The 113,909-nt window shown below is 72.0% G+C and carries 99 protein-coding genes and 1 tRNA gene; 44 read left to right on the top strand and 56 right to left on the bottom strand.

From position 1 onward, the window contains the following. Positions 1 to 48 precede the first annotated feature (48 nt). Together ACWCXX_RS18365 and glgB are read left to right on the top strand one after the other, a co-directional pair. Positions 49 to 1,449 carry a maltokinase N-terminal cap-like domain-containing protein gene (locus tag ACWCXX_RS18365; RefSeq protein WP_451128370.1) on the top strand — a complete coding sequence of 467 codons (1,401 nt, stop codon included), beginning with the start codon at positions 49 to 51 and terminating at the stop codon, positions 1,447 to 1,449. A 121-nt stretch (positions 1,450 to 1,570) separates the two neighbouring features. Beyond that, positions 1,571 to 4,012, top strand: a complete 2,442-nt coding sequence (glgB, locus tag ACWCXX_RS18360; RefSeq protein WP_451128368.1) for a 1,4-alpha-glucan branching enzyme — start codon at positions 1,571 to 1,573, stop codon at positions 4,010 to 4,012. 86 nt (positions 4,013 to 4,098) lie between these two features. Here glgB and trxA read toward each other — a convergent pair whose 3' ends face one another. The 3 genes from trxA to ACWCXX_RS18345 form a co-directional block, all read right to left on the bottom strand. Then, complete coding sequence (trxA, locus tag ACWCXX_RS18355; protein WP_451128366.1) at positions 4,099 to 4,443, bottom strand: thioredoxin; 345 nt, start codon at positions 4,441 to 4,443, stop codon at positions 4,099 to 4,101. 3 nt (positions 4,444 to 4,446) lie between these two features. Then, positions 4,447 to 4,851, bottom strand: coding sequence for a MerR family transcriptional regulator (locus ACWCXX_RS18350; protein ID WP_451128364.1), 405 nt, complete (start codon positions 4,849 to 4,851; stop codon positions 4,447 to 4,449). Between the two features lie 99 nt (positions 4,852 to 4,950). Next, positions 4,951 to 6,309 (bottom strand): cation:dicarboxylate symporter family transporter, encoded by a 1,359-nt coding sequence (locus ACWCXX_RS18345; RefSeq protein ID WP_451128362.1) that lies wholly within the window; start codon positions 6,307 to 6,309, stop codon positions 4,951 to 4,953. A gap of 168 nt (positions 6,310 to 6,477) precedes the next feature. Between ACWCXX_RS18345 and ACWCXX_RS18340 the strand changes: the two genes are divergently transcribed. Together ACWCXX_RS18340 and ACWCXX_RS18335 are read left to right on the top strand one after the other, a co-directional pair. Beyond that, entirely contained in the window at positions 6,478 to 8,187 is a 1,710-nt protein-coding gene (locus ACWCXX_RS18340) for a sensor histidine kinase (RefSeq protein WP_451128360.1), read from the top strand. Next, positions 8,184 to 8,858, top strand: coding sequence for a response regulator (locus tag ACWCXX_RS18335; protein ID WP_451128358.1), 675 nt, complete (start codon positions 8,184 to 8,186; stop codon positions 8,856 to 8,858). Before ACWCXX_RS18340 ends, ACWCXX_RS18335 begins: the two co-directional genes overlap by 4 nt. Positions 8,859 to 8,933: 75 nt before the next feature. Here the strand turns inward: ACWCXX_RS18335 and ACWCXX_RS18330 are convergent, their stop codons facing one another. Further along, the gene (locus tag ACWCXX_RS18330; protein ID WP_451128356.1) at positions 8,934 to 9,965 is read right to left on the bottom strand and encodes a helix-turn-helix domain-containing protein; all 1,032 of its coding nucleotides are present in this window, start codon (positions 9,963 to 9,965) and stop codon (positions 8,934 to 8,936) included. Positions 9,966 to 10,205: 240 nt separating this feature from the next. Further along, positions 10,206 to 11,231 (bottom strand): ATP-dependent 6-phosphofructokinase, encoded by a 1,026-nt coding sequence (locus ACWCXX_RS18325; RefSeq protein ID WP_451128354.1) that lies wholly within the window; start codon positions 11,229 to 11,231, stop codon positions 10,206 to 10,208. 307 nt (positions 11,232 to 11,538) lie between these two features. On the opposite strand from ACWCXX_RS18325, the gene pta reads away from it, so the two are divergent. The 3 genes from pta (at position 11,539) to pyk (ending at position 16,428) form a co-directional block, all read left to right on the top strand. Beyond that, on the top strand, positions 11,539 to 13,665 hold the full coding sequence (gene pta / locus ACWCXX_RS18320; protein WP_451128352.1) for a phosphate acetyltransferase: 2,127 nt from the start codon (positions 11,539 to 11,541) through the stop codon (positions 13,663 to 13,665). 4 nt (positions 13,666 to 13,669) lie between these two features. After that, a complete protein-coding gene (locus ACWCXX_RS18315) occupies positions 13,670 to 14,923 on the top strand; it encodes an acetate kinase (protein ID WP_451128350.1) in 1,254 nt (417 codons plus the stop codon). Between the two features lie 74 nt (positions 14,924 to 14,997). Further along, positions 14,998 to 16,428, top strand: a complete 1,431-nt coding sequence (gene pyk / locus ACWCXX_RS18310) for a pyruvate kinase (protein WP_451128348.1) — start codon at positions 14,998 to 15,000, stop codon at positions 16,426 to 16,428. Positions 16,429 to 16,515: 87 nt separating this feature from the next. Here the strand turns inward: pyk and ACWCXX_RS18305 are convergent, their stop codons facing one another. The 4 genes from ACWCXX_RS18305 to ACWCXX_RS18290 all read right to left on the bottom strand — a co-directional run bounded on the left by ACWCXX_RS18305 (position 16,516) and on the right by ACWCXX_RS18290 (position 20,629). Further along, positions 16,516 to 17,766 carry a hypothetical protein gene (locus ACWCXX_RS18305; protein ID WP_451128346.1) on the bottom strand — a complete coding sequence of 417 codons (1,251 nt, stop codon included), beginning with the start codon at positions 17,764 to 17,766 and terminating at the stop codon, positions 16,516 to 16,518. Beyond that, entirely contained in the window at positions 17,756 to 18,316 is a 561-nt protein-coding gene (locus tag ACWCXX_RS18300; protein ID WP_451128344.1) for a DUF6114 domain-containing protein, read from the bottom strand. Before ACWCXX_RS18300 ends, ACWCXX_RS18305 begins: the two co-directional genes overlap by 11 nt. A gap of 96 nt (positions 18,317 to 18,412) precedes the next feature. Further along, positions 18,413 to 19,054: a DUF6230 family protein gene (locus ACWCXX_RS18295; RefSeq protein ID WP_451128342.1), complete on the bottom strand. Its 642-nt coding sequence runs from the start codon at positions 19,052 to 19,054 to the stop codon at positions 18,413 to 18,415. Between the two features lie 600 nt (positions 19,055 to 19,654). After that, positions 19,655 to 20,629 (bottom strand): tetratricopeptide repeat protein, encoded by a 975-nt coding sequence (locus ACWCXX_RS18290; RefSeq protein WP_451128340.1) that lies wholly within the window; start codon positions 20,627 to 20,629, stop codon positions 19,655 to 19,657. Positions 20,630 to 20,966: 337 nt separating this feature from the next. Between ACWCXX_RS18290 and ACWCXX_RS18285 the strand changes: the two genes are divergently transcribed. Beyond that, complete coding sequence (locus ACWCXX_RS18285) at positions 20,967 to 21,596, top strand: TetR/AcrR family transcriptional regulator (RefSeq protein WP_451128338.1); 630 nt, start codon at positions 20,967 to 20,969, stop codon at positions 21,594 to 21,596. 134 nt (positions 21,597 to 21,730) lie between these two features. Here ACWCXX_RS18285 and ACWCXX_RS18280 read toward each other — a convergent pair whose 3' ends face one another. The 4 genes from ACWCXX_RS18280 to ACWCXX_RS18265 form a co-directional block, all read right to left on the bottom strand. Then, positions 21,731 to 23,431 (bottom strand): acyl-CoA mutase large subunit family protein, encoded by a 1,701-nt coding sequence (locus ACWCXX_RS18280; protein WP_451128336.1) that lies wholly within the window; start codon positions 23,429 to 23,431, stop codon positions 21,731 to 21,733. Between the two features lie 117 nt (positions 23,432 to 23,548). Continuing rightward, on the bottom strand, positions 23,549 to 23,881 hold the full coding sequence (locus ACWCXX_RS18275) for a DUF3817 domain-containing protein (RefSeq protein WP_451128334.1): 333 nt from the start codon (positions 23,879 to 23,881) through the stop codon (positions 23,549 to 23,551). 89 nt (positions 23,882 to 23,970) lie between these two features. Continuing rightward, positions 23,971 to 24,480 carry a MarR family winged helix-turn-helix transcriptional regulator gene (locus ACWCXX_RS18270; protein ID WP_451128332.1) on the bottom strand — a complete coding sequence of 170 codons (510 nt, stop codon included), beginning with the start codon at positions 24,478 to 24,480 and terminating at the stop codon, positions 23,971 to 23,973. Between the two features lie 10 nt (positions 24,481 to 24,490). Beyond that, on the bottom strand, positions 24,491 to 25,945 hold the full coding sequence (locus ACWCXX_RS18265) for an MFS transporter (protein ID WP_451128330.1): 1,455 nt from the start codon (positions 25,943 to 25,945) through the stop codon (positions 24,491 to 24,493). Positions 25,946 to 26,019: 74 nt separating this feature from the next. Here ACWCXX_RS18265 and ACWCXX_RS18260 point away from each other — a divergent pair, with 74 nt between their 5' ends. Then, positions 26,020 to 27,018 carry a DUF5937 family protein gene (locus ACWCXX_RS18260; protein ID WP_451128328.1) on the top strand — a complete coding sequence of 333 codons (999 nt, stop codon included), beginning with the start codon at positions 26,020 to 26,022 and terminating at the stop codon, positions 27,016 to 27,018. Between the two features lie 51 nt (positions 27,019 to 27,069). Here ACWCXX_RS18260 and ACWCXX_RS18255 read toward each other — a convergent pair whose 3' ends face one another. Both ACWCXX_RS18255 and ACWCXX_RS18250 read right to left on the bottom strand, forming a co-directional pair. Further along, positions 27,070 to 27,369, bottom strand: a complete 300-nt coding sequence (locus tag ACWCXX_RS18255; protein WP_093898565.1) for an MTH1187 family thiamine-binding protein — start codon at positions 27,367 to 27,369, stop codon at positions 27,070 to 27,072. After that, the gene (locus tag ACWCXX_RS18250; RefSeq protein WP_451128326.1) at positions 27,366 to 27,716 is read right to left on the bottom strand and encodes a DUF3817 domain-containing protein; all 351 of its coding nucleotides are present in this window, start codon (positions 27,714 to 27,716) and stop codon (positions 27,366 to 27,368) included. The genes ACWCXX_RS18255 and ACWCXX_RS18250 overlap by 4 nt, the downstream gene beginning before the upstream one ends. 269 nt (positions 27,717 to 27,985) lie before the next feature. Here ACWCXX_RS18250 and ACWCXX_RS18245 point away from each other — a divergent pair, with 269 nt between their 5' ends. The 4 genes from ACWCXX_RS18245 (at position 27,986) to ACWCXX_RS18230 (ending at position 30,622) form a co-directional block, all read left to right on the top strand. Then, positions 27,986 to 28,618, top strand: coding sequence for an AIM24 family protein (locus tag ACWCXX_RS18245; protein ID WP_451128453.1), 633 nt, complete (start codon positions 27,986 to 27,988; stop codon positions 28,616 to 28,618). Further along, positions 28,618 to 29,268: an AIM24 family protein gene (locus ACWCXX_RS18240; protein ID WP_451128325.1), complete on the top strand. Its 651-nt coding sequence runs from the start codon at positions 28,618 to 28,620 to the stop codon at positions 29,266 to 29,268. The genes ACWCXX_RS18245 and ACWCXX_RS18240 overlap by 1 nt, the downstream gene beginning before the upstream one ends. Beyond that, positions 29,265 to 30,029: an AIM24 family protein gene (locus ACWCXX_RS18235; protein WP_451128323.1), complete on the top strand. Its 765-nt coding sequence runs from the start codon at positions 29,265 to 29,267 to the stop codon at positions 30,027 to 30,029. Before ACWCXX_RS18240 ends, ACWCXX_RS18235 begins: the two co-directional genes overlap by 4 nt. Positions 30,030 to 30,145: 116 nt before the next feature. After that, positions 30,146 to 30,622 carry a MarR family winged helix-turn-helix transcriptional regulator gene (locus ACWCXX_RS18230; protein WP_451128321.1) on the top strand — a complete coding sequence of 159 codons (477 nt, stop codon included), beginning with the start codon at positions 30,146 to 30,148 and terminating at the stop codon, positions 30,620 to 30,622. A gap of 201 nt (positions 30,623 to 30,823) precedes the next feature. Here ACWCXX_RS18230 and ACWCXX_RS18225 read toward each other — a convergent pair whose 3' ends face one another. Further along, entirely contained in the window at positions 30,824 to 32,278 is a 1,455-nt protein-coding gene (locus ACWCXX_RS18225; RefSeq protein WP_451128319.1) for an ATP-binding protein, read from the bottom strand. Beyond that, complete coding sequence (locus tag ACWCXX_RS18220; RefSeq protein WP_451128317.1) at positions 32,275 to 32,937, bottom strand: response regulator transcription factor; 663 nt, start codon at positions 32,935 to 32,937, stop codon at positions 32,275 to 32,277. Before ACWCXX_RS18220 ends, ACWCXX_RS18225 begins: the two co-directional genes overlap by 4 nt. Before the next feature lie 119 nt (positions 32,938 to 33,056). On the opposite strand from ACWCXX_RS18220, the gene ACWCXX_RS18215 reads away from it, so the two are divergent. Next, positions 33,057 to 33,704 carry a PepSY domain-containing protein gene (locus ACWCXX_RS18215; protein WP_451128315.1) on the top strand — a complete coding sequence of 216 codons (648 nt, stop codon included), beginning with the start codon at positions 33,057 to 33,059 and terminating at the stop codon, positions 33,702 to 33,704. Between the two features lie 24 nt (positions 33,705 to 33,728). Here the strand turns inward: ACWCXX_RS18215 and ACWCXX_RS18210 are convergent, their stop codons facing one another. From ACWCXX_RS18210 to ACWCXX_RS18195, 4 genes are all read right to left on the bottom strand, one after another. Further along, positions 33,729 to 36,128: a serine/threonine-protein kinase gene (locus tag ACWCXX_RS18210; protein WP_451128313.1), complete on the bottom strand. Its 2,400-nt coding sequence runs from the start codon at positions 36,126 to 36,128 to the stop codon at positions 33,729 to 33,731. A gap of 28 nt (positions 36,129 to 36,156) precedes the next feature. Beyond that, positions 36,157 to 38,661, bottom strand: a complete 2,505-nt coding sequence (locus ACWCXX_RS18205) for a protein kinase domain-containing protein (RefSeq protein WP_451128311.1) — start codon at positions 38,659 to 38,661, stop codon at positions 36,157 to 36,159. A gap of 372 nt (positions 38,662 to 39,033) precedes the next feature. After that, positions 39,034 to 39,993: a methylmalonyl Co-A mutase-associated GTPase MeaB gene (gene meaB / locus ACWCXX_RS18200; protein ID WP_451128309.1), complete on the bottom strand. Its 960-nt coding sequence runs from the start codon at positions 39,991 to 39,993 to the stop codon at positions 39,034 to 39,036. A gap of 85 nt (positions 39,994 to 40,078) precedes the next feature. Next, the gene (locus tag ACWCXX_RS18195; protein WP_451128307.1) at positions 40,079 to 41,284 is read right to left on the bottom strand and encodes an acetyl-CoA C-acetyltransferase; all 1,206 of its coding nucleotides are present in this window, start codon (positions 41,282 to 41,284) and stop codon (positions 40,079 to 40,081) included. Between the two features lie 135 nt (positions 41,285 to 41,419). Here ACWCXX_RS18195 and mce point away from each other — a divergent pair, with 135 nt between their 5' ends. The 7 genes from mce (at position 41,420) to ACWCXX_RS18160 (ending at position 51,222) form a co-directional block, all read left to right on the top strand. Next, complete coding sequence (mce, locus tag ACWCXX_RS18190) at positions 41,420 to 41,848, top strand: methylmalonyl-CoA epimerase (RefSeq protein WP_451128305.1); 429 nt, start codon at positions 41,420 to 41,422, stop codon at positions 41,846 to 41,848. Between the two features lie 243 nt (positions 41,849 to 42,091). Beyond that, complete coding sequence (gene scy / locus ACWCXX_RS18185) at positions 42,092 to 45,949, top strand: polarized growth protein Scy (RefSeq protein ID WP_451128303.1); 3,858 nt, start codon at positions 42,092 to 42,094, stop codon at positions 45,947 to 45,949. Between the two features lie 184 nt (positions 45,950 to 46,133). Then, positions 46,134 to 47,072, top strand: a complete 939-nt coding sequence (locus tag ACWCXX_RS18180) for a cellulose-binding protein (protein ID WP_451128301.1) — start codon at positions 46,134 to 46,136, stop codon at positions 47,070 to 47,072. A gap of 165 nt (positions 47,073 to 47,237) precedes the next feature. Then, the gene (locus tag ACWCXX_RS18175; protein ID WP_451128299.1) at positions 47,238 to 48,242 is read left to right on the top strand and encodes an ABC transporter ATP-binding protein; all 1,005 of its coding nucleotides are present in this window, start codon (positions 47,238 to 47,240) and stop codon (positions 48,240 to 48,242) included. Between the two features lie 5 nt (positions 48,243 to 48,247). After that, positions 48,248 to 49,027 (top strand): ABC transporter permease, encoded by a 780-nt coding sequence (locus ACWCXX_RS18170; protein ID WP_451128297.1) that lies wholly within the window; start codon positions 48,248 to 48,250, stop codon positions 49,025 to 49,027. A 192-nt stretch (positions 49,028 to 49,219) separates the two neighbouring features. Continuing rightward, positions 49,220 to 50,374 (top strand): ABC transporter ATP-binding protein, encoded by a 1,155-nt coding sequence (locus ACWCXX_RS18165; protein WP_451128295.1) that lies wholly within the window; start codon positions 49,220 to 49,222, stop codon positions 50,372 to 50,374. After that, on the top strand, positions 50,371 to 51,222 hold the full coding sequence (locus ACWCXX_RS18160; protein WP_451128293.1) for an ABC transporter permease subunit: 852 nt from the start codon (positions 50,371 to 50,373) through the stop codon (positions 51,220 to 51,222). The genes ACWCXX_RS18165 and ACWCXX_RS18160 overlap by 4 nt, the downstream gene beginning before the upstream one ends. A gap of 13 nt (positions 51,223 to 51,235) precedes the next feature. On the opposite strand, the gene ACWCXX_RS18155 is transcribed toward ACWCXX_RS18160, so the two are convergent. Further along, positions 51,236 to 51,565, bottom strand: a complete 330-nt coding sequence (locus ACWCXX_RS18155) for an ATP/GTP-binding protein (RefSeq protein ID WP_451128291.1) — start codon at positions 51,563 to 51,565, stop codon at positions 51,236 to 51,238. Between the two features lie 210 nt (positions 51,566 to 51,775). Here ACWCXX_RS18155 and ACWCXX_RS18150 point away from each other — a divergent pair, with 210 nt between their 5' ends. Continuing rightward, on the top strand, positions 51,776 to 52,816 hold the full coding sequence (locus tag ACWCXX_RS18150) for an LLM class flavin-dependent oxidoreductase (RefSeq protein ID WP_451128289.1): 1,041 nt from the start codon (positions 51,776 to 51,778) through the stop codon (positions 52,814 to 52,816). 194 nt (positions 52,817 to 53,010) lie between these two features. On the opposite strand, the gene ACWCXX_RS18145 is transcribed toward ACWCXX_RS18150, so the two are convergent. Continuing rightward, complete coding sequence (locus tag ACWCXX_RS18145; RefSeq protein ID WP_451128287.1) at positions 53,011 to 53,403, bottom strand: SCO5389 family protein; 393 nt, start codon at positions 53,401 to 53,403, stop codon at positions 53,011 to 53,013. Positions 53,404 to 53,674: 271 nt separating this feature from the next. Here ACWCXX_RS18145 and nucS point away from each other — a divergent pair, with 271 nt between their 5' ends. After that, on the top strand, positions 53,675 to 54,346 hold the full coding sequence (gene nucS, locus ACWCXX_RS18140) for an endonuclease NucS (protein WP_148839250.1): 672 nt from the start codon (positions 53,675 to 53,677) through the stop codon (positions 54,344 to 54,346). A gap of 100 nt (positions 54,347 to 54,446) precedes the next feature. On the opposite strand, the gene ACWCXX_RS18135 is transcribed toward nucS, so the two are convergent. The 4 genes from ACWCXX_RS18135 to ACWCXX_RS18120 all read right to left on the bottom strand — a co-directional run bounded on the left by ACWCXX_RS18135 (position 54,447) and on the right by ACWCXX_RS18120 (position 59,542). Beyond that, a complete protein-coding gene (locus tag ACWCXX_RS18135) occupies positions 54,447 to 56,972 on the bottom strand; it encodes an ATP-binding protein (RefSeq protein ID WP_451128285.1) in 2,526 nt (841 codons plus the stop codon). A 355-nt stretch (positions 56,973 to 57,327) separates the two neighbouring features. Then, a complete protein-coding gene (locus ACWCXX_RS18130) occupies positions 57,328 to 57,651 on the bottom strand; it encodes an STAS domain-containing protein (RefSeq protein WP_072486732.1) in 324 nt (107 codons plus the stop codon). A gap of 235 nt (positions 57,652 to 57,886) precedes the next feature. Continuing rightward, complete coding sequence (locus tag ACWCXX_RS18125; RefSeq protein WP_451128283.1) at positions 57,887 to 58,735, bottom strand: 3-hydroxyacyl-CoA dehydrogenase family protein; 849 nt, start codon at positions 58,733 to 58,735, stop codon at positions 57,887 to 57,889. Between the two features lie 165 nt (positions 58,736 to 58,900). Next, on the bottom strand, positions 58,901 to 59,542 hold the full coding sequence (locus ACWCXX_RS18120; RefSeq protein WP_451128281.1) for a TetR/AcrR family transcriptional regulator: 642 nt from the start codon (positions 59,540 to 59,542) through the stop codon (positions 58,901 to 58,903). A gap of 83 nt (positions 59,543 to 59,625) precedes the next feature. Here ACWCXX_RS18120 and ACWCXX_RS18115 point away from each other — a divergent pair, with 83 nt between their 5' ends. The 3 genes from ACWCXX_RS18115 to ACWCXX_RS18105 all read left to right on the top strand — a co-directional run bounded on the left by ACWCXX_RS18115 (position 59,626) and on the right by ACWCXX_RS18105 (position 61,804). Further along, positions 59,626 to 60,504 (top strand): ABC transporter ATP-binding protein, encoded by an 879-nt coding sequence (locus ACWCXX_RS18115; protein WP_451128279.1) that lies wholly within the window; start codon positions 59,626 to 59,628, stop codon positions 60,502 to 60,504. Further along, the gene (locus ACWCXX_RS18110) at positions 60,417 to 61,166 is read left to right on the top strand and encodes an ABC transporter permease (RefSeq protein ID WP_451128277.1); all 750 of its coding nucleotides are present in this window, start codon (positions 60,417 to 60,419) and stop codon (positions 61,164 to 61,166) included. Before ACWCXX_RS18115 ends, ACWCXX_RS18110 begins: the two co-directional genes overlap by 88 nt. Positions 61,167 to 61,231: 65 nt before the next feature. Next, complete coding sequence (locus tag ACWCXX_RS18105) at positions 61,232 to 61,804, top strand: cob(I)yrinic acid a,c-diamide adenosyltransferase (protein ID WP_451128276.1); 573 nt, start codon at positions 61,232 to 61,234, stop codon at positions 61,802 to 61,804. An 89-nt stretch (positions 61,805 to 61,893) separates the two neighbouring features. Here the strand turns inward: ACWCXX_RS18105 and ACWCXX_RS18100 are convergent, their stop codons facing one another. Further along, positions 61,894 to 62,475 carry a hypothetical protein gene (locus ACWCXX_RS18100; RefSeq protein WP_451128274.1) on the bottom strand — a complete coding sequence of 194 codons (582 nt, stop codon included), beginning with the start codon at positions 62,473 to 62,475 and terminating at the stop codon, positions 61,894 to 61,896. Positions 62,476 to 62,626: 151 nt separating this feature from the next. Here ACWCXX_RS18100 and ACWCXX_RS18095 point away from each other — a divergent pair, with 151 nt between their 5' ends. The 3 genes from ACWCXX_RS18095 to ACWCXX_RS18085 all read left to right on the top strand — a co-directional run bounded on the left by ACWCXX_RS18095 (position 62,627) and on the right by ACWCXX_RS18085 (position 66,525). Beyond that, positions 62,627 to 63,823 carry a sensor histidine kinase gene (locus tag ACWCXX_RS18095; protein WP_451128272.1) on the top strand — a complete coding sequence of 399 codons (1,197 nt, stop codon included), beginning with the start codon at positions 62,627 to 62,629 and terminating at the stop codon, positions 63,821 to 63,823. Then, the gene (locus ACWCXX_RS18090; protein WP_451128270.1) at positions 63,820 to 64,470 is read left to right on the top strand and encodes a response regulator; all 651 of its coding nucleotides are present in this window, start codon (positions 63,820 to 63,822) and stop codon (positions 64,468 to 64,470) included. Before ACWCXX_RS18095 ends, ACWCXX_RS18090 begins: the two co-directional genes overlap by 4 nt. Before the next feature lie 177 nt (positions 64,471 to 64,647). Further along, positions 64,648 to 66,525: a glycosyl hydrolase family 18 protein gene (locus ACWCXX_RS18085; protein WP_451128268.1), complete on the top strand. Its 1,878-nt coding sequence runs from the start codon at positions 64,648 to 64,650 to the stop codon at positions 66,523 to 66,525. A gap of 251 nt (positions 66,526 to 66,776) precedes the next feature. Here ACWCXX_RS18085 and ACWCXX_RS18080 read toward each other — a convergent pair whose 3' ends face one another. From ACWCXX_RS18080 to ACWCXX_RS17960, 25 genes are all read right to left on the bottom strand, one after another. Next, the gene (locus tag ACWCXX_RS18080; RefSeq protein WP_451128451.1) at positions 66,777 to 67,223 is read right to left on the bottom strand and encodes a DUF2550 domain-containing protein; all 447 of its coding nucleotides are present in this window, start codon (positions 67,221 to 67,223) and stop codon (positions 66,777 to 66,779) included. 141 nt (positions 67,224 to 67,364) lie between these two features. Further along, on the bottom strand, positions 67,365 to 67,739 hold the full coding sequence (locus ACWCXX_RS18075) for a F0F1 ATP synthase subunit epsilon (protein ID WP_259931878.1): 375 nt from the start codon (positions 67,737 to 67,739) through the stop codon (positions 67,365 to 67,367). Between the two features lie 111 nt (positions 67,740 to 67,850). Next, positions 67,851 to 69,293, bottom strand: a complete 1,443-nt coding sequence (atpD, locus tag ACWCXX_RS18070) for a F0F1 ATP synthase subunit beta (RefSeq protein ID WP_451128266.1) — start codon at positions 69,291 to 69,293, stop codon at positions 67,851 to 67,853. Next, positions 69,293 to 70,207: a F0F1 ATP synthase subunit gamma gene (locus ACWCXX_RS18065; protein WP_451128264.1), complete on the bottom strand. Its 915-nt coding sequence runs from the start codon at positions 70,205 to 70,207 to the stop codon at positions 69,293 to 69,295. Before ACWCXX_RS18065 ends, atpD begins: the two co-directional genes overlap by 1 nt. A 3-nt stretch (positions 70,208 to 70,210) precedes the next feature. Next, the gene (atpA, locus tag ACWCXX_RS18060; RefSeq protein ID WP_451128262.1) at positions 70,211 to 71,782 is read right to left on the bottom strand and encodes a F0F1 ATP synthase subunit alpha; all 1,572 of its coding nucleotides are present in this window, start codon (positions 71,780 to 71,782) and stop codon (positions 70,211 to 70,213) included. A 134-nt stretch (positions 71,783 to 71,916) separates the two neighbouring features. Continuing rightward, positions 71,917 to 72,732 (bottom strand): F0F1 ATP synthase subunit delta, encoded by an 816-nt coding sequence (locus ACWCXX_RS18055; protein WP_451128260.1) that lies wholly within the window; start codon positions 72,730 to 72,732, stop codon positions 71,917 to 71,919. Continuing rightward, a complete protein-coding gene (locus ACWCXX_RS18050) occupies positions 72,729 to 73,274 on the bottom strand; it encodes a F0F1 ATP synthase subunit B (RefSeq protein ID WP_451128258.1) in 546 nt (181 codons plus the stop codon). Before ACWCXX_RS18050 ends, ACWCXX_RS18055 begins: the two co-directional genes overlap by 4 nt. A 38-nt stretch (positions 73,275 to 73,312) precedes the next feature. Next, the gene (gene atpE / locus ACWCXX_RS18045; protein WP_030386954.1) at positions 73,313 to 73,540 is read right to left on the bottom strand and encodes an ATP synthase F0 subunit C; all 228 of its coding nucleotides are present in this window, start codon (positions 73,538 to 73,540) and stop codon (positions 73,313 to 73,315) included. 72 nt (positions 73,541 to 73,612) lie between these two features. Further along, complete coding sequence (atpB, locus tag ACWCXX_RS18040; protein ID WP_451128449.1) at positions 73,613 to 74,455, bottom strand: F0F1 ATP synthase subunit A; 843 nt, start codon at positions 74,453 to 74,455, stop codon at positions 73,613 to 73,615. 210 nt (positions 74,456 to 74,665) lie between these two features. After that, positions 74,666 to 75,103: a hypothetical protein gene (locus ACWCXX_RS18035; RefSeq protein ID WP_451128256.1), complete on the bottom strand. Its 438-nt coding sequence runs from the start codon at positions 75,101 to 75,103 to the stop codon at positions 74,666 to 74,668. A gap of 262 nt (positions 75,104 to 75,365) precedes the next feature. Beyond that, positions 75,366 to 76,754, bottom strand: a complete 1,389-nt coding sequence (locus ACWCXX_RS18030) for an MraY family glycosyltransferase (protein ID WP_451128254.1) — start codon at positions 76,752 to 76,754, stop codon at positions 75,366 to 75,368. 119 nt (positions 76,755 to 76,873) lie between these two features. Beyond that, on the bottom strand, positions 76,874 to 78,139 hold the full coding sequence (locus ACWCXX_RS18025; RefSeq protein ID WP_451128252.1) for a serine hydroxymethyltransferase: 1,266 nt from the start codon (positions 78,137 to 78,139) through the stop codon (positions 76,874 to 76,876). Positions 78,140 to 78,374: 235 nt separating this feature from the next. Continuing rightward, a complete protein-coding gene (locus ACWCXX_RS18020; protein WP_451128250.1) occupies positions 78,375 to 79,016 on the bottom strand; it encodes an arsenate reductase/protein-tyrosine-phosphatase family protein in 642 nt (213 codons plus the stop codon). Beyond that, positions 79,013 to 79,660 carry an L-threonylcarbamoyladenylate synthase gene (locus tag ACWCXX_RS18015; RefSeq protein WP_451128248.1) on the bottom strand — a complete coding sequence of 216 codons (648 nt, stop codon included), beginning with the start codon at positions 79,658 to 79,660 and terminating at the stop codon, positions 79,013 to 79,015. Before ACWCXX_RS18015 ends, ACWCXX_RS18020 begins: the two co-directional genes overlap by 4 nt. A gap of 64 nt (positions 79,661 to 79,724) precedes the next feature. Continuing rightward, entirely contained in the window at positions 79,725 to 80,570 is an 846-nt protein-coding gene (prmC, locus tag ACWCXX_RS18010) for a peptide chain release factor N(5)-glutamine methyltransferase (RefSeq protein WP_451128246.1), read from the bottom strand. A 41-nt stretch (positions 80,571 to 80,611) separates the two neighbouring features. Beyond that, the gene (prfA, locus tag ACWCXX_RS18005) at positions 80,612 to 81,688 is read right to left on the bottom strand and encodes a peptide chain release factor 1 (protein ID WP_451128244.1); all 1,077 of its coding nucleotides are present in this window, start codon (positions 81,686 to 81,688) and stop codon (positions 80,612 to 80,614) included. Positions 81,689 to 81,841: 153 nt separating this feature from the next. Further along, positions 81,842 to 82,066 (bottom strand): 50S ribosomal protein L31, encoded by a 225-nt coding sequence (rpmE, locus tag ACWCXX_RS18000; RefSeq protein WP_019764351.1) that lies wholly within the window; start codon positions 82,064 to 82,066, stop codon positions 81,842 to 81,844. Positions 82,067 to 82,273: 207 nt separating this feature from the next. Next, on the bottom strand, positions 82,274 to 83,377 hold the full coding sequence (locus tag ACWCXX_RS17995; protein ID WP_451128241.1) for an LCP family protein: 1,104 nt from the start codon (positions 83,375 to 83,377) through the stop codon (positions 82,274 to 82,276). A gap of 395 nt (positions 83,378 to 83,772) precedes the next feature. Next, positions 83,773 to 85,779 carry a transcription termination factor Rho gene (gene rho / locus ACWCXX_RS17990; protein WP_451128239.1) on the bottom strand — a complete coding sequence of 669 codons (2,007 nt, stop codon included), beginning with the start codon at positions 85,777 to 85,779 and terminating at the stop codon, positions 83,773 to 83,775. Positions 85,780 to 86,162: 383 nt separating this feature from the next. Next, positions 86,163 to 87,080: a homoserine kinase gene (gene thrB, locus ACWCXX_RS17985; RefSeq protein ID WP_451128237.1), complete on the bottom strand. Its 918-nt coding sequence runs from the start codon at positions 87,078 to 87,080 to the stop codon at positions 86,163 to 86,165. 533 nt (positions 87,081 to 87,613) lie between these two features. After that, positions 87,614 to 88,684, bottom strand: a complete 1,071-nt coding sequence (gene thrC / locus ACWCXX_RS17980) for a threonine synthase (RefSeq protein WP_451128235.1) — start codon at positions 88,682 to 88,684, stop codon at positions 87,614 to 87,616. Between the two features lie 6 nt (positions 88,685 to 88,690). Further along, entirely contained in the window at positions 88,691 to 90,040 is a 1,350-nt protein-coding gene (locus ACWCXX_RS17975; RefSeq protein WP_451128233.1) for a homoserine dehydrogenase, read from the bottom strand. 95 nt (positions 90,041 to 90,135) lie between these two features. Next, a complete protein-coding gene (lysA, locus tag ACWCXX_RS17970; protein ID WP_451128231.1) occupies positions 90,136 to 91,527 on the bottom strand; it encodes a diaminopimelate decarboxylase in 1,392 nt (463 codons plus the stop codon). A gap of 26 nt (positions 91,528 to 91,553) precedes the next feature. After that, a complete protein-coding gene (gene nrtL / locus ACWCXX_RS17965) occupies positions 91,554 to 92,552 on the bottom strand; it encodes an ArgS-related anticodon-binding protein NrtL (RefSeq protein ID WP_451128229.1) in 999 nt (332 codons plus the stop codon). Between the two features lie 55 nt (positions 92,553 to 92,607). Then, entirely contained in the window at positions 92,608 to 93,021 is a 414-nt protein-coding gene (locus tag ACWCXX_RS17960) for a response regulator (RefSeq protein ID WP_451128227.1), read from the bottom strand. 240 nt (positions 93,022 to 93,261) lie between these two features. Between ACWCXX_RS17960 and ACWCXX_RS17955 the strand changes: the two genes are divergently transcribed. Continuing rightward, positions 93,262 to 93,333: transfer RNA gene (locus ACWCXX_RS17955), tRNA-Arg, on the top strand. Positions 93,334 to 93,453: 120 nt separating this feature from the next. Here ACWCXX_RS17955 and ACWCXX_RS17950 read toward each other — a convergent pair. Next, positions 93,454 to 93,831, bottom strand: coding sequence for a hypothetical protein (locus ACWCXX_RS17950; protein WP_451128225.1), 378 nt, complete (start codon positions 93,829 to 93,831; stop codon positions 93,454 to 93,456). A gap of 273 nt (positions 93,832 to 94,104) precedes the next feature. Between ACWCXX_RS17950 and ACWCXX_RS17945 the strand changes: the two genes are divergently transcribed. From ACWCXX_RS17945 to ACWCXX_RS17910, 8 genes are all read left to right on the top strand, one after another. Next, positions 94,105 to 95,169, top strand: a complete 1,065-nt coding sequence (locus tag ACWCXX_RS17945) for a protease pro-enzyme activation domain-containing protein (protein WP_451128223.1) — start codon at positions 94,105 to 94,107, stop codon at positions 95,167 to 95,169. Between the two features lie 415 nt (positions 95,170 to 95,584). Further along, a complete protein-coding gene (locus tag ACWCXX_RS17940; RefSeq protein WP_451128221.1) occupies positions 95,585 to 97,777 on the top strand; it encodes a HEAT repeat domain-containing protein in 2,193 nt (730 codons plus the stop codon). Continuing rightward, positions 97,774 to 98,106 (top strand): zinc-ribbon domain-containing protein, encoded by a 333-nt coding sequence (locus tag ACWCXX_RS17935; RefSeq protein ID WP_451128219.1) that lies wholly within the window; start codon positions 97,774 to 97,776, stop codon positions 98,104 to 98,106. Before ACWCXX_RS17940 ends, ACWCXX_RS17935 begins: the two co-directional genes overlap by 4 nt. Before the next feature lie 124 nt (positions 98,107 to 98,230). Further along, positions 98,231 to 98,989, top strand: coding sequence for a hypothetical protein (locus ACWCXX_RS17930; protein ID WP_451128217.1), 759 nt, complete (start codon positions 98,231 to 98,233; stop codon positions 98,987 to 98,989). Positions 98,990 to 99,171: 182 nt separating this feature from the next. After that, entirely contained in the window at positions 99,172 to 100,569 is a 1,398-nt protein-coding gene (locus ACWCXX_RS17925; protein ID WP_451128215.1) for an ATP-binding protein, read from the top strand. 82 nt (positions 100,570 to 100,651) lie between these two features. Beyond that, on the top strand, positions 100,652 to 102,031 hold the full coding sequence (locus tag ACWCXX_RS17920) for an FtsW/RodA/SpoVE family cell cycle protein (protein WP_451128213.1): 1,380 nt from the start codon (positions 100,652 to 100,654) through the stop codon (positions 102,029 to 102,031). Between the two features lie 130 nt (positions 102,032 to 102,161). Further along, a complete protein-coding gene (locus tag ACWCXX_RS17915) occupies positions 102,162 to 103,619 on the top strand; it encodes a peptidoglycan D,D-transpeptidase FtsI family protein (RefSeq protein ID WP_451128211.1) in 1,458 nt (485 codons plus the stop codon). Between the two features lie 4 nt (positions 103,620 to 103,623). Next, complete coding sequence (locus tag ACWCXX_RS17910; protein WP_451128209.1) at positions 103,624 to 104,709, top strand: amidase family protein; 1,086 nt, start codon at positions 103,624 to 103,626, stop codon at positions 104,707 to 104,709. Between the two features lie 166 nt (positions 104,710 to 104,875). On the opposite strand, the gene ACWCXX_RS17905 is transcribed toward ACWCXX_RS17910, so the two are convergent. Beyond that, positions 104,876 to 105,994, bottom strand: coding sequence for a ferritin-like domain-containing protein (locus tag ACWCXX_RS17905; RefSeq protein WP_451128207.1), 1,119 nt, complete (start codon positions 105,992 to 105,994; stop codon positions 104,876 to 104,878). 178 nt (positions 105,995 to 106,172) lie between these two features. Between ACWCXX_RS17905 and ACWCXX_RS17900 the strand changes: the two genes are divergently transcribed. After that, entirely contained in the window at positions 106,173 to 107,108 is a 936-nt protein-coding gene (locus ACWCXX_RS17900; RefSeq protein WP_451128205.1) for an AurF N-oxygenase family protein, read from the top strand. Positions 107,109 to 107,197: 89 nt separating this feature from the next. Here the strand turns inward: ACWCXX_RS17900 and ACWCXX_RS17895 are convergent, their stop codons facing one another. Beyond that, positions 107,198 to 107,710: an SgcJ/EcaC family oxidoreductase gene (locus ACWCXX_RS17895; protein WP_451128203.1), complete on the bottom strand. Its 513-nt coding sequence runs from the start codon at positions 107,708 to 107,710 to the stop codon at positions 107,198 to 107,200. A 67-nt stretch (positions 107,711 to 107,777) separates the two neighbouring features. On the opposite strand from ACWCXX_RS17895, the gene ACWCXX_RS17890 reads away from it, so the two are divergent. From ACWCXX_RS17890 to ACWCXX_RS17870, 5 genes are all read left to right on the top strand, one after another. Then, positions 107,778 to 108,242, top strand: a complete 465-nt coding sequence (locus tag ACWCXX_RS17890; RefSeq protein WP_451128201.1) for a MarR family winged helix-turn-helix transcriptional regulator — start codon at positions 107,778 to 107,780, stop codon at positions 108,240 to 108,242. A 22-nt stretch (positions 108,243 to 108,264) separates the two neighbouring features. Next, a complete protein-coding gene (locus ACWCXX_RS17885; RefSeq protein ID WP_451128199.1) occupies positions 108,265 to 109,044 on the top strand; it encodes a TetR/AcrR family transcriptional regulator in 780 nt (259 codons plus the stop codon). After that, positions 109,041 to 109,307 (top strand): hypothetical protein, encoded by a 267-nt coding sequence (locus ACWCXX_RS17880; RefSeq protein ID WP_451128197.1) that lies wholly within the window; start codon positions 109,041 to 109,043, stop codon positions 109,305 to 109,307. Before ACWCXX_RS17885 ends, ACWCXX_RS17880 begins: the two co-directional genes overlap by 4 nt. A gap of 112 nt (positions 109,308 to 109,419) precedes the next feature. Continuing rightward, the gene (locus tag ACWCXX_RS17875) at positions 109,420 to 112,290 is read left to right on the top strand and encodes an outer membrane protein assembly factor BamB family protein (RefSeq protein WP_451128195.1); all 2,871 of its coding nucleotides are present in this window, start codon (positions 109,420 to 109,422) and stop codon (positions 112,288 to 112,290) included. A 283-nt stretch (positions 112,291 to 112,573) separates the two neighbouring features. Beyond that, positions 112,574 to 113,749 (top strand): NlpC/P60 family protein, encoded by a 1,176-nt coding sequence (locus ACWCXX_RS17870; protein ID WP_451128193.1) that lies wholly within the window; start codon positions 112,574 to 112,576, stop codon positions 113,747 to 113,749. Positions 113,750 to 113,909 lie beyond the last annotated feature (160 nt).

Below are 113,909 nucleotides of genomic sequence, written 5' to 3'. Positions count from 1 at the left end.
GGACACTCTCCGCATTCTGCGGTGTGCCCGGGGAAAGGACGCGACGCCATGTCGGAGGCTGTATCCACCCGGGTCGCCCCGGCCGACAGCACGGCCCTCCTCCCGTCACTCGTCCCCCTGCTGCACGAATGGCTGCCCCGGCAGCGCTGGTTCGCGGGCAAGGGGCGGCCGGTCACCGGCTTCTCGCTGGTGTCGGCGACCGAGATACTGCCGGTGGACACCGGCCCCGTCGCCGCCGGTACCGGCACCGGGCTGCTCCATCTGCTGGTCCGGGCCCATCAGCCGGCCATGCCCGCGCAGTCGCCGGACGACTGCTACCAACTGCTGCTCGGGGTACGGGCCGTGCTGCCGCCCCGCCTGGCACCCGCGCTCGTCGGGCACGTGACGACCGGCCCGCTCACCGGCCGCACCGTGTACGACGGGCTGCACGACCCGCGCCTCGCCGAACTCCTGCTGGAGCGGTTCCGCACCCCCGGCACCCTCGGCGCCCTGCGCTTCGACCGGGGCGACTCCCCCATCGCCGCCGGGCTGACGCCACGGGTGCTGGACACCGAGCAGTCCAACACCTCGCTCGTCTACGGCGACGCCTTCATCCTCAAGATCTTCCGCCGGGTCTTCCCGGGCACCAACCCCGACCTGGAACTTCCGCTCGCGCTCGCGCGCCAGGGCTGCGGACGGGTGCCCGCCCCCGTCGCCTGGTTCGAGGCCACGGCCCCCGAGCCGCTCACCCTCGGCGTGCTCCAGCCGTTCCTGAGCGGTGCGCAGGACGGCTGGCAGCTCGCCCTGCGGGCCCTCGCGGAGGGCCGCGACTTCACCGAGGAGGCCCACGCCCTGGGCCGGGCCACCGCCGAGGTGCACACCGCGCTCGCCGCCGCCCTGCCGACGCCCGCCCTGCACCGGTCCCAGACCGAACACCTCGCCGCCGCGATGGTGCGGCGCCTGGAGGCCGCCGCCCAGGCGGTACCGGCGCTCGTGCCGTACGTCCCGGGGCTGCGCGGCGCCTTCGACGCGGTGGCGGCGCTGGGGCACCGGGGGTGCGACCGGGCGGCCCAGCGGGTGCACGGCGACCTCCACCTCGGCCAGACCCTGCGCGCGGCCGACGGCTTCTGGTCGCTGATCGACTTCGAGGGCGAACCGGCCAGACCGCTGTCCGAGCGCCGCCGGCCGCGGCTCCCGGTGCGCGACGTCGCCGGGATGCTCCGCTCCTTCGACTACGCGGCCCGCTCGCACCGCCCGTGGAACGACGAGTGGGCGACCCGCTGCCGGACCGCCTACTGCGAGGGGTACGCCGGCGCCTCGGGCGCCGACCCGCGCGACGAGCCGGAACTGCTGCGCGCCCACGAGACCGACAAGGCCGTGTACGAGGTGCTGTACGAGGCACACCACCGGCCCGACTGGCTGCCGGTCCCGATGGCCGCGATCCACCGGCTGGCCGCGGGCGCCGACTGAGAGCCGGCCGGCCCGGACACCACTGGCCCGGCCACGGCCGCCGCACCCGCTCCGGTCCGCCGCCTCCCCTCCCCCTTCCTTCCGTTCCGCCCCGACAACACCCTCCGAGGAGGCCGTCCCCGTGACCGCCCGCAAGCCGTCCCACAAGACGCCCGCCCCCACCGACGCCTCCCCGCCCTCCCCGCTGCCACCGGCCGGGACGGCACCCCCCAGGGCCCCGGCCGGGACGGCACCCCCCAAGCCCCCGAAGTCCCACGCGTCGTCGGAATCGGCCGCCGCCCGGCCCCGGCCGAAGAAGCCGGCCGCCGGGCACGCCGGTGCCGAGCCGCCGCACCCCCGCCAGGAGCCCGGCACCCACGGCGTACGGCCGACGCTCCCCCTCGACCCCGGCGACCGGGCCCGGCTGCTCGCCGGTGAGCACCACGCCCCGCACGACCTGCTCGGCGCCCATCCGGTCCGGGGCGGGGTGCTCTTCCGGGCGCTGCGTCCGTACGCGCGCTCCGTGACGGTGCTCGGCAAGGGACTGCGGGCGCGGCTGCACGACGACGGCGACGGGCTCTTCTCCGGGCTGCTGCCGATGCCCGCGCTGCCCGACTACCGGCTCCTGGTCGCCTACGAGGACACCGAGACCGAGACGCACGACCCGTACCGCTTCCTGCCCGCGCTCGGGGAACTCGATCTGCACCTGATCGGCGAGGGGCGGCACGAGGAGCTGTGGACCGCCCTGGGCGCCCGGCCCATGGAGCACCAGGGGGTGGCGGGCACCCGGTTCACCGTCTGGGCGCCCGACGCCCGCGGCGTACGGGTCACCGGGGACTTCAACCACTGGGACGGCACCGGTTTCCCGATGCGTTCGCTCGGTTCCTCCGGGGTGTGGGAGCTGTTCCTGCCCGGGATCGGCGAGGGCACGCTCTACAAGTTCGACATCTGCCGCCCCGACGGTTCGCACACGGTGCGCGCCGACCCCATGGCCCGGCGCACCGAGGTACCGCCGTCCACCGCGTCGATCGTGACGGCCCGGCACCACGTGTGGCAGGACGGGGAGTGGATGGCGCACCGCGGGGACGTGCCGGTGCACGAGGCGCCGTTCTCCGTGTACGAGGTCCATCTGCCGTCCTGGCGACCTGGACTGACGTATCGTCAACTCGCTGCCCAGCTGCCCTCGTACGTGAAGGAGCTGGGGTTCACGCATGTGGAGCTGATGCCGGTCGCCGAGCACCCCTTCGGCGGTTCCTGGGGCTATCAGGTCACCGGTTTCTACGCCCCGACCTCCCGCCTGGGCTCCCCCGACGACTTCCGTTTCCTGGTCGACTCGCTGCACCGGGCCGGCATCGGCGTCCTCATGGACTGGGTGCCCGCGCACTTCCCTCGCGACGACTGGGCGCTGGCGGAGTTCGACGGCCGCCCGCTGTACGAGCACCCGGACCCCGCGCGCGCGGCGCACCCCGACTGGGGCACGCTGGAGTTCGACTACGGGCGCAAGGAGGTGCGCAACTTCCTTGTCTCCAACGCGACTTACTGGTGCGAGGAGTTCCATGTCGACGGGCTGCGGGTGGATGCGGTCGCCTCGATGCTCTACCTCGACTACTCGCGCGAGGGCGGGCAGTGGGCGCCGAACGAGCACGGCGGCCGGGAGAACCTGGACGCGGTGGCCTTCCTCCAGGAGATGAACGCCACCGTCTACCGGCGCAACCCCGGTGTCGTCACCATCGCCGAGGAGTCCACCGCCTGGGACGGCGTCACCCGCGCCACCCACCACGTCGGACCGGGCGGCTTCGGGGGGCTGGGCTTCGGGCTGAAGTGGAACATGGGCTGGATGCACGACTCGCTGCAGTACGTGTCGAAGGAGCCGGTGCACCGCAAGTACCACCACAACGAGATGACCTTCTCGATGGTGTACGCGTACAGCGAGAACTACGTGCTGCCGATCTCGCACGACGAGGTGGTGCACGGCAAGCAGTCGCTGGTCTCCAAGATGCCGGGCGACTGGTGGCAGCGGCGCGCCAACCACCGGGCCTACCTCGGCTTCATGTGGGCCCATCCGGGCAAGCAACTCCTCTTCATGGGGCAGGAGTTCGCCCAGGGCGCGGAGTGGTCGGAGGGGCACGGCCCGGACTGGTGGCTGCTCGACCCCTCGTACGCGGCGGAGGCCGACCACCGGGGCGTGCGCACCCTGGTGGGCGATCTGAACGCGGTGTACGCCGCCACTCCGGCGCTGTGGCAGCGCGACACGGTGCCGGAGGGTTTCGACTGGGTGGACGGCGGGGCGGCCGAGGACAACGTCTTCGCGTTCCTGCGCTTCGACGCGCAGGGCTCGCCGCTGCTCGCCGTCAGCAACTTCTCCCCGGTGGTGCGGCACGACTACCGCCTCGGGGTCCCGGCGGTGCCCGGTGACCGGGTGGTGTGGGCGGAGGTCCTCAACACGGACGCCGCCCGGTACGGCGGCGGCGACGTGTGCCACCCCGGCCCGCTGGAGCCGGAACCGGTGGCCGCCCACGGCAGGCCCGGCAGCCTGTTGCTGACGCTGCCGCCGCTGGCGACGGTCTGGTTCCGGCCGGTGTGAGTACGTACGGGGCGCCTCGGGAAGCGGCCCGGTGTTCGGGGCGCGCGGCCCGGAAACGGTCGCGCGCCCCGGTGCTCTCCCGGTCCTCACCCGGTTTCGAGCACGTCCTCCAGCTCCTGGAGCAGCTTGCGCCTGGGGCGGGCGCCCACCATCGACCTCACGGGTTCACCGGCGCGGAAGACCATGAGGGTCGGCATCGACAGCACCGCGTACCGGCTCGTGGTCCCCGGGTTGCGGTCGACGTCGATCTGGACGATCTTGAGGCGCCCGGCCTCCTCCGCGGCGACGGCGGCGAGCACGGGGGCGAGCCGGCGGCACGGACCGCACCAGTCGGCGGTGAACTCGACCAGGACGGGGAGACCCGCCCGGAGCACCTCCTCGTCGAAGGTGGCGTCGGTGACCTCGGCGACGCCCTCTGCCGTGTGGATCATCTGTCATCCTCCCATTTCGCAACGTGGTTCCGGGCCGCCGGGCAGCTCCGCAGCGGCCTCCAGTTCGGCCCTGGCGAGCTGCGCGCCCACCTGGGCGCGGACCGTCCGGAGCTGCTCGATGAGCGCGTCGAGCTGGTCGAGCTTGCGCCGGTAGACGGCGAGCGAGGCGGGGCAGGCGTCACCGGCCGGGTGGCCGGCGCGCAGGCACTCGACGAACGGCCGGGTCTCCTCCAGCTCGAACCCGGATTCCTGGAGGGTCCGGATCTGCCGGACCAGGCGCAGGTCGTCCTCGTCGTACGCGCGGTAGCCGTTGTCGGTCCGCCGGGCGGGCAGCAGGCCGCGGGACTCGTAGTAGCGCAGGGTCCGCGTGGTCGTTCCGGCCCGTTCGGCCAGTTCCCCGATTCGCATGTCCTCGACCGTAGACCTTGACGCGGACGTCAAGGCAAGCGCGAGAGGCCGCCGCGGACGTGCCCGCGGCGGCCCCTCGCCGATGTGTTCCGTACGCGCCTACGCCTTCGTCAGGGCGGGCTTCTCGTCGCCGTCGCGCGGCTCCGGGACGTCCACGCCCTCGCCGTCCTGGTTGAGCATCTGCTCGTTCCAGGGGAGCGCGCCGGACAGGACCTGCTCGACCCGCTCCTTGTCGATCTCCTTGGTCCAGGTGCCGACCAGGACGGTGGCCACGGCGTTGCCCGCGAAGTTCGTCAGGGCACGGGCCTCGCTCATGAAGCGGTCGATGCCGACGATCAGGCCGACGCCGTCGACCAGGCCGGGGCGGTGCGACTGGAGGCCGCCCGCGAGGGTGGCGAGGCCCGCGCCGGTGACCCCGGCCGCGCCCTTGGAGGCGACGATCATGAAGAGCAGCAGGGAGATCTGCTCACCGGCGCTCAGCGGGTCGCCCATCGCGTTGGCGATGAAGAGCGAGGACATCGTGAGGTAGATCGCGGTGCCGTCGAGGTTGAAGGAGTAGCCGGTCGGCACGGTGATGCCGACGACCGGCCGGCTGACGCCCAGGTGCTCCATCTTCGCGATGAGCCGCGGCAGGGCGGACTCCGAGGAGGAGGTGGAGAGGATCAGCAGGAACTCTCGGCCCAGGTACTTCAGCAGGGAGATCAGGTTGACCCCGGCGACCAGGCGCAGGATCGTGCCGAGCACCACGAAGACGAAGATCGCGCAGGTGATGTAGAAGCCGACCATGATGATCGCGAGCGACTTCAGCGCGTCGATGCCGGTCTCGCCGACCACCGCGGCCATCGCGCCGAACGCGCCGACCGGGGCCGCCCACATGATCATGGCGAGAATCCGGAAGACGAGGCGCTGGATGTGGCCGATGCCGCGCAGGACCGGTTCGCCCGCCGCGCCCATGGCCTGGAGTGCGAAGCCTGCCAGCAGGGCGACCAGCAGAGTCTGGAGCACCTGGCCCTCGGTGAAGGCGGAGACGATGGTGGTGGGGATGATGCCGAGCAGGAAGTCCACGGTGGACTCGCTGGCGCCCGCCGCCTGCTTCTCCCCGGCGGCCCGCGCCGCCTCGGTGATGTGGAGGCCCTGGCCGGGTTCCAGGAAGTTGCCGACGAGCAGGCCGATGGCGAGCGCGACGGTCGACATCACCAGGAAGTAGCCGAGGGCGAGGCCGCCGACCGCGCCGACCTTGGCGGCCTTGCGCACCGAGCCGACGCCCAGCACGATCGTGCAGAAGATGATGGGCGAGATCATCATCTTGATCAGGTTCACGAAGCCGGTGCCGATCGGCTTGAGCTCGACGGCGACGTCCGGGGCGACGAAGCCCACGAGGATGCCGAGCCCGACCGCCGCGATCACGGCGAGATACAGATAGTGCGTGCGGTCCCGCCTGGCGGCTGCCACTCCCACGGGGGTTCTCCTCGGTCGTCCGGGTCACTCCCCCGTCCCTGGGGGCGCAAGGGCCTGCCCGGCGCGTCCGGCCGGAAAAAACCCTTGGCGAATATCTCGCTCCCTGTGACACCGGTCACCGTTGCGTGCATTTCGTTCACATGTTTCCGGCCAGGCACACTGGTGGCCATGCGTCTGCCCCGTACCCGCCCCCGCAGCCTGGCCGGCCAGCTCTTCGCCATGCAGGTGGTGCTGGTGGCCGCCGTGGTGGCGGGGTGCGCGTTCTTCGCCTACGTCTCCGGCAGCGCGCAGGCGGAGGAGACCGCGACCCGGCAGGTGCGGGCGGCCGCGCTGGCGATCGCCGGTTCGCCGTCCGTACGGGAGGCGATCCGCACCCCCGACCCGTCGGCCGTGCTCCAGCCGTACGCGGAGCGGGTCCGCAAGGACACCGGGATCGCCTTCGTCACGATCATGTCCCCGGACCGGGTCCGCTGGACGCATCCGGACACCGACCGGATCGGGGAGGAGTTCCTCGGGCACACCGCGCGGGCGTTGCGCGGCGAGACGTTCTCGGAGACGTACACCGGCACGCTCGGCCCCTCGATCCGGGTCGTCACCCCGGTCCGCGACGGCGGCCGGATCGTCGGCCTGGTCAGCGCGGGCATCACCGTCGACCGGGTCTCCTCGCAGGTACGGGACCAGCTCGGGGCGCTGGGGCTGGCGGCGGGCGGGGCGCTGGCCCTCGGCGGCATCGGCACCTATGTGATCAACGCCCGGCTGCGGCGGCACACGCACGGCATGAACGCCGCCGAGCTGAGCCGGCTGCACGACTACCACCAGGCCACGCTGCACGCGGTGCGCGAGGGGCTGCTGATGCTCGACGGGCGGCGCAGGATCGCGCTCATCAACGACGCGGGCCGGGAGCTGCTCGGTCTGGAGCCGGACGCGGTCGGCCGCCGGGTCGACGAGCTGGAGCTGCCGGCCCCGTTGACCGGGGCGCTGCTCGCCTCCGAGGAACGGGTCGACGAACTGCATCTGACGGCGGACCGGGTGATCGTGGTCAACACCCGCCCGGTGGTGGGCGGCGAGCAGCGCGGCACCGTCGTGACACTGCGCGACCACACGGAACTCCAGGCGCTCTCGGGCGAGTTGGACTCGGAGCGGGGCTTCACCCAGGCGTTGCGCTCGCAGGCGCACGAGGCGGCGAACCGGCTGCACACCGTCGTCTCGCTGATCGAACTGGGCCGGGCCGAGGAGGCGGTGGGGTTCGCCACCGCCGAGCTGGAGCTGGCCCAGGCGCTCACCGACCGGGTGGTGGGGGCGGTCGCCGAACCGGTGCTGGCCGCCCTCCTGCTCGGCAAGGCGGCGCAGGCCAACGAGCGGGGCGTGGAGCTGGTGCTCGCGGAGGACAGCCTGATCGACGACGGCTCCCTGCCCCCGACCCTGGCCCACCGGGACCTGGTGACGATCCTCGGCAATCTGATCGACAACGCGGTGGACGCGGCGTCGGAGGCGGCGGCCGGTGTGCCGGGAACCGTGCCCGGCCGACGGGAAGCGGTGGCTGGGCGGGCGCCCGGCCGGGCCCGGGTCACCGTCACCGCGCTCGCCGGGGAGGACGGGGTGCTGCTGCGGGTCGCCGACACCGGGGCCGGGATCGATCCGGACGCCGCCGGGGAGGTGTTCGCCCGCGGCTGGTCGACGCACGGCGCGGGCCGGGGCATCGGGCTCGCCCTCGTCCGGCAGGCGGTGCACCGCAACGGCGGCTCGGTGACGCTGGACCGCGGCGCGGAGGGCGGCGCGGAGTTCACGGTGCGGCTGCCCCCGGCCGCCGTGCCCGCACCGGCACCGGCGCCCGGGGCCGCGCCCACGCCCGTCACCGGGAAGGAGGCCGTCGCATGATCCAGGTGCTGGTGGTCGAGGACGATCCCGTCGCGGCCGACGCCCATCGGCTGTACGTGGGCCGGGTGCCGGGGTTCGAGGTGGCGGCCGTCGCGCATTCGCGGGCGGCGGCGGTGCGGGCGCTGGAGCGCACCCCGGTCGATCTGCTGCTCCTGGACCTGTACCTGCCCGACGGCCACGGCCTGCAACTGCTGCGTTCGCTGCGCGCGGCCGGGCACTCGGCCGACGTCATAGCGGTGACCTCGGCGCGCGACCTGGCCGTCGTCCGGGAAGGGGTGTCGCTCGGCGTCGTCCAGTACGTGCTGAAGCCGTTCACCTTCGCCACCCTGCGCGACCGGCTCGTGCGCTACGCCGAGTTCCGCACGGCGGCCGGGGAGGCGAGCGGCCAGGACGAGGTGGACCGGGCGCTCGGTGTCCTGCGCGCACCGCAGCCGGCCCGGCTGCCGAAGGGGCTGAGCGGTCCGACGCTGGAGGCCGTCACCCGCGCCCTGCGGTCCGCACCGGACGGGGTGACGGCGGCGGCTGCCGGGGAGTCGCTGGGGATCTCGCGGATCACCGCGCGCCGCTATCTGGAGCACCTGGTGACGGTGGGGCGGGCGGTGCGCAGTCCCCAGTACGGCCAGATCGGGCGTCCGGAGCTGCACTACCGCTGGGTGCCCGAGAACCGCTGACCGAGGAGCCGCCGGGCTCATGACGGTCTCGGGCCGCCACCGCTCCCGCGCCCGGCCCGCCACGGGGGCCCGGTCTCAGCCACCGGCCGTCCTCGTGGCCACCGGGTCGAAGGAGAACAGGCTCTTCCTCTCCCCCGCGCAGTCCGTCTGCACCATTTCGGCGCCGCGCTCCTCGCCGTACTTCTCGGCCCCGACGCACAGGCCGGTGTGGACGGGGCGGATCCGGTAGCCCTCGACGGGGCTGCCCACGGACTCGATCCGGAACTTCTCCGCGTCGTCGCGGTCGCCGCACTCCTGGTCCTGCAGCGAGGCCCCGGTCTCCCGGTCCCCGTTCCAGACTCCGGTGCACCCCGGGCCGTAGTCCGGGTGGTCGGTCGCGATCCGCCAGAGGCCGTCGCCCAGCGGTTCGAGGGAGAAGCCCGGGATCGTCTCCTCCTCGCACGGCACCTGGTACAGCCGTCCGCTCGTGCCGCCCCGCTTCTCGGAGAGGCAGTACCCGGAGTGCACGGACCGTATCTGCACCGTCCGCCCGGCCGCGGGCCCGGTCGCCGGGCGGGATTCCGGCCGGTCGTCGTCCCGTCCGAGAAGGACGACGGCCGTCGCGACGGCGGCGAGCACGACCACCGAGGCGACCGCCGCCAGGACCGGCCGGGACCTCCGGCGGCGGACGGGGCCCGGGTCGGCGGGCGGTGCGGCGGCCGCCGGTGCGGCCGTCTCCCCACGGTCACCGGTCGCGCCCCCGGCCGCTCCGTCCGCCCCGTCCGTCTCCCCACGGGCACCGGTCGCGCTCCCGGCCGCTCCCGCCGTCCCGCTCCGCTGCCCGCGCACGGCGAGTTCCTTGCGCACCGCGAGCCAGTCCCCGACCTCCGCGGGCCCGCATCCGCAGGCCCGTACGAACGCGGCGAGGAGCTCCTCGCGCGGGACCGAGGTGCGTCCGAGCATGTTGGCGATCGTGGACCTCGGCAGGACGTCCCCGACCGCGTCCGCCCGTTGGCTCAGTTCGCGGAACGTCAGCCCCGACGCATCCTTGAGCACCCGCAGGAGGGCGACGAACTCGGCCGTACTGCGCGCATCTTGAGGATCCGGGGCTCCGCCCTCGACCGTCATGCCTCTGTCCCTCTCCCCTGGACTCCGTGTCCGGACAGGGCTGGGACATGTCCGGGACAGGGACAAGCCTTGTTGATCCTGGCCCCGGGCTCAAGAGTTGATTCCGGCACCGCGGCTGTCCGGCACCGGTGTTTCCGCACGGCCGCACGGCCGGGGGAACGGCGAGGGGCCCCGACCGTCCACGGGGGACAGTCGGGGCCGCCGGGTCGCGGGGCGCGGCGGTGCCGCCGCGCGGGCGGGTCAGAAGACCGATTCCGCCTCGTCCATCCGGTCCGCGGGAACCGTCTTGAGCTGGGTGATGGCGTCGGCGAGCGGAACCATCCTGATGTCGTTGCCGCGCAGCGCCGTCATCCGCCCGAAGTCGCCCCGGTGGGCGGCTTCCACCGCGTGCCAGCCGAAGCGGGTGGCGAGCACCCGGTCGTACGCGGTCGGCGTGCCGCCGCGCTGGACATGGCCGAGAATGACCGGTCGGGCCTCCTTGCCGAGCCGGGTCTCCAGCTCGATGGCCAGCCGGTTGCCGATGCCCTGGAAGCGCTCGTGGCCGTACTGGTCGATCTCCCCCTTGGCGTACGGCATGGAGCCCTCGGCCGGGTGCGCGCCCTCGGCGACGCAGATGACCGCGAACTTCTTGCCGCGCGCGAAGCGCTCCTCGACCATCTTCACCAGGTCGTCGACCTCGAAGCGGCGCTCGGGGAGGCAGATGCCGTGCGCGCCGCCGGCCATGCCGGACTCCAGCGCGATCCAGCCCGCGTGGCGGCCCATCACCTCGACGACCATGACCCGCTGGTGCGACTCGGCGGTGGTCTTGAGACGGTCTATGGCCTCGGTCGCGACGCCCACGGCGGTGTCGAAGCCGAAGGTGCGGTCGGTGGCGGAGATGTCGTTGTCGATGGTCTTGGGGACGCCGACCACGGGCATCCCGGCGTCCGACAGCATCCGGGCGGCGGTGAGGGTGCCCTCGCCGCCGATCGGGATGAGGGCGTCCATGCCGTAACGGCGGCTCAGCTCGGCGCAGTTCTCCGCGGCCTCCCGCAGCCGGTCGCGCTCCAGCCGGGCCGAGCCGAGGATGGTGCCGCCGCGGGCGAGGATGCCGCTGACAGCGTTGAGGTCGAGGGAGCGGAAGTGGCCGTCGAGGAGCCCCTTGAACCCGTCCTCGAAGCCGATGACTTCATCGCCGTGACCCACCACGGCGCGGTGGACGACCGACCGGATCACTGCGTTCAGGCCTGGGCAGTCGCCGCCTGCGGTGAGAACTCCGATGCGCATCGTGCTGTGTCTCCTGCTCGTCAGTGCCGGGCGTCCTGGGTCACTCGCCGACGTTCCCCGTACCGTGGGCCACGGCAATTGTCCCACGCCTGGTACGGACCTGGTGCTCCCGGCGGCTCCGGGGTACCCGCGCGGGTGTTCCGCCGGGCGCCCCGGCGCACCGGGGACGGGGCCGGGGAAGGGGGCCCGGGAAGGCTTTGCGGGCCCCGGCCCGGGGCCGTTCGCCCGGCGGGCGGCGCCTCGACCCCCACGGGTATCGTCAACATGTCAATACCATCCCAAACCGCAATCGGACGGGAGAGCACGCGTGACGCGCAGCGTGTACGTGACCGGGATCGACCGGGGAGACGGCCGTCAGGTCGTCGATCTGGGAGTCATGGAACTCCTGACGCGTCAGGTGGACCGGGTCGGGGTGTTCCGGCCCCTCGTCCACGACGGGCCCGATCGGCTGTTCGAACTGCTGCGGGCCCGCTACCGGCTCTCCCAGGACCCCGGATCGGCCTACGGTCTGGACTACCACGAGGCGTCCGCGCTCCAGGCGGAGCAGGGCACGGACGAGCTGGTCTCCCGGCTCGTCGAAAGGTTTCACCAGGTCGCCCGGAAGTACGAGGTCGTGCTGGTGCTCGGCACCGACTTCGCCGCCACCCAGCTCCCCGACGAGCTGGCGCTCAACGCGCGCCTGGCCAACGAGTTCGGCGCCTCGGTGATCGCGGTGGTCGGCGGCAAGGGCCAGGACGCCCGGTCCGTGCGGGCCGAGGCCCGCAACGCCCACCGCGCCTACGCCGGTCTGGGCTGCGACGTCATCGCGATGATCGTGAACCGGGTGGCGGCCGAGGACCGGGACGCCATCGCGGAGCGGCTGGCGGCCCGGCTGCCCGTCCCCTGCTCGGTGCTGCCGGACGATCCGGCGCTCTCCGCGCCGACCGTCGCCCAGATCACCTCGGCGCTCGGCGGCACGGTGCTGCTCGGCGACGACTCCGGTCTGGCCAGGGACGCGCTGGACTTCGTCTTCGGCGGCGCGATGCTGCCGAACATGCTGAACGCGCTGACGCCGGGCTGTCTGGTGGTAACCCCCGGGGACCGGGCGGACCTGGTGGTCGGCTCGCTGGCCGCGCACAGCGCCGGGACACCGCCCATAGCCGGCGTGCTGCTGACCCTGGACGAGCGGCCCGGCGAGGAGATACTCAAGCTGGCCGCACGACTCGCACCGGGCACCCCGGTCGTGTCGGTGGCCGACGGCTCCTTCCCCACCGCGGCCCGGCTCTTCGCCCTGGAGGGCAAGCTGAACGCGGCGACGCCCCGCAAGGCGGAGACCGCGCTGGGCCTCTTCGAACGTCATGTGGACACCGGCGCCCTGCTGGAGCGGATCTCGGTGGCCCGCAGCGACCGCGTCACCCCGATGATGTTCGAGCACGAGCTGCTGGAACAGGCCCGCGCCGACCGGCGCCGGGTGGTCCTGCCGGAGGGCACCGAGGAACGGGTGCTGCGCGCCGCCGACGTGCTGATGCGCCGCGACGTCTGCGACCTCACCCTGCTCGGCGATCCGGACCTCATCCGCAAGAAGGCGGCCGACCTCGGCATCGACCTCGCCGACACCCGGCTCGTCGACCCGCAGACCTCCGAGCTGCGCCAGGTGTTCGCCGAGCGGTACGCGCAGCTGCGGGCGCACCGCGGGGTCACGGTGGAGCTGGCGTACGACGTCGTCTCGGACGTCAACTACTTCGGCACCCTGATGGTCCAGGAGGGCCTGGCGGACGGCATGGTCTCCGGTGCCGTGCACTCCACCGCCGCGACGATCCGCCCGGCGTTCGAGATCATCAAGACCAGGGCGGCCGAGCGGAGTTCGTCGGGCAGGGTGGTGGCGGGCGACGGGAGGGCCGGGGCCGAGGCCTCGATCGTCTCCTCCGTCTTCTTCATGTGCCTGGCCGACAAGGTGCTGGTGTACGGCGACTGCGCGGTCAATCCGGACCCGGACGCGGAGCAGCTCGCGGACATCGCGGTGCAGTCGGCGGCCACCGCGGCCCGGTTCGGCGTGGAGCCGCGGATCGCGATGCTGTCGTACTCGACGGGCACCTCGGGTTCGGGCGCCGACGTCGACAAGGTGCGCGAGGCGACCGAGCGGGTCCGGGCGCGCCGGCCGGATCTGAGGATCGAGGGCCCGATCCAGTACGACGCGGCGGTGGACCCGAGCGTCGCCGCGACGAAGCTGCCGGGTTCCGAGGTGGCGGGGCAGGCGACGGTGCTGGTCTTCCCGGACCTGAACACCGGCAACAACACCTACAAGGCCGTGCAGCGCTCGGCGGGTGCGGTGGCCGTCGGGCCGGTCCTCCAGGGGCTGCGCAAGCCCGTCAACGACCTGTCCCGCGGCGCGCTCGTCCAGGACATCGTCAACACCGTGGCCATTACGGCGATCCAGGCGCAGGGCGAGGAGTGAACGGATGACCACCCCGACCACAGAGGGTTCCTCCGGCACGGCGGGCGCGTACCGCGTGCTGGTCCTCAACTCCGGCTCCTCGTCGGTGAAGTACCAGCTGCTGGACATGGCCGACCGCTCCCGTCTCGCGGTGGGGCTGGTCGAACGGATCGGTGAGGAGACCTCCCGTCTGGTGCACACCCCGCTGCTCGGCAAGGGCGCCGAGCGGCGCGAGCGCGTCGGCCCGATCGCCGACCACGAGGCGGCGCTGAAGGCGGCGGCCGAGGAGCTGGCGGCCGACGGACTGGGCCTGGACTCCCCGGAGCTGGCGGCGATCGGCCACCGGGTGGTGCACGGCGGGCTGCGGTTCACCGAGCCCGTGGTGATCGACGACGAGGTGCTGGAGGAGATCGAGCGCCTGGTGCCGGTGGCCCCGCTGCACAATCCGGCGAACCTCACCGGCATCCGTACCGCGCGGGCCCTGCGGCCGGACCTCCCGCAGGTGGCGGTCTTCGACACGGCCTTCCACACGACGATGCCGGAGTACGCGGCGCGGTACGCGATCGACACGGAGACCGCCGACGCGCACCGCATCCGGCGCTACGGCTTCCACGGCACCTCGCACGCGTACGTCTCCCGCAGGGCGGCCGAGCTGCTGGGGCGCGCCCCCGAGGAGGTCAACGTCATCGTGCTGCACCTGGGCAACGGCGCCTCGGCGTCGGCGGTGGCCGGGGGCCGGTGCGTGGAGACCTCGATGGGGCTGACCCCGCTGGAGGGGCTGGTGATGGGGACCCGTTCCGGGGACATCGATCCCGCCGTCACCTTCCACCTCAAGCGGGTCGCGGGCATGTCGGCGGACGAGATCGACGTCCTGCTCAACAAGAAGAGCGGTCTGGTCGGGCTCTGCGGCGACAACGACATGCGGGAGATCCGGCGCCGGATCGACGAGGGCGACGAGCGGGCGGCGCTGGCGTTCGACATCTACGTGCACCGGCTGAAGAAGTACATCGGCGCCTATTCGGCGGTCCTCGGCCGGGTGGACGCGGTGGTGTTCACGGCGGGGGTCGGGGAGAACTCGGCGCCGGTGCGGCAGGCTGCCATCGCCGGTCTGGAGGAGCTCGGCCTGGTGGTGGACGCGGAGCTGAACGACGTGCGGTCCGGCGAGCCCCGGCTGATCTCGCCCGACTACGCGCGGGTCGCGGTCGCCGTGGTGCCGACGGACGAGGAGCTGGAGATCGCCGACCAGACCTTCGCGCTCGTCGGAGGGGTCCACAACTGAGCACCCCCGCGCCCCTTTGTACCTTCCGCCAGACGGAATATTCCGTAGCGAAACAAACCGATAGGATCCGCCTCATGCGCCGTTCCAAAATCGTCTGCACACTCGGTCCCGCCGTCGACTCCCACGAGCAGCTCGTCGCTCTGATCGAAGCCGGCATGAACGTGGCCCGCTTCAACTTCAGTCACGGCACCCACGAGGAGCACCAGGGCCGCTACGAGCGGGTCCGCAGGGCCGCCGCCGAGACCGGCCGGGCGATCGGCGTGCTCGCCGACCTCCAGGGTCCGAAGATCCGCCTGGCGAAGTTCGCCGAGGGTCCCGTCGAGCTGGTCCGCGGGGACGAGTTCACCATCACCGCGGAGGACGTCCCCGGCGACAAGTCGATCTGCGGCACGACCTACAAGGGACTGCCCGGCGACGTCGCCAAGGGCGACCCGATCCTGATCAACGACGGCAACGTCGAGCTGAAGGTCGTCGCGGTCGAGGGCCCCCGGGTGAGGACGATCGTCATCGAGGGCGGTGTCGTCTCCGACCACAAGGGCATCAACCTGCCCGGCGCGGCGGTCAACGTCCCGGCCCTGTCCGAGAAGGACGTCGAGGACCTGCGGTTCGCACTGCGGATGGGGTGCGACCTGGTGGCGCTCTCCTTCGTGCGGGACGCCGACGACATCAAGGACGTCCACAGGGTGATGGACGAGGTGGGCCGCCGGGTCCCCGTCATCGCCAAGGTGGAGAAGCCGCAGGCGGTCGAGCACATGCAGGAGGTCGTCATGGCCTTCGACGGTGTGATGGTGGCCCGCGGCGACCTGGCCGTCGAATACCCCCTGGAGAAGGTCCCGATGGTGCAGAAGCGCCTGGTGGAGCTCTGCCGGCGGAACGCCAAGCCGGTGATCGTGGCGACCCAGATGATGGAGTCGATGATCACCAACTCGCGGCCGACCCGCGCCGAGGCGTCCGACGTCGCCAACGCGATCCTGGACGGCGCGGACGCGGTCATGCTGTCGGCCGAGTCCAGCGTGGGCGCGTACCCGGTCGAGACGGTCAAGACGATGTCGAAGATCGTCGGCGCCGCCGAGGAGGAGCTGCTCGCCAAGGGCCTGCAGCCGCTGGTGCCGGGCAAGAAGCCGCGCACCCAGGGCGGTTCGGTGGCCCGCGCGGCCTGCGAGATCGCGGACTTCCTGAACGGCAAGGCGCTGGTCGCCTTCACCAAGTCCGGGGACACGGCCCGCCGGCTCTGCCGCTACCGCGCGGAGCAGCCCATCCTGGCCTTCACCACGGACGAGTCCACCCGCAACCAGCTCTCGCTGAGCTGGGGCGTCGAGGCCCACGTGGTGCCGCACGTGGACAACACGGACGCGATGGTCGACCTGGTCGACGGCGAGCTGTTGAAGCTGGGCCGTTACAACGAGGGCGACACCATGGTCATCACGGCCGGCTCGCCCCCCGGCATTCCCGGCACGACGAACATGGTCCGGGTGCACCACGTCGGTGGCCGCGCACGCAACTGACCCGTTCCTTCCCCCGTACGGCGCGACCGTGGGCCGCACTCCCCCCGAGGAATGCGGCCCACAGCCCTGTGCGGCTCCCAGCAGGCCCTAGCCGTTGCCGCCGGTGAAGTAGTTGTGCAGCCCGGGGACCTTGAGCGAGCCGCCGAACTGGCCGGCCTGGGTCACCTTGACCTTGGTGAAGAAGGCGAAGGGCACGTTCAGCGGAGGCGGTGTCTCCGGGCTGAACGTCACCGGGATGAGGCCGAAGAGGTTGCCCTTCAGCTCCTCCGTGTACATCGTCACCGTGCCGTTGCGGATGGTGGACTTGGAGCCCTTCCGCGCCTCGACGTGGGCCGTCGTGCCGTTCGGGCCGACGGTCTTCTGGTGGAGGTTGTCGATGTCGATGGAGCTCGCGGTGAACTTCAGCGCCTTCTTGACGGTGCCGCCGTACGTCTTCACCTCGACGATGCCCTTGTAGTCGAGCCCGTTGAGGGTGAGCATCGAGCTCTCCAGGATCCACGGGTCGTCCGGGAGCAGCGGGATGCCCGTCTCCAGGTCGGCCGCGGCCAGCGCCTCGGGGTCGGCGGTCGGGCACGGGAAGCGCTCCTTGGCGCCGTCCGGGATGTCCTCGTCCTTCTTGGCGTCGAGCCCCTTGACGCTCTCGTCGAGCTCCTCGACCGACTTGCCCGCCCTGCCCGCGGCTTCGCGGATGGCGTCGGCGGTCTTGTCGGCCGTCTCGTCCACCGTCTTCTTCGCGGTGTCGGTGGCCTTCTCGACGGGCTTCTCGGCGGTCTCCGACGGCTTCGGGGACGCGGTGCTCGCGGTCGGGGACGGGCTTGCCGTCTCCGGCTTGTCCGGTCCGTCGAAGAGGTCCTTGAGCGCGTCGCCGAGGCCCAGCGGGTCGAGCGGGTTCTTCGTCTTCGTCGGAGTGGGCGAGGTGCTCGGCGCGGGGGGTGCCGCGGCCTTCGTCTCCGGCTTCGCCGCCTCGTCCGCGGACGGGGTCACCGAGGGCTTCGGAGTCGTCGCGTCGTCCTTCTCGTCACCGGAGTCGGTGGCGGACGGGGACGGCGACCGGGTCTGGGAAGCGGACGGCGAGGGCTCCTCGCTCGGCTCGTCGGAGCGGGTCACGCAGGGGCCGGGAGCGAACGGGATGTCCGAACTGTCGTCGGCCATCGCGAGCTTGGGGGTGAGGCCCATGCCCACGAAGACGGCCGTCGGCATCGCGGCGAGCGCGAACGCCTTGCCCGCGGGTATGTGCAGCTTCGTCAGCAACGACTTCCTGGGGGCCGCGTGGCGCGGTCCGCTCCTCGGTCGGGGGTCCTCCCCGGTCGAGTTCAGCTGCGTCTCGTCACCCCGCACGATGCCTCCCGTCGTCGGCCTCGACTGTCGTGTCGTACTGCTCCGGCTGCTGGGACACCGCCGCCGTGGTGTGGAACTCGGGCTCCCGCGACTCCGGACCGGTCCCGGCCGACTCCAAAAGCGCCGCGTCGACGGGCTCGGGGTCGGGCTTCGGCTCGCCCGGGGCCCAGGAGACGGAGAGCGCTCCGCCGAGCATGGCGAACAGGAAACCGATGAGGAATCCGCCGATGTTGGCGACCGGGATGGAGATCAGCGCCAGCAGGATCGCGGCGACCCCGGCGAAGACCCGCACGATGTGGTGGAACCACATGGTGAGGCCCAGCGTGATCAGCAGGACCCCGATGATCAGCGACCCCGCGCCGGCGGTGGTGGACATCGCCAGCGTGATGTTGCCGAGGTGCATGTTGGCGTACGGGAAGTACGCGATGGGTAGACCACCCACCATGGTGAACAGGCCCGCCCAGAACGGCCGGTTACCCCGCCAGGTGCGGAATCCGCGCCAGAAGACGCGGAGGTAGTGCTCGTTCTGCCCTGTGGACTCGGGGCTCATGGAAAACAGCTCCCTGGAACCGGTACTGCTTGAGAAGAGAAGAGGTCGGGTGGCCGGAGACCCCCGAGGGAGTGCTCCGGCCACCCGGGCGGGTGCTTAGTAGCACTCCTTGACGCCACTGTGCAGGCGCAGGCTCAGGTTGCTGAGCTTGAAGGTGCCCGCGGTGGTCGCCCATGCCGTCTGCTTCACGTTGGTCAGCGTCGCCTTCTTGGCGCGCTGCGCGAAGCCGTTCGGGTTCACCTTCTTCTCGGTGCCCTCCTGGATGCCGGGGGCGCCGACATCACCGGCGGCGACGCCGATGTCGATGTTCTCGAAGTACGCGTCGGCGTCGAGCTCGGCGACATCCAGGTACAGGTTGGTCGCCTTGACCGGCTTCTTCGGGTCCGTACCCGCGTTCAGCTGCAGCGTGACGTTGCCGAGGCCGAACGGCAGGTTCGGAGTCACCACCGACTGGCACATGTTGGTGATCGTGGCCTTGCTGAAGCCGGACACGGCCACCGCGTGGGCCGCGTCGCCGCCCTTGAGGTCCTTGCCGGTGGCGACGCTGCCGTACTGGATGAAGTCCTCACCGACGAGCTTGTCGGTGCGCACCTTGAAGCTCTGGCCGGACACGCTGAACGACGCCGCGAGGGCGCCCTGGGCGAGACCGACACCCACCGCCGCGGTCGCGACGACGCTCGGCACCATGACCAGAGCGAAACGCTTCCATCTGGTGCCGCCACGAACCTGGGAACTCATATTTTTCCTCCTTCTCGGACGTACATCTCCGGTCCGGGCCTCGGCCCGTCCTGGGATGGGAGAAGTGCTACGTCCTCGGGAAGGAGAGCGCCTGCGTACGGAGGCACGAACCGCACCCGAATCACCGGCGATCACCCCCGAGCGACAACCACTGGTCGCGCATGGGCGCGACCCGTATCGGACAGGCCCTGCCGGACGACAGGAACCCCCCTGTCCGGAGCCGGCCACACTGCCGCCGACCCACTCGGTGGGGACCCAACGGGGCCGCCGCACCGACTGGCGGTCGGGCTGACGTTATTGGACCGAGCCTGGCCGATCGTGGTGCATTCCCGCCCGTGGCACAAGGGGGTTCGTTACTCGCTAGTAACGGCCTGATAACCAACGCTCGACCGACTGATACCAAGCAGCCACACAGGGTGGCGCCGAATCGGAGGACGAAGAGGTGGATCAGCACCCCAAATGGGGCAGATCCCGGAGTTCGACTTACTACGAGTAACAGGCTCTACCTTTATCAAGATTTGGTAAAGCGGAGGTGTCTCTTATCGTCCGATCGCGAAAACGGCCGCGGCAACCGCCAGGCGCCGCGGCCGTGTTGTCACATCAGAACAAGACCCGCGCCAGCGCCGTACGCGCGGCCACGACCCGCGGGTCGTCCGGACCGATCACCTCGAACAGCTCCAGCAGCCGCACCCGCGCGGCGTCCCGGTCGTCGCCGAAGGTGCGGCGCACCGTCTCGACGAGCCGGCCGAAGGCGTCCTCGACATGACCGCCCACCAGATCCAGGTCGGCCGCGGCGAGCTGCGCGGCGACGTCGGCCGGGCCCTCGGCCGCGTCCTTGCGGACCTGCTGCGCGTCCATGTCCTTGACCCTGGCGAGGAGTTCGGCCTGGGCCAGGCCGAGCTTGGCCTCCGTGTTGGCCGGGTCGTCGGACAGGATGTTGCGGTACGCCTGGACGGCGCCGGCGAAGTCGTTGGCGTCCAGGGCGTGCGCGGCTGCTTCGAGCAGGGCGTCGTACGGTCCGGCGGGCGCCTCGGCCGGGGCCCGGTCGGCACCTTCGGGGGCGTCCTGGTCGACCACGATCCCGGTGAGTCCGAACCGCTCCTCGCCGACCTGGATCAGCTGGTCCAGCGTCTGCCGGATCTGGGCCTCGGGGGCCGCGCCCTGGAAGAGCGGGAGGGCCTGCCCGGCGACGACGGCGAAGACCGCCGGGATGCCCTGGATGCCGAACTGCTGCATCAGCATCTGGTTGGCGTCGACATCGATCTTGGCCAGCACGAAGCGGCCGTTGTACTCACGGGCCAGGCGCTCCAGGAGCGGGCCCAGCTGCTTGCACGGCTCGCACCATTCGGCCCAGAAGTCGATGACGACCGGGACTTCGGCGGAACGCTGCAGGACATCGCTCTCGAAGCCCGCCTCGTCGACGTCGATCACCAGGGCGGACGGGGGCACGGCACCGCCACCGCCCTGCCGGGCGGACTCGGCACGGGCCTGTTCCGCTTTCGCCTTGGCCTCACCGGCCGCCTTCACCGCGGCGAGGTCGACGACGCCGCTCATGGACATGTTCCTAGGCTGCATACGTACATCCTCCCCCCTTGGCACGCCGATCCGGAAAGCGAGACGGGAACCGTGCCCGTCCGCAACCCCCGCCGGTGTGCGGGACGCACGGACAGACACGGCCCGAGGGCCCCTGAAAGACCCGTTGAGCCCCTGAAAGGCCCGCTTCGGCCCCGGGTCCCCACCCGGCGCCTGTGGTTGTCATTCGGCCGTGGCGTCACGACGGCACACTCACCGTCCTTACGCTACGACCCGTAGCGTAACTTCCCCGTACCCCTCGCGCACAAGTGCGCCCGGTGATCTGTCTCACGGCTCCGGGGACCGGCCGGTTCTACTTACTGACCGGTATGGTCACGGCATGCCGAGCCGCCCCCACCCCAAACCCCCGCGAACGGGACGTCCGCGCAGCGTCGCGGCCGACGAGGCCATCCTGGAGGCGACCAGGGCCTCTCTGGTCGACCTCGGTTGGTCGAAGCTGACGATGAGCGACGTGGCGACACGGGCCGGGGTCGCCAAGACGACCCTGTACCGGCGGTGGGCGGGCAAGAACGAGCTGGTCGTGGACGCCGTCGCGGTCCTCTTCGACGAGCTGGAACTGCCCGATCTGGGCAGCCTGTCGGCCGATGTGCAGGCGGTGGTGCTGCAGTTCGCCGCGCTGCTGGAGCGGCCGGAGGCCCGGACGGCGCTGATGGCGGTGGTCGCGGAGTCGACCCGCGACGAGGCGCTGCGGGCCCGGATACGCGACTCGATCGTGGACCGGCAGAAGCGGTTGGTGCTCCAGGGGCGCAGGCGGGCCCAGGAGCGCGGGGAACTGCCCATGGAGCAGGACGAGGCCGTGGCGGCGACGACCGCCGACCTGATCTTCGACGTGATCGCCGGTGCGGTGGTGCACCGGGTCCTGGTGAGCGCGGAGTCCGTGGACGCGGACTGGGCCCGGCGCTTCACCGTGCTGCTGCTCGCGGGCCTGGGGGCGGCAGCCTCCGTCTGAAGGTCCGCCCGGGGGCGGGACACACGGTGCACGGGACGGGCCGCCCGAGGTGCGGGAGGCACGGCGGGGCGCGGGGCGGCCCTAGGGGCGGGGCAGCCGCACCGGCCGCCCCGCCCCGAGGGTCCGTCCGTCCGTCAGAAGCCGGGCGGCTCCGTGTAGATGCCCCACTCGTCGCGCAGGACGCCGCAGATCTCACCGAGCGTCGCCTCGGCCCGCACCGCGTCGAGCATCGGCGCGATCATGTTGGAGCCGTCGCGGGCGGCGGCCAGCATCGCGTCCAGGGCCGACTTCACCCGGGCGTCGTCGCGGGCCTCCTTGCGGCTGCCCAGCACCCGGACCTGCTCGCGCTCGACCTCGTGGCTGACCCGGAGGATCTCCAGGTCGCCGGTGACCGAGCCGTGGTGGACGTTGACGCCGACGACCCGCTTCTCGCCCTTCTCCAGCGCCTGCTGGTAGCGGAAGGCGGACTCGGCGATCTCGCCGGTGAACCAGCCGTCCTCGATGCCGCGCAGGATGCCGGAGGTGATGGGCCCGATGGGGTGCTGCCCGTCCGGGTGGGCCCGGGTGCCGCGCTCCTTGATCTGCTCGAAGATCTTCTCGGCGTCGGCCTCGATCCGGTCGGTGAGCTGCTCGACGTACCAGGAACCGCCCAGCGGGTCGGCCACGTTGGCGACGCCGGTCTCCTCCATCAGCACCTGCTGGGTGCGCAGCGCGATCTCGGCGGCCTGCTCGGAGGGGAGCGCGAGGGTCTCGTCGAGGGCGTTGGTGTGCAGCGAGTTGGTGCCGCCGAGGACCGCGGAGAGCGCCTCGACTGCGGTCCGCACGACGTTGTTGTACGGCTGCTGGGCGGTGAGCGAGACGCCGGCGGTCTGGGTGTGGAAGCGGAGCCACTGCGCCTTGTCGGTCTTCGCCCCGTAGGTCTCCTTCATCCAGCGGGCCCAGATCCGGCGGGCGGCACGGAACTTGGCGATCTCCTCGAAGAAGTCGAGGTGCGCGTCGAAGAAGAAGGAGAGGCCGGGCGCGAAGGTGTCGACGTCGAGGCCGCGGGAGAGGCCGAGCTCCACGTAGCCGAAGCCGTCGGCCAGGGTGTACGCGAGCTCCTGCGCGGCCGTCGCCCCGGCCTCACGGATGTGGTAGCCGGAGACCGAGAGCGGCTTGTAGGCGGGGATGTCGCGGGCGCAGTGCTCCATCAGGTCGCCGATGAGGCGCAGGTGCGGCTCGGGCTGGAAGAGCCACTCCTTCTGCGCGATGTACTCCTTGAAGATGTCGGTCTGGAGCGTGCCGTTGAGCACCCCCGGATCGACGCCCTGGCGCTCGGCGGCGACCAGGTACATGCAGAAGACCGGGACGGCGGGGCCGCTGATCGTCATGGACGTCGTGACGTCGCCGAGCGGGATGTCCTTGAAGAGGATCTCCATGTCGGCGGCGGAGTCGATGGCCACGCCGCAGTGCCCGACCTCGCCGAGCGAGCGGGGGTCGTCGGAGTCGCGGCCCATCAGGGTCGGCATGTCGAAGGCGACGCTGAGCCCGCCGCCGCCGGCGGCCAGGATCATCTTGTAGCGCTCGTTGGTCTGCTCGGCGTTGCCGAAGCCGGCGAACTGGCGGATGGTCCAGGTGCGGCCCCGGTACCCGGTCGGGTGCAGTCCCCGGGTGAAGGGGTACTCGCCGGGCCAGCCGATCCGCTCGAACCCCTCGTACGCGTCGCCGGGGCGGGGCCCGTAGACGGGCTCCACCGGGTCCCCGGAGAGCGTGGTGAAGTCCGCGTCGCGCTTGCGGGCCTTGTCGTAACGGGCCTGCCAGCGGCGGCGGCCCTCCTCGATCGCGTCAGCGTCCATGTCTTCGAATTTACTAGGACGTCCTAGTAAATGTCGATGGCAAACCGCCCGGTGCTCGGCACGGGGCGGTTCGGACGGTGCGGGCTGTGCGGGTGACGCGATGCGGACCGGGCCCGTTCAGGCCTTGGCGGTCACCGGGGAGCCGGTGGCGAGCAGCGGCTCGACCTCGCGGACGACCTTGCGCTCGACGAAGAACGCGGCCGTCGGGATGGTGCCGGAGATCAGAACCCAGAGCAGCTTGCCCATCGGCCACTTCGCCTTGGAACCGAGGTCGAAGGCGAAGATCAGGTAGACGATGTAGAGCACACCGTGGACCTGGGAGACGACGAGCGTCAGGCCCTCGCCCTTGTCGAAGCCGTATTTGAAGATCATGCAGACGCAGAGGACGAGCAGCATGACGGCGGTGACGTAGGCCATCACCCGATAGCGGGTCAGCACGCTGGGTTTCATGGAAGCGAGCGTAACCGCACGTCCGGGGCGATCTTGCAGCGGGCCGGGACCTCGAAACGCCGTTCCATTTCCCGCCCGGCGCCCCTCCCCTACTCCTCTTCGAAGTCGTGGGCCGCGACCCGCAGCGGGCGCAGCATGGCGAAGATCTCGGCGCATTCCTCGGCGTCGTACACCCCGAGTCCGAACTCCATGTCGACCAGGTCCTTCGTCGCCGCCTCGACGACCTCGCGGCCCCGGTCCGTGATGGAGGCGAGGGTTCCGCGGCCGTCGTTGGGGTTGGGGCGCTTGGCGACCAGGCCGGAGCGCACCAGCCGGTCCACGGTGTTCGTGACGGAGGTGGGGTGGACCATCAGCCGCTCGCCGATCTTGGACATCGGCAGCTCGCCGGCCTTGGAGAAGGCGAGCAGCACCAGCGCCTCGTACCGGGCGAAGGTCAGTCCGTACGGTTTGACGACTGCGTCGACCTCGGCGAGCAGGATCTGCTGGGCGCGCATGATCGAGGTGATCGCCCCCATCGAGGGCACCGGACCCCAGCGCTGCTGCCAGAGTTCGTCGGCGCGGGCGATGGGGTCGAAGGGGAGACGGAGCGGCTTCGGCACGGCACCGACCTTACCCACAGGTCACATGCTGGTCAGCCCCGTCTCGGACTTCGGTCCGGAGCCGGCCGTCGGGTGCGGTTCTCCTGACCTCCAGGACGAGCAGCAGCAGGCAGAGGGCGCCGACCACTCCGGCTCCGGCGACCACCTGGTGCACGGGGAGGAACTCGGCGGCGAGTCCGGCGAGGGCCATGCCGACCCCCTGGAGGGTCATCAGCCCGGCGGTGAGCAGGGTCATCGCCCTGCCGCGCAGGGCCTCCGGGACGGCTTCGACGAACCACTGGTCGAGGCCGATGACATACGCCCCGCCCGCCCCGGCGAGCGCCAGTGCGAGCGCGATCACGACCACGCCGGGGCGGAGTCCGTACACCACCAGGGGCAGCGGTCCCGCGACGGCGGCCGGCAGCACGACCAGGGCGCGCAGCCGGGGGCTCAGCGCCGTGCCGACCCAGAGCTCGGCGGCGATCTGGCCGACGGGCATCGCGCACATCAGCAGCCCGAGCACGCCGGGGCCGGCCCCGATCTCGTCCGCGTACGGGGCGGCCAGTGCCTCCGGCGCGACGGCGAACAGCGGGGGCAGCCAGAAGAGCAGCATCAGCGCACGGATCCTGCGGTTGCCGAGCAGGCTGCGGGCCCCGGCGAGCGACTCCCCCAGCAGGGCGCCGCGGCCCTCCCCGGTCCCGGCGGACCGGGCGGGCCGGTCCCGGGTGCCGAAGCGGAGCAGGGCCGCCGAGCAGAGGAAGGTCACCGCGGTGATCGTGATCGCCCCGCGCGGCGGGAGCACGGTCAGCAGCACCCCGCCCACCCCGAAGCCGGTGAGGACCGCGCTCTGCGAGACGATCCGCAGCAGCGAGCGGCCGAGGACGTACCGTTCGCCCTCGCCCAGGATGTCGGCGAGGGCGGCCATCCGCGTCCCGGTGAAGACCGGTGAGACGGCGGCGACGAGGCAGCGCAGCGCGAGCAGCCCGCCGACCGGGGTGCCCGGCAGCACCATCACGGTGACGCAACCGGCACAGACCAGATCGCAGACGACGAGGACCCGGCGGGCGGGGTACCGGTCGGCGACGCCGGCGAAGAGGGTGCCTCCCACGAGGTACGGGAGAAGACCGAGCGCGAAGGTGAGGGCGCTGAGCAGGGGCGAGCCGGTGAGTCCGTACACCAGGACGGTGAGCGCGAGCTCGCTGACGACGACACCGAGGAGGGAGAGCAGATGCGCGGCGAAGACCGCCCGGAACTCCCGCACGGCGAAAACGGCGCGGTAGCCGCCGGAGGCGCGGGCACCGCTCGTGTCGGGCACGGTCGTGTCGGGCACGGTCGTGTCGGGCACGGTCGCGTGGGGCGCGCTCGCGTCGGGCGCAGTCGCGTCGGGCACGGTCGCGTCGGGCACGGTCGCGTCGGGCGCGCTCGTGTCGGGCGCAGTCGCGTCGGGCGTGGGAGGGGCTGCTGGGTTTCCGGTGTCTGCGGGCATGGTCGCAGCCTGGGGGGTCACGACGGCTCTCCGTAGACTTTCGGCTCACACCGAAAGTTACGGGAAGGGCGCGCGTGTCGTTCCAACTGCACCTCGACGAGAGCGATCTGCTGCGCTGCCGGTTCGCCCTGTCGCCGCTCGGTGAGACCCAGGCCGCCGTGCGCGTCCTGGCCCAGCCCGAACGGCAGGGGTACCACCTGCCGTGGCTCCGGCTGATCCGCGACGCGGCCGAGAGCCTCGAACTCGGGCCGCTGTGGCTGCTGATGGCGCGGCACGGGCACACTCCCGACTTCTTCAGCCCGCCGCCGCCCGGCCCCGTCACCACCTTCGAGGAGGAGATCGCGGGGGTGCGGTCCGTGGATCCGGAGGTCGCCCGCCGGGACATAACACTGGCGCTGGCGAATCGGCCGGAACTGCTGCACTCCGCCACCGGGCAGGCGCTGCTCGCCGATCCCGCCCGTACCGTCCGGGACCTGGCCGACCTGCTGGAACAGGCCTGGCGGGTGCTGATCGAGCCGCACTGGCCGCGGCTGCGCGCACTGCTGGAGGCGGACATCGCCTACCACTCGCGGCGGCTCGCCGCGGTCGGCTTCGAGCGGCTGCTGGGTGAGCTGAGCCCCCAGCTGAGCTGGTCGGACTCGACGCTCACCATCGTCGGGACGCGCGGCAGGCACACCCGGGTGCTGGGCGGGCAGGGGCTGGTCCTGATCCCCAGCGTCTTCTGCTGGCCGGACGCGGTCAGTGGCTTCGAGCCGCCGTGGCAGCCCGCGATCATCTACCCGGCGCGCGGCATCGGCGGGCTGTGGACGGAACCCGCCGACCGCACTCCGCAGGCACTCGCCCGGCTGCTGGGGCGCGGCCGGGCCGATGTCCTGTGCGCGCTCGACGAGCCGGCCGGCCCGAGCGCGCTCGCGCACCGCCTGGGCCTCGCGGTGTCCTCCGTGTCGGAGCATCTGTCGGTGCTGCGTGCGGCGGGGCTGCTGACCTCGCGCCGGTACGGGCACCAGGTGCTGTACGAGCGGACTCCGCTCGGGATCGCCCTGGCCGTGCCGGAGCACGAACGGCGGGAATGAGGCGAGCCCCCGGCGGGGCCGGGGGCTCTTCGGCTACGCAGTGGGAATGCGTCAGTCCGTCTCCGCGAGGTACCGCTCGACCGTCTCGACCTTGGAGGTCAGGCCGTCGGTGACGCCGGGACGGATATCGGCCTTCAGTACGAGGGAGACGCGTCCGGCACGGGCCTCGACGGCGGCGACGGCCCGCTTGACGACATCCATGACCTCGTCCCACTCACCCTCGATGGAGGTGAACATGGCGTCCGTGCGGTTGGGCAGCCCGGACTCGCGGACGACGCGGACGGCGTCGGCGACGTACTCGCCGACGTCCTCGCCCACGCCCAGCGGGCTGACCGAGAACGCGACGATCATGCGCCGACCACGCCTTCCCGGCGGGCGCGGGCGGCGATGACGCCGTCGGCCTCGTAGCGCTTGAGCAGCTTGTCGCCGTACAGACCGCCGAACGGCACCACCGCCAGCAGGAAGAAGAGCGCGACGCGCTTCAGCGGCCACTTGGTCTTGGCCCAGACGTCGAGCAGCAGGACGGCGTAGATCACGAAGAGCACGCCGTGCAGGATGCCGAGCGGCATCATCAGGAAGTCGATGTCCGAGACCCGGCTGAGGACCGAGCCAAAGATGATCAGTGCCGGGAAGGAGAGCGCCTCGGGAATCGAGATGAGGCGCAGCCGGTGCAGGGCGGTAGCGGTCTTGATGTCCACGGGGGCACCTTCGGTGGGAGGGTCGTGACAGCTTGTGAACGCGGGCACAAGCTCGCCCCATTGTGGCATCGGCGCGGACGGCCCCGGGCAGCGGGGGCGGCCGGGGCGCCGCGGGCGGTTCCCGGGTCCGGTCCCCGCGCCGGGCCCGGTACGTCCCGATCACGTACGGATCCCGTCCCGGGTGCGTATCAGGGGCCTGTCGGGGGACCCGATCACGCCTCGGACCCTGTTCCGGTCCGGATCCGCCGGTTAACGTCGGCTCCGTGGCAATGTTCCGACTCCAAGGCAGCAGAACGCTCGCCGTCGACCTGGCCGGGGACGCCGTCAAGGCGAAGAACGGCTCGATGGTCGCCTACGACGGCCGGATGACGTTCAAGAAGATGACCGGCGGCGGTGACGGTCTGCGCGGGATGGTGACCCGCCGGCTGACCGGTGAGCAGATGACCGTGATGCAGGTGACCGGTCAGGGCACCTGCTACTTCGCGGACCGGGCGAGCGAGATCAGCCTCGTCTCGCTGCACGGCGACAAGCTCTACGTCGAGGCGAGCAATCTGCTGTGCACCGACTCCTCGCTGCGCACCGGCACCACCTTCACCGGGCTGCGCGGCGGGGCGAGCGGCAACGGCCTGTTCACCACCACCGTCGAGGGCACCGGGCAGGTGGCGATCATGTCGGACGGCTCGGCGGTGGCGCTGCGGGTCTCCGCCCAGTACCCGCTGTGCGTCGACCCCGGCGCCTACATCGCCCACCAGGGCAATCTGCGCCAGCAGTTCCAGTCGGGGGTCACCTTCCGGACACTGATCGGCGAGAGCTCCGGGGAGTCCTTCCAGATCCGGTTCGAGGGCGAGGGCGTCGTCTACGTCCAGCCGAGCGAGCGGAACACCATCGGGGGCGATGTCTGATGCCGTTCCGCGAGATCAACTCGAAGATGGTCGAGGCGACGGTGGTCCCCGGCCAGAAGCTGTACAGCCAGCGCGGGGCGATGCTCGCCTACCGCGGCGAGGTGTCGTTCACCCCGAACATCCAGGGCGGCCAGGGCGGCGTGATGTCGATGATCGGCCGGCGGGTGGCGGGCGAGGCGACCCCGCTGATGACGGTCGAGGGCAGCGGCACGGTGATGTTCGGTCACGGCGGCCACCACATCCAGGTCATCGAGCTGTCCGGCGACACCCTGTACGTGGAGGCCGACCGGCTGCTCGCCTTCGACGGGACGCTCCAGCAGTCGACCATGTTCATGGGGTCGCAGGGCGGGGTGATGGGCATCGTGCGCGGCCAGGTGACCGGGCAGGGGCTGTTCACCACCACCCTGAAGGGGCACGGCGCGGTCGCCGTGATGGCCCATGGCGGGGTGATCGAGCTGCCGATCACCCCCGGCCGCGCGGTGCACGTGGACCCGCAGGCATACGTCGCGCACCACGGCGACGTGCGCAACAAGCTCTCCACCGCGCTCGGCTGGCGCGACATGGTGGGGCGCGGCTCCGGCGAGGCGTTCCAGCTGGAGCTGAGCGGCAGCGGCGCGGTGTACGTCCAGGCCTCGGAGGAGAAGCTGTGAGCACGCCCGTGATCTTCGATCCGATGACGCTGCCGTCGGACGACAACGTCAACGCGTACACCTTCTGCGTGGAACTCAAGGGGAGCCAGTGGTTCCTGCAGAAGGGCAAGATGATCGCCTACTACGGGCGGATCGAGTTCGACGGCGTCGGCAACGGCCGCTTCGACCGGCTGCTGCGGACGAGCTTCCACTCACCGCTGCACGCGGGCGACTGGGTGGTGGCCGACGGCAGCGGCAAGATGCTGCTCGCGGACCGGGCCTTCGACGTGAACTCGTACGACCTGGACGACGGGAACCTGACGATCCGGTCCGGCAATCTGCTCGCCTACCAGCCGACGCTGGCGCTGAAGCAGTCGATCGTGCCGGGCTTCCTGACCCTGATCGGCACGGGGAAGTTCGTGGCCGCCTCCAACGGGCCGGTGGTCTTCATGGAGCCGCCGCTGCGGGTCGATCCGCAGGCCCTGGTGGGCTGGGCGGACTGTCCCTCGCCCTGCCACCACTACGACCACGGCTACCTGACGGGCGTGATCGGCGGGCTGCGGTCGCTGACCGGCCTCGGGGGCACCTCGGGCGAGGAGCACCAGTTCGAGTTCGTCGGGGCGGGCACGGTGCTGCTCCAGTCGACCGAGGTCCTGATGGCCGAGCAGCCGACGGGGGCGGTGCCGGGCCAGGCCGGGGTGCCCGGCGGTTCGGGTCAACCTGGCGCCTCCCCCCGAATGCCCGGTCAGCTGGGGGATCTCCAGCGTCGCTTCGGTTTGTGAACGGTAGTCTGCGGAGCGTGACGTCGAACGTCTGCACCCCGGGCCCGCCTCCGGCGGGCGCCGATTGTTACACCCTCACTTCGTCCGGCTTTCAACTTCTTAGGTAGAATCCACATATGGAGACCGAGACGGCCACCCGTTGGCTGAACGACGCGGAGCAGTGCGCCTGGCGCACCCACCTGGACGTCAGCAGGCTGCTGATGCACCAGCTGGAGAAGGATCTCCAGCCGTTCGGACTGACCAACAACGACTACGAGATCCTGGTCAACCTCTCGGAGTCGGAGGACCAGCGCATGCGGATGAGCGATCTCGCCGCCGCGACGCTGCAGTCCAAGAGCAGGCTCTCGCACCAGATCACCCGCATGGAGAACGCCGGGCTGGTCCGCCGGGAGAACTGCGAGTCCGACCGGCGCGGTCTGTACGCGGTCCTGACCGAGGACGGCGCGGAGACGATGCGGAGGGTCGCTCCATACCATGTGGCCTCGGTACGCAAGCACTTCATGGACCTGCTGACGCCGGATGCACTGGCGAACCTGCACGCGGCGCTGACGCCGGTCGCGGAGCACCTGCGCGGACGCCGCGGCAAGATCTGACCGCCCGGGGCCGGGGCCGGGCGGCGCGCCCCGGGCATACGCGCCGAGCGGCCGAGGCCCACGGCCCGCGCGTGCGGCGCCCGCAGGCCGTACGCGCGGCACCTGCGGGCCGTACTCATGGCATCCGCGGACCGTACGCGCGGCGCTCGTGAGCCCGTACGCACCACGCACGGCCGCACGGCCCCGGCTGCGGCGTGGTGCTCAGCCGACGGCCGGCAGCCGGAGCGTGAACCGGGCGCCGCCCTCCGGCGCGCCGTCCACCGTCAGCCCGCCGCCGTGCCGGACGGCGACGTCCCGGGCGATGGCCAGGCCGAGACCCGCGCCGCCGTCGTCCCGGGTGCGGGCGTCGTCGAGGCGGACGAAGCGTTCGAAGATCCGCTCGCGCTCGTCCGCCGGCACCCCCGCCCCGTCGTCGGTGACCTCGACGGCCACCGCGCCCCGCCCCGCCGCCCGCACCGAGACCGTCACCGCGCTCCGCGCGTGGCGCTCGGCATTGTCCAGCAGGTTGCCGATCACCCGCGCCAACTGCCCGCGCGAACCGGCCACTTCGAAGTCGCCGGAGTCCGGCACGGACACCGTCACGGGGATGCGGTCGCCGACGCGCTGGGAGACCTCCTCGCGCACCAGCGCGCCCAGGTCCAGCGTCGTACGGCCCGGCCGCTCCCCCGCGTCCAGCCGGGCCAGCAGCAGCAGATCGGCGGCCAGCGCCTGGAGCCGTACGGTGTCGGCGACCGCGCCCGGCAGGTCCAGCAGCTCCGGATGGGCCGCGCCCACCTCCAACTGGGTGCGCAGGGAGGCGATCGGGCTGCGCAGTTCGTGCGAGGCGTCCGCGACGAACCGCCGCTGCCGGTCCACCGACGCCTCCAGGGCCGTCAGGGTCTCGTTGGTGGTCCGGGCCAGCCGGGCGACCTCGTCGCGCGAGGCGGGCTCCGGCACCCGGCGGCTCAGGTCCTCGGACGCGGTGATCGCGGCCATCTCGCGCCGGATGCCCTCGACCGGGCGCAGCGCCCGCCGGGTCACCAGCCAGGTCACCCCGGCGACGACGAGCAGCAGCACCGGAAGCCCGGTCAGCATCGCGACGCGCACGGTGCCCACGGCCTCCTGCTCGGCGGCCAGCGGGGCGCCCGCGTGGACGGTCAGGGTCACCCCCTGCGACGTGGTCGCCCGGACGGACGCGAAACGGTAGTCGGCGCTCTCGCCCTCGACGGTGGCGGTACCGCTGCCGAACTCCGAATCGTCCGGCTCGACCTCGCCGCGGGCCGGGGCGTGCCCGCCGCCGTCCGCCCGGTCGTCGTCGCCGTCGCCGTCGTCACCGGAGCCGGAGCCCTGCCCCGGGCCGGTGGACCGGACCGGCACGACCCGGTCCGTGCCGGTCCCGGAGATCGCCTCCAGGCCCTCGGAGACGGCGACCACGCGCCCGTCCTCGTCGACCACCTGGACCGGATGGTCCTCCTCGTCGCGCATCTCCAGCCGGGCGTACGGCACGTCGAGGGCCAGCTGGCCGGCCACCTCGCGGGCCACCACCTCGGCCTGGAGCCCCGCCTGGTCGGTGAGGTTGGCGCGCAGCACCAGGAGCACGGAGATCCCGGCGCCGACCAGCGCGAGGGCGACCACCACCGTGGCGCCCAGCGCGGCCCTGGCCCGTACCGACCTCACGGTGCCTCCAGCCGGTAACCCGCCCCGCGCACGGTGCGGATGGCGGACGCGCCGAGCTTGCGCCGCAGCGTGCTCACGTACACCTCGACGATGTTCGGGTCGCCGTCGTAGGCGAAGTCCCAGACGTGCTCCAGGATGTCCGCCTTGCTCACCACCTGCCCGGACCGCAGCACGAGCTGTTCCAGCACCGCGAACTCCTTGGTGGTGAGGGCGATCTCGGTGGCGCCGAGGTGGACGCGGCGGGCCGCGGTGTCCATCCGCAGGGAGCCGGCCGCGATCACCGGGGAGGCGCCGCGCCCGCCCCGCCGCCGCAGCAGCGCCCGGATCCTCGCCAGGAGCACGACGTACGAGAACGGCTTGGTCAGGTAGTCGTCGGCCCCGGTGTCCAGGCCCTCCGCCTCGTCGTACTCGCCGTCCTTCGCCGTCAGCATCAGGATCGGCGTCTCGTGGCCTGCGGCGCGCAGGGCGGCGCAGACCCGGTAGCCGTTCATCCCGGGCAGCATGATGTCGAGGACGACGAGGTCGTACACCCCCTCGGAGGCCCGGTGCAGCCCTTCGAGGCCGTCGTGCACGACGTCCACGGCGAAGCCCTCGGCGGTGAGCCCCGCGGCCAGGGACGTCGCCAGCCGCTTCTCGTCCTCCACGATCAACAGACGCATGGGCCCCAGGGTCGCAAACGGAACCTGAAGACGGCTTCAGGTGGCTTCAGGCTGCGTTCAGCATCACCCCGGCAATGTGGTTCCCGTCGCCACCGCATCCGACCGGGGAGGAACCCCTCATGAAGCGCAAGACCGTCATCGCCGCCGTCACCGCGGCCGTGCTCGTCGGCGGCGGGGCCGCCACCACGGTCGCCTTCGCCGACGACGACAACCACGACCGCGACACCAGGAGCAGCGCGCCGAGCGGCAGCACCGCCCGTGTCTCCGTGGAGGACGCGGTCGCCGCCGCCGTGAAGGCCGTTCCGGGCACGGTCACCGGGGCCGAGCTGGACGACGAGGACGGCGGGCAGGTCTGGGAGCTCGACGTGTACGGCTCCGACAAGGTCTGGCACGACGTGACGGTGGACGCGGGCAACGGCAAGGTGCTCGGCAAGCACACCGACGACGAGGACGACGCCCGCGACCGGCACGCCCCCCGGTCGGCCGCCGTGTCGCTGAACGAGGCGGTCGGCGCCGCGCTGAAGGCGAACCCCGGGACCGTGACCTCCGTCGACCTGGACGACGACCACGACGACCACACCGGCCGCAACGGGGCGTCGCACTGGGAGGTCGAGGTCCGGGGCAAGAACGGCAAGGAGCACGAGCTGAACGTCGACGCGAAGACGGGCAAGGTCACGGCGGACCGGTCGGACGACGGCAAGCACGGCGAGCACGGCGCCGACGAGCACGGGGACCACGACCACGACGACCACGGGGACGACGACTGACGGACCCCGCCCCTCGGGGGAACGTCAGGGCACCAGGCCCGACAGGACCGTCCCGTCCTCGAAGGACAGGAAGACGACGTTCCCCCGCACGACGAGCGAGACGCTCTCCGGATCGACCCTGTCGTCCCACCCGCTCATCGGGTCGCTGGTCCAGTCCGGCTCCCCCTCGGTGTCCATGTCGATGCCGTCCAGCTTCGCCTCGCCCACGACGAAGGCCCGGTCCCCGATCAGGACCGACGGCCCCACCATCTCCAGCCCCTTGCCGCCCTCGTACGTCGCCCAGTACTGCCGCCCGTCGGCCAGGCCGAACGCGTACGTCCGGGTCCGGCTGCCCACCACGACCTTGCCGTCGCCCGAGAGCGCGGGCCGGTGGACGATGTCCACCCCGGCGGCGACCGAGCGGCGGTCCTGCGGGGCGGTCACGTCGATCACCGTCAGGCCGTCGGAACCGGCGCACAGGAGCTGCTTGCCCTTCAGGACCGGCATGCGGCAGGAGACGTCCCCGGCCCCGATGCCGCCCAGCCTGCTGCCGTCCGCGCCCTTCAGGACGGTGACGCCGTCCCCGGCCACGACGAGCCGGCCGTCGGCGAAGGCCAGGGCCGCCTCGGCCGCCGGGTCGTCCCATTCCTCGTCCCACTTGACCGGGTGCTCGCCGGTGAGCTCCCGGGCGACGATCCTGGCGCCGCCCGTGCCGGTGGCCCTCGTCGCGTAGTAGAGGACCTTGCCGGACGGGACGGAGTCGGTCACCCGGGCGCCGTCCGGCAGCGGCTCCCGCCACTGCTCGTCCCCGTCGGAGAGGGCGCGCGCCACCAGGGCGCCGCCCTCGAAGGCGTACACGGTGGTGCCGACGACGGCGGCCACCGAGGCCGGGCCCGCTCCCGCCTCCCCCTGCGGGGACTTCCAGCGGTGTTCGCCGTTGGCCGCGTCCAGCACGGTGATGCGTCGCGGGCCGCCGCAGACCAGTGACGCGTCCGCGAGGACGCATTCGGCGGGGCCGGCCCCGATGCTGGTCTTCCACGCCTTCCAGCCCGTCGGCCGGGCGGCGAGCTCCGTGGCGGCCGTCCCGAAGTTTCCGGTGCGCCCGGCGTCCCCGCCGGGGTGGACGGCCGGGTACGCCTTGCTCCGGGCGGCGCCGGACGACGCTCCCGAGCTCCCGGTGCCGCCCCCGCTCCCACCGTCGCCCCCGCCGTCGCCGTCGAGGAGTCCCGGCAGCAGTACCGCGCCGAGCGTCACGCACACCACGGCGGCCGCCGCCGCGAGGCCGGTGCGGAGTACCTTCTTCCGCCGCGGCCCCTCGCCCGGCACGGCCACCGGTACGACCGGAGTCGGGGCGAACGCCGGATCGCCGGGGGCCGGGGCGTGGAACGGGAGCGGCGGCGCGGCGGCCGAGACCACCGCGGCCTCGGCGGCGGTGCGCGCCCGGGCCGCGTACCCGGCGAGCTGCCCCCGTACCGCCTCCGTCCAGGGGAACGGCCCGCCGGACGCCGCACCCCCCGGACCGTCGGCTCTCGGATCGCCGGTCCTCGGGTCGCCGGCTCCCGGGTCGCCGGTCCTCGGATCGTCGGCTCTCGGGTCGCCGGTCCTCGGACCGTCGGCTCTCGGGTCCTCCGGCAGCAGCATGTCGGCCAGTTGCCGCGGGGTCGGGCGGGCCCCGGCGTCGGGGCGCAGGCACTCCTCGATCACCGCCCGCAACCTCGGTGGTACGCCGGACAGTTCGGCCTCGCCCTGCGCGATCCGGAAGATCACGGCGGCCATGTCGGAGTCGTCGAACGGGCCCCGCCCGGTCGCCGCGAAGGCGAGCACCGCGCCGAGGCAGAACACGTCGGAGGCCGGCACGAGCGCGCGCGATCCGTTGACGTGCTCGGGCGAGATGTAGCCGGGGCTGCCCACGACCACCCCGGTCCGGGTGAGCTGGGTGGCGTCGAATGCCTGGGCGATCCCGAAGTCGATCACCTTCGGCCCGTCGGCGCCGAGCAGCACGTTGCCGGGCTTGAGGTCGCGGTGCAGCACCCGTACCGCGTGCATGTCGGCGAGCGCGCGGGCGAGATCCGCGCCCATCGCGCGGACCACCGGCTCGGGCAGCGGCCCGCCGCGGATCACCGCCTCGGCCAGCGAGGGGCCGGGGACGTACTCGGTCGCCAGCCAGGGCGGCCGGCCGTTCGCGTCGCCGCCGACGAGGGCCGCGGTGTGCGGACTGCGCACGGCGCCCGCCGCGTCGATCTCGCGGCGGAAGCGGATCCGGAAGCCGTCGTCGAGGTCGAGGTCGGCGCGGATGGTCTTCAGCGCGACCAGCCCGTCCGAGGCCCCCGTGGCGCCCGCGGGCCTGGCCAGGTACACCTCGCCCATGCCGCCCGCGCCCAGCAGCCCGAGCAGCTGGTACGGGCCGATCAGCCGGGCCCGCCCGGCCGGAAGCGGCTCTATCACTGTGCGATCCCCTCGTCCTCGCGGTGGTTCACCCGGGCAGCGGCACGGAGACCGTGGTGCCCTCGCCGTACACGACGTGCACGACGCCACCGACCGGCAGGACCTGCGGGTCGTTCAGCTCCTTGTCCAGTTCGATGCCCTCGGTGGCCTTGTCGTACGTGGGTGTGCGGCGCGGGCCCGGGGCGCCCGGCAGCCGGGTCCCGGTCGGCGAGCCCGGGGCGCCGTCGGAACGGAGCGCGACCGTGTACAGCGTGGTGCTGTCCGCCCAGACCAGCGTGTCGGCCACGATCAGCGGGTTGGAGACCGGGTTGCTCATGCCCTGCGCCGCCTTCCCGCCGATCGGGTACCTGGCCAGCGGCCGGCCGTCGGCGAGGCGCATGACGACGATCTCCGCGGGTACGTCCGGCACGTACTCGTTGCCGCCCCTGCGAACCACGGCCAGCCCGTCGTGGACCGCGACCAGTGTGGTCTCGGAGAGCAGCGCGGAGTCCACCGGCACCTTCCCCCGCGACTCCAGAGTCCCGGCCGCGAACCGCAGCATGATCATGTTCTGGTCGAAGCCGGACGGGTCGTCGCCGCGGACGTACGTCGTGCAGAAGGCCGAATCGCCCTGCAGCCGCAGGTGCCCGCAGCCGGAGTTCGTCCGTTCGCCGACCCCCTGCACGGCCTCGCCGCCGGCCGTGCCCAGTGGGGTGCCGTCCTTCGGCCGGAACGCCTTCGGCGCCTCCTCGCCGATCGCGTAGAGCACCTTGCCGTCGGTGGCGACCGGCCAGAAGTTGCCGCCCTGCCCCTTGGAGATGCCCTCGGGGGCGAGCGGCTCGTGCCATTTCTCGGTGCCGGTCCTCAGGTCGTACGCGGCGAGCTGCGCGGCTTCGGACACCCGGGTGGTGGCGGCGAAGACCAGGCCGTCGAGGACCAGCGGGGCACTCTCCAGGTCGTGCGCGCCGCCGCCCCGGACCTCCCAGCGCACCGTCCCGGTCCTGGCGTCCAGCGACTGCAGATGGCCGCCCGCGGCGAGCAGGACGGAGTCGTCGTACACCGTGGGGCGGGTGGCACCGGCCGGCATGAAGAACTGGCCGGTGGGCCCCCAGCCCGCGCTCCGCGACGTCTGCCCGGTGTCGAGCGTCCACATGCTGTGGCCGTCCGCCGCCGACAGCGCCTCGTACGTGCCGTCGGTGAGCCGGCAGACGATCGCGTCACGGCCCGCGGAACAGCCGATCGGTTTGCCTGCGAACTTGCCCTTCCAGGACTTCTTCCACCCCGCCGGGCGGACGTCGCGGCCGTACGGGACGGTGCCCGAGGCGTCCGGGCCGCCGTTCTCGTCCACGCCCGCCACGATCCGGGCGCCCTGTGCAGGGCCGCCGCCCCGGGACGAACCGCCGCCGGGGGCCGCCTCGTTGGCACCGCCCTTGTCGCGCCAGGCCAGGATGCCCCCGGTGGCCGCGCCCAGCACGATCAGCGCTGCGAGGGCGAGGGCCAGGGTGCGCCGGGAGCGGCGCGGGGGCGGGGCGGCGAGGCCGGGGCCCTGGGTGGGGGCGATGTGCAGATCGGGGGTGAAGTCCGTTCCCCGGGTGGGTAGTTGGTGGGGTACGGGGCGGCTGTCGGCGGTCGCCTCGGTCGGGGTGTATCCCGGCAGCAGCGGTCCGCCCAGGGCCACGACCCGGGCCAGCTCGCGCTCGTACTCGCCGATGTGCCGCGCCACTTCTTCCGGCCATCGCCCGGCGGCACCGGGGTCGAGCAGTTCCGCGAGTGCGGCGGCGCTCGGGCGGGCGGCCGGGTCGGCCACCAGGCAGCGTTCCAGTACGGCCCGCAGCGCGTCCGGAACGCCGTCGAGATCGGCCTCGACGTACTTGACCCGGTAGAGCACGGCGGCGACCGGGCCGTCCCCGAAGGGCTCGCGGCCGGTGACGGCGAAGCAGAGCAGGGAGGCGAGGCAGAAGACGTCGGACGCGGATACGACGCGTCCGCTGCCCGCCACGTGCTCCGGGGACATGAAGGAGGGGCTGCCGACCATGCGGCTGGTGGTGGTGAGCGCGGTCGCGCCGGCGTCCCGCGCGATCCCGAAGTCGATGAGGCGCGGCCCGTCCGCCGCGAGCATCACGTTGCCGGGTTTCACGTCGCGGTGGACGATCCCGGCCCCGTGCACGGCGGCCAGCGCGCGGGCCAGCCCGGCACCGAGCATCCGCACCTCGGCCTCGTTCATGGCACCGGCCCCGCGGACGGCGGCGGACAGGGTGGGGCCCGCCACGTATCCGGCGGCGAGCCAGGGCACTTCGGCGTCGGCGTCCCCGTCGAGCAGCGGGGCGAGATGGGGGCCGACGACGGACCGGGCGACGTCGATCTCACGGCGGAAGCGGGTGCGGAAGCCGGGGTTCTGGGCCACGTCGCGGCGGACCGTCTTGACGGCGACGGGCTCCCCGCCGTCGTCCCGGACGCCGAGGAAGACCTCCCCCATGCCGCCCGCGCCGAGCCGGGCCCGTATCCCGTACGGCCCGATCCGTCTCGGCGAGTCCTCCCGCAGTGGACCCAGCATGCGCCACTCCCCCCGTCGTAGGCATGATTCGTCGGACACCCCGTGCGCGCATCCGGCGGCAATCCTGCCACGGACACGTCACCGCTCACAGCGCCGAGCACCGGGAAACGCCCCCTGCGGGACGGACTGCTGACGACCGTTCAGAAACTGCGGGCGGGACGCACGCCCCAACGGCCCGCCGCGGCCCGGCACCTGGACACGGCCGCATGCGCCCGGACGCCTCCGGCCCCCGCCGCACGCGGTCCGGAGCCCAATCCCCTCCCCCGCGCGCGAAACGGCCCCGGCCGCGGCCCGCACGCCGCGACCGGGGCCGTCCCGGCCGGTTCACGTCCCGGGTCCGTACCCCGGTTCACATCCCGATCCGTGGCTCGTTCACGCCTCGCCGGTGAGTCCCGCCACCAGCTCGTCCGCCGCCGCGTACGGGTCGAGCTCCCCCGCCACGATCCGCTCGGCGAGCGCGCCGATGTGGCGGTCGCCGTGCAGGTCGCCGATGCGCTCGCGCAGCCGGGTGACGGCGATCGTCTCGACCTCGCGGGCCGCGCGGGCCGTGCGCCGCTCGGCGAGCACCCCGTGCTCCTCCATCCACGCCCGGTGCTTCTCCAGCGCCTCGACGACCTCGTCGATGCCCTCGCCCCGGGCGGCGACCGTCTTCACGATCGGCGGCCGCCAGTCGCCGGGACCGCGCGCCTCGCCGAGGCCCAGCATGTGGTTGAGCTCGCGCGCGGTGGCGTCCGCGCCGTCCCGGTCGGCCTTGTTGACGACGTACACGTCGCCGATCTCCAGGATTCCGGCCTTCGCCGCCTGGATGCCGTCGCCCATGCCGGGCGCCAGCAGGACGACGGAGGTGTCGGCCTGGGAGGCGATCTCCACCTCCGACTGGCCGACGCCGACCGTCTCCACCAGGATCACCTCGCAGCCCGCCGCGTCCAGCACCCGGATCGCCTGCGGTGCCGACCAGGCGAGGCCGCCCAGATGGCCGCGGGTGGCCATGGAGCGGATGTAGACGCCCGGGTCGGAGGCGTGCTCCGACATCCGGACCCGGTCGCCGAGCAGCGCCCCGCCGGAGAACGGCGAGGACGGGTCGACGGCCAGGACGCCGACCCGCTTGCCGGCCCGCCGGTACGCCGTGACGAGCGCCGACGTCGATGTCGACTTGCCGACACCGGGCGAGCCGGTCAGGCCGACGACGTACGCGTTGCCCGTCAGCGGCGCCAGGGCCGCCATCACCTCGCGCAGCTGCGGCGATGCCCCCTCGACCAGGGAGATGAGCCGGGCCACGGCCCGCGGCCGACCCGCACGTGCCTGCTCGACCAGGGTGGGGACGTCCACCATCACCGCTCCGTTCACTCGCTGCGTGCTCTACGTGTACCGCGTACTGCTTGCCCGGAGTACCGGCGGAGTACCGCCGGAGTGCCGCCTACTGCTTGCCCGGGACCCGGATGATCAGCGCGTCGCCCTGACCGCCGCCGCCGCACAGCGCCGCCGCGCCGGTGCCGCCGCCGCGCCGCTTCAGCTCCAGCGCCAGGTGCAGCACCACACGGGCGCCGGACATGCCGATCGGGTGGCCGAGCGCGATGGCGCCGCCGTTGACGTTCACCTTGTCCGGGGTGACGCCGAGGTCCTTCATGGACTGGACGGCGACGGCGGCGAACGCCTCGTTGATCTCGATCAGGTCGAGGTCGCCGACCTCCAGGCCGTCCTTCTTCAGGGCGTGCCTGATGGCGTTGGACGGCTGCGACTGGAGCGAGTTGTCCGGGCCCGCCACATTGCCGTGGGCGCCGATCTCGGCGATCCACTCCAGGCCCAGCTCCTCGGCCTTGGCCCTGCTCATGACGACGACCGCGGCCGCGCCGTCGGAGATCTGCGAGGAGGTGCCGGCGGTGATCGTGCCGTCCTTGGCGAACGCGGGGCGCAGCTTGCCGAGGGACTCCGCGGTGGTCTCCGGGCGGATGCCCTCGTCCTTGGCGAAGAGGACCGGCTCGCCCTTGCGCTGCGGGATCTCGACCGGGGTGATCTCGGCCTCGAAGACGCCGTTCTTCTGGGCGGCGGCGGCGCGCTGGTGGGAGAGCGCGGCGATCTCGTCCTGGTCGGCGCGGGTCAGGCCCAGACGGGCGTTGTGCTTCTCGGTGGACTCGCCCATCGCGATGTTCTCGAAGGCGTCGGTCAGACCGTCGTACGCCATCGCGTCGAGCATCTCGATCGCGCCGTACTTGTGGCCCTCGCGGGACTTCGGGAGCAGGTGCGGGGCGTTCGTCATGGACTCCTGGCCACCGGCGACGACGACGTCGAACTCACCCGCGCGGATCAATTGGTCGGCGAGCGCGATCGCGTCGAGCCCGGACAGGCACACCTTGTTGACGGTGAGCGCGGGGACGTTCATCGGGATGCCCGCCTTGACCGCGGCCTGGCGCGCCGGGATCTGGCCCGCACCGGCCTGGAGCACCTGGCCCATGATCACGTACTCGACCTGGTCGCCCCCGATGCCGGCCCGGTCCAGCGCGGCCTTGATGGCGATGCCTCCCAGGTCGGCCCCGGAGAAGCTCTTCAGCGAGCCGAGGAGACGGCCCATGGGCGTACGCGCGCCCGCGACGATCACTGAGGTGGTACCGGTCGTTCCAGACATGAGGCGCAGCCCCTTGGGATGAGAAGTGAACGAGGGTTTACTCGAATGTACTGAGCGGTACCGCGCCCGTCATCCGGCAGCGGGTGTGATGGCGCGCACGTTGCGTAACCATCCGTGTGGCGCTGCACTGGTGACATGCTGACGCGAATCGACCACATCGGGATCGCCTGTTTCAACCTTGACGAGACCGTCGAGTTCTACCGCTCGACCTACGGCTTCGAGGTGTACCACTCCGAGGTCAACGAGGAGCAGGGCGTGCGCGAGGCCATGCTCAGGATCAACGGTACGTCCGACGGCGGCGCCTCCTACCTCCAGCTCTTGGAGCCGACCCGGGAGGACTCCGCCGTGGGCAAGTGGCTGGCCAAGAACGGGGAAGGGGTCCACCACATCGCCTTCGGGACGGCGGACGTCGACGCCGACGCGGCGGACATCCGGGAGAAGGGGGTCCGGGTGCTGTACGACGAGCCCAGGACCGGGTCGATGGGGTCCCGGATCACCTTCCTGCACCCCAAGGACTGCCACGGCGTGCTCACCGAACTGGTCACGTCCGCAGCGGAGCACTGACCTCCGGATACCCGGCCCGGTAGAGTGGGCTGTTCCGGGCCGGGGCCGGGTCGGGGCCGCGCCGCGTCCCCAGCCGTTGATCTGTCACCATTCCCCGGGAGACCGTTCACCGGCGAACGGTACTCGCCGGAGAGTTGCGACCAGGGTTGGGGTCTCCCCCTGCTCAATGGGGCATCCCCTGCTCGAACGAAGTTGAGAGCTTGGGGAAGAAGTTGAGAGCTCGGGGAAGGATGGGACCGCGCAGTGCGGGGCTACGAACGCCAGGAGAGCCACCGGGCTGAAGACGACCATCTCTCGCGGTTCGAGGCCGAGATGGACCGGCTGAAGACCGACCGGGAGAAGGCCGTCCAGCACGCCGAGGACCTCGGTTACCAGGTCGAGGTCTTGCGCGCCAAGCTGCACGAGGCTCGGCGCAATCTCGCGACCCGTCCTGCCTACGACAGCGCGGACATCGGTTATCAGGCCGAGCAGTTGCTCCGTAACGCCCAGATCCAGGCGGAGCAGCTGCGGACCGACGCCGAGCGGGAGCTGCGGGAGGCCCGTGCGCAGACGCAGCGCATCCTGCAGGAGCACGCCGAGCACCAGGCGCGGCTCCAGGCCGAGCTGCACAACGAGGCGGTGCAGCGGCGCCAGCAGCTCGACCAGGAGCTGGCGGAGCGCCGCCGGACCGTCGAGTCCCACGTCAACGAGAACGTCGCCTGGGCCGAGCAGCTCAGGGCCAGGACGGAGTCCCAGGCCCGTCGGCTGATGGAGGAGTCGCGGGCCGAGGCCGAGCAGGCCCTGACGGCCGCGCGCACCGAGGCGGCCCGGCTGGCGGAGGAGACCCGGCAGCGGCTCGGCTCCGAGGCGGAGTCGGCCCGTACCGAGGCCGAGGCCATCCTGCTGCGCGCCCGCAAGGACGCCGAGCGGATGCTGAACGCCGCCTCCAGCCAGGCGCAGGAGGCCACCAGCCACGCCGAGCAGCTGCGTACGGCCACGACCGCCGAGACCGAGCAGGCCCGTCAGCAGACCGCCGAGCTGAACCGGGCCGCCGAACAGCGCATGCAGGAGGCCGAGACCCAGCTGCGCGAGGCCCGGCTGGCGGCCGAGAAGGTCACCTCCGAGGCCAAGGAGGCCGCGGTCAAGCGGCTGGCCGCCGCCGAGTCGGAGAACGAGCAGCGCACCCGTACCGCCAGGTCCGAGATCGCGCGGCTGGTCGGCGAGGCCACCAAGGAGGCCGAGACCCTGAAGGCGGAGGCCGAGCAGGCGCTCGCCGATGCCCGTGCCGAGGCGGACCGGCTGAAGTCCGAGGCGACCGAGAAGGCCCGCACGGCCGCCGCCGAGGACACCGCGGCCCAGCTCGCCAAGGCCGCCAGGACCGCCGAGGAAGTGCTGTCCAAGGCGTCCGAGGACGCGAAGTCCACCACCCGCTCGGCCGCCGAGGAGGCCGAGCGGATCCGCCGCGAGGCGGAGGCCGAGGCGGACCGGCTGCGCGGCGAGGCCGCCGAACAGGCCGATCAGCTCAAGGGCGCGGCCAAGGACGACACCAAGGAGTACCGCGCCAAGACGGTCGAGCTGCAGGAGGAGGCGCGCAGGCTGCGCGGCGAGGCCGAGCAGTTGCGTTCCGAGGCGGTCGCCGAGGGCGAGCGGATCCGGGGCGAGGCGCGGCGCGAGGCCGTCCAGCAGCTGGAGGAGGGCGCCAAGACCGCCGAGGAGCTGCTCGCCAAGGCGAAGGCGGACGCGGAGGAGCTGCGCGGCGCCGCGGGCACCGAGAGCGAGCGGGTCCGCACCGAGGCCGCCGAGCGTGCCGGTGCGCTGCGCAAGCAGGCCGAGGAGGCGCTGGAGCGCGCCCGTGCCGAGGCCGAGCAGCTGCGCACCGACTCCGAGGAGCAGGCCCTCGCCACCACCACCGCGGCCGAGGAGGCCGCGGCGGAGCTGCGCGAGGAGACCGAGCGCGCGGTCGCGGCCCGGCAGGCGGAGGCGGCCGAGGAGCTGGCCCGGCTGCACACGGAGGCCGGGGCCAGGGTCGCCACCGCCGAGCAGGAGCTCACGGACGCGCGCGCCGAGGCGGAGCGCATCCGGCGCGAGACGAACGAGGAGTCCGAGCGGCTGCGCACGGAGGCCGCCGAGCGGCTGCGGGCGCTGCAGGAGCAGGCGGAGACCGAGGCGGAGCGGCTGCGGAACGAGGCCGCGGCGGACGCCTCGCAGTCGCGGGCCGAGGGCGAGGCCGTGGCCGTGCGGCTGCGTTCCGAGGCCGCCGCCGAGGCGGAGCGGCTCAAGTCGGAGGCGCAGGAGAGCGCCGACCGGCTGCGTTCCGAGGCCGCCGCCGCCGCGGAGCGGGTGGGCACGGAGGCCGCGGAGGCGCTGGCCGCCGCCCAGGAGGAGGCCAACCGGCGCCGCCGGGAGTCGGAGGAGACCCTCGAAGCGGCGCGCGCCGAGGCCGGCCAGGAGCGCGAGCGGGCCCGTGAACAGAGCGAGGAGCTGCTCGCCTCCGCCCGCAAGCGAGTCGAGGAGGCCCAGGCCGAGGCCCAGCGGCTGGTCGAGGAGGCGGACGGCCGGGCGACCGAGCTGGTCTCCGCGGCCGAGCAGACCGCCCAGCAGGTGCGGGATTCGGTCAGCGGGCTCCAGGAGCAGGCCGAGGCGGAGATCGCCGGGCTGCGCTCGGCCGCCGAGCACGTCGCGGAGCGTATGAAGGCCGAGGCGCAGGAGGAGGCGGACCGGGTCCGCACCGACGCGTACGCGGAGCGGGAGCGGGCCGGCGAGGACGCGGCCCGTGCCCGTCAGGAGGCGCAGGAGGCGTCCGAGGCCGCGAAGGAGCTGGCCGAGCGGACCGTCGCCGACGCGACCGCCGAGGCGGAGCGGCTGCGCGCGGACACCGCGGAGTACGTCCAGCGGATGCGCACCGAGGCGTCCGACGCGCTGGCCTCGGCGGAGCAGGACGCGGCGCGCAGCCGTGCCGAGGCCCGCGAGGACGCCAACCGGATGCGCTCGGAGGCCGCTGCCCAGGCCGACCGGCTGGTGGGCGAGGCGGCGGACGAGGCCGAGCGGGCCCGTACGGAGTCGACGCAGCAGGCCACCGCGCTCGTCGAGGAGGCGACCCAGCAGGCGGGCGCGCTGGTCGAGGAGGCCACGCAGCAGGCGGCCCGGGTGACGGGCGAGGCCGCGGACGAGGCCGAGCGACTGCGGGCCGAGGCGGCGGCGACCGTCGCTTCGGCGCAGGAGCACGCGGCCCGTACCCGCGAGGAGTCCGAGCGGCTGCGCACGGACGCCGAGACGGCGGCCGAGCAGATGCGCGCGGAGGCCCGTCAGGAGGCGGACCGGCTGCTCGACGAGGCGCGGGAGGCTGCGGCCAAGCGCCGGGCCGACGCGGCGGAGCAGGCCGATCAGCTCATCGACAAGGCCCGGGAGGAGGCGCTGCGCACGGCCACCGAGGCCGAGAAGCAGGCCGACACGATGGTCGGTGCGGCCCGCAAGGAGGCCGTGCGGATCACCTCGGAGGCCACCGTCGAGGGCAATTCGCTGGTGGAGCGGGCCCGTACGGACGCGGACGAGCTGCTGGTCGGCGCGCGCCGGGACGCCACGGCGATCCGGGAGCGGGCCGAGGAGCTGCGGGCCCGGATCGAGGGCGAGATCGAGGAGCTGCACGACCGGGCCCGGCGGGAGACCGCCGAGCAGATGAAGACGGCGGGCGAGCGCGTCGACAACCTGATGAAGGCGGCGACGGAGCAGCGCGACGAGGCGGAGGCCAAGGCCAAGGAGCTGCTGGCGGACGCCAATTCCGAGGCGAGCAAGGTCCGGATCGCGGCGGTGAAGCGGGCCGAGTCGCTGCTGAAGGAGGCCGAGCAGAAGAAGGCCACGGTGGTCCGCGAGGCCGAGAAGCTGCGGACCGAGGCCGAGGCCGAGGCGAAGCGCATGGTGGACGAGGGGCAGCGCGAGCTCGATCTGCTGGTGCGGCGCCGAGAGGACATCAACACCGAGATCTCCCGGGTCCAGGACGTGCTGGAGGCCTTGGAGTCCTTCGAGACGCCGACGAACGGCAAGGGCGGGGGCGGCTCCTCTGGCGGCGTCAAAGCCGGGGCCTCCGCAGGCACTCGTTCGGGTGGCAAGTCGTCCGAGGGGTAGTCACCGTGCCCCGTCCCGTGCTTCGCCAGGAACGTTCAGCCCTCCGAGTGGCAAGAGTTGCGGGAATCAGCCACCCAAAAGAGGTGTCATTCTCCAGACCAAAAGGGCATCCACTCGATGACACGCCGTCCGGGCCCCTAGGATTCCCTCTAACACCTCACCGGTCTCATTCGACAGGAACCCCATGAGCGACCCTTCCTCCCCCTTCGGCTTCGAGCTCGTGCGACGTGGATACGACCGCGGTCAGGTGGATGACCGCATTACCAAGCTCGTCGCCGACCGTGATAGTGCTCTCACCCGCATCACGTCTCTGGAAAAGCGCATCGAGGAACTTCACCTCGAAACGCAGAACGCCCAGGCCCAGGTGAACGACGCGGAGCCGTCGTACGCCGGTCTCGGCGCGCGTGTGGAGAAGATCCTCCGCCTGGCCGAGGAGGAGGCGAAGGACCTGCGCGAGGAGGCCCGTCGCGCCGCCGAGCAGCACCGCGAGCTGGCCGAGTCGGCCGCCCAGCAGGTGCGCAACGACGCCGAGACGTTCGCCGCCGAGCGCAAGGCGAAGGCCGAGGACGAGGGCGTCCGCATCATCGAGAAGGCCAAGGGTGAGGCCGGCTCGCTGCGTACGGAGGCCCAGAAGGACGCCGCGCAGAAGCGCGAGGAGGCCGACGCCCTCTTCGAGGAGACCCGCGCCAAGGCCGCCCAGGCCGCCGCGGACTTCGAGACCAACCTGGCCAAGCGCCGCGACCAGTCGGAGCGCGACCTCGCGTCCCGTCAGGCCAAGGCCGAGAAGCGCCTCGCCGAGATCGAGCACCGCGCCGAGCAGCTCCGTCTGGAGGCCGAGAAGCTCCGTACGGACGCCGAGCGCCGGGCCCGTCAGACGGTGGAGACCGCGCAGCGCCAGTCCGAGGACATCGTGGCCGACGCGAACGCGAAGGCCGACCGCATCCGCAGCGAATCGGAGCGCGAGCTGGCGGCCCTCACCAACCGCCGCGACTCGATCAACGCCCAGCTCACCAACGTCCGCGAGATGCTGGCGACGCTGACCGGCGCCGCGGTGGCCGCCGCCGGCTCCCCCGCCGACGACGAGCCGGTCACCCGTGGTGTCCCGGCCCAGCAGAGCCACTGACCCGGACACCCCTGCGGTAGGTCCGCACTCCGAGAGGTTCTGAGTGCTTCCGGAGGGCGTCGAAGATCCTGACCGGCCCTCGGCCCGGATCTTCGGCGCCCTCCTCGCGCGCCCGGCTCCGCCCCTGTGGTGGCGCCGGGCGCGCGGCCGTTCTAGCGTGAGCGCATGATCGAGCTCGATGGCCTCACCAAGCGCTTCGGCAACAAGGTTGCCGTCGACCGGCTCTCGTTCCAGGTCAGACCCGGCATGGTGACGGGTTTTCTGGGGCCCAACGGGGCGGGCAAATCCACGACGATGCGGATGATGCTCGATCTCGACAACCCGACCGGCGGTTCGGTCCGCATCGACGGCAAGCACTACCGCGAGCTGGAGGAGCCCCTCAAGTACATCGGGGCGCTGCTGGACGCGAAGTCGATGCACGGCGGGCGCAGCGCGTACAACAACCTGCTCTGTCTGGCGCAGAGCAACCGCATCCCGGAGAGCCGGGTCGCGGAGGTGCTGGACACCGTCGGTCTGACCGCGGTGGCGCGGAAGAAGTCGAAGGGCTTCTCGCTCGGCATGAGCCAGCGGCTCGGCATCGCGGCGGCGCTGCTCGGCGACCCGCAGGTGCTGCTCTTCGACGAGCCCGTCAACGGCCTCGACCCCGAGGGCATCCACTGGATCCGCAACCTGATGAAGACGCTCGCCGTGGAGGGCCGCACGGTCTTCGTCTCCAGCCACCTGATGAGCGAAATGGCGCTCACCGCCGACCACTTGATCGTGATCGGCCAGGGCCGGCTGCTCGCCGACACGTCGATGGCCGACTTCATCCACCGAAATTCCCGCAGCTACGTGCGGCTGCGCTCCCCGCAGCGGGAGCGGCTCCTGGACGTGCTGCACGAGGCGGGCCTGATCGCGGTCGAGTCGGGCGGCGGCACGCTGGAAATCGACGGTGCCACCACCGAGGCGCTGGGCGAGCTCGCCGCGCAGCACCAGATCGTGCTGCACGAGCTGAGTTCCCAGCGGGCTTCCCTGGAGGAGGCGTTCATGCAGATGACGGCGGGTTCCGTGGAGTACCACGCGCACGCGGACCACAGTCCGGCGCCGCCGCCCGCAGGTCCGCGCTGGGGCGACCAGTGGGACCGGCGGACCGGCGGCGGACCCGCCGGGACCGACGGCACGGAGGTGTGACGACGATGGCACCGGTACCCGCGGTCCTGGCGTCCGAGTGGACCAAGATCCGTACGGTCTCCTCGACCGTCTGGACGCTGATCTCCGCGTTCGTCGTCACCGTCGCGATGAGCGCGGCGCTCTGCGCCCTGATGAACGCTCAGTTCAATGACCTCCCCGTGGTGGAGCGGGCCACCTTCGACCCGACCCTCATCAGCTTCTCCGGCATGGTCCTCGGCCAGCTGGCCATGGTGGTCTTCGGGGTGCTGGTGGTCGGTACGGAGTACAGCTCGGGCATGATCCGGACCTCGCTCGCGGCGGTGCCCCAGCGCGGTTCGTTCCTGTTCAGCAAGGTCGTGGTGGCCGGTCTGCTGGCCCTGGTGGTGGGCATCGCGACCAGCTTCACCTCGTTCTTCCTCGGTCAGGCCCTGCTCGGCGAGCACCGCACCGCCATCGGCGCGGACAACGTCCTGCGCGCGGTCGTCGGCGGCGGCCTGTACATGGGGCTGATCGGCATCTTCTCCATGGGCGTGGCGACGATGCTGCGCAGTTCCATGCTGTCGCTCGGCATCCTGATGCCGTTCTTCTTCCTGGTCTCCCAGATCCTGTCGGTGGTGCCGGGGGCGAAGAAGGTCGCCCGGTACTTCCCCGACCAGGCCGGCTCCAAGATCATGCAGGTGGTCCCGGACGCGATGAACAGCAATCCGGCGCCGTACGGGCCGTGGGGCGGGCTCGGCATCCTGACCGCCTGGGTGGCTGCCGCACTGGTCGGCGGCTATCTCGTGCTCAAGAAACGGGACGCGTGACGCAGAAGCCGCATCCGGCCTCCGAGGGCCGGTGGACGGGGCGCGGGGCGGGACTGCGGGGCCCGGGTACGGCGCGCCCCCGGGACGGCTTGGCCGGAACCGTCAAGGGCTGGATATCCTCCTAACTCTTACGGGGGTGTGCGGCCGCTCGGCCCGACCCCGACGACAGATGTGAGTCGATGGGGCTGAAGCATGATCGAGGCAGTCGGCCTGACCAAGCGCTACGGTGCGAAGACGGCCGTGTACAACCTTTCCTTCCAGGTGCGGCCGGGTGCCGTCACCGGATTCCTCGGTCCCAACGGGTCGGGCAAGTCCACCACCATGCGCATGATCCTGGGCCTGGACCGGCCGACCTCCGGTCACGTCACCATTGGCGGACACCCCTACCGCAGCCTGCCGAACGCGCCGCGGCTGGTGGGCGCGCTGCTGGACGCGAAGGCCGTGCACGGTGGCCGCAGCGCCCGCAACCACCTCCTCTCGCTCGCCCAGCTGGCCGGCATCCCGGCCCCCCGGGTCGACGAGGTGCTCGGTGTCGTCGGCCTCCAGGACGTGGCGCGAAAGCGCTCCAAGGGCTTCTCGCTCGGCATGGGCCAGCGGCTCGGCATCGCGGCGGCGCTGCTCGGCGACCCGCAGGTGCTGCTCTTCGACGAGCCGGTCAACGGCCTCGACCCCGAGGGCATCCTCTGGGTCCGCAATCTGATGAAGATGCTGGCGGCCGAGGGCCGCACGGTCTTCGTCTCCAGCCACCTGATGAGCGAGATGGCGCTCACCGCCGACCAGCTGATCGTGATCGGCCGCGGGCAGCTGCTCGCCGACATGAGCGTCACGGACTTCATCTCCGCCAACTCGGCCGACTTCGCCCGGGTCAGGGTCGCGGACGGGGCCACCGAGCAGCGCGAGAAGCTGACCGCCACGCTCACCGAGGCGGGCGGCCGGGTCATGCCCGAGCCGGACGGGGCCCTGCGGATCACCGGGCTCCCACTGTCCCGGATCAGCGACCTGGCGCACGGGGCGGACGTCCGGCTGTGGGAGCTCTCGCCGCACCAGGCGTCGCTGGAGGAGGCGTACATGCGGATGACGCAGGGCGTCGTGGACTACCGCTCGACGGCGGACGAGAAGGCCGGCCTCCAGCAGCCGGTGCACCAGGGGCACGGAGTCCCGCAGCCGCCGGTCCCGGAGGCCCCGCAGCACAACTGGTACGCCCCGCCGCCGCCCGGACAGAACCCGTACGCGCAGACCCCGCCCGGCCCCACCCCTCCTGCGGCCCCTGCCGCGCCCGCAGCCCCTGCGGTACCCGCCGCTCCCGCGGACCCGACCAAGCACGACACCAGCGAGGACGCCCGATGACCACGCCGCCGCCCCCGCAGGCACCGTCCCGAGAGCAGGACCTGTCGGCCGCGCTCGGCCCCTACACCTCGCCCATCCCGGTGCGCGCCGCGACCCTCGGCGACGCGCTCGCCTCCGAGTGGACCAAGATCCGTTCGGTGCGCTCCACGATCTGGACGCTCGGCGTCATGGTCGTGCTGCTGGTCGGGATCGGGCTGCTGGCCGCGGTCGCGGTCAGTGCCGCCGATGCCGACATGAGCTCGATGCCGGTGCTCAGCCTCGGCTTCTACGGAGTGCTGCTGGGCTCGCTCTGCGTCATCACGCTCGGCGTGCTGACCATCGCGTCGGAGTACGGCACGGGCATGATCCGTACGACGCTGACCGCCTGCCCCAGCCGGGCCCGGGTGCTGTGCGCGAAGGCGATCGTCTTCTTCCTGCTCACCTTCGTCATCACGACCGTGACCACCGCCCTGGTCGCGGCGGCGCAGACCGCCATCGTCGGCGGCGAGACGCCCTCCGGCGAGGCCTGGCTGCGCGCGACGGTCGGCGTCGGTCTCTACACCGCGACGCTGGGCCTGCTCTCGCTCGCGGTCGGCGCCCTCATCCGGCACTCCGCCGGGGCGATCACGATCATGATCGGCGTGGTGCTGCTGCCGCTCGTGCTGGCCATGTTCATGTTCTCGTCGTCGCTCGCCACCCTGCGGATGAAGCTCTTCGAGTACTCGATCCCCAACCAGCTCAGCGCGTTCTACTCGGCCCCGGTGGCCGATTCGGGGCCGTCCGGCTGGGACCCGCTGTGGATCATGCTCGTCGTCTCGGCAGTGGCGCTGGTCTGCGCCTGCCTCTCCATGGACCGCCGGGACGTCTGACCTCGCCCGCCCCTCAGTAACGAGGCGCGTTCCTGGACCGCTGCACCTGCGTGGTGCGGCGGTCCTTCGCGTTCCAGCACGCCTTGTGCCAGTGCCTGCGGTCGTCGATCCCGGCGTACTCGGACCAGGCCACCAGATGCGGGACGCCGGACGGGATCTCCTGGTCGCAGCCGGGGCAGCGGTAGTGCTTGCCCACCGCGCTCGCCCCGCTCACCGGGCGGACCGACCACTGCTCGCCCCGCCACTCCTCCGTGCGTCCGCCGCCGCCGTACCGGGACCCCGGCTCCGCCGCGCTGTCGTGGGGACTCTCGCCGCCTCGGGGGCGGTTTCGGCGCGGGGACACGGACACCTCACAGAACGAGCCGGGCAGTTCCCGTCCAGCGTAGGGCCATTCGGCCGATGACGGCGCCGGGCACCGTCCGGGGCGCCACCCCCGAAGAGGGCGAGTTACCGGAAAATCGCAACAACCTGCCTCCGGCCCGTGCCCTTGGCACGTGTCAGACGTTGTTGCCTGTAGGGGAGAGCCGCGTCGGCCGCAAGGAGGCAATTGGCGATGCGTGTGGGAACGTTCGTACTGGCAGCCCAGTTTCCGGGGCAGGGGCCGGGGGAAGCGCTGCACCGCGCGGTCCGGTCCGCCGAGGTGGCGGAGGAATCCGGACTCGACTCGGTCTGGCTGGCGGAACATCACTTCGTGCCGTACGGGGTCTGCCCGTCCGCCGTCACCCTGGCCGCGCTGCTGCTCGGCCGCACCCGCAGGATCCGGGTGGGCACGGCGGTCAGCGTGCTGTCCACCCAGCACCCGGTCGCGCTCGGCGAACAGGCCGCGCTGCTCCACCTCACCAGCGGCGGCCGGTTCACCCTCGGCGTCGGCCGGGGCGGACCGTGGGTCGACCTGGAGGTGTTCGGGGGTGGCCTGGAGGCGTATGAGAAGGGCTTCCCGGAGTCCCTGGGGCTGCTGCTCGACTGGCTGCGCGAGCCGCGGGTGGCGGGGCGCGGCGAGCTGTACGGCTTCCGCGAGGTCGCGGTGGTCCCCCGGGCCGACGAGCTGATCGACGAGGGCGGCGACGGCCTCGGCGGCCCGGAGGTGGTCGTCGCGTGCACCTCGCCGAAGACGGTGCGGCTCGCGGCGGAGAACGGCCTGCCGATGCTGCTCGGGATGCACTGCGGGGACGAGGAGAAGGCCGACATGGTCGCCCTGTGGCGCTCCACCGCCCTCGCCGCGGGCCGTTCGCCCGAGAGCGTCCGCGCCGCCGGGCACGTCTCCGCGGGGGTGGCCCAGCTCGCCGACCGGCGCGAGGACGCCGTGGAGACGCTCGTGAAGACGATGCCCGGCTGGCTGCGACAGGGGCTGGACGCCCATGTGACGGTCGACGGACGGCACCGGGTGATGCGCGATCCGGTCGCGTACACGGAATTCCTGTGCGGGCTTCATCCGGTGGGCCCGCCCCGGCTCGCCGCCGACCGGCTCGCCGCCACCGCCGAGCGGACGGGCATCACCCGCTTCGCACTCCTGGTGGAGGGCTCGGGGGACCTGGCGGCCACGGAGGAGACCGTGGCACGGCTGGGCACCGAAGTGCTGCCGCTGCTCACATGACACCTCGTCAAAAGTACGGGCACCGCCGCTCCGGAGCCGGCCGGAGTTCCTCCGGCCCGGAACGACAGCAGAAGCGTTCAGGACCCGTACGGCCTCGACCGACCGGACAGGTCCCGGGGCGTGCCGCGGAAGCAACGTCGTCCGCCGAGGGCGGGCCGGGAGCACCCGGCCCGACGGGGCTTCCGCAACACGCCCTAACAGTCCCGCAGTTGGGGTGACTGATTGAGCAACTGGCCCCGCACCGAGGTGAAGCGGGCCAGCCGCTCGTCGGACGAGGCGTCCAGCGGGAACACCGCTACGCGGTGGCAGTTCTGGAATGCCAGACGCACCCCGAAGTGCCGCTGGAGCGCACCGCGGATCGCATCACTCGCGAGTGCGCGCAGCAGCTGACCACGGGCCTGCTCGTCCGGCGGGGGCGTCTGATTGTCGGCGAACTCTCCGCCGTCCACCTTCAGCTGGGCCACCAGAGAGCTGATCATCTCCCATGCGTAGGGCAGGGAGGTCCGGACGCAGTCGACGAAGTCTGCTTCGTCGACCTCGCCTCGCTCGGCCTGTTCCAACAGCGCCGGTGAGACGTCGAGCGACATGGGTTCTCCTCTCGCGACCCCGATAGCTTGGCCGGGGCCTTACGGGCAGGGAAGGAGGACGGCGACGCAGCGTACACAGACGGCGACCTCCCGCTTACACGGTACGGGCGCAGTCCTGGCCGCACCAGGAGATTGGGAACACAACCGGCCAACAACGAAGGGGCGCAAAGAGGGGCAAGCCAGATCAGGACTCGTCGGCGGAGAGGCGGAGTGACGGGGGTGACGGGGGAGAATCGCGTGGAGCGCCCCTCGTCGAGTAGCGTTGCCGACCATGCGTCTCGTCATCGCCCGCTGTTCCGTGGACTACGCCGGCCGGCTCACGGCCCATCTGCCCTCCGCTCCCCGTCTGATCCTGGTGAAGGCGGACGGGAGCGTGTCGATCCACGCCGACGACAGGGCGTACAAACCCCTCAACTGGATGTCACCGCCCTGCACCTTGAAGGAGGGCACCGGCGACACCGCGGACGTCTGGACCGTGGTGAACAAGGCGGGCGAGAAACTGATCATCACGATGGAGGAGATCCTCCACGACTCGTCCCACGAACTGGGCGTCGACCCGGGCCTCATCAAGGACGGTGTCGAGGCGCATCTCCAGGAACTCCTCGCTGACCGGATCGAGACCCTGGGCGAGGGCTACACCCTGATCCGTCGCGAGTACTTCACCGCCATCGGGCCGGTGGACATCCTGTGCCGGGACGCCGACGGGGGGACCGTCGCCGTGGAGCTGAAGCGGCGCGGCGACATCGACGGCGTGGAGCAGCTGACCCGTTATCTGGACCTGCTCAACCGCGATCCCCATCTCGCCCCGGTGAAGGGCGTCTTCGCGGCCCAGGAGATCAAGCCGCAGGCCCGGGTGCTGGCGACGGACCGCGGGATCGACTGTGTCGTCCTGGACTACGACGCGCTGCGCGGCATCGAGGACGACAAGCTGCGGCTCTTCTGACAGCCGCGGTTTTCCCACCCGCCCGTCTCCCCTCCCCGCTCGCCCCTCCGGACGCCGGACGTGTGTGTCACGTCCGGCGTCCGCCGGTTTCGGGGGCGGTTCAGGCCGTCACCGGGCCGTCGTCCGGGCTCGCCGACGCGGCCGAGGACGACGACGAGGAGGAGGGTCCGCTCGCCGAGTCGGAGGTGTCGGGCGAGGTCGGCTCGGGCTCGGTGGCCGTGTCCGTCGGTTCCGGGGTCTCTGTCTCCGTGGGGGTCGGGGTGGGACTTTCCGACTTCGTCGGGGTGGACGACTTGGTGGGGCTCGACGTCTTGGTCGGCCGGTCCGAGGACGGCTCGTCGCTGGTCGGCCGGTCCGAGGACGGGGTGTCGCTCGGCCCCGTCGATCCGGTGGACGGCGAGCCGCTCCCGCTCGGCGTGATCTCGCTGACCGACGGGCCGGGCGTCGCCTCGCCGTTGGAGGGGGCGGAGCCGGGGGTCGAGGCGTTCGACGGGGCGTCGGCCGGGTCCTGGTCCGTGCCGCCGTCCTTCTCGCCGGACGACTGCTCGGTCGTGACGCCCCGGTTCCCCGGGACGTCGTCGTTGCCGGACGTCAGCCCCAGCACCACGACGGTGCCGAGCACACCGGCCAGGAGCACGCCCGCGGCCGTCGCGACCAGATTGCGCCGGGCGAGGCCCAGCACCGAGAACCCGCCGCCCCGTGCGGCGGGCGCGGCCGAGGGGGCGCTCTGCCGCGCCATCACCGCGGTGGGGCCCTCGTCCGGCTGTGAGAGCACCGGCGTCCGGGCCGTGACCGCCACCGGGCGGGCGGACGGTGCCGTCTGCTCCACCGGCTCCGCGAACGGCACGTCCTCGCCCACCTGCGCGAGGGCGCCGGGCAGCGGCCCGCCGGAGCGGTCGGCGACCAGGGCGAGCGCGCGCCGTCCGGCCACCGCGCCCGACTTGTCGGCGAGTGCCCCTCGCATGCCGATCGACGTCTCCAGCTCGGCGCGGGCCCGGTCCGGGTTGCCGGAGAGGAGCGCGAGGACGCCCAGTTCGTGGTGGAAGTACGCCTCCTCGGCGACCTCTCCGGCGATCCTGGCCGCCTCCTGACCGATCCGCAGCGCCCGCTCCCAGGCTCCCCAGTGCAGCCCCGCCGCGAAGGCCGGGGCGGCGCTGCGGGCCAGCAGCACGACCGTGCTGGTCTGTCCCGCGCCGTCGCCGGGGACCAGTTGTGCCATCGCCGCGAGGACGGCGTCGGCCTCGGCCGCCGCCCGCTCGGGGGTGACGGAGGGGTGCCCGGCCCACCAGGCGTAGTGCCGGGCCGCGGTCCGGGCCCGGTCGGTGGCGTCCTCGCCGTATCCGGCGGCCTCCAGCTGGGCGGCGACCCCGGCGGCCAGCCGGTAGCGGGGACCGACCGGCGAGAGCAGCCCGCAGCCGGCCAGTTCGCCGAGCGCGGCGTCCGCATGGGTGTCGCCGACGAGCGCCGGCAGATGGGCCTGGTGCGGTACCTCGCCGCCGAGCGCCACGGCGAAGCGCAGGGTGTCGCGGGCGGGGTCGCTCAGCCGGGAGGCGAGCAGTGCGGCGGGGGCCGCGCCGTCACCGAGGCCGGGCAGCGGTACGTGGACCCCGTCGACGGCCTCGTCGTGTCCGAAGGGCGAAGCCGCGGGCCAGTTCTCGTGCCCGTGCTCCCCGTGCGCCTCGGGGTCGGCGCGCAGCAGGTCGCGCTGGCGCAGCAGGGCGCCCGCCTGGACGAAGCGCAGTGGCAGCCCCTCGGACTCGAACCAGAGGTCGCCCGCCCAGTTCTTCTCCTCCTCGGTGAGGGGGCGTTCGACGACCTGCTCCAGCAGTTCGACCGAGGCGTCGCGGCCGAGGCCCGCGAGGAAGACCTCTTCGAGGTGCGAGTCCGCGCCGGGTGCGGCGACATCCGGGGTCACCGCGACCAGGAAGGCGCACTCGGGGGTGGCGTCGAGCAGTTCCTCCAGCGCGGCCCCGCCGAGCTCCAGGTCGTCGAGCAGGACGACGGCGCCGATGCGCCGGACCTCTTCGAGCAGAGCGGCGCGGTCGGGGCGGTACGACGGCGCCTCGTTCACGGCGTCGAAGAGCCCGTACAGCAGGTCGGTGGCGGTCTTCCGGCAGCCGGAGAGCCGTACCACTCCATCCGGTGCGAGGCCGGCGCAGTCGGCGGCGACGGCGTCCAGCAGGGCGGTGCGGCCCGACCCGGCCGGTCCGGTGAGCCGCACCGAACGGCCCCTGGACAGCAGGCGCACCAGTCGTCCGCGTTCCTCGGCGCGTTCCAGGAGCGGGAGCTGCGGGGCGGGCGGTCCCGGCGGCACGGGCGGGGCGAGGGCGCGTTCGTGGTCGGCGCGTCCGGTCGCGGTGCGCCGGACCGGAGCGGGGGGCTGCTCCCCCGGCGGGCACAGTTCGACCTCGCTGCCGTCGACCGGGTTGACGGTGAGGAGGTAGTCGCCCGATATGAGGCGGACGAAGCGCGCCTGTTGCGGCGCCTGTCGGCCGAGGTCCGGAGCCCCGGCGGCGCCCTGGGCCGAGCGGGGCCGGGGGTCCGGGGAACGGTCGTGGACCGGCCCGTCACCGAAGCCGTCGTTGTCCCGGCCGAACTCTTCCGGCCCCCGGTGTGTCGGGTCCATCGTCAAAGCCCCCAGACGCGTCGTGCACGATTGCCCCTCCGGCCTCGCACGCCTCGCTGTCGCTTCCGGTCCGGTTTCCGCCGGGTGGGTTCGTCAATCGGCGGACGGGCCGAACCCTAGACCGTCGACCGGGGTCCCCGCACAGTCGGGGGGTGGCGCCGCCCGAAGCGCACGTTCTCATGCGGATTGCGCGCTTTCGGCCACGGCGGTTCCGGGCCGCAGCGGCAGCGGCGCACCGTACGGCCGTGCGGGCGGGGTCGACCGGCGCGTGGGCACGGCACTCGGCGCGAAGGCCCCCGCACGCGCGGCGGCGGACGGGCCCGGCGAGGAACCGCGGCACGAGACCGTGCGGGTCCTACACGCGCGGCAGCGAGTCCGCGGCGATTCCGCCCTCGATGGCCAGAATGCGATGCAGCCGGGTCGCCACCAACAAGCGCTGCATCTGCGGCGGTACGCCGCGGAGCACCAGTCGCCGTCCGGCGCGTCCGGCGCGGCGGTGTGCGCCCATGATGACGCCGAGTCCGGTGGCGTCCCAGGAATCCAGCTCGGTCAGGTCGAGCACCAGGTCGCCGACTCCGTCGTCGAGGGCCGAGTGCAGGGCCGTACGGGCGTCCGCCGCGCTTCGGACGTCGAGGCGGCCCCCGACGACCAGCTCGGCGTGGTCGCCCCTGATGTGCATATGCGCTCCCCGGAATGCTCCGTAACAAGGTTCGTCTGTCTGTGCCGTCTCTCCCACAACTGACTGCGGCGGAGACGGAGAGGTTGCCGTCTGTAAGCGAACCGATACCGAATTCACTCCGTGGAGTGACCAAGGCCCGGCCAGGATTCGCGTGGGTCCACGGTCTCCGGAAGATGCCCCCCGGGCCTCCGGGCCCGATCGACGGCGGATCGGGCAACCGGAGGACCGAAAACGATCAGTACGTGTAGAAGCCCTGCCCGCTCTTGCGGCCGATGTCACCTGCGTCCACCATCCGGCGCATCAGCTCCGGTGCGGCGAACTTCTCGTCCTGGGACTCGGTGTAGATGTTGCTCGTGGCGTGCAGCAGGATGTCGACGCCGGTCAGGTCCGCCGTGGCGAGCGGGCCCATGGCGTGGCCGAAGCCCAGCTTGCAGGCGATGTCGATGTCCTCGGCCGAGGCGACGCCCGACTCGTACAGCTTGGCGGCCTCGACGACGAGCGCCGAGATCAGCCGGGTGGTGACGAAGCCGGCGACGTCGCGGTTGACGACGATGCAGGTCTTGCCGACGGACTCGGCGAACTCCCGCGCGGTGGCGAGGGTTTCGTCGCTGGTCTTGTAGCCGCGCACGAGTTCGCAGAGCTGCATCATCGGGACCGGCGAGAAGAAGTGCACGCCGACGACGCGCTCGGGGCGCTCCGTCACGGCCGCGATCTTGGTGATCGGGATGGCGGAGGTGTTGGAGGCGAGCACGGTGTCCTCGCGGACGATCTTGTCGAGCGCCCGGAAGATCTCGTGCTTGACCTCCAGCTTCTCGAAGACGGCCTCGACGACGACGTCCGCGTCGGCGACCGCGTCGAGGTCGGTGGTGGTGGTGATGCGGGCGAGCGCGGCCTCGGCGTCGGCCGCCGCCAGCTTGCCCTTGGAGACGAACTTGTCGTACGAGGCCTTGATGCCGTCGCGTCCGCGGGTCAGGGCCTCGTCGGTGACGTCGCGCAGCACCACGTCCCAGCCCGCCTGGGCGGAGACCTGCGCGATGCCGGACCCCATGAGTCCGGCCCCGATGACGGCGAGCTTCCTGGCCACGTCTGCACCCCTTGGTTTCTGTACGCCTCTGCAGCTGGTCCCTGCACGGCCGGTCTCAACGGTTGTTCACATGCTCTCCGGCGGAGATTAGTACCCGTGAGGGGCGCTGGGGCCCCGAAGAGATGCGCGTCACGTCTCAAATGACGGACATCACACCGGGGTCCGTCATCCGGCGGCGCGCCGGGCGTAGTTGAGGACCTTTTCGCCGAGAAGCTCCTCGATCTCGTCGAGCAGGACGAGTGCGTCGCGGGAGACGTCGACCGCCTTGCGTCCGGCCAGCATCTCCTGGCCGATGTGGCCGACGAGGGCCCCCTCGATCCAGGCGAGCTGACCGCCGACCAGCCCCGGCAGCGGATCGTCCGCCGCCGCACCGGTCTCCTCGCGCAGGGTGGTGACGACGGCGTCGAGCACCTCCCGCTGGAGGCGGGCGAGGCGGGCCTGGAGGGTGGGCGCCTCCTCGACGACCCGCATGAAGCGGGCGAAGCCGTCCATCAGTCCGAGTTCCGGCGAGACCGAGACGACCAGGGCCCGCAGCTCCCGCAGGACCGCCTCGGCCGCCGACTCGCCCTTGTCGCGGGCTCGGACGAACCGGGCCACCCGCTGGGTGACGCCCTTCATCCGGTCGAGGAAGAGGTCCTCCTTGGCCGGGAAGTAGTTGTACACCGTGTTCACGGAGACGTCCGCCAGCTCGGCGATCTCGGCGACGGTCACCGCCATGAAGCCGCGCTCCAGGAACAGCCCGGTCGCGAGGTCCGAGATGTGCTGCCTGGCCTGGCGCTTCTTGCGCTCCCTGAGTCCCTCGGTCATCCCCTCATCGTAGGCGTCCGGCATGAGCCCATGAAAAATTGGTGTCATTGCATTTTTTGGGTGTCTCTGTTTTTGTGTTCACTATGCCAATCATCAGTGCGTCCGGGCTCTCCCGGACCTTCGACAGCAGGAGCGGGCCGGTGCACGCCGTGCGGTCCGTCGACCTGACGGTCGCGGCCGGTGAGATCGTCGGCCTCCTCGGCCCCAACGGGGCGGGCAAGTCCACCACCCTGCGGATGCTGACCACGCTGCTCGCCCCCACCGGTGGCACGGCCACCGTCGCCGGGCACGACCTGGTCGGCGACCCGGCCGGGGTCCGCGCGGCGTGCGGGTACGTCGCCCAGTCCGGCGGCGTCGACCCGTACCTGACCGTGCGGGAGGAGCTGGTCACCCAGGGACGGCTGTACCGGCTGGGCAAGGCGGAGGCGACCGCGCGGGCCGCGGAACTGACGCACGCCCTCGGCCTCGACGGGCTGCTCGACCGGAAGGCGGTCACGCTCTCGGGCGGCCAACGGCGGCGCCTGGACATCGCGATGGCCCTCACCCACCGCCCGTCCGTCCTCTTCCTCGACGAGCCCACCACCGGACTCGACCCGGCCGGCCGCGCCGGCCTGTGGGAGCTGGTGCGCGGGCTGCGCGACGGCTTCGGCACGACGGTCGTCCTCACCACCCACCACCTCGACGAGGCGGACGAGCTCGCCGACCGGCTGATCGTGATCGACCTGGGAGCGGTCGTGGCCGAGGGCACCCCGGCCGCGCTGAGGACCGAGTACACCGGCTCCCCCACCGCCTCCCTCCAGGACACCTTCCTCGCCATCACCGGCCGGACCCCCGCGCCCGCAGGTCCCGCACCCCTCTCCCTCCAGGACCGCCGATGCTTCTGCACGACACCGCGCTCGTCCTCGGCCGGTACGCCCGCCAGACCCTGCGCTCCCGTTTCCAGATGCTCTTCGGCGTCCTGATGCCACTGCTGTACCTGCTCTTCTTCGGCCCGCTCCTGAGCGATCTGCCGCTCGGCTCGACCGGTGACTCCTGGCAGGTCCTGGTACCCGGACTGCTGCTCCAACTCACCCTGTTCGGCGCCTCGTTCACCGGTTTCTCGATCATCGTCGAGAAGTCCTCGGGAGTGGTGGAGCGGATGCGGGTGACCCCGGTCAGCAGGCTGGCGCTGCTGCTGGGCCGGGTGCTGCGGGACGCCGTGCTCTTCGTCCTCCAGGCGGTGCTGCTGGTGCTGGCCGCCCTGGTCATGGGGTTGCGCGCGCCGCTGCCCGGGGTCCTGATCGGCTTCGCGTTCGTCGGGCTGCTGACGGTCGCACTGGCCTCGCTGTCCTACGCGCTGGCCATGAAGGTCGCGACGCCGCAGGAGTTCGGCCCCGTCATCAACGCGGTCACCATGCCGGTGATGCTGCTCTCCGGCCTGATGCTGCCGATGACCCTGGGGCCCGCCTGGCTGGACACCGCCTCGCGCCTCACGCCGCTGCGTCACCTCGTGGACGCGGTGCGGGACGCGTACGTGGGCGCGTACGCCACCGCGGACATGCTGTACGGGGCACTGGTGGCGGTCGCCCTCGCGGCCGGGTCCGTGGCGCTGGGCGCCCGGGTCTTCCACCGGACCGGGGCGTGAGCCGTGCCCCTCCCCGGCGTGCCGTGACCGGCAATGTCTGCCGGGAGGGGCACTAGCCTGACGGCATGGTCAACCTGACACGTATCTACACGCGCACCGGCGACCAGGGCACCACCGCCCTCGGCGACATGAGCCGGACCGCCAAGACGGACCTGCGGATCTCCGCGTACGCCGACGCCAACGAGGCCAATGCCGTCATCGGCACCGCGATCGCGCTCGGGCAGCTCCCCGAGGAGGTCGTGAAGGTACTCGTCCGCGTGCAGAACGACCTCTTCGACGTGGGCGCGGACCTGTCGACGCCGGTCGTCGAGGACCCGAAGTACCCGCCGCTGCGGGTCGAGCAGAGCTACGTCGACAAGCTGGAGGCGGACTGCGACCACTTCCTGGAGCAGCTGGAGAAGCTGCGCAGCTTCATCCTGCCGGGCGGTACGCCGGGGGCGGCGCTGCTGCACCAGGCGTGCACGGTGGTCCGGCGCGCGGAGCGGTCCACCTGGGCGGCGCTGGAGGTGCACGGCGACACGATGAACGCGCTGACGGCGACGTACCTCAACCGGCTCTCCGACCTGCTGTTCATCCTCGCGCGGACGGCGAACAAGGAACTCGGCGACGTGCTGTGGGTCCCGGGCGGCGAACGGTAACCCACCGGTCTCCGGCCCCTGGGGTCCCGCTCGTGCCGACGTGAAAGGCCCGGTCCGGCAGTCGACTGCCGGACCGGGCCGAACCGGTGTCAGCGCAACGTCTTCGGCTCCGTTTCCTGCTCCGCCTTCTGCTCCGTCTTCGGTTCCGTCTTCGGGAACAGCGTGTAGCTCACCGCGATGACCAGGTTGAGCCCGATCACGAACAGCATCTTCTGCTGCCACGCCTGCAGCGTCGACACGTCCCCGTCCCCGCCGACGTACCAGACCGCCGCCTGGAGCAGCGCCAGCGCCGTCACCGCCGCGACGGTCCACCGTGCGGCGACCCGCCACTCGTGCGCCGCGCGGGCCATGCCGTACTTCGGCGGCTTCACCGGCGGCGGCCCGCCCGCGAAGCGGTGGGCGACCCGGGCGTCGACCCAGCGGATCGTCGAGTGGCCGAGGCCGACCGTGAAGCCGATGTAGACCGCGGCCAGCCCGTGCTTCCAGTCGGGCACCGCGCCGTTCTTCAGGTCGATCGCCGTCACCACCAGCAGCACCACCTCCAGCAGCGGCTCGCACAGCAGCACGGCGGCGCCCAGCCGCGGCTTCTTCGCCAGGTACCGCAGCGCGAGTCCCGCGGCCAGCAGCACCCAGAAGGCGACTTCGCAGAGCACGATCAGCGTGACGATCACGGCATCTCCCCTTCCGGTCCACTCCAGTCTTCCGGCCGGCCGGGGCCCGATCGTCGTCGGCGATGACGAACCCGGACTGCATCCTTCGATGTACTGGCGCCTCGGCCCCGGTAGGGAGGCCCCGGCACGGGAGGCCGTGTTGGATGGGAGGGTGTTCTCCTTTCCCCGCCCGCACCGCCACGACGTGCTCCTGGCCGCCCTCGGCCTGGCCGGCGGCGTGCTCCTGTGGCTGGTCGGGCTGCACCTCCAGGGCAACCGGACCTTCACCGCCCCCTGGGTCTGTCTGGTGCCGCTCGTCGTCGTCTCCGGGCTCGAACTGCTGCGCAGGGCCGCCCCGCAGACGGGACTGGTCGTCGGCACGCTCGCCCTGGTCGCGGACCAGTTCACGGTCGGGAACCTGGCGACGGTCCTGATGTTCACGGACCTGGTGTACGCGGCCGTGCTGTACGGGAAGCCGTCCGCCGCCCGCCGCATCCCGGTGACCACGTTCCTGATCATGGTCGCCGTCACGATCGGCTTCCTGGCCTGGTTCCGCAACCCGCAGGCGCTGCTCGTCGGTGTCGTCACCGGCATGATCTCGTTCCTGCCCGCCCTCACCGGGGTGAGCGTCCGCAACCACCGCGACGCCGCCGAGACGGCCCGGCTGCACGCCGAACAGACCGCGCTGCTGGCCGAGATGGACCGGGCCCAGGCGGTGACCGCCGAACGCACCCGGATGGCCCGCGAGCTGCACGACATGGTGGCCAACCATCTGTCGGCGATCGCCATCCACTCCACCGCCGCGCTCTCCATCGACGACCCGGTCACCTCGCGCGACGCGCTGGGGGTGATCCGGGAGAACAGCGTCGACGGCCTCGCCGAGATGCGCCGGCTGATCGGGCTGCTGCGCACCGGCGGCAGCTCCTCGGAGCCCGCCGCCTCGCCCACCCTCGCCTCACTGGACGCGCTGATCGAGCAGACCCGCACGAACGCCGCGTCGAGCGGGCTGACCTGCACGTTCGAGGACGCCCGCGAGGACCGGGGCCCGCTGCCCGCACCGGTCGAGCTGGCCACGTACCGGATCGTCCAGGAGTCCTTGACCAATGCGCTCAAGCACGCCGCGCCCGGCCCGGTCGGGGTGCGGCTCGGCCAGTCCGACCGGACGCTCACGATCGAGGTCAGCAGTGTGCTCGGGGAACGTCCCGGACCCCGTGCGCCCGGCTCGGGGGCCGGTCTGGTGGGGATGCGGGAACGAGTGGCGCTGCTGGGCGGCACGATCGAGGCGGGCCCCTCGCTCACCGGCGACGGGACGGGAGTCTGGCGGGTACGGGCCGAACTGCCCGTGGAGGAAGGGGTATCGAGAACATGACGATCCGGGTTGTGGTCGCCGAGGACCAGTCGGCCGTCCGGGCCGGGCTGGTGCTTATCCTGCGCAGCGCGTCCGACATCGAGGTCGTCGGCGAGGCCGGGGACGGCGAGGAGGCGGTGCGCCTGGCCCGCGAGCTGCGCCCGGACCTGGTGCTGATGGACATTCAGATGCCGCGGCTGGACGGGGTGTCGGCGACCGGACAGGTGGTGGCCGAGCGGCTCGCGGACGTCCTGGTGCTGACCACGTTCGACCTGGACGAGTACGTCTTCGGGGCGTTGCGGGCGGGGGCCGCGGGCTTCCTGCTGAAGAACACCGAGGCGCGCGATCTGCTCGAAGCGGTACGCACGGTGGCGCGCGGCGAGGGGCTGATCGCCCCGGCCGTGACGCGGCGTCTGATCGCCGAGTTCGCCGGGACCGCTCCCGTACGGCCGGGGAACGCGCCCGACCCCTCAATGCTGGACACGCTCACCCGACGGGAGCGGGAGGTTCTCGGCTGTCTCGGCGAGGGGTTGTCGAACGCCGAGATCGCGGTACGGCTCTCCATGGCGGAGGCGACGGTGAAGACGCACGTCAGCAGGTTGCTGGGCAAGCTGGGGCTGCGCAGCCGGGTCCAGGCGGCGGTGCTGGCGCAGGAGTTGGGCGTCTGAGGAACGAGCGGTCACGGTGTGATCTTTGGTCTGGACCTCTTGACGATTGGTCCAGACCTTCCTAATCTCACCGGACACACTGCGGTGAGTACGCCATGACAAGGCGCGCTCAGGGCGGCGCAGGGTTTGCAGTCCACGGACCACCCCGTTTGTCCGGACCTCACCCGAGGAGCACCGTTGAGCACTGAAACCCCCCTACGCCGTACCCGACTCAGACTCGGGCACGGCAGAGCCAACAGATCCAGAGCGGTCGCGGGCCTCACCGCCCTGATCCTTCCGCTCGCCGCGATGGTCGGCCTGGCCTCCCCCGCCGAGGCCGCCACTTCGGCAACCGCCTCCTTCGTCAAGAAATCCGACTGGGGCAGCGGCTTCGAGGGCCAGTGGACGGTGAAGAACACCGGCACCACCGCCCTTTCCTCCTGGACCATCGAGTGGGACTTCCCCTCCGGCACCGCGGTCGGCTCCGCCTGGGACGCCACCGTCACCAGCTCCGGAACCCACTGGACCGCCAAGAACCTCGGCTGGAACGGCACGGTCGCCCCCGGTGCCTCCGTCAGCTTCGGCTTCAACGGCACCGGCACCGGCGCCCCCACCGGCTGCAAGCTGAACGGCGCCTCCTGCGACGGCGGCAGCGTCCCCGGCGACAACGCCCCCTCGGCACCGGGCACCCCCACCGCGAGCGCCGTCACCGACACCTCGGTCAAGCTGAGCTGGACCGCCGCGACCGACGACAACGGCATCAAGAACTACGACGTCCTGCGGGACGGCGCAGTGGTCTCGACGGTCACCGGCACGACGTACTCGGACTCCGGTCTCAAGGCCGGCACCGACTACTCGTACACCGTGCAGGCCCGGGACACCGCCGGCCAGACCGGCCCGGTCAGCGGCTCCGTCAAGGTCCGCACCACCGGCGGCGGCACTCCCCCCGACCCGGGCACGGGCGGCAAGGTCAACCTCGGCTACTTCACCGACTGGGGCGTCTACGGACGCAACTACCACGTCAAGAACCTGGACACCTCGGGTTCCGCCGCGAAGATCACGCACATCAACTACGCCTTCGGCAACGTCCAGGGCGGCAAGTGCACGATCGGTGACGCGTACGCCGACTACGACATGGCGTACACCGCCGAAAAATCCGTCGACGGCGTGGCCGACACCTGGGACCAGCCGCTGCGCGGCAGCTTCAACCAGTTGCGCAAGCTCAAGGCGAAGTACCCGCACATCAAGGTTCTGTGGTCGTTCGGCGGCTGGACCTGGTCCGGCGGTTTCGGTGAGGCCGCGAAGAACCCGGCCGCGTTCGCCGAGTCCTGCTACAACCTGGTGGAGGACCCCCGCTGGGCCGATGTCTTCGACGGCATCGACATCGACTGGGAGTACCCCAACGCCTGCGGCCTGACCTGTGACACCAGCGGCCCGAACGCACTGAAGGGCCTCACCTCGGCCCTGCGCACCAAGTTCGGCAAGGACTACCTGGTGACCGCCGCCATCACCGCCGACGCCTCCGCCGGCGGCAAGATCGACGCCACCGACTACGCAGGCGCCGCCCAGTCCCTGAACTGGTACAACGTGATGACCTACGACTTCTTCGGCGCCTGGGAGGCGAAGGGCCCCACCGCTCCGCACTCCCCGCTGACCTCGTACGACGGCATCCCGCAGGCCGGCTTCAACTCCGCCGACGCCATCGCCAAGCTGAAGACCCAGGGCGTGCCCGCCTCCAAGCTGCTGCTCGGCATCGGCTTCTACGGCCGCGGCTGGACCGGTGTGACCCAGGACGCCCCCGGCGGCACCGCCACCGGCCCCGCCCCCGCCACCTACGAGGCCGGCATCGAGGACTACAAGGTCCTCAAGAACAGCTGCCCCGCCACCGGCACGGTCGCCGGCACCGCCTACGCCCACTGCGGCACCAACTGGTGGAGCTACGACACCCCGGCCACCATCACGTCCAAGATGACCTGGGCGAAGGGCCAGGGCCTGGGAGGCGCGTTCTTCTGGGAGTTCAGCGGTGACACCACCAACGGTGAGCTCGTGGGCGCCATCCACAACGGCCTGAAGTAGTCCCGCACAGCACCGCGCACGAAACCCCCCGAAAAGCAGCCGGGGAGACAGGTCCGCCCCCTGTCTCCCCGGCTTTCGTACGTCCGCACTCCCCCACGGGGGCTCCGCCCCGCACCGGCCCGTCGACCGGGCTCCGGGCACCGCTCCCCCACCGTGACTCCGGCCGAATCCCACCGGAGACGGCACGAGGCCCCGGGCGCGATCCCTCGCGTCCGGGGCCTCGTGTGCGACCCGTCGTATCGGGGGCCTGCTCAGGCCACGTTGACCCGCTGGCCGGGCGGGGCCGCCTCCAGCCAGGCGAGGAAACCGGTCAGCGCGTCCTCGCTCATGGCCAGCTCCAGGCGGGTCTCCCGGTGGAGACAGCCGAGCACCACGGCGTCGGACAGGAGCGCCAGCTCCTCCTCGCCCTCGGGCATCCGGCGCGCGACCACCTCGATCGCGGAACGCTCCAGGCCGCGGCGCGGCCGGGGCGAGTACGAGAAGACCCGGAACCAGTCGATCCGGTCTCCGCTGTACCGGGCGACCCCGTACACCCAGCCCTTGCCCGAGAGGTCGGGCTCCTCCGGCACGTTCCACCGCAGGCTGCAGTCGAAGGTCCCGCCGGAGCGCTGAATCAGCCGCCGGCGCAGACCGAAGACGAAGAGCCCGACCAGAATCAGCGCGATGACCAGGGCGCCCACCCACAGCGCGAGGAACATCTCCACCGACCTCCTCGCGTCGTCGAGTAACGGATACCACCAGGAATACAACCGCACCTGCATCGCCTCAGCCGCGACACGGTCTGGAGGGTTCTCCAGCTCGGGCCGCGGCTGAGGGTAAAGCTACGTGGTCGCGATGCGCTAGCGCACCGCCACCGCACGCAGTCGCACTTCGGCGCGCCGCTCGGAAGCGGCGTCCGTGTCCGACTTCGCACGCTCCAGCGCACGCTCGGCGCGCTGGACGTCGATCTCGTCCGCCAGCTCCGCGATCTCGGCGAGCAGCGAGAGCTTGTCGTCCGCGAACGAGATGAAACCGCCGTGCACAGCGGCGACCACGGTCTGGCCGTCGCTCGTACGGATCGTCACCGGGCCCGATTCCAGCACACCCAGAAGCGGCTGGTGACCGGGCATGACGCCGATGTCGCCGGACGTGGTGCGCGCGACGACCAGGGTGGCCTCGCCGGACCAGACACTGCGGTCCGCGGCGACCAGCTCGACGTGCAGCTCAGCAGCCAAGGGTGGCTCCTCGGGTCACCACCCGGCCGTTCGAGCCGGGTGTTGGGTCAATTCTACGGGGCGTGGTGAGGGGGACGGGACACGCCCCGCCCCCCTCGGTGAGCCAGGGGCTCAGGAGACGCCGAGCTCCTTGGCGTTGGCCTTGAGGTCCTCGATGCCACCGCACATGAAGAACGCCTGCTCGGGGAAGTGGTCGTACTCACCGTCGCAGATCGCGTTGAACGCGGCGATCGACTCGTCGAGCGGAACGTCCGAACCGTCCACGCCGGTGAACTGCTTGGCGACGTGGGTGTTCTGCGACAGGAAGCGCTCGACGCGACGGGCACGGTGGACGACGAGCTTGTCCTCCTCGCCCAGCTCGTCGATACCGAGGATCGCGATGATGTCCTGGAGGTCCTTGTACTTCTGGAGGATCCCCTTGACGCGCATGGCGGCCGCGTAGTGGTCGTCCGCGATGTAACGCGGGTCCAGGATGCGGGACGTGGAGTCCAGCGGGTCCACGGCCGGGTAGATGCCCTTCTCGGAGATCGGACGGGAGAGAACCGTCGTCGCGTCGAGGTGGGCGAAGGTGGTGGCCGGGGCCGGGTCGGTCAGGTCGTCCGCGGGGACGTAGATCGCCTGCATCGAGGTGATCGAGTGACCACGGGTCGAGGTGATGCGCTCCTGCAGCAGACCCATCTCGTCGGCCAGGTTCGGCTGGTAACCCACCGCGGACGGCATGCGGCCGAGCAGGGTGGACACCTCGGAGCCGGCCTGGGTGTACCGGAAGATGTTGTCGATGAAGAAGAGCACGTCCTGCTTCTGCACATCGCGGAAGTACTCCGCCATGGTCAGACCGGCCAGCGCGACGCGCAGACGCGTGCCCGGCGGCTCGTCCATCTGACCGAAGACGAGCGCCGTCTTGTCGATGACGCCCGAGTCGGCCATTTCCTCGATGAGGTCGTTGCCCTCACGGGTGCGCTCACCGACACCGGCGAACACCGACACACCGTCGTGGTTGTTGGCCACGCGGTAGATCATTTCCTGGATCAGAACGGTCTTGCCGACACCGGCACCACCGAACAGACCGATCTTTCCACCCTTGACGTACGGGGTGAGGAGGTCGATGACCTTGACGCCGGTCTCGAACATCTCGGTCTTGGACTCGAGCTGGTCGAAGTTGGGCGCCTTGCGGTGGATCGCCCAGCGCTCGGTGACCTCGGCCTCGGCCTCGGGCTTGTTCAGGATCTCACCGAGGGTGTTGAACACCTTGCCCTTGGTGATGTCGCCGACGGGGACCGTGATGCCGGTGCCCGTGTCGGTCACCGCGGCCTGGCGGACCAGACCGTCGGTGGGCTGCATCGAGATCGCGCGGACCAGGCCGTCGCCGAGGTGCTGGGCGACTTCGAGGGTCAGCGTCTTGAGCTTGCCGTCCTCGGCCGGGTCGGCCACCTGGACGTTCAGCGCGTTGTAGATGTCCGGCATCGCGTCGACGGGGAACTCCACGTCGACGACCGGGCCGATGACCCGGGCGACGCGGCCCGTGGCAACGGCCGTCTCAACTGTCGTCGTCATTACTTGTCACTCCCCGCGGTCGCGTCGGCCAGCGCACTGGCACCACCGACGATCTCGCTGATTTCCTGGGTGATTTCGGCCTGGCGGGCCGCGTTGGCAAGCCTGGAGAGCGTCTTGATGAGCTCACCGGCGTTGTCGGTGGCCGACTTCATCGCGCGGCGGCGGGCGGCGTGCTCGGAAGCAGCGGCCTGCAGCAGCGCGTTGTAGATCCGGCTCTCGACGTACCGCGGAAGCAGGGCGTCGAGGACGTCCTCCGCCGACGGCTCGAAGTCGAACAGCGGCAGGATCTCGCCCTTGCCGCCCTCCTCCTTCGTGGCATCGAGACTGAGCGGCAGCATCCGGTTGTCCACCGGGTTCTGCGTCATCATCGACACGAACTCCGTGTAGACGATGTGCAGCTCGTCCACGCCGCCCTCGGCGGTCTCCTGGGTGACCGCCTCGATCAGCGGGGCCGCGGCCCGCTTGGCGTCCTCGTACGTCGGGCTGTCGGTGAAGCCCGTCCACGAGTCCTCGATCTTCCGCTCGCGGAAGCCGTAGTAGGCGACGCCCTTGCGGCCGATCACGTAGGTGACGACCTCCTTGCCCTCGCCCCGGAGCCGCTCGGTCAGTCGCTCCGCGGCCTTGATGGCGTTGGAGGAGTAACCGCCGGCCAGACCGCGGTCGCTCGTGATGAGCAGGATCGCGGCCCGTGCCGGGGTCTCGGCCTCGGTGGTCAGCGGGTGCTTGGTGGTGGAGCCGGTCGCCACCGCGGTCACCGCGCGGGTGAGCTCGGTGGCGTACGGCATCGATGCCGCCACCTGGCGCTGCGCCTTGACGATGCGCGAGGCGGCGATCATCTCCATCGCCTTGGTGATCTTCTTCGTGGCGGTGACGGAGCGGATGCGGCGCTTGTAAACGCGAAGCTGAGCGCCCATCGATCAGCCCTCGCCCAGGAGCTTGCCGTCCGAGGTCTCGAACTGCTGCTTGAAGGCGGCGACGGCGTCGGCGATCGCCTGCAGCGTGTCGTCGGACATCTTGGCGCCCTCGCGGATGCTGGTGAGGAGGTCCTTGCGGTCGCGCCGCAGGTACTCCAGCAGCTCCGTCTCGAAGCGGCGGATGTCCTCGACCGGGACGTCGTCCATCTTGCCGTTGGTGCCGGCCCAGATGGAGACGACCTGCTCCTCGACCGGGAACGGGGCGTACTGCGGCTGCTTCAGCAGCTCGACCATGCGCTTACCGCGCTCCAGCGACGCCTTCGAGGCCGCGTCCAGGTCCGAACCGAAGGCGGCGAACGCCTCCAGCTCGCGGTACTGGGCGAGGTCCACGCGGAGACGGCCGGAGACCTGGCGCATCGCCTTGTGCTGGGCGGAACCACCGACGCGGGAGACCGAGATACCGACGTTCAGGGCCGGACGCTGACCGGCGTTGAACAGGTCGGACTCCAGGAAGCACTGGCCGTCGGTGATGGAGATGACGTTGGTCGGGATGAACGCCGACACGTCGTTCGCCTTGGTCTCGACGATCGGGAGGCCCGTCATCGAACCGGCGCCCATCTCGTCGGAGAGCTTCGCGCAGCGCTCCAGCAGACGCGAGTGGAGGTAGAAGACGTCGCCCGGGTAGGCCTCGCGGCCCGGCGGACGGCGCAGCAGCAGCGACACGGCGCGGTAGGCGTCGGCCTGCTTCGAGAGGTCGTCGAAGATGATCAGGACGTGCTTGCCCTGGTACATCCAGTGCTGACCGATGGCCGAACCGGTGTACGGCGCCAGGTACTTGAAGCCGGCCGGGTCGGACGCCGGGGCGGCGACGATGGTCGTGTACTCGAGCGCGCCGGCCTCTTCGAGGGCACCGCGCACGGAGGCGATGGTGGAGCCCTTCTGACCGATGGCGACGTAGATGCAGCGCACCTGCTTGTTCACGTCGCCCGAGCGCCAGTTGTCGCGCTGGTTGATGATCGTGTCGACGGCCAGGGCGGTCTTGCCCGTCTGACGGTCGCCAATGATCAGCTGACGCTGGCCGCGGCCGATCGGCACCATGGCGTCGACGGCCTTGTAGCCGGTCTGCATCGGCTCGTGCACCGACTTGCGGACCATGACGCCAGGGGCCTGCAGCTCGAGGGCGCGGCGGCTGTCGGTCGCGATCTCGCCGAGACCGTCGATCGGGTTGCCGAGCGGGTCGACGACGCGGCCGAGGTAACCCTCGCCGACGCCGACGGAGAGCACCTCACCGGTGCGCTGCACCGGCTGGCCCTCTTCGATGCCGCTGAACTCGCCGAGGACGATCGCACCGATCTCGCGCTCCTCGAGGTTGAGGGCGAGACCGAGGGTGCCGTCCTCGAACTTCAGCAGCTCGTTCGCCATGGCCGAGGGAAGACCCTCGACCTTCGCGATGCCGTCGCCGGCAACGCTGACCGTACCGACCTCCTCGCGCGAGGCCGCGTCCGGCTTGTACGCCTGGACAAAGTTCTCCAGCGCGTCCCGGATCTCCTCCGGCCGGATCGTGAGCTCCGCCATCTGGGTTCCCTGCTCTCCTTGTTGGGCCCGAAGTTTCTTAAGGGGGTCTGGGGGCCGACCCCCAGGAATCTTCTGCAATTTCTGCACGGCCCAACCGGGCCGCTGGTCTTGCTCTGTCTCTGTTGCTGCGCCGGTCAGCCGGCCATGCGACGGGTCGCCTCTTCGAGGCGCTCCGCGATGGTGCCGTCGATGACCTCGTCACCGACCCGCACCGCGATCCCGCCGAGGACCGTGGGGTCCACGTCGAGGTTCAGGTGCATCGGGCGGCCGTAGATCTTCGTCAGCGCGGCGCCGAGGCGCTGCTTCTGCCGATCGCTCAGCGGCACCGCCGAGGTGACCACGGCGACCATGCGCTCCCGGCGCTCCGCGGCGAGCTTGGAGAGGGACTCGAGTCCCGCTTCCAGGCTACGTCCACGCGGCTGGGTGACAAGGCGGACGATGACGCGCTCGGTGGCGGGCCGCGCCTTGCCGCCGAGCAGGCTGCGCAGCAGCTGCCCCTTGGCGGACGCGGACGCGGACCGGTCGGTGAGCGCGGCGCGCAGCTCCTTGTCGGAGGCCACGATCCGGCCGAACCGGAACAGCTCGTCCTCGACGTCGTCGAGGTCTCCGCTGCGCTGGGCGGCGGTGAGGTCGGCGATGTTCGCCAGCTCCTCGACCGAGTCGACCAGGTCGCGCGACTGCGACCAGCGGGAGCGGACCATGCCGGAGACCAGGTCGACGGTCTCGCCGCCCACCTGACCGTTCAGCAGTCGTCCGGCCAGCTCCGCCTTGGCCTCGCCGGCCTGCGACGGGTCGGTCAGGACCCGTCGCAGCGACACCTCGCGCTGGAGCAGCGCCGTGACGGCGGCCAGCTCCTCGGCGAGCTTCGCCGCGTCGACCGACGTGTTGTCGGTCAGCGCGTCGAGACGCTCACGTGCGGCAGCCAGTGCCTCGCGGCTCGAGCCGTTCATCGGACGGCCTCGGCCTTCGCTTCGAGCTCGTCGAGGAAACGGTCGACGGTGCCGCTCTGCCGGGCGTGGTCCTCGAGGGACTCGCCGACGAGCTTGCCGGCCAGGTCGGTGGCGAGCTTGCCCACGTCCTGACGCAGCGCGGCAGCGGCGGCCTTGCGGTCGGCCTCGATCTGGGCGTGGCCGGCGGCGATGATCTCCTCGCGCTGCCGCTGGCCTTCCGCCCGCATCTCCTGCAGGATCACGGCGCCCTGCTCCTGTGCCTCCTGGCGCAGGCGCGCGGCCTCGTGACGGGCCTCGGCGAGCTGAGCCTTGTACTGCTCGAGCACGCTCTGGGCCTCGGTCTGGGCCGCATCGGCCTTCTCGATACCGCCTTCGATGGCCTCGCGGCGCTCTTCCAGAACCTTGTTGATGTTCGGGAGGAGCTTCTTGGCGAGGAAGCCGAAGACGATGACAAAGGCGATCAGACCGATGACAAGCTCAGGGATCGGCGGAACGAGGGGGTTCTCCACCTCGGAGGCCGCGAGCTGAACCAGGGGGTTCACATCAGTGCCTTTCGTCGGAACGGACTAGTTGCGGTTCGTCAGCTGTAGACGAACGGCATGACCAGACCGATCAGGGCGAGCGCCTCACAGAAGGCGAAGCCGAGGATCTGGTTGGCGCGGATCAGGCCGGCAGCCTCGGGCTGACGGGCGAGCGCCTGGGTGCCGTTACCGAAGATGATGCCGACGCCGACGCCGGGGCCGATGGCGGCCAGGCCGTAGCCGACGGAGCTGAGGGAACCGGTGACGGCGGCAAGGGTCTGGGACATGCCAGTTCTTCCTTCTCTTTCACGGACCGGTGGGGGTTGGCCACCGGACGACTGGGGGTATGGGAGGCGCGATCAGTGGTGCTCGGCGACGGCGCCCTGGATGAAGGCGCACGCCAGGAGCACGAAGACGTACGCCTGAACAGCCTGGATGAACAGCTCGAAGGCGGTCATCACGATGACCATCACGAACGAGACGCCCGCGTAGGCGATGCCGATGCCGTTGAGCAGGTACCAGCTGGCGATGGTGAAGAGCAGCAGCAGCGTGTGACCGGCGAACATGTTCGCGAAGAGTCGGACCGCGTGCGTGAAGGGCCGGACCAGGACGTTCGAGAAGAACTCGATGACCATGACCAGCGGGAGCACCGGGCCGAGCGACTTGTCGTAGCCCGTCAGGTTCTTGAAGCCGCCGACGAAGCCGTGGCGCTTGAAGGTGATGCTCATCCAGAGGACGTAGACGATCAGGGCCAGGCCGGCCGGGTACGCGATGATCGACGTCACCGGGAACTGGGCGAGCGGGATGATCGACCAGAGGTTCATCATCCACACGAAGAAGAAGATCGAGACCATCAGCGGGACGTACTTCTCGCCCTCGCGCTTGCCGAGCGTCTCGTAGACGATGCCGCGGCGGACGAAGTCGTAGCCGGCCTCGGCCACCATCTGCAGCTTGCCCGGAACGATCTTCGGCTTGCGGAAGGCGGCCCAGAAGAAGCCGACGATGATGACCGTACCGAGGAGCGCCAGCAGCATCGTCTTGTTGAAGTAGACGTTGCTGTCCGCGTCACCGAAGATCGGCTCGAACAGGAAAGAGTGCAGGCCGGGACCCGGGAAACCACAACCGTTATCGGCGAAGATGTGGCAATCGGTCTCGAAGGCGAGCACCTGTGTCGGGTCAGCACTCACCGCGGGCTCCTTCAGCGTGGCGCATAGGTACGGCAACCTCGTTGTGTCGGCGCGGCGCGCAGCCGCGGTTCGGCACTGGACTGGTGTTACGGATGTGTGAGCGGCAGTCAGGCATTGAGCCTCGCGATCGAGCAGGCGTCAGCTCACATGCCCGCGCCCGCAATGCCGCAGTTGGAACCGGACGATAGCAGGGTCTTGAACCCTCGCTTATCCCGCCCCTACCCTTCACGACTTCGAGCCCGTGTTCTTGGGCTTTTCCGCCTTGTCGGACTCGGGTTCGACGTAAAGGATCTTGGCCTTCATGTGTGCGCGCGTCTGCGCGCCGATCCACACGAGGGTCAGTGCGACCAGAGTGATCGCGAACGCCTTCGGGTTGAACATCGTCGTGTCCTTGAAGGCCGCGACGAAGACGAACAACAGCAGAAGTTGCGTCGTGTAGAGCATCAGGCCCATCGCCTGGAACAACTGCGGCAGGGACCGCGCGGTCCGTTGCAGGACCACCAGGCCGATTCCCATGAAGAGAATCACCACGACCGTCGCGACGAGCGCGCCGAGGGCTCCCTCGCCGCCCGCGACACCAGCACTGACGGCAACGGCGACGGCGCCGGCGGCAGCGGTGGGTACGGCGGCTTGGAGGAGAGTCCGGGCGTCGTTGGACGGCATGGCGGCAGCTCCGCTTGCAGGGGGTGGGCAGGGTGTCGTCATGGACGATCGTAGGCCCGGTCCGAGTCGATGCCTCGGGCCGATGGACCGCGCTACTCAAGTCCCTCGGCTCCGTCACCGGGCTTAGTGAACGGTATCACAAACTATTTGATGAGGTCTTTACCAAGAAAGTGTGCTCACAGTCACACGTGAGAGTGAATGTGCGCATGTGAGCAAGACAACTCAATATCTTGTCTGGTATTGCCCTCTGGTGACCGAATTCTCAATGTGCGGATTCGGCCTTGCCTCTGTCCGAAAAATGTGCGTGGTCGCCGATCGCGGTCGCTCCGTTGACACCGGAGACTCCCACGACGACCGCGGCCCGTTCCGCCCGGCCCGGCTCCTCGCCCTCCCCCATCTCGCCTGCCCCGGCCCCCTGTTGGGCGTCGGAGGCCGCCGGGAGGGACCCATGGGCACCGCCTCCTCCGCCTCGCCGACGTCGATAGCGGGGCGGCAGGAATCGTTCCGCCCAGTACGGCGCCTTCGGCGTGAACCGGGGCATCAGCAGCAGTACGAGACCCAGCGCGCTCAGTCCCATGACGACCAGGACGATCCACAGGGACGTCGAATGCACCGAATAACCGACCGTCCCGAAGGCGATCAGGGCCGACCAGAAGTACATGATCAGCACCGACCGGCTGTGGGAATGGCCGATTTCCAGGAGCCGGTGGTGCAGATGGCCGCGGTCCGCCGCGAACGGCGACTGCCCGTTCCAGGTACGGCGCACGATCGCCAGCACCAGGTCCGCGGCCGGGATCGCGATGACCGTCAGCGGCAGCAGCAGCGGGATGAAGACCGGCAGCATCGCGTGCGTGGTCTCGCGCTCGCTGCCCATGAAGAGCTTCATCGTGTCCGGATCGACCTGCCCCGTGACGGAGATCGCCCCGGCCGCCAGCACCAGGCCGATCAGCATCGAGCCCGAGTCGCCCATGAAGATCCGGGCCGGGTGCATGTTGTGCGGCAGGAAGCCCAGGCACATGCCCATCAGGATCGCCGTGAAGAGCGTCGCCGGGGCCGCGGCCTCGATCATGTGCCCGTACCAGAGCCGGTACGTGTACAGGAAGAACGCGGCGGCGGCGATGCAGACCGTGCCCGCCGCGAGGCCGTCCAGGCCGTCGACGAAGTTGACCGCGTTGATGGTGATGACGACCAGCGCGACCGTGAGCAGCGTGCCCTGCCACTGGGTGAGCGCGACGGTGCCGACGCCGGGGATCGGCAGCCACAGGATCGTCAGACCCTGGATGACCATGACCGCGGCGGCGATCATCTGGGCGCCGAGCTTGATCAGGGCGTCGATCTCGAACTTGTCGTCCAGCACCCCGATCAGCCAGATCAGCGCGGCCCCGGAGAGCAGCGCCCGGGGCTCGTTGGAGAGCTGGAAGACCCAGTCGAGGTTGTGGAGATGGGCCGCGACGATCAGCCCGGCGCACAGTCCGCCGAACATGGCGATGCCGCCGAGTCTCGGTGTCGGTTCCCGGTGGACGTCACGCGCACGGATCGCGGGCATCGCCCCGATCGCGATGGCGAACTTGCGCACCGGGCCGGTCAGCAGATAGGTCACCGCAGCCGTGACACAGAGCGTCAGCAGGTAATCACGCACGGGCTGCCCCATAGATTTCGCCGGCCATCTCAGCCCACACCTTAGACCGTCCGGCCGCCCCGGACTGCCGCGCTGCGCGGCCTCACGGATGAGGACACGGCGGCCGGGCCGATCGGTTGCGCGGAAGACGCCTACGCCGGATAGGGCGGATGCTTCCCGACCAGTTCCCGCACCTCGGCGCGGATGTCGCCCTCCTCCCGCACCGCCGTTCCGAGGAGCGCCGCGAGCCGCCTCATCTCGGCCTCGTCCATGCCCTGGGTGGTGACGGCCGCGGTCCCGAGCCGGATGCCGCGGGCGTCCCCGTACGGCAGCGCGCAGGTGTCCAGCACCACACCCGCCGCCGCCAGCCGGGCACGGGCGGTCGGCCCGTCGACGCCCAGCGGGGCCGGGTCCGCGACGATCAGGTGGGTGTCCGTGCCGCCCGTGGTGACCTCGAAGCCCTCCGCCTCCAGACCGGCCGCCAGCACCCGGGCCCGGTCCACCACCTGGTGGGCGTAGACCGTGAACGCCGGGGTGGCCGCCTCCCCGAACGCGACGGCCTTCGCGGCGATCGTGTGCATCTGCGCACCGCCCTGGGTGAACGGGAAGACCGCCCGGTCGATCCGCTCCGCCAGATCCGCCCCGCACAGGATCATCCCGCCGCGCGGCCCGCGCAGCACCTTGTGCGTGGTCGCGCAGACCACATCGGCGTACGGCACCGGACTCGGCGCCGCTCCCCCGGCGATCAGCCCCATCGGGTGCGCGGAGTCGGCGATGAGGTACGCGCCCACCTCGTCGGCGATCTCCCGGAACAGCGCGTGGTCGGGATGGCGGGGGTACGAGATCGAACCGCTCACGATCGCCTTGGGCCGGTGCGTGCGGGCCAGGGCGCGCACCTGCGCGTAGTCGATCAGACCGCTCTCGGAGTCCACCCCGTAGCCGACGAACTCGAACCAGCGGCCGGAGAAGTTGGCGGGCGAGCCGTGGGTGAGGTGCCCGCCGTACGCGAGTCCCATCGCGAGCACCGTGTCACCGGGGCGCAGCAGGGCGGCGTACGCGGCGAGGACCGCGGAGGAGCCGGAGTGTGCCTGGACGTTGGCGTGCTCGGCGCCGAAGAGGGCGGTGGCCCGGCGGCAGGCGATGCGTTCGGCTGCGTCGGCCTGCTCGCAGCCGCCGTGGTGGCGGGCGCCCGGGTAGCCCTCGGCGTACTTGTTGGCGAGCGGTGAGCCGAGGGCGGCGAGGACCGCGGGAGAGGTGAAGTTCTCGGCGGCGGTCAGCTGGAGGGTGTCCGACTGCCGCCGCAGCTCCCCCAGCAGCACGTCGGCGATCTCGGGGTCCTCCCGGAGCAGGGCGTCGAAGTCCTGCGGCAGGGCGGTCCCGGGGGCGGAGGGGGGTGCGGCGGGAGTGGTGACCGGCATCGGGGAACTCCGGACCTGGGAAGGGTGCGCTGGCGTCAGCTCCAATGTAGGCCCGCAACGGGCCTCCTGCCCGCTGTGCGGCGCCGTCGTACCCCCGTTGGCCCCCGGGTGCCCGGCCGGTGCGTACGGCCGTCGGAGTGGCCCGGACGGCCGACGCGGGAAGACTCGCCGGGACGGGCACGGGAACGTGGGCGGGCCCGGGACCCGGCCCTCAGTGGTGTGCGGGAACGCCCGCTCAGTGGTGTGCGGGAACGCCCGTCAGCGCGGTGACGACCGGGTCGAGGGCCTGGTTGATCTCGTCGCCGATGGAACGGAAGAAGGTGATCGGGGCGCCGTAGGGGTCGTACACCTCGTCCGCCTCGGCGGTGGGGGCCAGCAGCCAGCCGCGCAGCGCGGCGGCGGCGCGGACCAGCGCGCGGGCGCGCTCCACGACGCCCTCGTCCCGCGGGTCCGGCAGGGTGGCGGGGTCTATCGCCCGGACCAGGCGGGTGAATTCCTTGAGCGTGAAGGTGCGCAGGCCGGCCGAGTGCCCCATCGAGATCACCTGGGCCCGGTGGTCGCGGGTGGCGGTGAGCACCAGGTCGGCTCGGATCACGTGTTCGTCGAGGAGTTCCCGGCCGACGAAGCCGGCCGGGTCGGCGCCGAAGTCGGCGAGGACGGTCTCCGCGTTGGCCTCCATGGGTGCCCCCTCGTGCCCCCAGGTGCCCGCGCTCTCCACGATCAGCCCGCCGCCGAGCGGATCGCCGAGGCGGTCCACCAGGGCATGGCGGGTCAGCCGCTCGGTGATCGGTGAGCGGCAGACGTTGCCGGTGCTGACGTGGAGGATGCGGAAAGTGTCGGCCCGCCCCGCTATGCCACGCCCCTCAGGGGCGGTCAATTGGCCACCTCGAGGTCGGGTACCACCTTGCGGAGTTCCTCGACGGAGAGCGCGCCGGCCCTCAGCAGCACGGGAACCTTGCCGGTCACGTCGACGATCGACGACGGCACGATGCCGGGCGTCGGGCCGCCGTCCAGGTAGACGGAGACGGAGTCCCCGAGCATCTCCTGGGCGGCGTCGCAGTCCTCGGGGGCCGGGTGGCCGGTGAGGTTGGCGCTGGAGACGGCCATCGGGCCGACCTCCGTGAGCAGCTCGATGGCGACCGGGTGCAGCGGCATCCGGATGGCGACGGTGCCGCGGGTGTCGCCGAGGTCCCACTGGAGCGACGGCTGGTGCCGGGCGACGAGCGTGAGGGCGCCGGGCCAGAAGGCGTCGACGAGCTCCCAGGCCTGCTCGGAGAAGTCGGTGACCAGGCCGTGCAGGGTGTTCGGGGAGCCGATCAGGACCGGGGTCGGCATGTTGCGGCCGCGCCCCTTGGCCTCCAGCAGGTCGGCGACGCCCTCGGAGCTGAAGGCGTCCGCGCCGAGACCGTACACGGTGTCGGTGGGCAGCACGACCAGTTCGCCGCGGCGGACGGCCGACGCTGCCTCGCGCAGGCCGGTCGTACGGTCGGTCGCGTCGTTGCAGTCGTATCGCCGTGCCATCAGCCGGCCTCCTCAAGCGTGTACGGGTATGACGGGTACGGGCCGGGCGCGCGGTGGTCCCCGGTCACGGCATGGCCTTGCGGGCCGTGGCGAACCGCGGCCGGTTGTTCAGGTCGGGGTGGTCGGCCGCGTCCGCCCAGCCCCGCTCCTCGGTGAAGATCCACGGCACCTGGCCGCCCTGCGTGTCGGCGTGCTCGATGACGACGAGGCCGCCGGGGCGCAGCAGGCGGTGTGCGGTGCGTTCGATGCCGCGGATGGTGTCGAGGCCGTCCTCGCCGGAGAACAGCGCCATCTCCGGGTCGTGGTCGCGGGCCTCGGGCGCCACGTACTCCCACTCGGTGAGCGGGATGTACGGCGGGTTGGAGATGACCAGGTCGACCTGGCCGTCGAGCTCGGGCAGGGCGGTCAGCGCGTCCCCGTGGTGGACGGTGACCCTGGATCCCTCGGCGTTCTTCCGGGTCCACTTCAGGGCGTCGTCGGAGAGCTCGACCGCGTGCACGCGCGAGCGCGGCACTTCCTGGGCCATGGCGAGGGCGATGGCGCCCGAGCCGCTGCAGAGGTCGACGACGACCGGTTCGACGACGTCCATCGCGCGCACGGCGTCTATCGCCCAGCCGACGACCGACTCGGTCTCCGGTCGTGGTACGAAGACGCCGGGCCCGACCTGGAGCTCCAGGTAGCGGAAGAAGGCGCGGCCGGTGATGTGCTGGAGCGGTTCGCGGGCCTCGCGGCGGGCGACGGCCTCCCAGTAACGGGCGTCGAAGTCCGCGTCCGGCACCCGGTGCAGCTCGCCCCGGTTGACGCCGTGCACGAACGCGGCGAGTTCCTCCGCGTCGAATCGCGGCGAGGGCACACCGGCGTCGGCCAGCCGCTGGGTGGCCTGGGCCACCTCGGCGAGCAGCAGGTTCATCGCGGTTCTCCGTACGGTGTTACGGGCGGGGCTGGCTTTGCCTATGCGGCGGCGAGCTTGGCGGCGGAGTCGGCGTCGACGCAGGCCTGGATCACGGCGTCCAGGTCGCCGTCGAGCACCTGGTCCAAGTTGTACGCCTTGAAGCCGACGCGGTGGTCCGAGATCCGGTTTTCCGGGAAGTTGTACGTACGGATCTTCTCGGAACGGTCGACCGTGCGCACCTGGCTGCGACGTACGTCCGAGGCTTCCTGCTCGGCGGCCTCCTGCGCGGCGGCGAGCAGGCGCGACCGCAGGATGCGCATGGCCTGCTCCTTGTTCTGGAGCTGGCTCTTCTCGTTCTGGCAGGAGGCGACGACGCCGGTCGGCAGGTGGGTGATGCGGACCGCCGAGTCGGTGGTGTTGACGGACTGGCCGCCGGGACCCGAGGAGCGGTAGACGTCGATGCGGAGGTCGTTGGCGTGGATCTCGACGTCGACCTCCTCGGCCTCGGGTGTGACGAGCACACCGGCGGCTGAGGTGTGGATGCGGCCCTGGGACTCGGTGGAGGGCACCCGCTGCACGCGGTGCACCCCGCCCTCGTACTTCAGCCGGGCCCACACGCCCTGGCCGGGCTCGACGGCGCCGTTGCCGCCCTTGGTCTTCACGGCGACCTGGACGTCCTTGTAGCCGCCGAGCTCGGACTCGGTGGAGTCGATGATCTCGGTCTTCCAGCCGACACGCTCGGCGTAGCGCAGGTACATGCGCAGCAGGTCGCCGGCGAACAGGGCGGACTCGTCGCCGCCCGCGCCCGCCTTGATCTCCAGGAGCACGTCCTTGTCGTCGCTGGGGTCGCGCGGGACCAGGAGGAGGCGGAGCTTCTCGGTGAGCTCCTCGCGCTGCTTCTCCAGTTCCTTGACCTCGGCGGCGAAGTCGGGATCGTCGGCGGCCAGCTCGCGGGCCGTCTCGATGTCGTCCCCGGACTGCTTCCAGGAGCGGTACGTCGCGACGATCGGGGTCAGCTCCGCGTAGCGCTTGTTCAGCTTGCGCGCGTTGGCCTGGTCGGCGTGGACCGCCGGGTCCGCGAGCTTCTTCTCGAGATCGGTCTGTTCACCGATCAGTTCCTCGACCGCCTCGAACATCTTCGGGCTCCTGGTTCCTTCATTACTGGCGTGCCTGCTGGACGGCGTGATGCCGGCCGGGCGGGGGCGTGGGAGGCCCCGCGCCCCCGGCCGGAAAAAACGCCGGTCCCGATGCCCCCGGAAGAGGGCACCGAGAACCGGCGCAGTGGCTCGCTACTTGCTGGCGGAGCCGGCAGCCTTGCCGAAGCGGGCCTCGAAGCGGGCCACGCGGCCACCGGTGTCGAGGATCTTCTGCTTGCCCGTGTAGAACGGGTGGCACTCGGAGCAGACGTCGGCGCGGATGGTGCCGCCGTCGATGGTGCTCCGGGTGGTGAACGACGCGCCACAGGTGCAGCTGACCTGCGTCTCGACGTACTCGGGGTGGATGTCGCGCTTCAAGGGTTTCTCCTAGGTTCGGGAGGGCGCCGGGTCGCACGCGCGGATTGCGCGTCCGTGAACCGGGGCCGACGTACCAGTCTGCCAGGACCGGCCGTATCTCCCAAAACCGGGGGCGGTCCGCAACTATTCCCGGCTTGTCCGGTCATCCGTTCCCGGCCGTCCGGCCCGTGCGGCCGTTCCGCCCCGCCGCCCGTCCGGCCCGTGCGGTCACCGGACGACATCGCCCGCGACGCCCTTGTCACCCGCCGACTTCTCGATGGCTGAGGCGGGGATCGCCCGGTCCGCCTTCAGGGCCGCCCACACCTGCCGGGCGGACTTCTCCAGTGGTACGACGCGGTTCGGGTCGGCCGGGTCGTACTGCACGGGCAGGGTGACCATGTGGACGTTCTTCGAGTCGAGGCCCTTGAGCCCGTTGACGAAGGAGGCGAGTTTCCCGACCGAGCCGAGGTCGGAATCGGTGGTGACGGCCTTGGTGGCCGCGTCCGCGAGGCCGAACAGCTTCTGCGGGTTCGAGAACACCCCGACGTGCCTGACCTGTTCCATCAGCGCCTTGACGAACGCCTGCTGGAGCTGGATGCGGCCGAGGTCGCTGCCGTCGCCGACGCTCTTGCGGGTGCGGACGAGGCCGAGCGCCTGCTCGCCGTCCAGGGTGTGGGTGCCGGGTTCGAGCTTCAGATGGCTCTTGGGGTCGTCGATCGCCCGGGTGGTGGTGATCTCCACGCCGCCCAGCTCGTCGATGAGCTTCTTGAAACCGGTGAAGTCGACTTCGAGGTAGTGGTCCATGCGGATGCCGGACATGGACTCGACGGTCTTGACCGCGCAGGCCGGTCCGCCGACCTCGTACGCCGTGTTGAACATCGCGCGCTGTTCGCCGGCGACGGGCTTCCCGGTGGTGTCGCTGGTGCACTCGGGGCGGGTGATGAGGGTGTCGCGCGGGATGGAGACGACGGAGGCCGTTCTGTGGCCCTTGTCGATGTGCACGACCATCGCGGTGTCGGAGCGCGCCGTGCCCTCGTCGCCCCCGTACGCGGAGTTGGCGCCGGACCGGGAGTCGGAGCCGAGCACGAGGATGTCCTGGGAGCCGTTGTCGACGTTGTCGGGGCGGTTCTTGCCGAGTGCCGCGTTGATGTCGACGGCCTTGAGGTTGCCGTTGAGCGTGACGTAGGCGTATCCGAGCCCGGCACCACCGACGACCACGGCACTGGCCAGGCTCCAGGCGGCGATCACCGTCGCCCTGCGGCGACGGGAGGGCTTCTTCCGGCGCTTGCCGGTGGGGCGTATTCGCCCGCCGCTCCCGCTCTGCTCGGCCATCCCTCTCCCTCGGTCGTCGGCTCCCCCGGGCCTCTGGCCCCGGACCACCGGACGGGCCGCGCCGGCGGCGGGTCCTGGTTCCCTTTTCGCCGCCTTTGGCGACTTGTCAGCACTTGATACGACGCGGCGATACGAAGAAGGGTTGCACAGTCGGCCGTCGGGTCCGTGTGAGGAAATACGGAGCGATGGACACCGGTGAACAGCCGGTGATCCCCCGCTCACCTGCGGTTTCCCGCCCTTCACCGGCACCGGGCGGCGTCCGGCGCGATGGGCGACGTGTGGCGAAGGTCTCGGACCGGCCGCGCGGGCCCGGTACACGACACGGGGCCGCCCCCGTCACCGAAGTGACGGGGGCGGCCCCGTGGTTCGACCGGTCCGACCGGCGCGGTGCGACGTCAGTCGTTGCCGTTGCCCGGCGCCGGCGTCGTCTTCTGGATCTGGAGCAGGAACTCCGCGTTGGACTGGGTCTTCTTCATCCGGTCCAGGAGGAGCTCGATCGCCTGCTGCTGGTCGAGCGCGTGCAGCACCCGGCGCAGCTTCCAGACGATCGCCAACTCCTCGCCGCCCAGCAGGATTTCCTCCTTGCGGGTGCTGGACGCGTCGACGTCCACCGCCGGGAAGATGCGCTTGTCCGAGAGCTTCCGGTCGAGCTTGAGCTCCATGTTGCCGGTGCCCTTGAACTCCTCGAAGATCACCTCGTCCATGCGCGAGCCGGTCTCGACGAGCGCGGTGGCCAGGATGGTCAGCGAGCCGCCGTCCTCGATGTTGCGCGCCGCGCCGAAGAAGCGCTTCGGCGGGTACAGCGCGGTCGAGTCGACACCACCGGACAGGATGCGGCCGGAGGCGGGGGCCGCGAGGTTGTACGCGCGTCCCAGACGGGTGATCGAGTCCAGCAGGACGACCACGTCGTGACCCAGCTCCACGAGGCGCTTGGCGCGCTCGATGGCCAGCTCGGCGACGGTGGTGTGGTCCTCGGCGGGCCGGTCGAAGGTGGAGGAGATGACCTCGCCCTTCACCGACCGCTGCATGTCGGTGACCTCTTCCGGACGCTCGTCGACCAGGACGACCATCAGGTGGCACTCGGGGCTGTTGACCGTGATCGCGTTGGCGATCGCCTGCAGGATCATGGTCTTGCCGGTCTTCGGCGGGGCCACGATCAGACCGCGCTGGCCCTTGCCGATCGGGGCGACCAGGTCGATGATCCGCGTCGTCAGGACGTTGGAGTCGGTCTCCAGACGGAGCCGGTCCTGCGGGTAGAGCGGCGTCAGCTTCTGGAACTCCGGGCGGCCGCGGCCGCTTTCGGGCGCCATGCCGTTCACCGAGTCGAGGCGCACCAGGGCGTTGAACTTCTCGCGGCGCTCGCCGTCCTTGGGCTGGCGCACCGCACCGGTGACGTGGTCGCCCTTGCGCAGGCCGTTCTTGCGGACCTGGGCGAGCGAGACGTACACGTCGTTCGGGCCCGGCAGGTAGCCGGAGGTCCGGATGAACGCGTAGTTGTCGAGGATGTCCAGGATGCCCGCGACGGGGATCAGGACGTCGTCCTCCGAGACCGGGACCTCGCCCGCGAAGTCGTCACGGCCCCGACGGCCGCGGCGGTCGCGGTAGCGGCCACGACGGCCGCGCCGGCCGCCCGCCTCGTCGTCGTAGCCGTCGTCCTGCGGCCCGCCGCCCTGCTGGCCCTGGCGCTGCTGGCGCTGGCCGCCCTGCTGGCCCTGGTCGTCGCCCTTGCCCCGGCGGTCGCGCTGCCGGTCGCGGCGGTCCCCGCGCTCGCCGCGCTCCTGGCGGTCGCCCCGCTCGCCGCGCTGGCCGCGCTCCTGGCGGTCGCCGCGGCGGCCCTCGGCGGTGTCGGCGGCGGCCTCGGCCTTGGCCTCGGCGCGCTCCTCGCCCTTCGGCTCGGCCGACGCCTCCGCCTTGGCCTCGGCGGGCTTGCTCTCGGCCTTGGTCTCCGGGCTGCCCGCCTGCGCGGTCGCACGGCGCCGACGGCGCTCGCCCGCGGGCTGGTCGTCGCTGGCCGGCTGGCCGGGGATGTCGATCTGCTGCTGGGCCGCGGCCTTCTCGGCGGGCGCGGCGGCGGAGTCGTCCCCGGTGCGCGCCTTGGAGGTGGCCCGGCGCTTCGGCTTGGTCTCGGCCTCCGCGGCGGGCGCGGCGGCCTTGGGCGCGGCGGAGCTACCGGCCTGCGCCTCCTTGATGACCTCGATCAACTGGCCCTTGCGCATCCGCGCAGTGCCCTTGATACCGAGGCCGGACGCGACCTGCTGCAGCTCGGCCAGGACCATGCCGTCAAGGCCGGTGCCGGAGCGGCGGCGCCGTGCGGTGGTGCCAGTGGCAGCACCTTCGGCGGGCGCGGCGCTGTCGACGGTCTTGTCGGCAGTCACGCCCATCAGATCGGTGGTGTCGCTCACGAAGGGTCCTTCCCTGGAGCGGACGTCGGCCTTCTGGCTCGGCGACCGGTTGTGCTGTCCGACTGCGGTCTTTTCTTGCGGACCGTGCCGGTGCGGTGGTCCGCCGGGTACGGCGGAGAGATGAAGGTGTGCATGGGCCCGGCCCGAGGTCCCCCTGCTCGGCCCACTCCTGGAAGAGCGAGGGGTGTCGTGCCGGTTCCGGAGCGTGCGCGAAACTGCTCAGGCAGGCTGCTCAGGCAGTTGGGGAGGCTCCCGGAAGAATTGGTGGTCCCGGAAAGGGACACGAAGCAACGCGCCACATAGACGTCGATTGCAGACTTGAGGTTAACACTACCGGCTCCAACAAACATTCCCCCTCTCACTCACCGGCAATCACTTCTCGGCTACGGGGCGAGCGGCAGCACACTCGCGCCCGGGGCGTCGAGAGCGAGACGGTTGGCCGCCCACCCCTCGCCCGCCAGCTGTGCGACCTTGTCGGCCGCACCGTCCTCGGCCAGTGCGAGCACCGTCGGCCCGGCACCGGAGATGACCGCGGGAACGCCCTCGGCGCGCAGTCGGTTCACGAGCTCCACGCTCCGCGGCATCGCCGGGGCGCGGTACTCCTGGTGCAGCCGGTCCTCGGTGGCGGTGAGCAGCAGCTCGGGCCGCCTGGTCAGGGCCTCCACGAGGAGTGCGGCCCGGCCGGCGTTGAAGGCCGCGTCGACGTGCGGGACGGTGCGCGGGAGCAGTCCGCGGGCGGTCTCGGTCAGGACCGGCTCACTGGGTACGAAAACCACCGGAACGATGGATTCTGCGGGGTCCATCCTGATCGCGCGCGCCGATCCGCCGTCCGCCCATGCGAGGGTGAATCCGCCGAGCAGGCAGGCCGCGACGTTGTCGGGGTGGCCCTCGATCTCGGTGGCGAGCTCCAGCAGCGCGGCGTCGTCGAGCCGGGCCTCGGCGCCGGTCGTCACGGCACGGGCGGCGACGATCCCGGCGCAGATGGCGGCCGAGGAGGAGCCGAGGCCGCGCCCGTGCGGGATGCGGTTGGCGCAGACGATCTCCAGGCCGCGGGGCTGTCCGCCGAGCAGGTCGAAGGCCGTGCGCAGGGAGCGCACGAGGAGGTGCCTCTCGTCGCGGGGCAGCGTGTCGGCGCCCTCGCCCGCGATGTCGATGTGCAGTCCGGAGTCGGCGACGCGTACGACGACGTCGTCGTAGAGCCCCAGCGACAGGCCGAAGGCGTCGAAACCCGGGCCCAGGTTGGCGCTGGTCGCGGGGACGCGCACCCGGACGGCGGCGGCTCGGAAGGCAGGACCGGCCATCGGTTGGACGACTCTCCTTGTGAGGCGGCGGGGGTGGTGAAGCGATTTCTCTGTTGGCGGGAGGCTGTGGCGACGGGGAGTGGAATTCCGGGGAACCCGATGGCCACAACGGCCCTTGCACCGCGGCAGATGCGGCGGGCGGCTTGAGTACAGCTTATCGAAGGAAGGTTCTGTGGCGACATAGGGCGCACGGGAGGCGCACGATGCGTGTCGCACGCCTCCTATGCGCTCTCCGCCCCGAAAAGGGGTGGTTGAGCTGGGTTCTTGTCCGTCGGCGAACGGCTTTCCGGTGTCGGCGGGCGGCGTTCGCCGAGCGGCGCGCCGGGCTTCGCGGAGCGGCTCGGCCGGTCTTCGGCCGACGGATTCACCGGGCCCTTCCGCCCAATTTCCCGAACGCCCGGAACGGGTTTTCCCACTTCCACCGGCGAGCGGGCCGGACTTTCACCGACCGGACTTTCACCGGTCGGCGTGCCGGACCGTCCCGGACGACCGCTGCGAACGGCTTCCGGGCCCGGCCGGCCGGGCCCGAAGTCCTACGCGAGGCCCAGCTTCTCGGCGGCGGTGGCCGCGTCGACGGGGACCGTGACCGGCTGCGGGGCACCCGCCACGGCCCAGTCGGGGTCCTTGAGGCCGTTGCCGGTGACCGTGCAGACGATCTTCTGACCCCGGTCCACCTTGCCCTCCTCGGCGGCCTTCAGCAGACCGGCCACGGAGGCGGCCGACGCGGGCTCGACGAAGACGCCCTCCTGGGAGGCCAACAGCCGATAGGCAGACAGAATCTGGCGGTCTGTCACCTCGTCGATGAAACCACCCGATTCGTCCCTGGCATTCAGCGCGTACTGCCAGGAGGCGGGGTTGCCGATCCGGATCGCGGTGGCGACGGTCGACGGGTCCTTGACGATCTCGCCGCGGACGATGGGCGCGGAACCGGACGCCTGGAAGCCCCACATGCGCGGGGTGTGCGTGGACATGCCGTCACCGGCGTACTCCTTGTAGCCCTTCCAGTAGGCGGTGATGTTGCCCGCGTTGCCGACCGGGAGGACGTGGATGTCCGGGGCGTCGCCGAGCGCGTCGACGATCTCGAACGCGGCGGTCTTCTGGCCCTCGATGCGGACCGGGTTGACCGAATTGACCAGGGCCACCGGGTAGTTGTCCGAGAGCGAGCGGGCCAGCGTCAGGCAGTCGTCGAAATTGCCGTCCACCTGGAGGATCTTGGCGCCGTGCACGAGCGCCTGGCCCATCTTGCCGAGCGCGATCTTGCCCTGCGGCACGAGGACGGCGCAGACCATGCCGGCCCGTACCGCGTACGCGGCGGCGGAGGCGGAGGTGTTGCCGGTGGAGGCGCAGATGACGGCCTTCGCACCCTCCTCCTTGGCCCGGGTGATGGCCATCGTCATGCCGCGGTCCTTGAAGGACCCGGTGGGGTTGGCGCCCTCGACCTTGAGGTGCACCTCGCAGCCCGTGCGCTCGGAGAGAACCTGAGCGGGGACGAGCGGCGTACCGCCTTCACGGAGCGTGACGACCGGCGTCGTGCTCGTGACCGGAAGGCGGTCCCGGTACTCCTCGATGATGCCGCGCCACTGGTGGGTGCCCTTGCTGGTCATGGGTCCTTACTCCCCTTCAACACGCATGATGCTGGCGACACCGCGCACGGTGTCGAGCTTGCGCAACGCCTCGACGGTCGCCGAGAGGGCGGCGTCGGACGCGCGGTGGGTGACGACGACGAGGGACGCCTCGCCGCCCACCCGTCGCCCGCCGCCACCCTGCTCGACGGCGACTTCGTCGCCGCTGCTCGGATTTCTTCCCTGCTGGCGGACCGTGTCGATCGATACGCCCTGCTCGGCGAAGACCGTCGCGACCTGGGCGAGCACGCCTGGCTTGTCGGCCACGTCGAGGCTGATGTGGTACCGCGTGACGACGTCGCCCATGGGGCTCACCGGCAGCCGGGTGTACGCGGACTCGCCGGGGCCGGTGGACTCGTCGAGCTTGTTGCGGCAGACCGCGACGAGGTCGCCGAGGACCGCGGACGCGGTCGGCGAGCCGCCGGCGCCGGGGCCGTAGAACATGAGCTGTCCGGCCGCCTCGGCCTCGACGAAGACCGCGTTGTACGCCTCGCGGACCGAGGCCAGCGGGTGGCTCAGCGGGATCATCGCGGGGTGCACGCGCGCGGTGACGGAGTTCCCGTCGGCGGCGCGCTCGCAGATCGCGAGGAGCTTGACGGTGCAGCCCATGCGGCGGGCGGAGACGATGTCGGAGGCGGTGACCTCGGTGATGCCCTCGCGGTACACGTCGCCGATCCTGACCCGGGTGTGGAAGGCGATCCCGGCGAGGATGGCGGCCTTGGCGGCGGCGTCGAAGCCCTCGACGTCGGCGGTCGGGTCGGCCTCGGCGTAACCGAGCGCGGTGGCCTCGTCGAGCGCCTCGGAGTATCCGGCCCCGCTCGTGTCCATCCGGTCGAGGATGAAGTTGGTGGTGCCGTTCACGATGCCGAGGACCCGGTTGACCTTGTCGCCCGCGAGGGACTCGCGCAGCGGCCGGACGAGCGGGATGGCACCGGCCACGGCGGCCTCGTAGTAGAGGTCCCGGCCGTGCTGCTCGGCGGCGGCGTGCAGGGCGGCGCCGTCCTCGGCGAGCAGCGCCTTGTTCGCGGAGACGACGCTCGCGCCGTGCTCGAAGGCGGTGGTGATGAGGGCACGGGCGGGCTCGATGCCCCCGATGACCTCGATGACGACGTCGATGTCGCCCCGTTTGACCAGGGCCGTCGCGTCGGTGGTGATCAGCGCGGGGTCGATGCCCTCGCGCACCTTGGAGGGCCTGCGCACGGCCACCCCGGCGAGCTCGACCGGGGCACCGATGCGCGCGGCGAGGTCGTCGGCGTGCGTCGTCATGATGCGCGCCACCTCTGAGCCGACCACTCCACAGCCCAGCAGCGCCACCTTCAGCGGACGCGTACGCATCATCCGACCTCGTTTCCTCTTCATCCGATGTGTGAACCAGTCTCACTCACCGGACGGGAGTTTCTGTCAACCGTCCGGATCCTGAGACATTTATTTCATCAACCGACGTCGAGACGCAGGAGATCTTCCTCCGTCTCGCGCCGGACGATCACTCGCGCCTCTCCGTCGCGCACGGCGACGACGGGCGGACGCAGGGCGTGGTTGTAGTTGCTCGCCATCGAGCGGCAGTACGCGCCGGTGGCGGGCACCGCGATCAGGTCGCCGGGAGCGATGTCGGACGGCAGGAACGCGTCCTTGACCACGATGTCGCCGCTCTCGCAGTGCTTACCCACGACGCGGACGAGCATCGGCTCGGCGTCGGAGGTGCGCGAGGCGAGCGCGACGGTGTACTCGGCGTCGTACAGCGCGGTGCGGATGTTGTCCGACATCCCGCCGTCGACGCTGACGTACGTGCGCAGCCCCTCCAGGGGCTTGACGGTGCCGACCTCGTACAGCGTGAAGGCGGTCGGGCCGACGATGGCGCGGCCCGGCTCGACGGAGATCCGGGGGGTGGCGAGCCCGGCGGCCTCGCACTCGCGGGACACGATGTCGCCGAGCGCCTTGGCGATCTCGTGCGGCTCGCGCGGGTCGTCCTCGGAGGTGTACGCGATGCCGAGGCCGCCGCCCAGGTCGATCTCGGGCAGTTCCACGCCGTGCTCGTCGCGCACCTCGGCGAGCAGTTGCACCACGCGCCGGGCGGAGACCTCGAAGCCGGCCATGTCGAAGATCTGCGAGCCGATGTGCGAGTGGATGCCGATGAGTTCGAGCCCGTCGAGGGTGAGTGCCCGGCGCACCGCCTCGGCGGCCTGTCCCCCGGCCAGCGCGATGCCGAACTTCTGGTCCTCGTGCGCGGTGGCGATGAACTCGTGGGTGTGTGCCTCGACGCCGACGGTGACCCGGATCTGGACGCGCTGCCGCTTGCCGAGCCGCTGCGCGATGTGCGAGACCCGGGCGATCTCCTGGAAGGAGTCGAGGACGATGCGCCCGACGCCGACGGTGACCGCCCGCTCGATCTCCGCGGCGGTCTTGTTGTTGCCGTGGAAGGCGATGCGCTCGGCGGGCATCCCGGCGTCCAGGGCGCAGGTCAGTTCCCCGCCGGAGCAGACGTCGAGGTTGAGTCCTTCTTCCTTCAGCCAGCGCACGACGGCGCGCGACAGGAACGCCTTGCCCGCGTAGAAGACGTCGGCGTCCCGGCCGAAGGCGTCGGACCAGGCCCGGCAGCGGGCCCGGAAGTCGCTCTCGTCGAGGACGTAGGCGGGGGTGCCGAACTCCTCGGCCAGCCGTGTCACGCCGAGCCCGCCGACGGTGACCGCGCCCTCCTCGTCCCGGGTGACGGTACGGGCCCAGACCTTGGGGTCCAGGGCGTTGAGGTCGGCGGGCGGGGCCGTGTAGTGCCCCTCCGTCATGACGTCGGCGTGGCGGGGCCCGGCGGGGTGTGCGGATCGGCTCATCGTGTTGCTCTGTTCTCTCGGGTCTCTCAGAGGACTTCGGGTGCGCTGACGCCGAGCAGGGACAGGCCGCCGGCCAGCACCGTCCCGGCGGCTTCGGCGAGGGCGAGCCGGGAACGGTGGGCGGCCGAGGGTTTCTCGTCACCGACGGGGAGCGGCGAGGAGTTGTCGTGGAAGTCGAAGAAGGCGGCCGCGAGTGCCTCCAACTGCCGGGCGACCCGGTCCGGCTCGCGGTGCCGGGCGGCGGCGGCGAGCACCTCTGGGTGGTCGGCGAGCAGCGTGCCGAGCGCGGGCGCGGCGACGTCCTCCTCGTACGCGGCGCCGAACCCGAGCTGCCGGGCGTTCCGGCTCAGCGCACGGGTCCGTGCGTACGCGTAGCGCACCCGGAACAGCGGGTTGTTCTCCTGCTGCACGAGCAGTTCCGTGCTCCCCGTGGCCCGGGGCCGGTCGTGCGGGGCGGCCCGGAGCAGCGCCCAGCGCGCGGCGTCGGTCCCGAGCCGTTCGAAGAGGTCGCGGTCGGCGGCGGGCACCGGCACCACGTGCAGCGCCTCCCCGTCGGCGGTCCGCTCCCCCACCGTCGCCCCCTGGGCCCGGAGCAGTCGCTCGACGGTGCCGGTGACGACCAGGGCGCGCACTTCCTCGACGGGGACGAACGAGACGGCCGTACCGGCGAGGGCGGCCCCGTGCCCGTACGCGATCCCGTGCTCCCGGACGGTCCGTACGAGCGGACCGAGTCCGCGCGCGGCGGCCGGCAGGGTGAAGTTCAGGAAGCCCGGTCCGGTGACCTCGACGTCCGCGATGCCCGGGGTCTCCCGCATCCGGTCCCGGAGGATCTCGGCCACGTCCCCGGCGGGCAGCGCCGCGGGTCCGGCCAGCTGGAGCGCGACGGCGCAGGCGTAGTCCCCGCGCCCGCCGGGCCTGGTCCGCTCCACCCGCACGCGCGCGGGCACGGGCGCGCGCAGGGCGTTCTCGTCGACCGCGCGGCGCACGGCGTGCAGCACGGTCCTGGAGAGATCGGCGGGGGTCACGGGACAAGCGTATGGGAGAAAGGGGGGCACATCGCGACCCCGTTTCGCCATGCGGTCACCCCGCGGCGCTCTCCGCCCTCCCGGCCCCGCGCCTGCCGTCGAGCGACGAGGTCCCCTCCCGGTCCGCCAGCCGCCGCACGAGCCGTACCAGCTCGCTCGGCTCGAAGGGCTTCGCCAGGAACGCGTCGACACCCGCGGCGACCCCGCTGTCCACCTCGTAGGGCGTGCAGGCACTGATGATCGCCACGGGCAGATGTCTGGTCCGGGGATCGGAGCGCAATCTGCTGGCGGTCTGCAGACCGTCCAGCCGGGGCATGACGACATCGAGCGTGATCACATCGGGAAGGACCCGATGCACCAGATCCAGACACTCGACACCATCGGCCGCGGTCACGACCTCGAAGCCCTCAAGCTCCAGGTTGACCCTGATCAACTGCCGGATGACCTTGTTGTCGTCGACAACAAGCACGCGGCCACACGCCCCTGACACACTCCGAGGGTAGGTGCGCCCCCACGGCTGCGTCCGGGTTTTACCCACTTCCGCCCCCGGACGGGTGGTGCGAGGCATGGCCGGATGCATCCGCCACGCACCGCACGCCCCCCTCCCCGGCCCCCGCGCAGCCACTCCCGGCGGCCCGGAAATACCTGTTCACGGACACCCTCCGGAAGCTGGTAGTGTTTCTCCCGTCGCCGAGCAACACAGCGATACGCCCCCGTAGCTCAGGGGATAGAGCATCGGCCTCCGGAGCCGTGTGCGCAGGTTCGAATCCTGCCGGGGGCACCTTGCAAAAGGTGCCGAACAGGCCCTCTGATCAGGCAGCAAGCCCGATCGGAGGGCCTTTCTCATGCCCGCTCCCCTTCGTCCCGTGCATGCGCGCCGGCCGATCAGGGCCGCGGCGGGCTACGCCCCCGGCTCCTCCGACCCCCCGGAGCCGATCTGTTCGGCCCGCAGGGCGAGGTCCTGGAGCACGTCGGCGGAGGTCACGTCCGTCTGTCCGGAGTCGTGCACCTGGGCCAGCAGCGCGAAGGCCAGGGTGAACGCGCCGACCAGTTGCTCCACCGCGGCGCCGACCTCACGGCCGACGAGTGCCGCCACCTCGTCGATCGAGGCGTCCTCGGGGATGGAGATCCGGGGCATGGTCTCGTTCAGGAGGACGGTCACCACGCCGGGGTCGGTGTCCAGGTCGTCGCGGTCGGCGTTCTCTTCGAGGAGCCGACGGATCTCACCCGCCTCCGTGAGGATGCCCACCACACGCTTCACCACTTCGCTCTGCTCCATCCGGCGAGCATAGGTGCGGGGTGGTGCGGCCGGTCCGACGCCGGGTTCGCCGACACGCCGTCATCCGGGAGCTCCCCCGGACGCACAGGAAGGGCAATCCGCGCCTTCCACCGCGAACCGCCTCGCGAACTGCCTTATCCGCTCGACCATTTGATCGATTCTTGGTGAATGCATGCCCCCTGCATGAGGGGTTCCTCGCCAGAGTGGCGCACTGCATGTGCACATCATCCGGCGCATGCGTCACACGCGAAGACCCACATCGCAGGGGGTTGTATGAGAACCAGCCGTGCGAGAAGTCGCACCGCACTGAGCATCGCGGCGACGCTGCCGCTGCTCGCCGGTGCGCTCGTTCTCGGGGCACCGGACGCCGGCGCGGCCTCCGCGCCGGGCGGGCGTGACGCGCTGCAGGGCACCAGGCCCGCCCGGGCGACCGCCGGGGCCGACCGGGGGGCCGCGTCCGACAGTGGCGAGGTCCGCCTCCGGGTCCATCTGGCAGGCCGGGACGCGAAGGGGCTGGCCGCCTACGCCGCCGCCGTCTCCGACCCGCGGTCCGCCTCGTACGGGAAGTATCCGAGCGCCGGCCGGGCGCAGGCCCGGTTCGGGGCCACCCCCCAGCAGATCGACCGGGTCGCCCGGTGGCTTGGGTCGAACGGGCTGACCGTCACCGGCACCAACCGGCACTACGTCTCGGCCACCGGCGAGGTCGCCGCGGCCGAGAAGGCGTTCGGCACCCGGCTGCGCAACTACCGCAAGGGCGACCGCACTTATCGCGCCCCTTCCGCCACCGCCTCCGTGCCCGCCGCCCTGGGCCACGCCGTTCTCGCCGTCTCCGGCCTGGACGACGCGCCGCACCGGGCGGGCCACGACGAGGTGTTGCCGCCGCCGGACGCGGTGTTCCGCAACTCCGGCCCGTTCTCCACCTATTACGGTTCGAGGACCGCGACGACGCTGCCCGACGGCTCGCTCGGATACGACGAGTACCGCATCGGCGGCACGTCGCTGGCCGCGCCGGTCGTCGCGGGTGTCCAGGCCCTCGCGCAGCAGGCCCGGCACGGGCTGCCGATCGGTTTCGCCAACCCGGCGATCTACGCCCGGTACGGCTCGAAGGTGTACCACGACGTCACCGACCACCCGTTGGGACCGAACCGTGATCTCGCGGTGGCCCGGGTCGACTTCGCCAATGGTGTGGATGCGGCGGACGGCTTGCTGACGTCGGTGCGGAGCCTGGGCAAGGACGCCTCGCTCAAGGCGGTCGGGGGCTACGACGACGTGACGGGGGTCGGTACTCCGGCGGCCGGATACGTCGGGTCGTACCGCTGGTACCACCGGCGTCGCTGACGCCGCGGCCGACGGCGGGACGGCGGGGCGCGGGGGGTGAACATCCTTGTGGTTGTGCGCCGTTGGTCGTTCGCTTCTTCGTGCCACCGTTCCTTCGCGCCGGTGGATGTGTGCCGGTGGACGCGCCCCGGCGGGCGCGTTCCGGCGCGTGTGTGCCGACGGCCGTTCCGGGCCGCTCCCGGGGCGGCCGTCGCCCTGCGCCGGGTGTGACCTCATGGGGCGTCGGGGAGTGGCGCGATGGCATGCTTCCGGCCGTCCGTGGGCAAGGTCGCCCGGGGCAAGGGCTGATAGCGCATGACACCGGCCTTTGTCATGCTCGCCAGGAAAAGACCGCATGTGGAGGGCGGACCGTCCGGCCCGTGGTGCACACTCCTCGCAGACACTGCTTCGTTGAATTGCGTGGGGAGGCGATGGCGTGTTCGCAGGAATCGACGAGGTCGACTGGGCCTCGATGGAGCATGCCTACGGGCCGGCCGATGACGTGCCCGCGATGCTGCGGGGGCTGGCGTCCGCCGATCCGGCGGAGCGCGAGGCGGCCCTGGACGGGATGTACGGGGCCGTGCACCACCAGGGCGATGTGTACGCCTGCACGCTGGCCAGCATTCCTTTTCTCTTCGAGCTGGTGGTGGATCCGGGCATCCACGACCGCGGCGGCATCGTCGAGTTGCTCACCAGCATCGGCGGCATCGATCTGGACGAGGACGACGAGGAGGAGATCGACGAGGAGGAGATCGAGGGCGCGGCCAACTACGCGATGGCGGCGACCGCCGTCACCGCGGGCGCCGGGGTCTTCTTCGAGCTGATGGCCGACGAGGATCCGGGTGTGCGGCTCTCCGCGCCCCTGGCGCTCGCCGCGCTCCACGGCCGTCCGGACCGGGTCCTCGCGCTGCTGAGGGAGCGCCTGCCGATCGAGCCGGACGAGGAGGTGCGGCTCGCCCTGGTCGAGGCCGCGGGACGGGTGGCCCTGCGCCACCGCGCGCTGGCCGGGCAGTCGGCGGCCTGGCTGAGCCGGCTGGCGGGCGAGGGTTTCCCGCCGGGGCTGCGGCTGGCCGCGCTCGCCCAGCTGGCGCGGTGCGCACCGGACGCGCTGCCCGGCGACGTCGTACGGGTGGTGACGGGGCTGCTGCGGCAGCTGCGCTCGGCGCCCGCGCGCCGGGGTGGAGCGGCCGCCGCCACCGGAACGGCCCCCGCGGCGGACGCGCAGCAGGCCGAGCCGGTCGGGGCCGTGGAGGCGTACCCGGACGCGGGCGGGTCCGGCGAGCCGCCCGCCGAGGAGCGGTCCGCGCCGACGACCATGGTGGGGCAGTTGCGGGGGCTGTCCGACGCGGAGGCCGCGGGGCGCGCCGCCCCCTGGACCGCGGATCTGCTGCGCACCCTGCACGTCGGGCTCGACGACCGGGTCGCCGAGCGGACGGCGCTCCTGACCGACCAGCTGCGCAGCCCCGACCGCCAACAGCGGATCGACGCGCTCCGGATGAGCAGCGGGCTGATCCGGGTCTGGCGCGGTTCGTACGGGGAGCTCGTCCGGCTGGTCGGCGAACAGCTCGCCACCCCCGATCCGCAGCTGGCCGAGGCCGCCTCGCACGTGCTGGAGGACCTCTTCGGGCTCGCGGCGCCCGCGGCCGACGCGCTGGCGGCGCGGGTGGCGGCGGATCCCGGTGCCTGGGTGAAGGACTGGTCGAGCGGGCCGCCGGGGCTCGGCAGCGCGGCGAAGGCGCTGGCCCGGCTGGGGGACGCCCGGTCCCTGCCCGCGCTGGCCGCCGCGCTGGAGCGGCCCGAGGTGCCGCACGACGTGGGGTTCGCCATCGGCTTCCTGGGGGCGACGGCGGCCCCGCTGGCCGAGGTGCTGTGCCGCAGGCTCGGCGAGGTCCCGCTCGACGGCAGGGCGCACGACCGGGCGGGCCCGCTGCTCACCGGGCTGGCCGCGCTGCGGGCCGAGGAGGCGCTGCCGGAGGTGCTGCGGATACTGCGGGGCGGGCCGGCGCACCGGGGCGAGTGGCTGCGTACCGCGGCGCTGCGGGCGCTCGCCTCGTTCGGGCCCGCGGCGCACGACGCCGTGCCGGAGCTGCGGGCGCTGCTGCGGAGTCCCGGGTCGGCGTCGGCGACGGAGGTCGCGCAGGCCCTGTGGGCGGTCGACGGGGACGCCGACGCCGTGCTGCCGGTGCTGATCGAGGGCCTCCAGGCGGAACGCGTCCACGAGCGGCGCTCCGCGGTGAACGCGCTGGGCGGCCTCGGGGAGCGGGCGGCGGTGACCGCGCCGCGGCTGCGCGCGCTGCTGCGGCACGAGGACCAGTGGCTGCGGCTGGACGCGGCGGTGGCGCTGTGGGACGTGACCGGGCGGGCCGACGAGTCCGTTCCGCCGCTCCTGGCGGCCTGGGAGGCGAATCGTCACGCCCGGGTCCGGGTGGCGGAACGCCTGGCGCGGGCGGGGGTCGCCGGTGCAGGGTCGGAGGTGGCACGCGCGCTGCGCGCCGAACTCGCCTCCGTACGCCGTCACAACGCGATGGACGGCGGATACGGCAGCCACGACACATACGAGGACGAGAAGCTGCTGGCGTTCTGCCGGCAGGCTCTTCGGGGCGATACGGGGAAGGGACCCGCAACATGATCATTTTCGGCACGCGAGGGTATCTGTACCAGCTGGCCATATTGACGCTCGTCTGCGGCTGGTGCGGCAATCCGGCCGCCCACACGCTGCGCAGGAGGGTCACGAAATTCACCCTGTTCTTCGTGCCGCTGTTCCCGTTCTCGACGAAGTACGCGACCCAGTGCACGTTCTGCGGCGGTGAGCAGCAGATCCCGAAGGAGCAGGCCGATCAGCTGCTGGCGCAGCACGCGGCCTCGCAGAACGGCAACCCGTTCGGCCAGCCGCAGGGCCGGCCGGGACACCCGCAGGGCGCACAGGGCGCCCCGGGGCAGAACCCGTACCAGAACTGAGGCTCCGGGCCCGCGTCCGCTCCCGTTCCGTACCGGCGCGGAGGGCCTCGTCGGCACCGAACAGGCGCAACGGACTTTCCTCCCCATAAGGTCTATCGGGTATGGACCGCGGAAGGGAGGAGTCATGCGCCCGCATCGCCGGACGTGGCGTCGCACGGCGGTGGCCCTCGGGGCCGTCGTCGGCGTCGCGCTGCCGACCGGCTGCGGCAACACCGGCGGGCTGCACAGCGCCGGGCCGATCCCGACCGCCGTCGGCCCCGCCCGGCTCTGGCCTCGGCTGCCGCCCGCCTCCGCCGCCCCGCACGACTACGGCGAGGGGGAGACCGCGCGCATCCCGGGCATCGTGGTGCCGGACGGCGATGTGCGCCGACTGGATCCGGTGGCGGTGGTGCGGGCCGGCCTCCGGGCCCGCACCAACCGGACCGGCGGCGCGGCCGATCTTCCCGCCGAGGTCGTCCGGAAGATCGACACGTGCCGCACCGAACCGGCGTCCTGTCCCGTGCTCCGGCCCTACTTCCGCGATCTGACGGACGACGGCCGGGAGGAGATGGTCCTCGGCATCGAGTTGCCCGGCCGTCAGCTCTCCGTCCGGGTGTACATGCCGGATTCGGGCGGGCTGACCCGGGTCCTGTCCACCTCGGACGCCGTGATCAGCGTCGAGCTGGCCGGACGGGACCTGATCGTGCGGGTGCCGTCGGTGATCCCCGGATACGAGTACCGCACCGCCTGGACCTGGGACGCCGGGCAGCGCGCGATGCTGCCCGCCCGGGACGAGATCCAGCGGACTCCGCCGTCCCGGACGCCGCGGCCGTCCCTCACGACCGCCCGGCCCACCACCTCTCCCCCGGCCTCGTCGCCCGGCGTCTTCGCGGACCGCCCATGAGCCGCCGCGACGCGGGACCTCCGGAGCCCGGCCGGAGCGGCACGGGACGGGGCGGCCCGAGCGGAACCGGCGCGGGACGGGGACGCGCGAGCAGGACCGGCGCGGGAGGGGGCGGCGCAGGCGGAACCGGTCCGGGACGGGACCACGCGAGCGGGACCGGGCCGCGTCGGCGCCGGGCGCGGGTGCCCTCCTGGACCGCGACGCTCACCTGGAAGGCGGCCCTCTTCATCACGGTGATGTGCTGTGTGCTCGCCGCGCTGCTGGGCGCGCTCGTGCACACCGGGGTGACCCACGAGACCGTCGGCCAGGCCCGTGAGAAGGCCCTGGCCCGGCTGGAGGACGCCACCGTCGCGTACGAGACGGGCGAGGCGATGCCGCCGGGCTCGGGAATCGACCCGCCCGGACTCCCCGCCGAACTGCGCGCCCTGGCCCTGAGGGGCGAACACGGCACGCTCGTCGGCAACCTGGACGGGCATCCGGTCATGTGGGCGGCGGCTCCGGCGGACGGCCACGCACTGGCCACGACGGTGGACTACAGCCAGAGCGCCCGCACGATCGACAATCTCGACAGGGCGATCGTCGGCTCCTCCCTGCTGGCCATCGCCGTCACCGTGCTGGCCGGCGCGTTCGCCGTCACCCGGGTCACCCGGCGGCTGCACCAGACGGCCCGGGTGGCCCGCCGGATCAGTGCGGGCGACCTCGACGCCCGGGTGGCCGACCCGCGCACGGCGGACCCCTCGCGACCGCAGGACGAGGTCGCGATCGTCGCCGGGGCGCTGGACACGATGGCCGCCACGCTCCAGCGCAAACTGCAGGCCGAGCAGCGTTTCACCGCCGACGTGGCGCACGAGCTCCGCACCCCGCTGACCGGTCTCTCGGCCGCCGCCGAGCTGCTGCCGCCGGGGCGGCCCTCGGAGCTGGTGCGGGACCGGGTCCGGGCGATGCGGGCGCTGACGGAGGACCTGCTGGAGATCTCCCGGCTCGACGCCCGCACGGAGCGGGTCGAGCTCGCCGTGTACGAACTGGTCCCGCTCGTCGAACGGGTGGTGCGCGCCTCCCGGACAAAGACCCGGGTCCACGTCGCGGCCCCGGCTCCCGACCGGCCGGGGCGGCCCGCGCGGGTGCGCGTCGAGACCGACCTGCGGCGGCTGGAACGGGTGCTGGGCAATCTGATCGCCAACGCCCACAGGCACGGCCGTCCCCCGGTGGTGCTGACGGTCGACGGGCCGGTGGTGACCGTGCGCGACCACGGCCCGGGTTTCCCGGAGTACCTGCTGGAGGACGGCCCCCAGCGGTTCCGCACCGAGGGCACCGGCCGGGGGCACGGCCTCGGGCTGACCATCGCCGCCGGGCAGGCCGAGGCGATCGGCGCCGACCTCGTGTTCCTCAACGCCCCGGACGGCGGGGCGATGGCCCGGGTGGTGCTCCCCGAGCCCCCGGAGCCGGACGACGGAGCGCAGGACGAGGGGGCACCGGGCGGCAGGGCTCGGGACGACGGGACTCCGGGCAGCGGGGCGCCGGGGTCCGGAGCGCCGGACGACGGGACCGATCCGCGATCCGGTCCGCGCGGGCAGGAATGACGGGCTGTCGGATGTCGGCCCGCCGGACATACTCACTACGACATAAGGGAAATACACCTCACCTCTTGCTACGTTGCGTGGCATGACCGCAACGACGGCGGACGCGCTCCCGCCCGCTCCCCGCCTGCCCAAGCGGCGCGGAGTCGAGCTGCTGCTCCTCGTCGGAGCCGTTCTCGTCCCCGTCTACGGTTACACCGCCGTCGGCCTGGCCAGGAACGGTGTGGTGCCGCCCGACGTGGCCGGTTACGGCGCCGGGCTGGGGCTCCTCGCCCTCCTCGCCCATCTCGCGGTCCGTTTCCGCGCCCCGTACGCCGATCCGTTGCTGCTGCCCATCGCCGTGCTGCTCAACGGACTCGGCCTGGTGCTCATCTACCGGCTCGACCTGGAGACGCCGAAGGACCAGGCGGCCCCCACCCAGCTGGTCTGGTCCACGCTGGGTGTGTCGCTGTTCATCGCCGTGGTGGTCCTCCTGCGCGACCACCGGGTGCTCCAGCGGTACGCGTACCTCTCGGTCGCCGCGGCCCTGGCGCTGATGATCGTGCCGATCTTCTTCCCGGCGGTGAACGGGGCCAAGATCTGGATCCGGGTCGGCGGTTTCTCCTTCCAGCCGGGCGAGTTCGCCAAGATCCTGCTCGCCGTGTTCTTCGCCGCGTATCTCGCCGCGAACCGCAACGCGCTCGCGTACACCGGCCGCCGGTTCTGGAAGCTCCAGTTCCCCACCGGCCGGGTGCTCGGTCCGATCGTGGCGATCTGGCTCCTCAGCGTCGGCGTGCTGGTCCTGGAACGCGACCTGGGCACCTCGCTGCTCTTCTTCGGCCTGTTCGTGATCATGCTGTACGTGGCGACCGGCCGGACCGGCTGGATCGCGGTGGGTCTGCTGCTCGCCGCCCTCGGCGCGTTCGTCGTCGGCTCCTTCGAACCGCACGTGCACAGCCGGGTGCAGGACTGGCTCGATCCGTTCGCCTCGATCGACGCCGGTCGGGGCCCCGGCCAGCTGGCCCAGTCGCTGTTCGCGTTCGCGGCGGGCGGGATGCTCGGCACCGGGCTCGGTCTCGGCCACTCCATCCTCATCGGCTTCGCCGCCAAGTCCGACTTCATCCTGGCGACGGCGGGCGAGGAACTCGGGCTCACCGGGCTGACCGCGATCTTCCTGCTGTACGCGCTCCTGGTGGCCCGCGGCTACCGGACCGGGCTCGCCCTGCGCGACCCCTTCGGGCGGCTGCTGTCGATCGGCCTCGCCTCGATCCTGGCGCTCCAGGTGTTCGTGATCGCGGGCGGGGTGATGGGGCTGATCCCGCTGACCGGCATGGCGATGCCGTTCCTCGCCCAGGGCGGTTCGTCCGTCGTCACCAACTGGATCATCGTGGCGCTGCTGATCCGGCTCAGCGACCAGGCCCGCAGACCGCAGCCCGAGGCCGTGGAGAGCGGAGTCGTCGCCCCGAGGCCGGAGAACGGCCGATGACCCCACGCCCGTTCCCGTTCCCGCGCACCGCGTCTCCCTCGCTCCCGTTCCCGTTCCCGCGCACCGCGCCCCCTTGCCCCCACCCGTCGGCCGGGCCCCCGCGCCCGCCCCGAGCACCGGAGGCCGGGCCGTGATCCGCTGCATCCGCCGCGCCGCCGCGCTCTGCCTGCTGCTGCTCGTGGCACTGCTCCTGAACGCCGCCCGCATCCAGGTCATCGACGCCGACCGCCTGGACCACAACCCCGCCAACCGCCGCCTCACGATCGCCCGTTACGACCAGCCGCGCGGAAACATCCTGGTCGACGGCAGGTCCGTCACGGGTTCCGAGGACACCGGCGAGCAGCTCAGGTACGAGCGCACGTACCGGAACGGTCCGCTGTACGCCCCCGTGACGGGCTACGCCTCGCAGACGTACGGCACGTCCCTGCTCGAATACACCGAGGACGACCTCCTCTCCGGCACCGACCCGATGCTCGCCCCGTTCCCGCTGTGGAACGACATCACCCGCGCCCAGCAGCCCGGCGGCAACGTCGTCACGACCGTCGTGGACTCCGTGCAGCGCGCCGCCTACGACGGGCTCGGGGGGCGACGGGGCGCGGTCGCCGCCGTGGAGCCGTCGACCGGCCGCGTCCTGGCGCTGGTCTCGACCCCCTCGTACGATCCCGGACTGCTCTCGGGCACCGGCTCCTCCGTCACCGACGCCTGGCAGCGGCTGAACGCGGCGAGGAGCCGGCCGATGCTCAACCGGGCGATCCGGCAGACCTATCCGCCGGGCTCCACCTTCAAGATCGTGACGGCCGCGGCGGCGCTCGACGCGGAGGTCGTCACCGATCCCCACGCGGAGACCGACACCCCGTCCCCGTACGTGCTGCCGGGCACGACGACGACGCTGCCCGACGAGTCCCGGGGCTGTGAGCAGGCGTCGCTCGCCGAGGCGATCCGGGTCTCCTGCAACACCGTGATGGCGGACCTGGGGGTGCGGGTCGGGCTGTCGGGCATGGTGGAGGCGGTGGAGAGGTTCGGCTTCAACGACACCGGGCTGAAGATCCCCTCGGGGGTGGCGAAGAGCAATTTCGACACCGAGATGACCGAGGACCAGCTCGCGCTGTCCTCGATCGGGCAGTTCGACACGGCGGCGACCCCGCTCCAGATGGCGATGGTGGCGTCCGCCGTGGCGAACGGCGGCGACCTCAAGTACCCGTACCTGGTGGACCGTACGACCACGCGGGGCGGTGCGACCGTCCGCCAGAACGGGTCGCGCACCTATCACCGGGCGATGAACCCGCGGACGGCGATGCAGTTGCGCGAGATGATGGTGGACGTCGTGGAGAACGGCACCGGGTCCAACGCCGCGATCGACGGGGTGACGGTCGGCGGCAAGACCGGCACCGCGCAGCACGGCGTCGACAACACGGGCACCCCGTACGCCTGGTTCATCTCCTGGGCGCAGACGCCCGGTTCGGCGCAGCCGGCCGTCGCGGTCGCCGTGGTCGTCGAGGACGCGGCGGCGAGGCGGGCCGACATCAGCGGCGGCGGCAGCGCGGCCCCGATCGCGCGTTCCGTCATGGAGGCGGCGCTGCGAGACTGAACGGATGACCGATACGACGGACGAGGTGCGCCGGGCGCTGGAGCGGATCGACCATACGGACCGGCGGCTGTGCGCGTTCGTCGAGGTGTGGCACGAGCGGGCGCTCGCCGCCGCCGGACGGGCCCGTCGACCACCCCTGGCCGGTCTGCCCCTGGCCGGTCTGCCGTTCGCGGTCAAGGGGCGCGCGGGCATCCGTTCGTACGCGGCCCGGCGGCTGATCGCGGCCGGTGGTGTCCCGGTCGGCTCGACCTCGGTGCCCGGCCCCGGAACGGCCTGGCAGACCTGGGGGCTGGGCGCCCACGGCCGTACGGTCAACCCCTGGCGTCCCGACCGTACGCCGGGCGGCTCGTCGGCGGGTTCGGCGGCCGCGGTCGCGGCGGACCTGGTGGAGCTGGCGACCGGCAGCGACGGGGCGGGGTCGGTGAGGATTCCGGCCGCGTGGTGCGGGGTGTTCGGCCTGAAGACGACGAACGGGCTGCTGCCCTCCCCCGACCGTTCCGGACTGGCGTCCGCCGGGGTGCTGGCCCGGTCGGCGGCCGGGGCCGAAGCGTATCTGCGCGCGGTCCTGGACGTGTACGAGCCGGTGCCGCCGGTCCTTCCCGTGCCGGCCGTCTTCAGCCCCGCCCTGGGGTACGCCGAGGTCGATCCGGAGGTCGCCGGGGTGGTCCGGCGCGCGGTGGAACGGCTGGTGGCGGCCGGGGCGGTGCGGCTCGTGGACGGTACGTGCGAACTGCTCGACCCCTGCGAGGCGTGGACGGCGGTCCGGGGCGGGGAGGTGCCCCCCGCCGCCGCGGAGGTCCGGCGCGAGAACGATCTCCGGCTCGACGCGCTGTTCGCCCGTGCCCCACTGCTGCTCACCCCCACCACGCCCAACCGCCCGCACGGGCACGACGGTCCCGGCGAGCTCTACTCGACCGCGCTGACCTGGGCGTTCAACCTCAGCGGGCATCCGGCCGCCAGTGTGCCCGCGGGCTTCACCGCGGACGGCTGCCCGGTCGGGCTGCAACTGGTCGCGGAGCGCGGGGCGGACGTCTCGCTGCTCGCCGCGGCCGGCGCGGTGGAGAGCGCCCTGCCCGCCGTGCGGCCGTAGCCCCACGGCGTTCTTTCCACCGCAGCCCCGTCGGCGCTCCCGCCCGCGGTCCCGTCGGGGTGGCGGTGCGAGCGGGGTGCGGGCCGGTGGCGGGGGTGGACGGAGGTGTCATGCCCGTCGCGCCCTTCCCGCCCCCGACCGGTGTCGTACGCCTGTTTGCCCCGCCTCAGTCCCCCGGCGTGCCGGAGCCGCCCCGGGTGATCGCTTCCTCGACCTCGGCGACCCGGGCCCGTTCCTCCGCCGCGAAGCGGTCCCGGTCGAGTTGTTCGGCCAGCTCCTCGTCCTGGGCCATCAGCAGGTCCAGGTTGGAGTCGCCGAGTTCGAAGACGCCCATGTCGACGTACGCCTTCTGGAGCCGTTCGCCCCACAGGCCGATGTCCTTGACGCACGGCACTATCCGGCTGAACAGCAGCTTCCGGAAGAGCTGCAGGTACTCCGAGTGCTCGGAGAGGTCCTTGGCCTCCTGCTTGCCGATGCCGAAGTTCTCCAGCACCTCGACCCCGCTGAGCCGGTCCCGCATCAAGTAGCAGCCCTCGATGACGAACTCCTCGCGCTCGCGCAGTTCGGCGTCGCCCAGCTGCTGGTAGTAGTCGCGCAGCGCCATCCGTCCGAACGCGACGTGCCGGGCCTCGTCCTGCATGACGTACGCGAGGAGCTGCTTGGGCAGCGGCTTGGTCGTCGTGTCGCGGATCATGCCGAACGCGGCCAGGGCGAGCCCTTCTATGAGGACCTGCATGCCGAGGTAGGGCATGTCCCAGCGGGAGTCGCGCAGGGTGTCGCCGAGCAGCCCCTGGAGGTTGTCGTTGATCGGGTAGAGCATCCCGATCTTCTCGTGCAGGAACCGGCCGTAGATCTCGGCGTGCCGGGCCTCGTCCATGGTCTGGGTCGCGGAGTAGAACTTCGCGTCCAGGTCGGGGACGGACTCCACGATCCTGGCCGCACACACCATGGCGCCCTGCTCGCCGTGGAGGAACTGGCTGAACTGCCAGGAGGCGTAGTGCTTGCGCAGCTCGCCCCGGTCCTTCTCGGTCATCTTCGCCCAGTACGGGGTGCCGTACAGGGTGAGGGCCTCGTCCGGAGTGCCGAGCGGGTCGACGGGATCGACCTCCAGGGACCAGTCGATGCGTTTGTTGCCGTCCCACTGCTTGTCCTTGCCCTTCTGGTAGAGGGCGAGCAGGCGGTCCCGGCCGTCGTCGTAGTCCCAGGTGAAGCGGGCGGTGCCGGAGGCCGGCACCTGCCACATCGGTGCTTCGGGGGCGGTGGTGTAGAGGTCGTGTGTCGACACGGACGGCTCCTTCGCCTGGCATGCTCCGACAATTCCCGTGGCGGTTGCGTCAGTTGGCAGGTTCACACGTTGGTAGACACCGGGTCAACAAGTCGTGCGCGAGGGATTGACGGCCTTGCTGACGGAGCGTCTCATAAGGAGTGACCCCCGGTAACCCATGCGTGAGGTGCCTCCAGCCATGACCACCGTGTCCGAACGCGACATCCAGCTGCTGCGCGACGCGCTCGGCCCGCTCCGGGACCGGGAGCAGGTCGCCGAGCGGCTGCTCGAATCCTCGGCCAAGCACTCCTTCGACCCGGACAAGGAACTCGACTGGGCCTCGGCGGTCGAGGACGGCAAGTGGTTCTGGCCGCCCGAGCTCGTCTCCCTCTACGACACCCCGCTGTGGCGGAAGATGTCCGAGGAGCAGCGGCTGGACCTCTCCCGGCACGAGGCGGCGTCACTGGCCTCGCTGGGCATCTGGTTCGAGATCATCCTCATGCAGCTGCTGGTCCGGCACATCTACGACCGTCCGGTGACCAGCAATCACGTCCGCTACGCGCTCACCGAGATAGCCGACGAGTGCCGGCACTCGATGATGTTCGGCCGCATGATCAAGTGGAGCGGAGCGCCCGACTACCCCGTACCGCGCGTCTACCACAACCTCGCGCGCGTGCTGAAGACCATCTCCACCACGCCCGGTTCGTTCGCCGCGACACTGCTCGGCGAGGAGATCCTCGACTGGATGCAGCGGCTGACGTTCCCGGACGAGCGGGTCCAGACGCTGGTGCGCGGCGTGACCCGCATCCATGTGGTCGAGGAGGCCCGGCACGTCCGGTACGCCCGCGAGGAGTTGCGCCGGCAGATGGTGACCGCCCCCGACTGGGAGCGCCGGCTGACCCGGCTGAGCTGCGGCGAGGCGGCCCGCGTCTTCTCCGTCTGCTTCATCAACCCGCAGGTGTACGAGAACGTCGGCCTGAACCGCCACGAAGCCGTCGCCCAGGTGAAGGCGAGCGGTCACCGGGCGGAGGTGATGCAGACCGGCGCGAAGCGGCTGACGGACTTCTTCGACGACATCGGGGTGCTCAACGGGGTGGGACGCAGGCTGTGGAAGAGCTCCGGCCTCCTGGCCTGAGCCGCCCGGCTCCGGGCCCGGCTCCGCCTCCGGGTTCACCCCCCCGGGCCCAGCTCCCTCTCCGGGTTCGCCCCCGGGCCCGGCCCAGCTCACGGCAGGGTGACCTCCCGCGCCCGGCCGATGCCGAAGCGCTGCGCGAGCCGCGTCACGCCCTGCGACATCCTCGACGGCATCGAGCCCGGCTCCGGGATGGTCACCGGCCGCTGCCGGCCGTTCTGGATAGCCGCTATTCGCCAACCCTCCGGCGTCCGGACGCAGACGATGATCTGGCGCGACAGCCGCCGCTTCGGCAGCTTGCCGCGCCAGGGCATGAGCACCGAGCCGTTGCCCACCAGCACGGCCACGGAGTCGGCGACGAAACGCAGGGACTCGATCTCCCCGACCATCGCCGAACCGGCGATCACCCCGCGGAACAGCTTGTCGTGATTGCCCGCCAGCTCCGCGGAGCCGACCGCCCAACTGCCGTCGTACGAGACGTAGTCGGCGTCCTCGGTGAACAGCCGCCCGAATCCGGCGGAGTCCGCCTCCGTCCAGGTCCTGCAGTACTCCGCGAAGAGCTCGCGGACCTCGGCCTCCCTGGCGTCCGTCTCCCCTGCGTCCATGTGCTTCCTCCCCCTCTTCCACCTCTGCTATTATTTCGTTCGGCCGAACTAAATATATGGAGCGCTCATGGGAACGTCAAGGGAAGAACTCCTCGCCCGGCTCGGGGAGGCGGGGCGGGTGCACAGCAACGCGGCCGTCATGTACCACGCGGCGATCAGCGCCCGGATGGGCCTCAGCACGGTCGAGGAGAAGACGCTCGACCTGCTCCAGCGCTCGGGCGCGCTCAGCGCGGGCGAGCTGGTGGAGCTCACCGGCCTGGCACCGGCCTCCGTCACGGGGCTGGTGGACCGGCTGGAGCGCAAGGGGTTCGCCCGCAGGGTGAAGGACCCGCAGGACGGCAGACGGGTCAACGTCGAGATCGATCCGGGCATCGAGGCCCGGTTCGCCCCGCTCTTCGGCCCCTTCGCGGCCCGTCTCGCCGAGCTGTACGCGGAGTACTCGGACGCGGAACTCGCCGTGATCCTGGGGTTCCTCGACCGCTCCGCGCACATACAGCGAGAGGCCACCCGCGCGCTCGGGGAGCAGCGGTGACGGTCCGATTAGGCTTCTGGGCATGACTGCCGCCGCCGTGCCGCCGACCCGCGCGTACCGAAGGCTCAGCGTCGAGGAGCGCCGCACCCAGCTCCTCGGTGCGGCCCTCACCCTCTTCGCCCACCGGGCCCCCGACGAGGTCTCGCTCGACGAGGTCGCCACGGTCGCCGGGGTGTCCCGGCCTCTCGTCTACCGCTACTTCCCCGGCGGGCGGCAGCAGTTGTACGAGGCGGCGCTGCGGTCCGCCGCGGAGAAGCTGATCCTGTGCTTCGCCGAGCCGGAGGCGGGACCGCCCACCGAGCGGGTGACGCGGGTGCTCGACCGCTATCTCGCCTTCGTCGACGAACACGACACCGGTTTCAGCGCGTTGCTGCGCGGCGGCAGCGTCGTCGGGACGTCCCGTACGACGGCGATCGTCGACGAGGTGCGGCGCGCGGCGGCCGAGCAGATCCTGCTGCACCTGGGCAGGTTCGACGCGGGCACCGGGGCGGCGCCCGGCCCCCGGCTCCGGATGATGGTGCGCACCTGGATCGCGGCGGTCGAGGCCGCGTCCCTGATCTGGCTGGACGAGGGGAAGCAGCCCGCCGCGGCCGAGCTGCGCGGCTGGCTGGTCGATCAGCTGCTCGCGATGCTGACCGCCACGGCCACGACGGACCCGCAGACCGCGTCGGTGGTGGAGGCGCTGTTCACGCTGGAGGCAGCCGATGGTCCGGCCGGCCGACTGGTGGAGCGGCTGGTCCCGGTGACCGGCGGGGCGGCCCGTCTGCCGGCCGGGGACCGATCGGTCAGACTGGGGCGGTGAAAAGCGAGAACACCCCCTTCACCGGTGGCCCCCTGGACGGGCGGGTGCTGCCCGTCCTGGTGGGTGCGACCGGCCATCCGCCCAAGTGGTACGAGGTCCCGGTCCCGGCCGCCGACGGCGGCCCCCCGACCGTGTACGCCTACCGTCGCGTGCCGGCCGGGCACTCCAAGCGGCTGGGCATTCCGCGTGGCTGGGTGTACGAGTACGTCCCCGAGGGGCGGGTACGGAACACCCCCAAGTGGCCCTGGTCCAAGCCGCACTGAGAGCGTGACGGGTGCGGGCCCCGCCCCGGTTTCCGGACACTCTAAGATCGACGCTCTGGTGCTCGGGCACGGTCAGCTAGGCTCGGGCGCGGTCAGCTAGGGGGGATGCGCCATGGAGGCGCCGCGTCAGGACGATCCACGCCGCTTCGGTCCGTACACCGTGCTGGCACGGTTGCGCGAGACCGCGAGCGCCGTGCGGTACCTCGCGCACGACCCGGCGGCCGACGACCCCGTGGTGATCACCGCCGCCCGTACCGAACTCGCCGCGCTGCCCGCCTTCCGGCGCCGCTTCCAGGCGGAGGCCCGCACCGAGGAGCGGCTGGCCGACGACGGGGCCCGGCCCCGGCCGGACGTCCCGGGCGACACCACGGACGCCGAGCTGCCGTGGACTGCCCATCCCTATGTGCCCGCGATGGCGCTCTCCGAGGCGATCGGGTTCACGGGGCCGCTTCCCGAGCGCACCGTGCGGATACTGGGCGCGGGCATCGCCGAGACCCTGGCCCGGGTGCACGCCACCGGGGCCGTGTTCCAGGGCCTGGCTCCCCGGACGGTACTGCTGGCCCAGGACGGGCCGCGGCTCACCGCGTTCGGTCCGCTGGGTGCCGCGGCCGCCGCCGAGGCCCGGCCTGGCGGGCAGTTGTCCGTGCGGCTCGGCTATCTCACCCCGGAGCAGGTCGAGGGCGAGGAACCCGGTCCGGCCTCCGACCTCTTCGTGCTGGGCCTGCTGCTGGCGTACGCGGCGACCGGCACCACTCCGCTCGCCGACGGCCCGGCCGCCGAGGGCGCCGAGCGCATCGCCCGTACGGACCCCGAACTCGGCGCGGTTCCCGAGGAGTTGCGCGACCTGATCGCCCGCTGTCTGGCGAAGGACCCGGCCGACCGGCCGAGTGCGGAAACGGTGGCGGCGGAGCTGGCCCCGGAGGGGGCGGCCGAGCTCGCGCGGGACGGCTGGCTGCCGGAGCGGCTGGTCGCGGCGCTGGCGGAACAGGAAGCGCGCGTAAGGGAGTCGACGGCGTCGGGCCTGCCGCCGGTGACACGGGCGGAGACTCCTGCGGATGTCTCGGAGGCGGCCTCCGCAAAGACCCCCGCGGGCGCCTCGCCCGGCGGAACGGCCGGGGCTCCGGGCGACGAAGCAGGCGACGGAACGGCCGACGGGGGTGACGGGGCCACCGGAACCCCGGCCGGGGAGACCACCGGAGCCCCGGCCGGCGGCTCGTCCGGCGACACTTCCGGGAAGACCGCCGACGAACCGGCCGACGCTCCCCCGACCCCGGCCCCGACGTCCGATGCGTCCGACGCGTCCGGCCGACAGCCCGCACTCGAACCCGTCCCCGCCACGCCGACGGCCCCCACCGCGCCCGCCGATCCCTCCTCCCTCGCCGGGGACACCCGGACCACCCAGCTCAGCGGCATCGGACGTCGCGTCCCGAAGACCGACCGGCCGACCACCCAGCTGTCCGTCCCGCAGGAGCTCACCGGCCCGCAGCCGGGCCCCGACCCGGCCCCGCCCGCCGGGCCCGCGGCCGGCACGGGTTCCGCCCCCGCCCTCCCCGCGGCCCTCCCGCCCGCCACCCCGGCGACGGCGGCACCTCCGCTCCCGGTCCCCGCCGGGCCCACGTCCTCCCCCGCAACCCCGGCCTCCGCCAGTCGGCCCGCCGAGGCCGCGCTCGGTCGGCGCGGGCTGCTCCTCGGGCTCGCGGCCGGGGCCGCGGGACTGCTCGTCGGCGGGGGCGGCGTGCTCGCGCTGGGCGGTGACGACGACGAGGGGAAGACCGACGACCCCAAGCCCGCTTCGAGCCCCGAGGACCCCGCCGTCGCCGGGCTGCCGCCGCGCCCCCGTTGGGTGTACGCCCACCCGGACTCCGAACCGGCGCCGCTCACCGCCACCCTCTGGAACGACCGGCTGCTGGTGCTGACCGGCGAGAACGGGGCGTCCGCCGTCGATCTGCGGACCGGCCGCCGTGTCTGGGAGAACGCGGACGCGGCCCGGGGGAAGGCGGCCGTCGCCGCCGGGAAGTCCCTCTGCTTCGTCATCGGCCCGTCCGAGTTCCTGTGGCTGTCGCCGAAGGACGGCAAGGTCACGCACCGGGAGGCCCACGCGAACCTGTTCGCCGGGGCGCCCGGCCTCACGGTGTCGGAGATCGTCGGCTCGTCCGACCCCGTGGTCTGGTTCACCGGCTCCCACAAGGTCACCGTCAAGGCCCCGCCGCCGAAGAAGGGCAAGAAGCGCGGCAAGGACAAGCAGGTCGTCAAGTCGTACCTCTTCGCCTACGACACCGTGGGGCGCAAGGAGCTGTGGCGGGCCCCCGTGCCCAACGGGCGCGGCCCCGCCGCCCCCGTCCACCGGCTGATCGCGCTCCGGGAGAGCGACATCGTCGTACGCCAGACTCCGGGCACGCTCGCCCCCGAGGAGGTGCACGCCGCCAAGGGGAAGGCCGTCTTCCGGAGCTTCGACCGGAAGACCGGCAAGCAGCTGTGGAGCAAGCCCCTCGGCACCGTCGCACCGGACGGGGCGGCCTCGGGCGACGAGCAGGGCCTGCTGTACGCGGCGGTGGGCGACGACCTCCTGGCGTTCGAGACCCCGTCCGGCAAGCCGAAGTGGACGCTGAACGGCACCGGTGGCCCGTTCGGGACCCCGGTCGTCGGCGGGACACTGCTCCACACCGCCAACCGAGCCCAGGAGGTGGGCACGGTCGAGCGGGAGACCGGACGGCTGCGCTGGCGGCGTTCCACGGAGGTGCTGCCCGGTGCCGCCGCGCCCGCCGTCACGCTCAGCACGACCGGCGGGACGCTGCTGGCCTCGGACAGGTCCCAGGTCACCGCGTTCGCGGCGCAGGACGGGCGACGGCTGTGGAAGTTCCAGGACATCGGGGTCCAGGACCCGAAGGGCGCCGCGGTCACCGCCCCGTACCGGGTGCTGCCGACCGGGCGGCTGGTCGTCGTGCAGCGCGACCGGATGTTCTACGCACTGCCCGTCGCCTGAGCCCGGCGCCTTCTGCCCGGGGCCCGGAGCTTTGGGTTCCGGGCCCCGGGGCTCTGAGCTTCAGGTTCCGCCCGCCGACCCCCGGGCTCCGGGCTCCGGGCTCCGGGCTCCGGGCGAGGAGACCCGGAACCCGGGCGGCGCACCGGCCTCGCCGCCTTCCGGGCGAACCCGTCCGCCGCCGCACGCGCGGTTCTTGCATCTCCCGGCACCGAGTGACCGTATTGTCCCGTTGCGCTCACTCGTGGGGCAATCCCGTGATCGCCCCGTCACCGGAGGTGATGTCGTGTCAGGCAGAGTCCTGCGTACGGTCTGCACCACGACCCTGGCGGCACTCGTCGCGACCTCGCCGGCGGTCGCCGCGCCCCCGGCCCCGGACCCCGCCGCGAGTGGCGCGGCCGGAGCACCCGGTGCCCCCGCGGGCGCGAGCAGAAGCGTCCCCCGGCTCCTGACCGACCTCCGGAAGCTGTACCAGCAGGCCGAGGAGTCCACCGAGACGTACAACGGGACCGCGGCGGAGCTGAAGAAGCGCGCGAAGGAGGCGAAGAAGCTCGACGCCGCGCTCGTCGCCGCCCGTACCGCGCTGGCCGACAGCCGCGACGAGGCCGGGCGGCTGGCGCGGGAGCAGTACCAGGGGCGGTCCGACTTCTCCGCGTACGTGCGGCTCCTGCTGTCCCCCGACCCCGAACACCTCCTGGACCAGGAGCATGTGATCCGGCGGGCGGCGGCCGGGCGGGCGGCGGCCGTGAAGCGGCTCACCGGCGCCGAGAAGCGCGCCGACGAACTGGCGACCAAGGCCCGCAAGGTGCTCGACCGGCAACAGGTCCTGGCCGCGCGGCAGAAGAAGCAGCGGGACACGGTCCGGACCCGGCTGCGAGCGGTGGAGAAGATGCTGTCCACGCTCTCCGGCACCCAGCTCACCGAACTGTCCCGGCTCGAACAGCAGGGCACGGCGAAGGCCCAGGGCGCCCTGGCCGCCTCGGGGGCGCTGTCCTCGACGAGGCCGCCGTCCGGGGCGGGCTCCGCGGCGGTGGCGTACGCGATCGGCCAGATCGGCAAGCCGTACGTGTGGGGCGCGGAGGGGCCGGACTCGTTCGACTGCTCGGGGCTCACCTCGCAGGCGTGGGCGAAGGCGGGCCGGGTCATCCCGCGGACCTCGCAGGAGCAGTGGCGGCAGCTGCGGAAGGTCCCGTTGAACGCGCTGCGCCCCGGTGACCTGGTGATCTACTTCCCGAAGGCCACCCATGTGGCGCTGTACATCGGCAACGGCCTGGTGGTGCAGGCGCCCCGGCCGGGCTCGCGGGTGAAGGTCTCGCCGGTGGCGTCGAACCCGCTGCTCGGCGCCGTACGGCCCGACCCGCAGAGCGCGTCGCTGTCCGCGTACCGCCTGCCGGAACTCCCGCAGGGGGCCTCCTCGGGCTCGGACACGGGTTACGGCTCGTCGTCGGCCCCCGGTCAATAGCCTGCGGGAACGGGGCCGGGAACGAATCCCGCAGGACAGGCACTCGGCGACGGGGCCGGGGGGGGGGGGGGGGGGCCCCCCCGGGCCGGCCCGGCCCGGGGGCGGCTGGCGCGGGGCGGAGGGGGGCCCCCCACAACAGCCCGGGGCACAAATGGGCAAT

The organism is Streptomyces sp. NPDC001732 (genome assembly GCF_053596315.1).
The sequence above is the reverse complement of the archived record's forward strand: the minus strand, read 5'-3'. Positions and strand labels throughout refer to the sequence as shown.

Excerpts from the sequence above, each read along its gene's own strand:
- ACWCXX_RS18365 (WP_451128370.1), top strand. The coding sequence starts at position 49 with ATGTCGGAGGCTGTATCCACCCGGGTCGCCCCGGCCGACAGCACGGCC.
- trxA (WP_451128366.1), bottom strand. The coding sequence starts at position 4,443 with ATGATCCACACGGCAGAGGGCGTCGCCGAGGTCACCGACGCCACCTTC.
- ACWCXX_RS18350 (WP_451128364.1), bottom strand. The coding sequence starts at position 4,851 with ATGCGAATCGGGGAACTGGCCGAACGGGCCGGAACGACCACGCGGACC.
- ACWCXX_RS18340 (WP_451128360.1), top strand. The coding sequence starts at position 6,478 with ATGCGTCTGCCCCGTACCCGCCCCCGCAGCCTGGCCGGCCAGCTCTTC.
- ACWCXX_RS18335 (WP_451128358.1), top strand. The coding sequence starts at position 8,184 with ATGATCCAGGTGCTGGTGGTCGAGGACGATCCCGTCGCGGCCGACGCC.
- ACWCXX_RS18330 (WP_451128356.1), bottom strand. The coding sequence starts at position 9,965 with ATGACGGTCGAGGGCGGAGCCCCGGATCCTCAAGATGCGCGCAGTACG.
- ACWCXX_RS18325 (WP_451128354.1), bottom strand. The coding sequence starts at position 11,231 with ATGCGCATCGGAGTTCTCACCGCAGGCGGCGACTGCCCAGGCCTGAAC.
- ACWCXX_RS18315 (WP_451128350.1), top strand. The coding sequence starts at position 13,670 with ATGACCACCCCGACCACAGAGGGTTCCTCCGGCACGGCGGGCGCGTAC.
- pyk (WP_451128348.1), top strand. The coding sequence starts at position 14,998 with ATGCGCCGTTCCAAAATCGTCTGCACACTCGGTCCCGCCGTCGACTCC.
- ACWCXX_RS18300 (WP_451128344.1), bottom strand. The coding sequence starts at position 18,316 with ATGAGCCCCGAGTCCACAGGGCAGAACGAGCACTACCTCCGCGTCTTC.
- ACWCXX_RS18295 (WP_451128342.1), bottom strand. The coding sequence starts at position 19,054 with ATGAGTTCCCAGGTTCGTGGCGGCACCAGATGGAAGCGTTTCGCTCTG.
- ACWCXX_RS18290 (WP_451128340.1), bottom strand. The coding sequence starts at position 20,629 with ATGCAGCCTAGGAACATGTCCATGAGCGGCGTCGTCGACCTCGCCGCG.
- ACWCXX_RS18285 (WP_451128338.1), top strand. The coding sequence starts at position 20,967 with ATGCCGAGCCGCCCCCACCCCAAACCCCCGCGAACGGGACGTCCGCGC.
- ACWCXX_RS18280 (WP_451128336.1), bottom strand. The coding sequence starts at position 23,431 with ATGGACGCTGACGCGATCGAGGAGGGCCGCCGCCGCTGGCAGGCCCGT.
- ACWCXX_RS18275 (WP_451128334.1), bottom strand. The coding sequence starts at position 23,881 with ATGAAACCCAGCGTGCTGACCCGCTATCGGGTGATGGCCTACGTCACC.
- ACWCXX_RS18265 (WP_451128330.1), bottom strand. The coding sequence starts at position 25,945 with ATGCCCGCAGACACCGGAAACCCAGCAGCCCCTCCCACGCCCGACGCG.
- ACWCXX_RS18255 (WP_093898565.1), bottom strand. The coding sequence starts at position 27,369 with ATGATCGTCGCGTTCTCGGTCAGCCCGCTGGGCGTGGGCGAGGACGTC.
- ACWCXX_RS18245 (WP_451128453.1), top strand. The coding sequence starts at position 27,986 with ATGTTCCGACTCCAAGGCAGCAGAACGCTCGCCGTCGACCTGGCCGGG.
- ACWCXX_RS18240 (WP_451128325.1), top strand. The coding sequence starts at position 28,618 with ATGCCGTTCCGCGAGATCAACTCGAAGATGGTCGAGGCGACGGTGGTC.
- ACWCXX_RS18230 (WP_451128321.1), top strand. The coding sequence starts at position 30,146 with ATGGAGACCGAGACGGCCACCCGTTGGCTGAACGACGCGGAGCAGTGC.
- ACWCXX_RS18220 (WP_451128317.1), bottom strand. The coding sequence starts at position 32,937 with ATGCGTCTGTTGATCGTGGAGGACGAGAAGCGGCTGGCGACGTCCCTG.
- ACWCXX_RS18215 (WP_451128315.1), top strand. The coding sequence starts at position 33,057 with ATGAAGCGCAAGACCGTCATCGCCGCCGTCACCGCGGCCGTGCTCGTC.
- ACWCXX_RS18205 (WP_451128311.1), bottom strand. The coding sequence starts at position 38,661 with ATGCTGGGTCCACTGCGGGAGGACTCGCCGAGACGGATCGGGCCGTAC.
- meaB (WP_451128309.1), bottom strand. The coding sequence starts at position 39,993 with ATGGTGGACGTCCCCACCCTGGTCGAGCAGGCACGTGCGGGTCGGCCG.
- ACWCXX_RS18195 (WP_451128307.1), bottom strand. The coding sequence starts at position 41,284 with ATGTCTGGAACGACCGGTACCACCTCAGTGATCGTCGCGGGCGCGCGT.
- mce (WP_451128305.1), top strand. The coding sequence starts at position 41,420 with ATGCTGACGCGAATCGACCACATCGGGATCGCCTGTTTCAACCTTGAC.
- ACWCXX_RS18180 (WP_451128301.1), top strand. The coding sequence starts at position 46,134 with ATGAGCGACCCTTCCTCCCCCTTCGGCTTCGAGCTCGTGCGACGTGGA.
- ACWCXX_RS18175 (WP_451128299.1), top strand. The coding sequence starts at position 47,238 with ATGATCGAGCTCGATGGCCTCACCAAGCGCTTCGGCAACAAGGTTGCC.
- ACWCXX_RS18170 (WP_451128297.1), top strand. The coding sequence starts at position 48,248 with ATGGCACCGGTACCCGCGGTCCTGGCGTCCGAGTGGACCAAGATCCGT.
- ACWCXX_RS18165 (WP_451128295.1), top strand. The coding sequence starts at position 49,220 with ATGATCGAGGCAGTCGGCCTGACCAAGCGCTACGGTGCGAAGACGGCC.
- ACWCXX_RS18160 (WP_451128293.1), top strand. The coding sequence starts at position 50,371 with ATGACCACGCCGCCGCCCCCGCAGGCACCGTCCCGAGAGCAGGACCTG.
- ACWCXX_RS18150 (WP_451128289.1), top strand. The coding sequence starts at position 51,776 with ATGCGTGTGGGAACGTTCGTACTGGCAGCCCAGTTTCCGGGGCAGGGG.
- ACWCXX_RS18145 (WP_451128287.1), bottom strand. The coding sequence starts at position 53,403 with ATGTCGCTCGACGTCTCACCGGCGCTGTTGGAACAGGCCGAGCGAGGC.
- nucS (WP_148839250.1), top strand. The coding sequence starts at position 53,675 with ATGCGTCTCGTCATCGCCCGCTGTTCCGTGGACTACGCCGGCCGGCTC.
- ACWCXX_RS18135 (WP_451128285.1), bottom strand. The coding sequence starts at position 56,972 with ATGGACCCGACACACCGGGGGCCGGAAGAGTTCGGCCGGGACAACGAC.
- ACWCXX_RS18130 (WP_072486732.1), bottom strand. The coding sequence starts at position 57,651 with ATGCACATCAGGGGCGACCACGCCGAGCTGGTCGTCGGGGGCCGCCTC.
- ACWCXX_RS18120 (WP_451128281.1), bottom strand. The coding sequence starts at position 59,542 with ATGACCGAGGGACTCAGGGAGCGCAAGAAGCGCCAGGCCAGGCAGCAC.
- ACWCXX_RS18115 (WP_451128279.1), top strand. The coding sequence starts at position 59,626 with ATGCCAATCATCAGTGCGTCCGGGCTCTCCCGGACCTTCGACAGCAGG.
- ACWCXX_RS18110 (WP_451128277.1), top strand. The coding sequence starts at position 60,417 with ATGCTTCTGCACGACACCGCGCTCGTCCTCGGCCGGTACGCCCGCCAG.
- ACWCXX_RS18105 (WP_451128276.1), top strand. The coding sequence starts at position 61,232 with ATGGTCAACCTGACACGTATCTACACGCGCACCGGCGACCAGGGCACC.
- ACWCXX_RS18090 (WP_451128270.1), top strand. The coding sequence starts at position 63,820 with ATGACGATCCGGGTTGTGGTCGCCGAGGACCAGTCGGCCGTCCGGGCC.
- ACWCXX_RS18080 (WP_451128451.1), bottom strand. The coding sequence starts at position 67,223 with ATGTTCCTCGCGCTGTGGGTGGGCGCCCTGGTCATCGCGCTGATTCTG.
- atpD (WP_451128266.1), bottom strand. The coding sequence starts at position 69,293 with ATGACGACGACAGTTGAGACGGCCGTTGCCACGGGCCGCGTCGCCCGG.
- ACWCXX_RS18065 (WP_451128264.1), bottom strand. The coding sequence starts at position 70,207 with ATGGGCGCTCAGCTTCGCGTTTACAAGCGCCGCATCCGCTCCGTCACC.
- atpA (WP_451128262.1), bottom strand. The coding sequence starts at position 71,782 with ATGGCGGAGCTCACGATCCGGCCGGAGGAGATCCGGGACGCGCTGGAG.
- ACWCXX_RS18055 (WP_451128260.1), bottom strand. The coding sequence starts at position 72,732 with ATGAACGGCTCGAGCCGCGAGGCACTGGCTGCCGCACGTGAGCGTCTC.
- atpE (WP_030386954.1), bottom strand. The coding sequence starts at position 73,540 with ATGTCCCAGACCCTTGCCGCCGTCACCGGTTCCCTCAGCTCCGTCGGC.
- ACWCXX_RS18035 (WP_451128256.1), bottom strand. The coding sequence starts at position 75,103 with ATGCCGTCCAACGACGCCCGGACTCTCCTCCAAGCCGCCGTACCCACC.
- ACWCXX_RS18030 (WP_451128254.1), bottom strand. The coding sequence starts at position 76,754 with ATGGGGCAGCCCGTGCGTGATTACCTGCTGACGCTCTGTGTCACGGCT.
- ACWCXX_RS18025 (WP_451128252.1), bottom strand. The coding sequence starts at position 78,139 with ATGCCGGTCACCACTCCCGCCGCACCCCCCTCCGCCCCCGGGACCGCC.
- ACWCXX_RS18015 (WP_451128248.1), bottom strand. The coding sequence starts at position 79,660 with ATGGCACGGCGATACGACTGCAACGACGCGACCGACCGTACGACCGGC.
- prmC (WP_451128246.1), bottom strand. The coding sequence starts at position 80,570 with ATGAACCTGCTGCTCGCCGAGGTGGCCCAGGCCACCCAGCGGCTGGCC.
- prfA (WP_451128244.1), bottom strand. The coding sequence starts at position 81,688 with ATGTTCGAGGCGGTCGAGGAACTGATCGGTGAACAGACCGATCTCGAG.
- ACWCXX_RS17995 (WP_451128241.1), bottom strand. The coding sequence starts at position 83,377 with ATGGCCGAGCAGAGCGGGAGCGGCGGGCGAATACGCCCCACCGGCAAG.
- thrB (WP_451128237.1), bottom strand. The coding sequence starts at position 87,080 with ATGGCCGGTCCTGCCTTCCGAGCCGCCGCCGTCCGGGTGCGCGTCCCC.
- thrC (WP_451128235.1), bottom strand. The coding sequence starts at position 88,684 with ATGACCAGCAAGGGCACCCACCAGTGGCGCGGCATCATCGAGGAGTAC.
- ACWCXX_RS17975 (WP_451128233.1), bottom strand. The coding sequence starts at position 90,040 with ATGATGCGTACGCGTCCGCTGAAGGTGGCGCTGCTGGGCTGTGGAGTG.
- lysA (WP_451128231.1), bottom strand. The coding sequence starts at position 91,527 with ATGAGCCGATCCGCACACCCCGCCGGGCCCCGCCACGCCGACGTCATG.
- ACWCXX_RS17950 (WP_451128225.1), bottom strand. The coding sequence starts at position 93,831 with ATGGAGCAGAGCGAAGTGGTGAAGCGTGTGGTGGGCATCCTCACGGAG.
- ACWCXX_RS17945 (WP_451128223.1), top strand. The coding sequence starts at position 94,105 with ATGAGAACCAGCCGTGCGAGAAGTCGCACCGCACTGAGCATCGCGGCG.
- ACWCXX_RS17935 (WP_451128219.1), top strand. The coding sequence starts at position 97,774 with ATGATCATTTTCGGCACGCGAGGGTATCTGTACCAGCTGGCCATATTG.
- ACWCXX_RS17930 (WP_451128217.1), top strand. The coding sequence starts at position 98,231 with ATGCGCCCGCATCGCCGGACGTGGCGTCGCACGGCGGTGGCCCTCGGG.
- ACWCXX_RS17920 (WP_451128213.1), top strand. The coding sequence starts at position 100,652 with ATGACCGCAACGACGGCGGACGCGCTCCCGCCCGCTCCCCGCCTGCCC.
- ACWCXX_RS17910 (WP_451128209.1), top strand. The coding sequence starts at position 103,624 with ATGACCGATACGACGGACGAGGTGCGCCGGGCGCTGGAGCGGATCGAC.
- ACWCXX_RS17900 (WP_451128205.1), top strand. The coding sequence starts at position 106,173 with ATGACCACCGTGTCCGAACGCGACATCCAGCTGCTGCGCGACGCGCTC.
- ACWCXX_RS17895 (WP_451128203.1), bottom strand. The coding sequence starts at position 107,710 with ATGGACGCAGGGGAGACGGACGCCAGGGAGGCCGAGGTCCGCGAGCTC.
- ACWCXX_RS17890 (WP_451128201.1), top strand. The coding sequence starts at position 107,778 with ATGGGAACGTCAAGGGAAGAACTCCTCGCCCGGCTCGGGGAGGCGGGG.
- ACWCXX_RS17885 (WP_451128199.1), top strand. The coding sequence starts at position 108,265 with ATGACTGCCGCCGCCGTGCCGCCGACCCGCGCGTACCGAAGGCTCAGC.
- ACWCXX_RS17875 (WP_451128195.1), top strand. The coding sequence starts at position 109,420 with ATGGAGGCGCCGCGTCAGGACGATCCACGCCGCTTCGGTCCGTACACC.